Origin of the sequence: Microcoleus sp. AT3-A2 (assembly GCF_036705685.1) — a bacterium.
Classification (GTDB): domain Bacteria; phylum Cyanobacteriota; class Cyanobacteriia; order Cyanobacteriales; family Microcoleaceae; genus Microcoleus.
Map to the genome: position 1 here is coordinate 115,343 of NZ_JAUBVF010000001.1, position 115,343 is coordinate 230,685.

The following is a 115,343-nucleotide window of genomic DNA, read 5'->3' on the forward strand; positions in this document are numbered from 1 at the left end:
AGTGCTTTGTCCGGTAATGTTAGCTACTGCTAAAGTCGGTGCTTCTTGGCGGTTGAGGCTAGTTACAGTGGGAATAAATATAGTATCGCCGTCGCGCAAAGTCATATCGGCCCGCAAATCGCCGTTTTGCAATAATTCCCACAAATCCACACTAATAATTTGTTCCGGTGCGTTGCGCTGGGGCCGGCGGATTTTGATTTGCCGCACGTCTGCTGACTGGGTAATTCCACCGGCCATTCGCAGAGCCCGCGATATCGTTGGCATTTGAGTTCCCATTTGCTCTGCTGTGCCTCCGGGGCCTGCTGCTGAGGATATTGTATAGGCTCCGGGGCGGTTGATTTCGCCCGCGATCGCAATTTGCAAAGGACGCGGCGCCAGCAGTTTCAGGGTAATCCAAGGACGTTTAAGGTATTTGCCGTATTTGTCTTTAACAGCATTAGAAGCTTGTTCTAAGGTCATCCCGTACACCGAAACGCTGCCAATTAACGGCAAACTCAGGGAACCGTCGGCCTGTACTTGGTGTTGACCGTTGGGGCCGCTGTATTCCGGGACGTTGAAGATGTCCATTTGAATACGATCGCCCGCTCCCAAAGTGTAAACTTCCGATCGTACACTTGAAGGTGCACTTGCCGGAAATTCCGGAAATCCCGGCGCTGCGGGTACTTGTACAGGAGAACCCGTATCAGCAGGAGGAGGAGGAGGAGGCATAAACTGGGCCGCTGCAGGAGATGAACCAACCGCCGCGAGCACTGACACTGTTAAACTTTGGGCAATTAAACTTTTGACAGCATTGCTTGGCCAATAACTTAGCTTGCAACTTTTGCTGGAAACGTCTCCCTGATCCCCTCTCCTTGCAGGAAAGGGGAGAAATTCTTCACCTTCCCTCTCCGCAAAGGGGACAGAAGGGTGAGATTTTTTCTCAAGTTGCACCTTGCGCGAATAACTTTTCACCACCATCGCTTTTTGCCCCTATCCTTATCCAACCCCGCCAACATCAAATGTAACCCAACTCTTCTAACTTGCTGAGAACTTTTTTAACACTCTCTTCCACACTTTCTCGCTCTGTGTAACACATAATCTCAGGATTAAGCGGTTCTTCATAAGGATCGTCAATTCCCGTAAAACCCTTAATTTCTCCGGCTCTCGCCTTAGCGTATAACCCCTTGACATCGCGACCTTCGCACACTTCTAACGGCGCTGTGATATATACTTCAACAAAATTGGGCTCCATTGCTCTAATTTCGTCGCGAATTGCTCTGTAGGGGCTAATAGCTGCGGTCATTACCGCTACTCCATTGCGGCTCAGCAGGTGAGCTACAAATCCAATCCGCCGAATATTAGTATCTCGGTCTTCTTGGCTAAATCCCAAACCTTTTGACAAGTTGGTGCGAACGACATCTCCATCTAATATTTCAACTTTGCAACCTCTTGCCTTCAATTCAGGTTCGAGAGCTTTGGTGATAGTTGTCTTGCCGGAGCCGCTCAGCCCGGTGAACCATAGGATAAAACCTTTTTCCATTTTCAGCCGTTAATTAGTAACTGGGAAATTATTAAGACGTAAAACTTTATAGATGCAGTTCCCTTTTTTCTATTATCGTTATTCGCGGTGTCATATTGGCAATATTTACGCGCCAAAAATGAGAAATCAAAATTTGCGATCGCTCCTGCGGTCACTTAGTAACAAAATTGTGCGCTCGCTGCATAATTCCCGATTGATTATTTGTCAAGTCTTTACACAGTAAAATTCAATTCGCGATCGCCAACGCCGAACATCTATCCGCAGGGTACGCACGGAACACCTTAGCTTAACATTATGCCAAAATGACAAACGCCGAACATCTATCTGCAGGGTTAACCGCACGGATCACCTGACTGAGCCTTTCGCCATAAACCTAAAATCTCAAATGGTATTGCCTATGTCTTCCGTTTTGAAAGCAGATGTTTTGGTAGTCGGTGGCGGCACCGGCGGCACTGCAGCAGCCGTGCAAGCAGCCCGCCGAGGTGCCAAAACAATTTTAGTAAGCGAATTCCCCTGGCTGGGAGGAATGCTGACTTCGGCTGGCGTTTCTGCCCCCGATGGCAATGAATTAGCAGCTTTTCAAACCGGTTTGTGGGGCGCGTTTTTGCGGGAACTCCAGCAGCGACAGCCGGGAGGTTTGGATTGGGGCTGGGTAAGTTTTTTTACTTACGATCCCCGCACAGGTGCTGAAATTTTCGCTGATTGGGTTAAATGTTTGCCGAACTTACAGTGGATTTCGGGACAAAAAGCTAACGATGTCCTGTATGAAGGAGATCGCATTTCTGGGGTTCAGTTTGCAGATTTTACGGTTTCGGCCAAAATCACTTTGGATGCAACGGAATTGGGAGATTTGCTGGCTTTAGCGGAAGTTGGGCACCGCTGGGGTTGGGAATTCCAAGCCGAGTGGGGAGAACCCAGCGCGCCGGCTGCCTCTAATGCTCTCACAGAGCGGTATTCGGTGCAGGCTCCGACTTGGGTGGCAATCATGCAGGATTTTGGTAAAGGTGCAGCCCGGCCAGAAATTCCCGCGCCGCCAGTTGAAAATCCCGATCGATTTACTGGTGCTTGGGACGGTTACACTCCTGAGCAATTTCTCAATTACGGCAGGCTGCCAGGGGGATTGTTGATGATTAATTGGCCGATTCGAGGTAATGATTATGGTGAAGGAGTCGATCGACTAATTGCATCTGAAGCATCTCGACAAGAATTCCTGCAAGAAAGTCGGTGGCACACTCAAAGTTTCGCCCGTTTCATTCAAACGCAACTCGGCCGCCGGTACGGCTTAGCACAGAATATTTTCCCGATTTCAACGATCGACAATCAACAAAATTCTTCCCTTCTTTCTTCCTTTGCCTTACATCCTTACTACCGAGAAAGTCGGCGCTTGCGAGGGATAAGTACAGTCACAGAACAAGATATTTTGCCTATTGTCGGTGGAAGAGTCGCGAAGTTGCCGATAAATTCTGAGGGAATTTGTGAAACAATTGCGATCGGCAACTATGCCAATGATCACCACTACACCAGTGGCGACATTCCCTTGCAGCCCAAATCTATTCGCTGGGGCGGGCGCTGGACGGGAACTCCGTTTACCATTCCTTACAGCGCCCTAATTCCTGCGAGTGTAGACGGTTTGCTAGTGTGCGAAAAAAATATTTCCGTCTCTCACATCGCCAACGGTGCAACTCGCTTGCAACCGACGGTAATGAATATTGGACAGGCGGCGGGGATGGCGGCGGCTTTGTGCGCGGAATCTGGATGTCAGCCGCGGGAGTTGCCGGTGAGAGTTTTGCAGGAAGCTTTGCTGCAAGATTCCGAGGCGAGTGCGGCGGTTATTCCTTTATTTAATTTGACACGGGATCGATCGGACTGGCTCGATTGGCAACGCTATTATCTCGATCGACCCCAAGCATATCCCGCCAGCGGCGAATGTCAGGAGTCAGTAGAGAAACCAAGCAGTCAAACAGCAAATACCCACAGCCAATTTTCGGGCATTTTCCGTCGCCTCGGCGAACAAGACTGGACAATAACGCTGACAAGCCCTGCATCCTTAGCCGATCAAACTTGGCAACTCGTGACTTTGGACTCGGAAACCGACAGATTTTTACAGAATTGCGAAACCGAAAAGCCTCTGACAGTATGGGGCAGGCTGAATTCGGCAGGTGCTTGGCTGCTGGCGGAAGCCCTAGAATTGAAGGGGTAAGGTTTTTTGCAGAGATCCGAAAAATTCACAGAAATTTATCCTGATCGATCGGGGAGAGTCCGTATCAGTTAATAGACAATGACACGGATACTAACCCCATGCAAACTTACACACCAATTGCTTTACAGAGTCTTTTGGGCGTTACTTTGAGCGCCACTGTCGTTCGAGCCTTTGAATCCCTCGTCGGACTGCTCGAATTTGCCACCGCTTCATACATTTTATCCGCCCAAAGCGAACAAAGGGGCGATCGTTCTCCAGAAAGAGGCAGCGGACGCCGAGAGTTCAGTGAACCTAATCTTTACACTCATCAACTACAAGCATTTTAATGACATTGGACGAAAGCGATTTCCGTTATTGAGTTAGTTTCTGCCGCCCGTGTCGAGCGCTCAATCTGATTTCCTGGGATGCTAGTTTTTCAGGTTTACAAGGCAACTGCATTTCTTGTTTACAGTCATTAGGATCTTCTTTTATGTGAGTGATGATAGCATATAAACCTTAAACCGCCATCTATCGAGAGATTGAAGCTCGTATTTGGCGGTTTTGTATATTATTGTAACCTCCTGGGTAGTGCAATTAGCATTTTTTATTGTTGAACGTAGAGATTTTATTTATTCCATTTTATATCGACTTCTGACTGCTCTGATAGATCAGATGCTACGCATCTAAAGTCTCTGTTGCTTCGGGAGGGGGAGATGGTGAGAAAGGGAGAGGGAAAGATAATTTTCCGCTTTTTATACAAGGATTTTAGAATACAATTTAAATGCGCGATAGCTTAACTAAAGCCTGATTCCTTCTTCTTCTTCCTTATAATTCGTGATCCCTAATTTCGGATTGCTGATTCTAGAGTTTGATAATTTGAGGGAAATTAATCCTGATCAGCCTGGGTAATGTCGTATCTCTAAATAGATACTGACACGACGAATACTACCCATGAAAACCTACACTGCAATTGCTTTACTGAGCCTGTTGGGCATTACCTTGAGTGCCACCGCCGCTCAAGCTTTTGAATCTTCACTCCCCATTGTCGAAACTGCCACCGCCCAATATATGTTGTCAGCCCAAACTGAACACAGGCCCAATCGCCGTCCTCGGAGGGACACCGAACGGAGAAATTTTACTGAGCCTACTGTTTACACTCATCCGCTACAAGATTTCTAATGGCAATGGACGCAAGTGATGACCACAACTGAGTTGCTTTGGGCCGTTCATTCGATCGCTCGATCGGATTTTCTGGAATTCTAGTTTTTCAGGTTAAGCGACAACTGCACTTTTTGTGGACAGTTCTGAGGAGATTCTTTTTTGTGTAAAAAATGTTAGTATATAAACCTTAAACCGCCATCTACCTAGAGATAGATTCTAGTATGTGGCGGTTTTGTATTGAAAACGCTTCAATTAAACAGGAATTACCCACAGGCCTCTGATCATCTGAGTTTTTCAGCCGATATCCCTCGCGCTCCACCCCTTATTTTGGGCGTTGCACAATTTGAGGAGGATTCTTGTGGGGTGTCCCGCCTGCTGTGAAAATACAGCGGATCGGCTACGAGATCCCATCCCACAAAACCATCAAAATCTTCCCGCAATTATGCAACAGCCTTACTTTAGTCGATCGAACCCGGTTTGGGCATCCATGACTATTCAAGAATTAGGGGCTCGGAGTCGCCTCAAATTCCTGGCATCGCAACAGTTATTTACCTTCTCCCCCCCACAGGTAGGGTTTAATTTTCAACCGCTGCACTATAATTAACTTGCGATAACTAACTTATATATAGGTAAACTGTCAGCGCAGAGGGTGCAGCAATCTACTTAAATTGGCCACCAATAAGAATCACTTATGCGGTGTGGATAGCCTTTAAGCCCATGCCCCTGTTACCTCAGGGAAATTAACTAACCTGAATATTAGGGTAGCTGGCAAGCTTTCCGGCGACAGTCGGCTATGCTTGATTCGGCGCTCTCGCAATAATTTAATGGAGGATGACAAAATGCCTCCTAATTTGGCTATTTCGGGGATAGTGATGAAAAATGACTCTTTGGATCTGGTCAAAAGCCTCAGCCCTAGTGCAATGGATCAGATCATGCTATATCTGGCGTTTAGCGCCATGAGAACCAGTGGGCACAGGCACGGGGCGTTTCTAGACGCGGCCGCAACGGCGGCTAAGTGTGCCATTTATATGACTTATATGGAGCAGGATAACAACCTGCGGATGACCGGACACTTGCATCACATTGAGCCTAAACGGGTGAAGGTGATTGTTGAAGAAGTCCGGGAAGCTCTGACTCAGGGAAAATTGCTGAAAATGTTGGGTTCGCAAGAACCTAGATATTTGATTCAGTTTCCTTATGTCTGGCTGGAACAGTATGGTTGGATGCCGGGACGCCCTCGCATTCCGGGAAACAATTTGACTGTAGATGAAAAAAAATATCTCGAAGGCAAAATTCCTCCTAATCCGCCAGACGCTCAACTGATCAATTCTTTTCAGTTTATGGAGTTGATTGAGTTTCTGCACAGGCGATCGCAAGAAGATATGTCTCCAGAAAGGCGAATGCCTTTGAGCGAAGCTCTAGCAGAACACATTAAGCGGCGCTTGATCTATTCTGGGACAGTGACTCGCATTGATTCTCCTTGGGGAATGCCGTTTTATGCCCTCACCCGCGCTACTTACTCTCCGGCAGAGCAGGAAGAGCGAACATTTACTATGGTGGAGGATACGGCTAGATATTTCCGGCTGATGAAGGATTGGGCGGAAAAACAACCGAATGTGATGCGAATTATGGAGACTTTGGATATTCCGCCGGAACGGCTCGACCAAGCCCTTGAAGAATTAGATGAAATTATTCGCAATTGGGCCGATCGCTATCACAGGCGGGGCGAACCGACGATGATTTTACAAATGGTTTTTGGGCCGCAAGACGACGCTTAGTTTGATTAACTATTAATCATTAGTCATTAGTTGATTGCTTGAGACTAATGACTAATGATTAATAGCTAATAGCTCGCGAGGCAGAAACCGGGTTTCTCTGGAAAAATACTGCGTTAATCGTTTGAATTATCGTAACAAACCCGGTTTCTTGGATCGCGAATGTGTCCAGGATTAACTAAGCTAAAAAAGCTCTCCAGGTCGCCGCTAAAATAATCGCAGCGATCGCTCCTATGAGTGTATTAAAAAAATTTACTACCTCGTTCGTCAGCCACTCAAACTTTGATTGCACCGTCGCCCCAATCACGCTCTCGATGTTCGTGGCAATAAAAGCTGCCATAACACAAAAAAGAATTCCTGTCAAGTCTATTAAACCGACGGCCCAACTCAAAAGCGCAATCAAAATTGAGCCGACAATACCTGCGATCGTTCCTTCCAAACTTACGGCCCCTTCCGTACCCCTAGGTACAGGCTGCAAGCTAGTAATCAAAAAAGTCCGCTTTCCGTAAGCTTTGCCGATTTCGCTGGCGCTGGTATCGGAAAGTTTGGTGCAAAAACTCGCCGCGTAACCCAGCAATAACAGGGAAATAACATCTTGTGGCACAGACATCTTGCCTGTCTCTCCTAAAATAGATAATGCCAAAACTCCCACAGCGCAAAGAGTAGCAGTCAAAGCAGAACCCCAGACATTTTCCGGGCCTCGCGCGCCTGAACGCTTTTCGGCTATGCCTTCTGCTTCTTTTTGGGCTTTGCCGATGCGGGTAACTCCCGATCCGACAAGAAAGTAAAACATCACCACAGCATAGCCTTGCCATCCCAAACAGCCCCAGATGAGGACGCCCAATATCCAGCCGTGAAATTGGCCAGCGGGAGTGAGCAATTTTTTTGGGGCAATGGTGGCGATCGCGAGTAAAACTGTATTTAGGGCGATCGCCACCAACCATGGATTAGACCAAGATAAATAATTAAAGAACAATTCTGAATTCTGCATTTAGTACCTCCATGAGTCAAGTATTATTTCATCTTGCCTTCCCCGTGACTGATATTGCCCAAACCAAAGCGTTCTACGTAGACGGGCTCGGCTGCGAACTAGGTCGCGAATCGCCTAATTCTGCGATTATGGGTTTGTGTGGCCATCAAATTGTCGCCCACGTCAGCCGCGAACCTTTAACGCCTCAGCGAGGCATCTATCCCCGGCATTTTGGGTTAATTTTTACTTCCGAAGCAGACTGGGAAGCGTTGCTAGAAAAAGCCCAGCAAAACAAGTTAAATTTCTATCAAGAACCGAGACGGCGATTTGTCGGTTTGCCTACAGAACACCGTACTTTCTTTTTAGAAGATCCTTTCCACAATATACTGGAATTCAAGTATTACTGCGAAGCTGAAGCAATTTTTGGCCGCAGCGAATACGCTGAAGTTGGCGATGCTGTTTGATTGCTGCGCGAAATAACAACCAGTTGCAGCATATCAACTTTCGGATTGAATCAAATCACCTGGTGGTGGATGTCGCCCTATAGCTTTGTCAGCAGTACGAATATTAGACTTCTTGCAAAAAAAATATGTGTTATGCTTAAAAGTTTTCTCAAGTTTAGGTCAAACTTTGAATTATTGGGTTGATTGGCATCTCCTTAAACTTGCTCAGCCTGCTAGATTATAAAATTGGCTAAACTTTCTATAATAGCACAAAATTATTTTGCCAGAGGTCTATTAATAACTCTTTCTCGATTTAAGACTAATGCTGTAACTGTAGCTCGTCCAATTGTAGTTAAACCAACTATTGATAATCCATCCGCCGACCAAATAAAATGTTCGTTCCAGGTATCTTGTCTGGGATTGAACAATGGTACTTCTACACTCGACTGGGTATCTATGGCTGTAGTTTTATCGGATTTTTGACGGTTGCAATGAAAGCAAGCTAGTGCCAAATTGTCAATATTGTTACTCCCTTTTTTAGTGAGAGGAATGATGTGCTCGATCGTAAACTCTACATACTGCCATTGTTCGGAAGCATGGCAATATTCACACAGACAGTTGGCTCTCTGACGAACTTGATTTTGGATATTCTCAGGAATTTGACGGCGAGCTGACATTTCTATACTGTAGGCTGAATCTGGCCCAAGAAAAGATTGCGGACAGTTCGATTGACAAAACTGAGGTAATCGTCGATTTCTTCGTAAAGATTCAGTTCTTGGTCTTCTTCGGGATTGAGTTGCAAATTTTGTTGTTTTTCCAACAGTTCTTCTATGCGGTTTTTGACTGTTGTAGAGGCTCGGAAAATCGGTATTCCTTCCACTAATTCAATGCGAACTGCTCCTTCTATAGGCAGAGTCTCTCGCAGCTTTTCCAGTTTGGGCAGGACGATCATAATTGTTGATTTTATGGGTTTCAATTAAGATTATATCAATAAATTTTAAATCCGTCTAGATAGACTAAAAAATACCGAAGACCGAACCCCTAGTTTTAAAAAAAATCGGGGTTTTCAAAGCAGAGCGTTTTACTCTACAGCCAGCTATTTATCCATCTTTAATGGTTCTGACAGTGCTTCAGCGACCGCTTTTAAACTGCTGGAATGCCTCGCCATCATGGCATGGGCGAAAACAGACAATTTTACTTCTTTGGCCGCCGATATTTGGGAACTAGAAGCGGGTACGATGATGAAATCCCAATCAGTCCAAATCGAAGTAAAATTGAGCTTTTCCAACAAGACCGCATCTCGATTTAAATCTTCTAGAAAAGCACTGCCAGGACGCATTTGAACGCAGCCTTTTCCCCAGAGAGTGTAAGCCATCCAAGTACCGCTGTGAGGAGAAGATATGGCAATAAAGCGCTGCACTCGGTTAATGCCGCCTAACCTTTGCAGGTAGTAGCGAGTTACTAAACCGCCCATGCTCAATCCTACTATATCTAGATGCTGTTCGGGCGCAAAGGTTTTGTCTATATAATCTGCTATTTGTTGAGCTAATTCGTCTATGCTGGCGTTGCCCCAATGGGGCGAGAGATTGAGGGTGTAGACTGACCATCCCAGTTGGGTCAGGTAGGCAGACATTTTGTGAAAAATTCCCGATTTTCTGAAGATTCCGTGAATTAGTAAGACTGGATTGTGGCTGAAATTGCTATTCATTTTTAAGTGGAAATTTTATTTTCAATAGGTGCTTTTAGTTCTTCAACTAATGCGTTAATACTTAGGGGTTCTGTCACCATTTGGCGGTGCAGCAAAACGTTGACTTTAACTTCTTTGCCTACTGGTAGTTGGGAGCTGTTCGACGGTACAATCATTATGTCAAATGGCGTCCACATTGATGTAAAGTTTATGCGTTTGAGCATTGTCACATCTTGATTTAAATCGCGCAGCAAGCCACTATCGGGGCGCATATCCAGGTATCCTGGTAGGCGTAGGGAATAGGCGGTGAGGGTGCCGTGGTGGGGGGAAGAGATGGTGATGAAACGCTGTACGCGGTTGATTCCTCCGAGTCGCTGGACGTAGTAGCGGCTGACGATGCCGCCCATGCTGTAGCCTACTATGTCTAAAGATTGTTCTGGATCGAAGGTTTCACTGATGTAGTCTGCGAGTTGCTTGGCCAGAAAGTCGAGGCCGAGGCTGCCGTCGTTGGGGGTGAGGTTGAGGCTGTGGACTGACCATCCAAGTTGGGTGAGGCGGGCGGACATTGTGTTGAAAATAATCTTTGTGTCCCAGATGCCGTGTATGAGGATGACGGGATTGCGATCGAGCGAACTGTTCATTTGAAAATAAAATTTCTGGCTGATTACAGCATAAATCACTCCCCTAGGGAGTTTTACCCCTACTAGGACAGCTAGCGAATCGGATCGAGGTACGATCGACAATTAGTGGGAATCGCTAACAAATTCTGAGATACTTGTAAATAAGTGCAAAGCTGTGATGGTATTTATACCTAAAATTTGCTTGGATGAGGTAGCTTAAATACAGCTAAATGTAAATTTTGATTAAGAAATGTAGACAAAAGTTGCCTTACCTCGTAGTCTAACTTTGTTGACAAGCTTGTACAAATTTCTCTAAAAGAACAAAAGGAGTAAGTCTAATGTTTGGTTTTATCAAAAATTTCTTCGGCGGTATTTTCGGCTTTTTCGGCAGACTATTGGGCTTGAAAAAGTCTGAATATTTCCTAGATTTGGGCGAATCGGGAGCGAAGGAACCAGCAAAAGTTGCGCCTGCGAAAGCTGAGCCTGTTGCGATCGCACCAGCAAAATTTGAGCCTGCTAAGTCTGAGAAGTCTGAGAAGTCTGAGAAGTCTGAGAAGTCTGAACCTCCTAAGAAGGCTAAGGTAGAGAAAAAGTCGAAGAAAGAAAACGAACCAGTCGCTAGCGTTCCTGCTAATACTCCCGAACCTGTGAAGGTAGCAGCAGCGGCAGCAACTAACGGCAAAGTGCCGAGTCAAGCTGAACCGAATCGGACTTTTGCTCCTAATAATTTAATGCCGACACCAACTGGAAGTCGTCGGAGTCCTGGCCCCAGCATGAACAATTTCCGGGAAATGGCCCGTCAGGTAAAAACGAAGTAGGAAATTGGGAATTGATAATAGGGAATTGGGCATTGGATAATTCCCAATGCTGACGTTAACACATTAAAAATGGGATTCCTCATTTTTAATTTTAACTCTTTGTTCTATTCCCTATTTTCTGGGTTTCTGAGGAAGGCTAATCCGCTGTATAGCTGAAAAGCTGAGTCCCAAGGAGTTTCGGATTTGCGCTCGACTTCTATATGAGATTCGATCTTGCTCAACATATTAGTGTAATCGAGCACAGTCTCGGCAAAGGGCGTAAATTCTGACCAAACTGTAACGTCAAGCTGGCGATCGAATATTTCCAGTAAGTGATTCCAGTTAATTCGGGTGGTACTTTGAGGAATTTGTTGAGAGTTTTTGACTCTCGATGTTTTGTTTTTCGAGTTCGGTAAATTGGGGATCTCGGCTGAAGCTTTGGTGAAGTCAACTCCTTGTTGAAATTCGTAACTTTGGTCGCAAATTCGCAGAATGCAGTTTCTGCTGGGAATGTGTAAGTCACAGATTTGAGCGTAATCTTGCCTGATTTCTCTGTGGCGAAATTGGTCTTTTCTTCGGTTGGGCGAGTAGTCCATGACTTCGATGAACATCGGCAACAAGCCTTCTACTCTTTGGGTAACTTCTGACCAGCTAAATTCGATCGCACCGAGTCGATCGAGTTTATCTTTGCAAACAACGGCTGGGGAAGAGAGAGACTGGAAGTGCTGGACTCGGAAGATTTGGATTTTTTGAATATCGCTTAGGGTTGCCCAAAATACGGGAATGCCGGCGTTGAGGAGTTCTTGACCATAAATTCGGAGTTCGGCAATGGGGCCTGTTTTGTATAGTCTCCAGCCGCGGCTTTGGATTTGCATCCGCGTTGTGTAGGCGTCGATTTTAAATATTCTGCTGATATGTTGAATGGCTGCGGCTTTGTTTTCGGGACTCACGGGTTCGAGGATGAGGAGTCCGGGTTCGAGGTTGCTGGGGTCATTTTTGGCGGTTTCTATGGCTTGTTGCCGCAGGTTTTGTTGTGCGGTTTCAATCCGTTGAATAGCTTGGCGGGTCTGGGAGACGATTTTGGCGTTGGTGATGTCGCGGAGTATTTGTTTGTAGGTTGTTTGGGCTTTTTCGAGGTTGTTGGTGAGTTCGTAGTAGCGGGCGATATAGTATTGTACCCACGGATTTTCGGGGGATTCTTTTTGTAGTTGTTTGATGAGTTGGGCAGCTTGTTTGTAGTCTTTACCTTCTAGGGCGGCGGCTATTTGGTTGATGTCTGTCATGGCGATTGCGGGAATGGCGTTGTTTCTATCTTGGCTGATGTTTGGTTGGTTCCGCCAGTGGTTAACAATTTTTGCTGTTGTGTTAGTTTGGGATTTTGGGCTGTTGGGAAAAATTAATATTTGGATTTTTAACCGCAGATGAACGCGGATGTGTATAGATGTATGTTGACTGGATGTAAAAAAAATATAAGTTAAAGTTGATTGGAATTAACGCTTAATGTGTAAGTACCTTTGCTTGTGCGATCGCCTCCTTTAACAATTATTTTATAAGTGCCGTTACTAGGCAATTTTACAGTGAGTTGAGACTCTCGGCGATTCTGGGAGTTACCTGTTTTTTCGGCAATATTTTTGCCGCTGGTGTCGAACAGTGTTATGTTGTGGTCGAATGCTCTGCTTTTGAGGTCGATCGTAATAGGTTGACCAGCCCGTCCTTGGAAGGCGTGTTCGCGGGATTCGCCTTCTTTTAAGGTTTCTCGGCGCTCTAGGAGGGAGAGAGAGAGGTGACTTTTGGGCGATCGACATTGCTCAAATCTAAGCGGTAATTTGTGGTTGTTGCACCAGGGCCATTTCCGTTTCTGACTGCGATGATAAAGGCTGTTTTGTTGTTGGGGTCTCGGACTATTTTGTCAATAAATTGGGATTGTATTTGTTTTGCTGTTAGAGGTTTAGGTTGGTTGAAGTTGGGTTTTGAGGTACAGAAAAGCACGGCTCCGTCTAGATAGCGGGCGGCGTAGAACCAGTAGTTTTGACCGTTAGCTGTAAACTCGTTTCTGCTAAAGATAGTGAATCTTTCAAGTTGCGGTAGTTGCTGATTGCGCTGGCAATTTTTATCGATGTAGATTTCGTTGGCTGATGGCTGTCGCTGGGCGAAAACTGCTGGTACGGTTGTGGTTACAATTGCTGAGATGAGGGTGAGGGTGAGGGTGAAGGGCGATCTGCTTTTCATAAATACTTGTTTCTCTTTATTGTTGTCAGGTCTTGTACGCTGTACTTTCTATTCTATCTCTATTTTAAATACTGTTCTAGTTCCGCAGTGCGCTGTTTCGTCATGCGCTCCAAACATTCATTGAGGAAACCTCCATAACCCGTACCGCCACGACTTTTATAAACTTCAAATTCACAGGTTTTATCTCTTAACTTAATCCACCCTAATTGTGCTTCGGAAAGTAGCGCCCGCTCGTCGCCACTTAATTGGGAAATCAGTTGTTTGTAAACCTCGTTCAGTCGTTTGTCCGAGGCTTCGTACCTCAACCGAATACAAGCTCTGACTTGCACATCTCCTTGCGGGCGATCGCAATTAATCTGTTGAGCAATGGGAAAGCTCGGAGATTGTGCAGAAACTGATGTTGTACCGAAAATTGCCAAAAGCGCCTGAAGCGAAGCTATCCCGTAGGGAATCGACCAAAAGAGCGATCGACCTTTCCTCAACTCTATTTTCATTAACCTCAACCCACCTCTCTGATAAATTCTTTGTTATTTGTTGATATTAGCACTTCTCAAACACCGAGCCAATTAAAGATAAAGCCACAATCGGTGCTGTCACCGCTCTTAAAATTCTACTCCCCAAAGAAACAGCTTCAAAACCCCATTCGATCGCTCTTTTCACCTCACCCTCAGTCCATCCACCCTCCGGGCCAATAGCAATCACAATCGCTAATTCCTCTTGTTCTTGCTCCCCCCTTATTAAGGGGGGCTGGGGGGGATCGAATTCTTGCTCCCCCCTTATTAAGGGGGGCTGGGGGGGATCGAAACTCCCAATCAAACAATCCCACAAATGCCGATTTTTCCCGCGAGCAACACAAATATATCGATATTTTTGACCGCAATCTTTCGCAGCAACATCAAACGAAACAGGCTCTAAAATCGTCGGCACAAATTGACGTTCCGACTGTTCCGCTGCCTCCGCAGCAATTCTTCTCCACCGATCGACTTTTTGAGCACTTGGTTTGAGCAAAGTTCGATCGCTCGTCACGGGCACAATACTTGCCACACCCAACTCCGTCGCCTGTCTAACAACCTCGTCAAAGCCGTTTCCTTTGGGCAAAGCCGCCATCAAAGTCACTTCCACGGGTAGCTCCCTGTTAACAGCAATTTCCTCTGTTATCGAGGCAAATAACCCGGTTTCCCGTGCTTCTAGGACTGCTAACCACCAATGTCCCCGTCCGTCCATTGCAATAAATCGATCGCCCGCTTGCAAACGTAGCACTCGATTTAAATAATGCTGTTGTTCCCTAGTTAAGTCGATTTGGCGATCGCAAATTTGAGCGGCAGTAATTGCTAATCTTTGTAATTGAGGCATTAAATTTTGGATTGTTCGTTTTCTTATTAGAATTTTTTTTATTTAACCGCAGAGAACGCAGAGAACGCAGAGGAAGAGAGAATTAGGCGAGATAGGCAGGCGGGGTTTCAACAGTTCAAAAAACAATAAAGGCAAAGCATCTACAACGAGAATTATTTTACAAATTCAAGTTTTTTTCTGCAAATGCTCTGCCTTTATATTAGTGTTGCCAGAAGTCTATTGAATACAATCGAAAATCACAAAGCGAAAATCGAAAATTGGCTTATGCTTCCTCCTTAATCTTCTTTAAATAAGTGGAAATGGCTTCTGTAGCTAGCTGCGTGATTGGCTTGCCCTGACGGGCTGCTTCTTCCTTGAGCTCGTTGTAAATTTCATCGCGGACGCTAATTCGACGGCGGACTTTGCCACCGCCAGCAGTGGCAGTCTCATTTGCATCGTCGTTACTAGACGTAACATCTAATTCATTAATCTCAGTTGTCATCGAGTCAGCAGATTGGTAGTTGGTTACAAATTGACGGATAGATTCTAACCCGACGCGATCGCAAAAATTGCCAAAACTCTCGCTCAGTTGCCGTTTTTGCTTGAAATAAACAAAAATCGGCTCCAGAAAAGCTTCAAAATCCTTGACGTGCAGCTTTTCCTCAATTGGTTTTGCCAGCCGCGTTTGGTCGGGAGAACCGCCCAGCCAAATCTGGTAGGATTCCGGGGAACTCCCGACAAACCCCAATTCTGCCATATAAGGGCGGGCGCATCCATTTGGGCAACCAGTCATCCGCACCACTAAATGCTCGTCTGCCAAGCCCACTTTGGTTAAAAGTGCGCGAATCCGCTCTAAAATGCTCGGCATCACGCGCTCAGATTCGGTAATCGCCAGCCCGCAAGTTGGCATTGCTGGACAAGCCATCCCATAGCGAACTAAGGGGTCGATCGCAGTTTCCCGCTGAATGCCACATCGATCGAGTATTCCCTGAATTTCCTCTTTGATATCCGGCGAAATATCGTAAATCAGCACGTTTTGGTGCGGCGTCGCCAGTATCGGCAAGTTGTACTTCTGCACAATTTCCCGCAAAGCAGTTTTTAGCTGAAATGAACCTTCATCCTTGATCCGGCCATTGTCCACGGAAATGCCGACAAATAGCTTGCCGTCTCCTTGTTCATTCCAGCCCAAGAAATCCAAATACTTCCACTCAGGCAGCGGTTTAAAGGCTTCTAGGGGCTTGCCAAAATATTCGGCTACTTTTTCGCGGAACCACTGTACACCTTTGTCGTTGATCAGGTACTTCAGCCGCGCGTGCCGTCTGTCTGTGCGATCGCCAAAATCTCTTTGGGTTGCTACAATTGCCTTGACCAAATCGTAAACATCATCCTTGGCAACATAGCAAATCTCATCCGCAACCCGCGCAAAAGTCTCTTCTTTATTGTGAGTGCGGCCCAAACCGCCGCCAGCAAACACGTCAAAACCTTGCAACTCGCCAGCTTCATTGGTAATTACCACCAAGCTCAAATCCTGAGAGTACAAGTCAATTGAATTGTCTCCCGGCACCGTAACGGAACACTTGAACTTGCGCGGCATATAATGGCTGCCGTAAATCGGTTCTTCTTTGTCGCTAAAGATTGTGCCGTTGCCGTTTTTCTGTCTCGCGGCCTTCACTGCGGGGTCTTCCTCGGCCGAAACAGCTTTTTCGCCGTCCAACCAAATTTCGTAATAAGCACCGGTTTGCGGTGTCAGCAAATCGGCGACATTGTTGGCGTATTGCAGCGCATACTTGTATTCTGGGCGATTTTTGTACGGTGCTGGAGGCGCCATGACGTTGCGGTTCAAGTCGCCGCAAGCTCCCAAGGTTGACCCCATATTTTTAATAATTGAGGAAAACACTGCTTTAAGATTTTTTTTCAACACGCCGTGAAGTTGGAAACCTTGGCGCGTTGTGACGCGGAGCGTGTGGTTGCCGTATTCTTCAGATAGCTTGTCTAAAGCTAGGTATAATTGCGGCGGAGTAAACCCGCCGGGATTGCGGGTGCGGAGCATGAACTGATAATCTTTTTCTTGTCCTTTAACTCGATTGTCGCGATTGTCTTGCTGGTACGAGCCGTGAAATTTGAGAATCTGAAGCCCCTCTTCGGTGAAGTGGGTAGTTTCTTGTAACAGTTCAGTCGCAACGGGTTCTCGTAAATAGTTGCTGCGTTCTTTCAGACCTTCTGATTTAGAGGGCTTGCGCGCAACAGGGGTTGAAGTGGAAGATGTGATCATGGGAATGTATAGTGCCAGTTATAATTAGATACAGCCGATCGAATATTTCTTGACAATTTGACACTTGACAAATTTGTACTTGACAAATCTCCTCAGAAATGCTGTGTCGGATCTGTTGACAACTCGGTTAACAAGTAAGTTAACAAGTAAGTTAATAACGGTAATCCGCTAGGAATTCTGATGTTGTTCAATTGTAACACGATCGAGCCGGGGCTGAAAAATTGTAATTAAGAGTTTATACTTTGGTTCGCTTAAGTGTACGAAACTTTAGAAATAATTAACCTCAACCTTTGAAACTATGTCACTGTATGACGAAGACACCTTTGTGGTGTTAGAAACAAACCAGTCAGAGCAGTTTTTGACGGCGGCGGAACTGTTAGAAAAGCTGAAAGCCGTGTTAGCCGAGGAACATGAAGATTTGCCGCAGGATGTGCATAAAATATCTGGCGTGGAAGCTCAAGCTAAGTATTTAATTGATACTTATTGTGAATTAGATGTCGGGCAAGGAAAATATTTGCAGTGGTATGCAGTGCGTCTAGAAAAGTAATTTTGGGCATCGGGCATCGCGCATCGCGCATGGGGCATCGGGCCTGGGGAATTGGTTATTAGAACCAACAAGTAACAAAAAGTAATTTTGGGCATCGGGCATCGGGCATGGAGAATTGGTTATTAGAACCAACAAGTAACAAATAACAAATAACAACAAACAAATAATAACCAACAACTAACTCATGCCCTATGCCCTATGCCCCATCCCCAATTCCCAATTCCCAATTGTTAATCTTCTAACTGTTGAACCGATGATACTTCTACTGCGGTAACATCGATCGTACCGGGCGGTGTCAAGCGACTAAAATGACCTTCCTCTATTTTCAGAGGTTCGCCGCAGTTGGCACACTGAAACTGAGTTTGATTTAAAGCTGTAAATTCGTATTGGCAAACTGGACAACTGTCCTCAATTAAATTGCGTTTCAGCCACCACTGAAGCGCGAAAAATGCGACCACAGGCGTCAGCAACAAAAAAGCTACTAAAATCAACACTGATTTAACTATCCAACCCAAACCAATAGACACCAACAAATACGCGATGCCCAGCAGTATCAACCAATTGCTAATACGGGGTAGCTTGAAAGATATTTTGGGTGTGCCTTGGTTCACGGTGGTCTCCTTGGGTGTCTTTGCACGTAGGCATAACTCTATCCTACTCAGAAAATCACGCAGTTGTTCGAGTTAATTTTCCCATCATACACGGAGAAACCGCTCTCTACGTTATAAGTTAATCAGAGTGAGAGGGTTGAAAAATTCCTTGCAAGGATTGACAAAGGGATTCAAAACTAAATCTTGCGAGGGTTTGTTCCCTCAACCAATGGCGATCGCACCTTTTATCCTCCCCTCGCAGCATTTCCACACAAGCAACCGCTACTGCTGCCGAATCTCGGTGAGGAACTCGCCATCCCAGTTTACCATCTTGCAGCGGATCGGCTGACCCGTCCGCGTCCCCCGCCAGCACGGGTAATCCGCAAGCCAGCGCTTCCAAATAAACTATACCGAACCCTTCCTGGGAGGGCATTACATAAGCATCGGCCAACTGGTAATGTGCTGCTAAATTTTCTGTCGCTACAAAACCCGCAAATATTACTCTTTCGGTAACTCCCAAATCATCAGCGAGTTTGGCTAATCTCGATCGATCGTCTCCTCTGCCAATAACTAAGTATTTCACATTCGGAAAAGTTTTGGCTATTTGCGGCAAAGCTTGGATTGTGACATCGACGCCTTTGTAAATATCCGTCGATCGCAATCTGGCTACAGTCATCAATATTTTATCACCAACCAGATTGTACTGCTCTAATAAATCCTGTGGCTTGGGCCCAGTCGTAAATATATTTTCATCTACCGTACAAGGCACTATTTTGAATTTTTCGGGATTTAATTGGTTAATTTCGCAAGTGCGTGAAGCGAAGCTATCCCGTAGGGAATCGCGCGTGTACCTGCTAATAGTCCAAATACTATCAGCTTGACTCATTGCTGTTTGATATTTAGGCGGAAGCGGTTCCCACACTTCCTTGCCGTAAGTTAAAATTGTATAGGGAATTCCCAAGGGTTGGCACAAAATTTGAATTAGCGGTGCGAGTTTGATGTGGCCGCAAAAAACCCGCAGCGGTCGTTTTTGCAGCAAGCGAGTTAGTAATAGTGTAGCAAACTTAAGACGACCCAAGCCGGGATTCTCGGTTTTGAGGTAATAAAATTTCAGATTTTTTGACTCGTAAGGATTGTTGCAGTCTTCGGAATCTCGCAACAACAAAACTTCAGCTTGCGGCGGCGAGTTCGTGTTTCCGGTTATTGACACGTAAGCTTTGATAATGTCTTTAACGTAGGATTGAATGCCGCCTTCGCTGGCAAATATTTCTAGGAAACAGAATAGGTAATTTGTCGATCGCATCTCAGATTTACCCATTGACAGCGCAGACAATTATTGCAGTATAGTGACTTGGCCAAAAAGGGCGATCGCCATTATCCAGAGCTTTTAAACCATGTCACGATCACTGTAATTGCAGGTTTTACAGGCAAATATTTGACTTGCCTACTCTCACCGTTGGTTTTGAGCGACGATCGGCTTTTTTACTAGGGCTTTTTAATTAGCTGCATCGGTGAGTGCGATACTTTTTTTGCAGTTTACTATACTCTACCGTAATTGACTGTAAACTTAATGATTTTTTACAATATCCTACCCCAAGCAAAATTTAAGATTTATTAAGTTGGCGCGGCGTGTCCGAGCAGACTGAGGATTAGCAGAACGGTGCCGATCGAGGATGTCGCATTTTTAGTCTTTGGCAAAAGTATTGTATATCCACAGATAGATATAGAGCGCCTATTTAATTGTTATCATCAGCAACATAGAGAGTTAAATTTAATATGACTCGACCAGGTTTTAAAAGCAATTTCTGAAAGATTTTGTTGAAAATATTCTCCTAAAAATTTGTCACGCATTGAGAAAATAATGCTCATAAAGCATTAAAAAAAATTAATATCGTTGATTATTTTGGCATCGAGGAGATAGTTTAAATATTCATATCTTTTCGGTTAACAAAAGTAGTCTGGCGAGCCGATCGAGAAAGTTTTACGAGAATAAAATAAACACTATCTCGTACAATCATGTACAAAGAAAAGCCGCTCACCTAAAACATTAGGTATTCGAGCTTAAACCTAATAAAAGCTAATGTTAGGTTGGCAACGTCATATTTACGAGCGACTCTCTCCAAACGAGCATTCATTGGAGTTTGAGGTGAAACGAGTAACGATCGCACTCAGTCTTTTTAGTCTACTCAGCAGCACTCTGGCAAGTTGCACCGCAGCTTCCCAGAACGCTCAAAACAGCACGCAAAAAAGCAACTCCGAACTTTCATCAGTTGCTGTAGCAGTCCGCGACCTCGGCAACCCCTTCTTCGTACAAGTTGGCAAGGGCGCTGAGGCCGCAGCCAAGAAAATCGGCGGTCCAAACGTGAGGACAACTCTCGTTTCCAGCGGCGACGATTTAAATCAGCAATTTAATCAAATCGAAAACTTTATTGCCTCTAATGTCAGCATGATTGTACTCAATGCTGCTGACACAAAAGGCATTGCCCCCGCTGTCGAAAAAGCCAAGCAAGCCGGAATTCCGATAATTGCAGTTGATACCGCCGCCGAGGGAGGCGTTGATGCCACAGTTACTTCAAATAACGTGCAAGCTGGCGAAGTAAGCTGTCAATATATAGCCGATCGCTTGAAAGGAAAAGGCAGCGTTGTGATTATCAACGGGCCTCCCGTCGCTTCAGTGGTCGAGCGAGTTCAGGGGTGCCAGAGTGTCTTCTCCAAATATCCAGATCTCAAAGTTCTTTCCAAAGATCAGAACGCTGAAGGCAGCCGCGATGGCGGATTGAGAGTGATGAGCGATTTGCTTACTTCCTTCCCAAAAATTGATGCTGTTTTTGCAATTAATGACCCCAGCGCCATTGGTGCAGAATTAGCAGCCAAACAAGCACAAAGGAGCGAGTTTTTCATTGTGGGAGTTGATGGTGCACCTGAAGCTTTAGATGCGCTCAAGCAGAACAACAGTCTCTTTGTGGCTACAGCAGCTCAAGATCCATTTCGCATGGCAGCCAAAGCCGTTGAAGTCGGGAACAACATTCTCAAAGGAAACAAGCCAGCCAATCCAAACATTCTGATTCCAGTCACGCTGATTACTCGCGAAAACGTCAATCAACATAAAGGCTGGACAAGTGAATAAATCAGGACTCGCTGGAAATTGAGTTGTTTGCGAAATTACTTCTTTTTAGTAGTCATTCGGCTATTGTCAGGAGTAAAAGTTGGCAATGCGTACCTACAGATATACCTGCAATTAATTTCACAAATTGATGCAGCAGACCTAGACTTGTAATTCGCATAAAATTACGGTACTTGCGATGGTAAATAGCACTCAAGATTCAATTAAAACTAAGCCCGTCCTCGAAATGCAAGGTATTACAAAAACCTTTAACGGTTTTATAGCCTTGCACGATGTAAATATCACCGTTTACCCGGGCGAAGTCCACGCCCTGATGGGGGAAAACGGCGCGGGTAAAAGTACGCTGATGAAAATTCTGGCGGGAGCCTACATAGCCGATGCAGGCGAAATCAAAATTGACGGTCAACCTGTTAAGATGACAGACCCCGGTCAAGCCAGAAATTTAGGGATAGCGATTATTTATCAAGAACTCAATCTCGCCCCCAATCTAACAGTTGCTGAAAACATTTTTATGGGCAGCGAGCTGAAGAAAGGAGGTACATTTCTAGACCAAGATGAAATGCGACGTAGGGCCGCTGAGGTATTAAAAAACCTCGATGCAAGTTTTGAGGCTGGAGACCTGGTTTCGACACTTTCAATTGCCGAACAGCAGCAAGTGGAAATAGCTAGGGCGCTCAAAGATAAAAGCCGAATTTTAGTGATGGACGAGCCGACCGCCGCGCTTTCAGACCGCGAAACAGATAAACTTTTTGAAGTGGTTCGCCGCTTGCGGAATGAGGGGATTGCTATTATTTATATCAGCCACCGGATGGCAGAAATTTATGCCCTTGCCGATCGCGTCAGCGTCATCCGAGATGGCGGGTATATTGGCTCTCTGGAAAAGCACGAAATTTCTGCCGAACGCTTGGTGGAAATGATGGTGGGTCGTTCTTTACAGGATTTGTACGAAAACAAGCATCAAATAACACCGGGTGAAGTTGTTCTTGAGGTAACAAATTTAAGCGACGGCCACAAAGTAAAGCCTGCCAGTTTTCAACTTCATGCGGGCGAAATTTTGGGTTTAGCGGGTTTAGTTGGCGCTGGCAGAACAGAACTTGCCCGCCTGATTTTTGGTGCAGATCGAAAAACAAGCGGTGAAATCAAACTCGAAAATCGTCCTCTCAATGTCTCGACGCCCAATGAAGCAATGGCTGCCGGAATTGCTTACGTGCCCGAAGACCGCAAGGCTCTCGGACTATTTTTAGAGGCAAGTTCGGGTGAAAATATCACCATGAATGTCCTCGATCGAGAAGCAAAAGCTGGCATTATTAACTCAAATTTTCTGTTGAAAATTGTCAATGATGCTATTAATAATTTGCAGATTCGCCTTGCAAGTCCGAGCATCAGGGCAATGGATCTTTCTGGGGGGAATCAGCAGAAGTTGCTGCTAGCCCGTTGGTTAGCTATCAACCCAAAGGTACTTTTGCTAGATGAACCGACGCGAGGTGTGGACATTGGCGCAAAAAGCGAAATTTATCGAATTATTAGCGATTTGGCAGCCAAAGGTGTAGCTATTTTGATGATTTCCAGCGAACTGCCTGAAATTGTGGGAATGAGCGATCGCGTCTTAGTAATGCGATCGGGAAGCCTCGTCGGTGAAGTAGGTGGCTCGACTGGGGAAAAGATTACGCAAGAAAACATTATGGCTTATGCCACTGGTGCAAAAGAGGTAGTAAAATCATGAGTCAAACGCAAACAAAAACCAGCAGAAGTTCAGGGAGCGATCGGCAGAAAACAAGTAAAACTCAAGCTTGGAGAAATTTTATCCAAGTTGCTGGCATCCTACCGATTTTGCTTGCTATCTGTATAATTTTTTCCCTGGTAACCCCCAACTTTCTTTCATTAGGAAATTTGATTAATGTCATTCGGCAAGCATCGATCAATATTGTCCTAGCTACCGGCATGACTTTTGTGATTTTGACGGGCGGAATTGACCTTTCAGTGGGGTCAATTTTGGGCGTGACGGCAGTTGTCGGCGTGCTGGTTTCCTTAGTTCCAGGTCTGGGTTGGTTTGCCGTACCGGCTGCGTTAATAGCCGGAGTCTTTTTGGGATTGCTTAACGGCTCCCTAGTTGCCTATTTAGGTTTGCCTCCGTTCATCGTAACCCTCGGTTCTTACACAGCTTTGCGGGGAGTTGCTTATTTAGTAGCTAACGGCACTACCGTTATCAATAGAAATCTGAATTTTGCTTGGGTAGGCAACAATTATGTCGGCCCAATTCCCTGGTTGGTTATTATCGCTTTCCTAGCAGTTTTAGCGAGTTGGTTTGTTTTGCGGCGGACTGTTCTTGGGAGGCATATTTACGCCGTGGGAGGCAACATTCGGGCAGCACGGTTGACAGGTATTAAGGTGAGTCGGGTGCTGTTATTTGTCTATGGCGTCAGTGGCTTGCTGTCTGGTTTAGGTGGAATAATGAGCGCGTCGCGCCTCTACAGTGCGACGGGGATGTTGGGGCAAGGCTACGAATTAGATGCGATCGCTGCTGTAATTTTGGGAGGAACGAGTTTTACAGGTGGAATTGGCACTATTTGGGGTACTTTGCTGGGGGCTTTAATTATTGCCCTGCTCAACAATGGACTAACTCTCATGAATGTGTCTTTCTTCTGGCAGTTAGTTGTTAAAGGTCTGGTGATAATTATCGCAGTGACGATTGACAAACTTCGCACCGGTCCAAGCGCAGCGTAAAGGTATTGCTAATTCGGTCAATCGGTTCCTTATGAGGAGCTTTGTCCTATGCACATTCAGCATTTTCCTCACCTGATTACTGCTTTTATACTGGGAACACCTGGTGTATTTCTACTAACATCATCCCCAAGTTTTGCAGTTCCAATTGATAGATTAGTTGCTCCTGAACCGTTAAATACCTTGGCAGAAGACCCCTTAGCGCAGGTGAATTCTGTCTCTCAACTCTCGGATGTAAAACCCACTGACTGGGCGTTTCAGGCGCTGCAATCTCTAGTAGAACGCTACGGCTGCATTGTCGGTTATCCTGACGGCACTTACAGAGGAAACCGGGCGCTGACGCGGTACGAATTTGCCGCAGGATTGAATAGCTGTCTCGATCGAGTCAGCGAACTAATTGCCGCAGGAACAACCAACCTGATTACTGGGGAAGATTTAGCGATCGTCCAAAAACTGCAAGAAGAATTTGCAACTGAATTATCAGTGTTGCGGGGTCGAGTCGATGCTCTCGATGCACGCACAGCCGAACTAGAAGCGAATCAGTTCTCGACTACGACGAAGCTGAATGCGGAAATTATCGTGGTGGTAACAGATACCTCCGGCAACAGTGTTGGGGATTCGCGCGATCGCACCAACACTATTGTTGCCAACCGGGGGCGATTAAATTTTGAAACCAGCTTCACTGGTCGCGATATGCTGAGAACCCGTTTGGAATTCGGCAACTTGGGCAGGAGGATTGCCGATGAGACGGGTACAAATATGACGGCCTTGAACTTTGATGGAAATGTCGATAACACAATCACCGTCCCTCACGTATTGTATGTCACCCCGCTGACCTCTAATCTGGCGCTGACCGTCGGCCCCACAGGTGTCGGGTATCCCGATATTACGGATTTGCTGACTCCTCCAACGATCGCCAGCGATAGTGAGGGAATTCCCTCGAAGTTCGGACAATACAATCCCCTCTACCGCCGGGGAGGTGGCGGTGCTGCTGTCAACTGGACGATCGTCAAAAACCTCACCCTGACTGTGGGCTATGTAGCCGGAAATCCAAATCTCTCGCAGCAAAGTAACGGTTTATTCAACGGTTCCTACAATGCTCTGGTTCAGCTTGCCTACCGGGGCGATCGCGGAGCCATTGGCGTAGCCTATTCTCGTACCTTTGCACCAAGCGGTAAAGCCGACCTCACAGGCGGTACGGGCAGTTTTCTGGCTGCGCGACCGTTTGGGGACAATATTGCTACATCCAGCGATTCTGTAGGCGTACAAGGATTTTACCGCCTTGCTCCCCGGTTGCAAGTTCACGGTTGGGGCGTTTATACTCGCGCCAATGCAGAAAATTCTGGTGTTAGCACCGTTTCTGATGGTAGAGGTGGCGTGGTTTTGCTAAATGTTGACGGTGACGATCGCGCCGATATTGTGTATGCAGCGATCGGGATCAGTTTCCCAGATGTGGGAGGTGAAGGCAACCTACCGGGGATTTTAGTGGGTTTACCAGGTCGCGTGACGAGCAGTAATGTGCGCCGCGAGCGAGATACTTCCTATCACATTGAAGCCTTCTATCGCTTTCAGGTCAACGACAACATTTCTATCACCCCTGCTGCTTGGGTCGTTGTTAATCCTGAGAATGACAGCCGCAACGACACTCAATGGGTTTGGTTGCTTCGCACGGGCTTTAACTTTTAACCAGAAAGATATTTTAGGGCTTACTAACCTAGTCTTGGACGCAAAAACCCGGTTTCTTGACGTAATTGCCTCATTTGAGACGATAATCGCGAGAAACTGGGTTTTTTAGACTGATAGTGCATCCAGGGCTTCAATTCTATGCCACACAACAAAAAACCCCTACCATCGCTGGCTGGGGTAGAAAATTATCAGGGTGCATCTACTAATATTTGCAACTATAACATACATTTGTGGGGTGTCACCCTTCATGGGTGACACCCAACGAGGAATTTAGGTCAGAATAAGTTATGATTTAATATGCCACTGATTAACAAAGCTTCTATATCATCTCGTTCTGTCCCAGCCGATCTAAAATTTAAGATTTAGAATAAATCTGTGCTAGACCTCAAATTAATCCGAGAAAACCCGCAAGCCGTGCAAGAAAGCCTCAACCTGCGCGGAGGTAACTATGAAATCGAGCCGATTTTGCAATTAGACAAACAGCAGCGGGAGTTGGAAGGCAAGCGATCGCAACTACAAGCCCGCAGCAACGAAATTGCCAAACTCATCGGTCAAAAAAGAAAATCGGGTTTACCCCTCGAATCTCCCGAAATTCAGGAACTGCAGGCAGAAGGCAACGCTGTCGGCACCGAGTCGAACGAACTGCAAGCACAGGAAAAAGACCTAAAAGCTCAAATAGAAGCTTTATTGCTGCCGCTGCCAAACTTGCCGAATCCGTCAACGCCGATCGGCAAAAATGAAGAGGAAAACGTCGAAATCCGGCGCTGGGGAGACGAATACATTCCCCAAAATCCCGATATTTTACCGCACTGGGAAATCGGAGAAAAATTAGGAATTCTCAACTTTGAACGGGCCGTAAAGATCGCTCAGCCCCGCTTTGTGAGCTTAATAGGAGCCGGTGCAGCGCTGGAAAGAGCGATTATTCAATTCATGCTGGATCGCCACACAAAAGCAGGTTATGTAGAAGTAATTCCCCCATTTTTAGTTAACACTGAATCCCTGACTGCTACGGGTCAATTACCCAAATTTGCGGAAGAAAGTTTCAAGTGCGACCAAGATGATTTGTGGCTGATTCCTACTTCCGAAGTTCCCGTGGTCAATTTGTACAGAGGTGAAATTTTGACAGCAGAACAGTTGCCAATTTATCACTGTTCTTACACTCCTTGTTTTCGGCGCGAAGCTGGCAGTTACGGCAAAGATACGAGGGGATTAATTCGATTGCACCAATTTAATAAAGTAGAATTGGTGAAACTCGTGCATCCGAGTACCTCCGAAGCAGAGCACGAAAAGTTAGTGCAGGATGCTGAGGGAGTTTTGCAGGCGCTGAAATTGCCTTATCGGGCGATCGCACTATGTACCGGTGACTTGGGTTTCGCGGCCGCCAAAACCTACGATTTAGAGGTTTGGCTGCCATCTGCGGGCAAATACCGCGAGATTTCCAGTTGTTCCAACGTCGCAGATTTTCAGGCGCGGCGGGCAAATATTCGCTTTAAAGAAGCGGGTAAAAAAGGCACTCAATTCGTTCACGCGCTGAACGGTTCGGGTTTAGCTGTGGGCCGCACAATGGCGGCAATTTTGGAGAATTACCAGCAGCCAGACGGAACTGTAAAAGTGCCGGAAGCCTTACAACCCTATTTGGGACGGGAAGTTTTATAAACAAGTTTGTAGTTATATCAAATCGGTTAGTATCGGAATTATTCCTATCTCTATTCTAGACCTCTGCATGAATCAGCGTGAATCCCTTCTTGTCATCTGCGGTTCAGAAATTCTCTTTTTTTAACCGCAGATGAGGGCAGATAAACACAGATTAACGCAGATGAATTAGAGAAATTCCGCTTGACCTTTCGTGGTTAAATGGAGGCTGGATTTGACGCCAGACGATGCTACCAGATTTGATATTACTCCGCGATTGAAATCGCTCCTATACAAACTTTCGTCCCAGCAGAAGGGGACTAAAAAATAACGTAAAACCCGAATGCTGTTAGATACCCGACAACTTCGGCGAAGTCGGGGATCTAGGTGTTCTATTTTTTATCGACTTCTTCCTTCTTCCTTCTTCCTTCTTCCTTCTTCCTGGCATCCGTTACATCCGTCGAGCGAATCCGTTGCCGAACTTCCTTCTTCCTTCTACTTACAGTTTGAGCAACGCTTCTTTGATATTTAATGCTAAAAATCTATCCAATGCTAGATACATCCAATAAACAGATAACTGACTATCGCTGCTAGTCTTCTGAAATCCCAAAGCGAGGCACAGTTTTTCGTACATAGGGTGAATCATCAGCGTGTACAAGTCGCAAAGATTGGGAAAATCTGTTTGCATTTCGCCTAAAACTTTTTGTGTGTCTTCGAGAAAAGCAATGCGGTATTCTGACAAATACTCTGGCTCGATTATCCAACTGCGGACAAATACTGACTGGCAATTTATATCTCCTGGTAGCGCCATCTTGAAAGGATCGATATCGGAAATAGAACTTAAATGAAGGCTTTTGCTAGGAGCATTAAAAAAATTGACTTCTGATTCGCTAGCTGTTGGATAAAGTAAGTAAAACCCGACTGGGTTGAGATTATCTGAGCGACGCAAAACTCGCATTCCCTTTGAGTATTGATCGGTCAAAAGCCGGAGAATTTTAGCAATTTTGTGGGGGACGGTGTTAGTGTTGCGGTTCATCCAGTTGTAATTGGTGGCTAATAAATTGGCAACGATAATTGCGTCGCACCGAGGGTTGAAATCATCTAAGTGGAGTTGTACAGGCTTTTGAGGTTCGGCGGCATCTAAAATTTCTGAAACTGGTTGAATTTGAATTGCCGTAGCGTTACCATCAAAGTGTTTTGCGATTAATCCGAGTGCTGCTAATTTATCTAACATCATTCCGGCGGCGCGATCGCTCCCGCGATCGGAATCGCAGTAAAATAGTTCGGCGGCTTCCCGGTGAGTACACTGCACTTCTGTTGCTGGCACTTCCAGTTTCGCCAGCGGTGGTTTGAGACGGGGCTGGCTTTCCTGAAGCTGTTTCACCGATAAGTAAACCCAAAGCCTGATAAAGCATTCAGCCCTAGTGCGGGTTACGCCTACTCGTTTCATCAACAGCGAAACAGCCGTGCGGCGTTGAGAAGGAGAATACCAAGTATCTAGTTTTGCAATATCCATTTCAGTCGAGAAGCAGCGAAGGAACTCTAGTTACATATTGGCTCAATTACCATAAACTTCACCCTACTTCAGGTTACTTGTTGCCGCTGTTGCTCAACTTGCCTAATTTCCGGCGACTCTACAAGATAGCTGCTTGCTCCTTGCAAGTTCACTGCTTCACAAAGCACTATCAATTTTAGATATTTTTGGGCTTGATTTAACAAACCAACGCACCCGAGTAAATTAGCAACTTTAGAGGTTTACGCCATGTACAGTGCTTATATCAATCGGATGGGAAAATTTTTGCCGGGAGAACCAATTAATAATGATGAGATGGAAGAGTATCTCGGCAAAATTGCCTCGCGCCCTTCGAGAGTCAGGCAGCGAATTCTCAACAGCAACGGGATTCAACAGCGCTACTACGCGATCGACAAACAGCAGCAAACACTATATTCTAACAGCAAAATGGCAGCGTTTGCCGTGCGCGACGCGATCGCCCAGTCAAATCTGGAACCAGGGGCGATCGACTTATTGGCCTGCGCTACCACTTTACCAGATTTATTAGTACCGGGATTTGCCAGCACAGTACACGGGGAACTTTCCGAATTATCTCCCCTAGAAATAGTTTCAACTCAAGGAGTTTGCTGTGCCGGAGTTAGTGCTTTAAATTACGCCGCCTCTCAAATCGAACTCGGCAAGAAACAAACCGCCATTGCCGTTGCTTCCGAATTTCCCTCGCGCCTGTTCAAAAACACTAAATTTGAAGTAAAAACTTCCGTGCAAGCGGGCAAACCCCTGCCTTTCGATACAGAATTTCTGCGCTGGATGCTCTCCGACGGTGCGGGAGCATTGTTGCTCCAAAACCATCCCAGCGCGACAGGAATTAGTTTAAAAATAGAATGGATTGAACTCGTTTCTCACGCCAATGCTTATCCTGTTTGTATGTATTCAGGATTAGCCAACGAAACATCGACTAAAAGCTGGTTGGATTATTCCTCTTACCTCGATGCAGCCACAGCGGGAGCTTTTGACTTGCGGCAAAATATTCGCTTGCTGGACAATGTAATGAAATTAGGCGTTGAAGGTTGGCTGCGGTTGATTAAAGCCGGGAGAGTTTGTCCGCAGGAAATCGACTGGCTGCTGTGCCACTATTCGTCTCACTTTTTCCGGGGGCAAATTGTAGAACTTCTGGAACAAGCAGGCTGCATGATTCCTCAAGAAAAATGGTTTACCAACTTATACACACGCGGAAATACAGGTTGCGCCTCGATTTATTTAATGTTAGAGGAATTGTTCAATTCTGGCAAGTTGCAGCCAGGACAGAAAATCTTTTGTTTTGTCCCGGAAAGCGGGCGCTTTACCACGGCATATATGATGTTAACTGCTGTGGAAAATACCCATAAGCCTATGAGTTCTCAAATTTCTAACTTTCATGAAGTTCCCGAATCTTCGCCTCTCGAAAGTGTGAAACCTGCACACCCCAACTCTCCGCAAGCTTATTTGTTGCGGGAGTTAGCGTGGATTTGGCTGAAGTTCGATCGCGAAATTCGTTCCGTTCCCATTGTCCGCAAATTGTACCGAGGAGAGTTTACAATAGAAGATTATCAAGCTTTGCTGTGCAATCTCCGGCCGCAAGTTGTAGAGGGAGCTCGCTGGATTGCTCGCGCTGCTTCTAACATGATTGACTTTCGCCTGCGCTCGACTTTTATCGGCCATGCCCAAGACGAACACCGCGACTATCAAATGCTAGAACAAAATTATGTTTCTGTGGGCGGTGAATTGGCAAAAATTGTGGAATATGATAAGAATATTGGCAGCGAAGCACTATCAGCTTTTATCTTCCACCAAGCATCGCGGGAAAATCCGGTTGATTTAATTGGCAGTATGTTTATTATCGAAGGATTGGGCAATCGGTTGGCGGGAAAGTGGGCAAAACAAATTCAAGAAACTCTCGGTTTGCAAGATGAACAAGTATCGTTTTTAGCGTATCACGGATCTAATGACGAGTCGCATTTAGCCAAGCTGGAAAATTTGATTAATGCCGAATGGATGACAGATGATATTGCCCGCCGCATTGTCAAAACCGCTCGCGTTACTGCTCGTTTATATTTGCTGCAATTGGAGGAAATTCGCTAATGCAAAAGCTGCAAAAACAAGATACCGAAAATCTCCCAGATGAGCAAAAAATCCCTTACGCTACCAAACCCTACAACCGCCGAGATCCGAATGTTTGGGATGTGCTGTTTTGCGATCGAGCTATTCCCGTCGATTTAGTCGCAAAAGCCTACATGATGCGGGATTTGCGAAACTGGACTCGCAATTATTTACTCATTCCCATCAAAGTAATTGCTAACTTGTTGCTGGCGGTAATTATGACAACAAAGCGCCTGTTGCCATTTCAATTTCGCGCTTACACTTTAATGCACAAATCGGCTGCATTTTTCCTAAATAACTTTGTCTCGCCAGAAGCTTGTTATTTAATTGTCCGACACATCTGCATCGGATCCAACATTATCAACTTCTTGATAGACAACGGCCCCGACACCCAGATAGAAAAGTCAAAGCTTTATCCGCGCACTGTTAGCGATTTAGCTGAAAATGCGTTTCTCGAACACGACTTAATTCTCTATAACTTTGTCTGGGATTACAACCAGGCAATGCTGACAAATCGTAACTGGTTGGAAGTCGTCAAAAAACGGGGAATAAATTATGATAGCATTCAACCAGTAGAAGTTGCTATAGATTTTGAAAAACGCAGATGGCTAAACATTCTGGATTTAGAATCGGCGATCGAATTGTTTAAAGTCTTTTATTCTCTGTGTTTGACTAGCGACGAATTTGCGCGAGCAGTGATGTCGCTTCAGTTAGATGAAAACTTCGGAGTATACGTCAGCGAGATTACCGGAAATTGCGACTGGAATCATGTAATTGTTAATCGCCATCCGCTAGCGCCCAACAGTCCATTTAATGCGGCACGCGACTTGTTTTTGCACGGGATAATTTCGGAATATCTCTATCGGTATTTGGAACTGCAAAAAGAGATGAACTAAACTCCGATTAAATAACCCTAAATACCGTAGGGGCGGGTTTTACCAATAATATTTAATAACAGCAAACAATCTACCTAAACCCGCCCCATACAACTAATAATCTACATCAACCCTTTCTTTGATATAATAAAAAAATGTATATTCCAATTGACCGTTGAGCGGGGCGGGTTTACGAGATTGTTGGTTTTAGGCATAGATGGTTGGTAAAACCCGCCCCTACGCAATCTGAAATTATAGTTGATTTTTCAGGTAAAATTAATATGAGAACTCAAGCTGCTGCTAGCTGTACTTGTTCTGCTGCTTTGGGCAAAGTCTGATTTACCACAATCCACTTGCCTGTAAGTGGGTCGCGATAAGTAATAAACGGATTAGATTTTAAAGGTTGACTGCAAGGTTTAGCGGCCATTTCTACACACTCCCAATAAATGGTATTGAATAACTACTACAACACCATACCTTTAATAATCGGCTATTTTGCCTCAAATCCGCGTGATTTATACCTGAACAATAGGTGATATTTTAGGTATATTTTGGTGACATAGAACACTGCATGATGTGATTTAAAACTGCGTTGGCAGTGAGCAGTATCACCAAAAACCTTCCGTAAAAAAAATCTGCCTTCTGGTTTTTACCTTCTACCTTTAAGAGGGCCACTATTTTCAGTATACATCTGATATTATTAAGTAAGGTAAAGACGTTTATCAGAGATCCCCTCACAAACTTATGGTGCTATTTGGATTTGGCAAAAAGTCGAGCCTGCCCTCTCCCCAAGAGGCATTACCGGGACGGGCAGAGTCGATGTCGGTACCGGCAACTCACTTTGTTAACGGCAATCCGCTCAAACCTCCCTTTCCAAACGGCATGGAGACTGCGTTGTTTGGCCTGGGCTGTTTTTGGGGAGCAGAACGCAAATTTTGGCAGCAAAATGGAGTTTTTTCGACGGCTGTTGGCTACGCAGCCGGGATTACTCCGAATCCTACTTACAACGAAGTTTGCAGCGGGATGACGGGACATAATGAAGTAGTTCTGGTTGTGTTCGATCCCAAAGTAATTAGTTACGAAACGCTGCTCAAAGTTTTTTGGGAAAGTCACAATCCTACTCAAGGAATGCGTCAGGGCAATGATTCGGGTACTCAGTATCGATCGGGAATTTACACATATTCAGCCAGCCAAAAGCAGCTAGCTGAAGCTTCGCGAGATGCTTACCAGCAGGCTTTGGCTGGCGCAGGTTACGGCAAGATTACCACTGAAATTATTGATGCTCCTGAGTTTTATTACGCAGAAAGCTATCATCAGCAGTATCTTGCTAAAGAGCCGAACGGTTATTGCGGTTTGGGCGGTACTAAGGTTTGTTTGCCTGCTATGTCTCAGGCTTAAGACTTTACGTGCCTTATGGATAGGGACACATAGATCATAACCAAACATTGTTGTGTCCCTACAAAATATCTGGTGGGGCGGGATTCTAGCCCGCCATAAAAAGCCGAATATGTTAGTAGTTTTAAAACAGGTAATAAATGCTGACTGCTGTTGTAATTATCAATTTACTAATATCTCTGGTTTGCTTTTATATAGCTGCGAAGGTGTGGAAAATCAGGCGGACGATCGCACGTTTGGAACTTCGGATCGCAGCAATCGAACGCTGTAGCAGCAATGTCCTCACTATGTCGCCGGATTTCCTTGGTAAAAGGCAGCAAGGTACCCACCAACTGCGACTACGTTATCAACAACTAGAGTTGCAACTGCAACAGGTTCAGCAACTTTTGGGATTGCTGGGTTTGGGACGGATGCTTTGGTCCAGGCGCGATCGACCTTTCAGGTAAGCTATCCTAAAATTGCCGCCCGTGCTGACTCCCTAGGATTTTCAACAATATTTCTACCTTTGTAAAGGGCTGCGATCGGGCAAACGCCCCTAAAATTGGTGTATGGAGAGAAGTTATAAAAATGTCAACTAAACGTTCAGGATTATTTATTGGCGGTTTGCTTGTGGGTTCTGCGATCGGGGCCGTGACTGGCTTGCTGATGGCACCGCGACCGGGCAAGGAGACGCGGCAGATATTGAAAAAATCGGCCGATGCTTTGCCGGAGTTGGCGGAGGATTTATCGACTAGCGTGCAGTTGCAGGCCGATAGACTTTCTGAAACTGCAATCCGAAATTGGGACGAAACTTTGATTAGACTCAAAGAGGCGATCGCGGCAGGTTTGGAAGCGACTCAGCGGGAACGCCAAACCCTGTCGGAAGCTGAAGCTGAAGTGAGTCCCCCGTCGCGGCCTCCTATCCGCTAAATGGCATGAAATTCTCAACCCCCCATCCCAGATTCAAGTGAGTGATCCCATATTTTGGCTAGGACTTTCGATTTTGCTAGTGGCAGTTAGCCTGACTGCTGTTTTAGTGACTTTAATACCTGCGGTGCAAGCGCTGGCGCGGGCGGCCCGCAGCGTGGAAAAGCTCGCTGACACGCTTTCTCGCGAATTTCCGCCCACTTTGGAGGCGATTCGGTTGACGGGGCTGGAAATTAGCGAGTTGACGGATGATGTCAGCGAGGGAGTACAAAGTGCGGGCGAGGTTGTTAAACAGGTTGATCGAAGTATTGGTAGCGCTAAAAAGCAGGCGCAAAACGTGCAGGTAACTACTCGCAGCGTGGTGACTGGGATTAAGGCTGCTTGGAAAACTTTAACTCGCAAGCCACCGATTTCTGGGACAAATCGGCGATCGACAGAGAGATTGTCGCCGAGTCAAAGAAGTGCGATTTCGCTGAGGGATTCGGGTTTGGAGGATAGGTATTCTGGGCTTTACGGTGCGGGTGCGAGTAATGGGGAATCGCCACGGTTGAGGGGTAGTGAGGGTTCGGGTTCGCCGGGGGATGCGGAAGATTTTGAGGAAGTGCGATCGAACGATTCTTGATTGCACCCAATTCCCCATCATCCCTAAACAGCACACCCATCCCACCAGCAAGGATTCTTATCAATAAAATCCATCAAGGCATCATACTTAGGCGAACCCTTTTGTTCCACATATTCCAAAGCCCCCCAACTTCCCCACTTAGTAAATTTACTCACGTCCACAAAGTGCATGAAAAGACTGCCTCCAGCTTGTTTCCAACTATTCAGTAATTGGGTGTAGATATCATACATTTCTGGACGCCTATTTAATTCCATAAAAAACTTGGTCAGTTTTTCGTTATTCTCCACTCCTTCAATACCTACAATATGTTGACCGCCCTCGTAAACAAATAACTTGAGACCTTTTTTTTGAGCCACATCTAAGAAATACTTAAAGTCATTATCCACATCGGGCAAACTATCTTTGAAGCCAGGAAGTAACCCGCCCTCTCTTAATTGCTTAAAAGCTTTGCCAAACCCGCCATCTGCGTCATTCAACCAAGACTCTACTGTGCTGACATTTTCTTTCCCGCCCAAGTTTCCGCTAAAATATCCAGCTATTGCTAGGGCATCAATACCGTGTTGATAACAAGGTTTATTGCCCTCAGCCACCCAATAGGAACACTCTAAAGAATAAGTTTCTAACTCTCTCCAAGCTCTTTGAGTTCCTAACACGCAGACAACTCGATTCTTTTGATCCCCAAAAACGCCTTTCCAGATATCGCACATTTGAGCACTACGCATTCCGTGCCATTGCATAAAAGCATCGCCTTTATCCCCCCACCTCGCTTTACCTTGTTTCAAAGCATAATGCGCTTGTGGAAATGACCAATTCCAAACCTCATTAGAATACTCTACATTAACTTTCAGCTTGGGATCTAAACTATCTTTGACCATTTTAGCAAAGTTAGTCAAATATTCATCCGTAGCCTGATGTGGCATATTAAACCAGGGTTCTGCTTGGACTTTGTTAGATAAATTCACCATAACTTCTATGGGAACATTTCCTCTGTAAGCATAGGATATACTCTCTGGTTTAGGTCGGTTTGACCATTCTTTTTGTTCAGAACCATTTGTCCCCATCCAGTCCATAAAACGCAAGACTCTAAATTTTTTAATCTTGTCTATAAACAGCGGATTAAATATTTCACCACTTTGAAAAAGCTGTTCATCTTGGGAGTGAACAACTTTAATATTGCGGATATAGTTCCCTGTTTTCTTGGGATCGGTAGCAGTAATTATAATCATTATGCCTCCGCCTTGTGTGGCATCGACATTAATGATATCCCTCCCTGGTTTCGACGCAGCCTCATCTTTTTTGGCATCAAAGCTATATTCGATCGCACCTTCACCCTCATAAGTAACAATATATTGCCCTGAAGGATAGCGATTGGGGATTTCCCTAAGTAATAGCGTACTTACCCTAGTATATTTAGGAGCCTCTTCGGGAGATGGGAGAGACTTAACCCACCCATTTTCATCAAGATTTAAAAGATTATACTCCTCTGTATCCCATTCACCTTTACAGTTTGCTTGTCCGCTAACGCATTGAGTTATCCATTGTCTAGAAGATTTGAAAGCATCTAAAAAGGGTAATTGTGTTGACCAGTCAGCAATACCATTAAGCCCAACTCCTAAAGAAGAGCGAGAATTTGATGTATTTTGTACATCTGCCCGCACAGCTACTGTGTTATTTACTTGCCGTACTGGTGTGGGAGCAATATTATTTGTTAAAGCCCAACATCCGGGAATGAAAATGACAAAAATTAATAAACCCAGCACAAAGCCCAGAGCTTTTTTGTTCGATCTGATACTTAATCGAGACATAAATTTGACTAATTTGATTGTTTTAGGTAAAATCGAAGCGGGTGTGGTCAGTTTTAATTTTGATATTTTATCAAAAAGTTTTTTCTCAAACTATCAGCTATAAGATTATTAACATTTTTGCCTCTCTGTGGAGGGGCGAGATCCCTTTCTGTCCCCAAGTGCGATCGCCCATCTAATCCTCTTTATCCAAATTTTCTGTTTTCGGAGTTTCTGAAGTTGAGGGGAATTCTAATCTGATGTTAATATCAATTGATATTGTATTTTTCTCAATCACACCTATACCAACTATTTTTACTAATGCTTCTGTAGGTACAGAATTATTTATTTTAAATTCAGGAGAAGACAGAGTTTTATATCCGGCTTCCTGTAGCCGATCGCAAATATTGCGCCAATTTCCTACAGGTTCGTTAGGTACATCTGCGAGTTTTTTAACATATTGGTATAAAGTTTTACATAAATAAACTTCTGCACTTTTGGAACTCTGAAACAGTTGGCGGGCGATTTCGGCGGGACTGCAACCGGAAAGCAATCCTCGCAGGTAAAGTTTTTCTGTTTCTGTTAGTCCCCGGCGCGATCGAGGAGAGATTTGCCGTTTAGCTTCTGCAAAAGCTTGGTACAGCCTTTCTAAATCCCAGTGTTTGGCAGCTTCGGCAAATAAGTCTTCCTTGGAGGCTATTTTCGGGTGTGCTGAGATGTGGCTAACGATAGCATAACCGAAATTGCTAGCGTTTGTTAGTTGTGTGCTAGCTTTACTTACTGTATTGTTATATACATCAAACATAGTTGAGTTTGTTGGGGCGGTGGGACGCCGAGTCGGAATACTCAGATTCAACAATGGGCGCGATCGTTTTTGACAAGAAATCATTTATTTAATACAAGCAAACACGCGGTAAGTCTCTGTACTTGTCCCGGTTCAACACGAGGAAATAACGTGTCTAATTTTTTTACGCCGGATTTTAATAACTAATTTCCGCTTGTTTGTCGCTGTTGCTTGTAGTTATAATCTTCATCGTAGTCAATAGTACCGAGCAATTCCAATATTTTTAGTTGCTTGCGACGTTGAATGTACTCGCATAAAGCCGCTTCCATTAATGTATTAGGTGTTGGATGATTACTCAAATCAAGGGCTTCTTGAAGAAGAGTTTTGTCAATTTCGAGCGTAGTTACCATGTATTTTCCTCATGCAAGTAGGGTATGACGCAATTGTCACCGAACAATGCTGTATTTTTAGTGTCACACTGAAAATATATCAATGGGCGATCGCATCTGAACTCAGAACTTCCGGCGTGACTCGTCGCCAAGTTTCTCCCCAAAGAAAGAAATCCTGATTCGGCGTAATGCACCAACTTCCATGTATAATTGCCATATTGATTAGATTGTGATGGAAAAAATATTGGGTTTTCTTGCGTTAACCCAACGGACGAGAAAAGACTGAAAAAATTGCCGTAGTGGTAAACCACTAACATCAAGCCTTAAATAACTTTACTGGAAATATACCTCAAAAAATATGAAAGCATCAGAAACTAAACTACAAAAAATCCTAGAAGGAACCCAACAATATCTTGTTCCGCTATTTCAACGTCCTTATAGCTGGGAAAAACAACAATGGGAAAACTTATGGAATGATCTGATAGACTTGACAGAACAGGAAACTATAACACCTCATTTTATGGGCTCTATTGTCACATTACAAACTATTTCTGTACCTGAAGGAGTATCTAAATATTTATTGATTGATGGTCAACAAAGACTAACAACTATTTTAATTTTATTGGCTGTTGTACGCGATCGCGCCAAACAACAAAAAGAAACAAATAAACTAGCAGAGCAAATTAATAATACTATTCTAATTAATCCTTATGAAACAGGTTTAGAACTATATAAACTACAACCTACTCAAGCAGATCGCTGGAGTTTTCATCATATTATCGATCATGGTTCTCTTAATTCTGAAACCTCTTTAATTAATGAGTGTTATCGCTTTTTTGACAAAAAAATAAGTCAGAAAAACATTGAATTGAGCTTGATTAAAACAGCCATTATTAGCGGTTTTTCCTTGGTTAGTATTCTTTTAGACAAAGACGAAAATCCGCACTTAGTTTTTGAAAGTTTAAATGCTAAAGGAAAACCATTAAGTCAAGCTGACTTAATTAGAAACTACTTTTTCATGAAGATTAATGAAGAAGAACAGCAGAAAAATTATGCCAAATATTGGGAACCGATGCAAGCTGCTTTAGGTGATAATTTGACTGAGTTTATTCGTCATTATTTAATGAAATATGGTCGGGAAGTTAAAAACGACCAAGTTTATTTGACATTAAAGGATAGGGTTAATGTCAAAAATGCTTTAGAATCTTTAGAAGATTTAGCTAAATTTGCTGATTACTACAATAAACTAATTAATCCTAGTCAGGAAACCAATAAATCTATTAATAGTTTGCTGATGCGGATCAAACGACTAGAATTAACTACAGTCTATCCATTTCTACTCAATTGTTATGATGATTACAGCGAAGGTAAATTCTCAATTGATGAATTTGTCGAAGTCTTAAAGATTCTTGAAAATTTTATTATTCGGCGTTTTGTTTGTAACCTTCCCACTAACTCCCTAAACAAAATGTTTCCTTCTCTATACAGTCAAATCAGACAAAAAATAGATCAAAATTTTATGGTGGGATTAAAGGAAACTCTTAGTAGCAAAAACTATCCCAAGGATGAGAAGTTTAAATCAATGTTAAAAGAAGTAGAACTTTATGGTGTTAAGAAGTCAGAAAAGGCTAGACTAATTTTAGAATCCATCGAACAATCATTCGGTCATAAAGAAGGGGTATCTTTCAATAATCTTTCAATTGAACATATTATGCCCCAAAAGCTAAATAAAGATTGGGAAAAATCTTTACGGGAAGATTGGGAAATAACTCACGAACTTTTATTACATACGCTGGGAAATTTAACTTTAACAGGATATAATCCCGAACTTTCTAATCATCGTTTTCCCAAAAAGCGGGAGATTTTACTAGAAAGTCATCTGGAATTAAATCAGTATTTTCAAGAAAAAACAACCTGGAATAGAGAAGATATTGAACAGCGATCGGAAGATTTAGCCGAAATTTGCCTGAAAATATGGCCCTACTTTGGGGAAGGATCGGGACAAGAGAAAATTGAGGGTATAGTTAGGGGAACAAAACCGAAATTTTTGTTTGTAAATAGCAAAAAATATACGGTTAAAACCTGGCGTGATGTGTTGGAAACTACCCTAAATATTGTTGCTGATTTAGATCAAGATAAGTTTCAGAAACTTGTTCAAAATTATCCTCGTTTTGTGAATTGGAATGATCAAAATTTAAGAGATTCCAGACAACTAGAAAACGGGGCATTTATTGAAGTTAATTTATCTGCTGAAGATATTAATTCATTTTGTTTAAAAGTTATTGAAAGAGTAGGATTAAGTTCCGAAGATTGGCAAGTTGAAACGTTTCTGCGATAATTGGTTCGCCTTGCAAGATTTCAGGGTGACGTGTGACATAACGCGAAACAGATTGTGTAGTCATCGGAGATTAACAGGACAGATCCATCTTTATTATAGCTTAAGCTAAAACTCGGTAAAAGATTCAGGGCGGTGGTCATCCCAAGTACCAAAGTGGGCCCTTATCCTATCCTAAATCTCACGCGGGCGATCGCCCTTTTTTTCCCAAAGTGCGATCGCCCTATAATTTCAGCATGGCAACCACTGTCAAATTCAACAGAGCGATCGGTATAATTAAAAAATCAACATCAAATACAGTCAATTAATGCCATGATTGCTAATTTGCCCATCAAGCTGCCTCACTTACCCAACAGCTTGCCCAGCGAAGGTTCTGTCCGCATTGAGTTGGTCAACGGACTCTTAATATTTAGCGCTTCTATTCAAACCCAGGAACGAATTCAAACTTTAACAGCTCAACAACAAGCATCAAATCTCACTCCCGAAGAACAAACAGAATTGGATGGATATCGAGAATTCATTAGCTATCTAAATTTGGTAAATGAAACCATGAAAAATACTTTTCTATATCCTTTGCGAGGCACTGTCATTGGCTATGATGAGCCGTTTGAACCTGCGGTTTCCTTGGAAGATTGGGAAGTGTTACAATGATTTTACTAGATACTCATATATGGGTTTGGTGGGTTGACGATAACACACGACTGACTCAGAAACATCGGGACTGGATACAACAATATCAATCTCAAGGTTTAGGAATCAGCATCATTTCTTGTTGGGAGGTTGCTAAATTAGTAGAAATGGGAAGACTTACTTTGTCCGTTACAGTTGATGAGTGGTTAAAACAAGCTTTGGCTTATCCCGGAGTGCAGCTACTCGAACTCACCATTCCCATCATTGTCGAGTCAACTAAACTCACAGGTTTTCACCGCGATCCAGCAGATCAAATCATTGTGGCAACTGCGAGGATTTGCGGGTGTCCCTTACTAACTGCTGATGCAAAAATTCTGGCATATCCTGATGTACAGACTCTTCAGTGACAGGTAAAAAATGCCTTAAGACGAATCTTTAGGTTGCGTTAGGATCGCGAATTAAATAACTTACAATTTTAATTGTTATTGTGGGATGGGCGTCCCGCCCGTCCTTTTTGGACGGGCGGGACGCCCATCCCACTTTCAAGAGTGGAAGTTATTTAATTCTCATTTTTTAGTCAGTTTGTCGGCATCTACGAAGACTCGTCAAAGCTCGATCGCCCTTTTTTCCCAAAGTGCGATCGCTCTTATTTAAATAATGTTAATATCGAAGCATGGATAGTGTGTACAGACTGCAAGGCGTTGAGTTTGAATGGGACACAAACAAATTCCAGATTAACCTAGAAAAGCATGGCGTTAGCTTTGAAGAAGCCGCAGAAGTTTTTTTCGATCCATTCTATCAGGAGGGAGATGCAACGGCTAATGACGAACAGCGTAACTTTATCCTGGGTTACTCCGGCACTCAACGCCTATTACTGGTTGTTTATGTAGAACGCAGCTTGCGAATACGCATCATTTCTTCCCGTCCTGCTACCCGCACTGAAAGGAAATTATATGAACAATTCTGAAGAAGAAATAAAATTGCAAGTGCGACCTCGTACAGGGGAAAGAGTCTCGCTAAACATTCCAATAGATACTTTAGCATCACTTGAGAAAATAGCGGCAAATCGAGATATGTCTGTAGAAGCCTTGCTTAAGTTTTATATAGGGCAAGGTTTACGGGAAGACTTAGCTAAAGTCTTTTCAGAACGCTTGCTGGACAAAACTGCTCAAGTTTTAGCTAGACACCTTGAGTCAGCCGAAGAAATATCAACTATTATTCGAGAAATTCAAGCTGAAACAGCACGTTAAATGATGGCGCGATTTAAGTACAAAACTAAAAGGCGATCGCCCTTTCTGTCCCCAAGTGTGATCGCCCTTATCTAACTTCTATTCCCCTCACATTACTAAGCCACTGCAAGTTCATATTGCAGAACTAAAATTTCATCAGCTTTCAACATAGCCATAGCATATTCACTCCCTTGACTATCAGCAAACTCCACTAAATACTGACATTCCTTTTCCGTATCATACACTTCAATAATAGTTCCCACAAGTCCAACTGGCAAACTAGAAATAGATGCGTATTCTGGTTCCACTAGCGCTAATCGCGTATTTGAAATCGGCTTGAGAATCGCAACAGAATCCAAAACTCTAAAGTGTTTGATCATAGTTTAAGAAAAGCTGAAATTCAACAACGGTTAGAATTAGTTGAAGTAATCCCCCAGAAGTACCTTCTCAAGGTTTTTAGGGGCAGGTTTAGTTAGGATATACGCAATCGCAGCGAGTTTACCCATTTCACGCACCCGCCCTCCCCACGCTAGGATATAGGCATTACTTAGGCCTTAAGTTCGCGCTGCTAAACTCAGAAGCCACAATCATCGACCCAATCCCCGCATCCGTAAATATTTCTTGCAGCAAAGCATGAGGAATTCTACCGTCAATAATGTGAGCACCATTCACACCCTGAGCCAAACTCCGCACACAACAATTAACTTTCGGAATCATCCCCCCAGAGACAACTCCCGACTCAACCAACTGTCTCGCTTCCTGAATATCTAACTTAGCAATCAGACTCTCTGGCTTGTGATAATCCTCTAAAATTCCCGCAGTATCAGTCATCAAAATCAACTTTTCTGCTCCCAAACCAGCCGCAATTTCCCCAGCCACTGTGTCAGCATTAATGTTGTAAGATTGACCTTTTTCATCCGCCGCCACGCTCGACACCACCGGAATATAACCGCTGTTCACCAAAGACTCTAAAATCTGGATTTTTACGCCGCTGACTTCACCCACAAATCCAATTCCTTCCCGGCCATCTGGACGAGCTTGAATCAGATTCGCATCTTTGCCACACAATCCCACTGCTTTGCCGCCAGCTTGGTTGATTAACGAAACAATTTCCTTATTTACTTTCCCAACCAAAACCATTTCTACAACTTCCATTGTCGCCGCATCAGTCACCCGCAAACCATCCTTAAATTGCGGCTCAATTCCCAATTTTTCCAGCCAAATATTAATTTCCGGGCCGCCGCCATGAACCACAACCGGACGCATCCCCACGCAAGCTAGCAGCACAATATCCCGAACCACCTTGTCTTTGAGATTGCTATCTTTCATCGCCGCACCGCCATATTTGACCACAATGGTGCGACCGGCAAAGTGTTGAATGTAAGGCAGTGCTTCGGACAGCACCTCTACTCGATTAGTGTCCGAATTCCTAACAAAATCGCTTTGTTTGAGCATGGGTAAATTACAAAAGACTAAAAACTTAATTCTAAACTTTAATGGCTAAAGCACATATTAACAGCCACAAAAATCACTTTTTCCCTTCAAGTTATGGACGCAGAGGCCCGATCGCCCTTATTGAGCCCCATCCTCAAAAAAAACATAGGTTTTTTTTATAAAAGCATTAAAATTTATGTATTATAACTTATACATTTTTTGCTACAGTCAATAAATGTATAACTCCCTAGATTTACTTAACGTTTTATGTTAACTGCTGTCGCCCAAAACTCCGAAAACCTTCAGTACAAGCTACCATCAGAAGCTGAGTCGTCCCCCCGGATGACGGTATTTTGCGATTTAGACGGGCCCATAGTCGATGTGTCCGAGCGCTACTATGCCACCTATCAACAGGGATTAGCCGATACTCAAGCAGCTTATCTCGATCGGGGAATCAACCTCAACCTTCAAATCCTCAGCAAACAGCAGTTTTGGCAGATGAAGCAAAACCGAGTGCCCGATGCTGAAATAGCCAAAAGTTCCGGCTTGTCGGGAGAAGAAATTCACGTTTTTCTCGGATGCGTCAGTCAGATTGTCAATCAGCCAGACTTGTTGCACTTAGATCGCATCCAGCCGGGAGTGCAATGGGCGATCGGACTTCTGCACTCCCGCGGCGTGCGACTGATTTTAGTCACCCTGCGGCCGAGAAATCAAGCCGTTCAACTGTTACAAAATTACGGTTTAGCCAGACTGTTTACCAGCATTCGCGGAACTCAGATGGCGGATGCCGCCTATCACAACTATACAGCCTTAAAAACTGAATTGTTGGCTGAAGTGGCAGAAGAATTTGAGTCATCGCTGGGTTCGGCTTGGATGATTGGAGATACAGAAGCAGACATCCTCGCAGGAAAAGCATTGGGAATACCTACAATTGCCGTTACCTGCGGAATTCGCAGCCGCTATCAACTCCAAAAGCACCAGCCTAATTTCATTCTCAGCGATTTGATTATTGCCGTTCATCACTTATTAGGTTCGGCTCAACAAGTAATAGTAGAATGACTACAGTTAACTGTTGACTGTTGACTGTTGACTGTTGACTGTTGACTGTTGACTGTTAACGAATGACTGATGACTGATGACTAATGACTAAGATTTTTCTAAATTCCTGGTCATTTCCCACAAGCGATTGAGCGGGAAATAAATCACCGGAGCCCAAAGACTGCTAAGAATAGCAGAACACAAAGCCACTCGCTGGTGATAGCTCCAAATTTCCAGTAAAGCCCGATCGCCCATAGAAAAAAATTGCAGCCCCATCACCGTTTCTGCTACCACCGCCATCCCAAACACAATTAGCGCGATCGGAATCGGATCTCTCTCAACAATATCTACCGGAATCGACCAGGTTTTCTGCAAAACAACTGTTAGGACTCCTACAACAACTAGACTCACAGCGTGGCTGGGATGAGGAGCCGTCATCGCATCTTGAAGAAACCCCAAAACCAAGCCCATGCTTGCAGCTCCCCAAACTGTACGTTTCCGCTTAATACTCCAAGCTACCAACCAAATTAACAGCCAGTTCGGTCCAATTCCCAGCAATTCCATTCCCGGCAGCCGAGTGGGCAATATCAGTATGCACAGCATCACAGATAGAAATGTAACTGCGAAGTTGAGAAATGGGCGCGATCGCGAAGACATCCGAGATAAAGCTTTCATTGTTGCTGTGCTCCCTCAGATGCTGCTGAAGATTGACTCTGTAAATCTTTCGTTTCGGCTTGCTTAGAGTGGGGGTAAACCACCGCCCACTCCAGAGCATTCATCGGTGCAGAGAACTCAACAACAGCTTCTGGAGCCGGAGTTTTATTCATATCCACCGAAACCACTTTTCCCACCGGCAAACCAGGAGGGAACAACTGACTAAAAGAAGAGGTTGAAACCACATCCCCAGGCTTGACATTGGGAACATTATCAAAAAACTCCATCACAGCCTGATTACCGCCTTTCCCGCGCATAAAACCCATGTGGCGACTGCGGGTAATTCCGACACCCAATTGACTTGTAGCGTCGCTGACTAACAGCACCAAGCTAGTATTAGGAGTAACGCTGACAACCCTGCCTACCAAACCGCCGGGGCCCATGACAGTAAAATCTGTTTTGATGCCATCCTTACTGCCACGCCCCAAGGTTACTTGCTGCCACCAGTGGTCGGCGCTGCGACCGACAATAGGAGCTACAATCCCTGCTGGTTTCTTAGCCGAAACGTAACCTAAAAGCTCTTTTAGCTTCTGATTTTGATTTTCTAATTCTAATACCTGCGCTTGCAATTCTTGAGTGCGCGCCGAGATGAGTTCCTCTTGCCCAGAGCCGTTGGCGTGAAACGGACGAGTCACCCAATTGTAGACTTCAAATACTGCCTCACCTTGTGTTTCCCGAACTCCCCAAGCGGCCGTTACAGCTAAACCTAAAAGAGCTATTGGCAGTCGCAGATCCCACCACTTTCGGAATGTATTTTTTAGCATAATTTCACTAATCTAAAATTGTTAAGTCAGGATTTTAGATTTGAGATTGCAGCCGTATTTCTAAATCCACAATCCCAAATTTGTTAACTACATATTACGCGACGACTGCCCGCTGAAAACCCGTTCCAACTGTTTGTTTTCCAATACCCTACCAGTCCCCAGAACCACGCAGCACAGCGGATCTGCTGCCACGTGAGTGACAATTCCTGTTTCGTGACTGATCAGAGTATCTAAACCTTTCATCAGCGCGCCACCACCAGCCAGCATAATTCCCCTGTCAATAATATCTGCTGCTAATTCCGGGGGGGTGCGTTCCAAAGTACGCTTGACAGCTTCCACAATTACTGAAAGCGGTTCCGACATACTTTCGCGAATTTCAGGGCCTTTGATAGTAACAGTTCGCGGCAAACCCGACAGTAAGTGCAAGCCCCGCACTTCCATCATTACATCGTCATCCTCTGGAGTTGGATATGCAGAACCAACCTGAATCTTAATTTCTTCAGCAGTGCGTTCGCCGATGACCAAATTGTGAACTTTTTTCATGTATTGGACGATCGCCTCATTGAGTTCGTCGCCGGCTACCCGCACAGACTCACTGATCACCGTACCTTGCAAACTCAAAACCGCAACTTCCGTCGTACCTCCGCCTATATCTATAATCATATTGCCAGTCGCCTCAGCAACAGGCAGCCCAGCCCCGATCGCCGCAGCGATGGGTTCATCAATTAACCGTACTTCTCTAGCACCAGCCTGAGTCGCCGCCTCAATGACAGCACGCCTCTCGACTCCGGTGACACCACTGGGGATGCCAATAATTATCCGTGGCGAAACTAAGCTTCGGCCTTCGTGAACCCTGCGGATAAAAGTCTTAAGCATGAGTTCTGCCGTATCGAAGTCTGCAATTACCCCGTCGCGAAGCGGGCGCAGTGCTATGACATTCCCTGGCGTGCGGCCGAGCATTTTTTTGGCTTCTTCTCCAACAGCCAGCGGTATTTTTAAATCTTGGTCGATCGCCACTACAGAAGGTTCCTGCAGAACAATACCTTGGCCCGATACATAAACGAGCGTGTTAGCAGTACCGAGGTCGATACCCATATCTCTAGATAACGAAAATCGATTGAGAAGACCCACTGATTCGTACCCCCCCCAAAAACTAAAATACTATTGTGTGCAATAATGTTGTTACAAAAGTGTAACCGAGGTGGATTCTATTACGTTTTTCATCCTGAGTCTAGTCAGAAATGTACATTGTCGAGCTCAGGTTGAGCGCAGACTTGCCAATCATCCACCATCAATATGTTCTCCTAACTCGATGTACAATCAGGATGAAGCCTCACAAGCGTTGTTCCAAGTTCAGTTTGGAGGCTAATGCGCGTGTGGACTGTTTAACTACATCACCGATCGACCACATTCCCAAAAAAGTTTATGAGTCTTAATGTTGTGACTTTAGTAGGCCGCGTCGGCGGCGACCCGGACGTGAAGTATTTTGAGTCGGGTACAGTTAAGTGTAGTTTGACGCTGGCAGTGAACCGCAGAGCCAAGAACAGCGATCAACCAGACTGGTTCAATCTGGAAATCTGGGGCAAAACAGCGCAGATTGCTGCTGATTATGTTCGCAAAGGCTCTCTAATTGGCGTAACAGGCTCTTTGAAGTTCGATCGCTGGCAAGATCGCAATACGGGTTCAAATCGCTCGAAGCCTGTAATTAAGGTAGACCATTTAGACTTGCTGGGTTCCAAACGCGACAATGAGTCGGGTATGTCGCAACACAACAGCGAATTCTAGTGTTTGGGGAATTAGGGAATTAATATTTGTGAATTGGGTGGGTGCTCGTGACTTCAGAAAAGTTAGAAATTGTTCAAACTGAGTACCAAGCTGGGCAAGTAGCTTTTGAGAGTGGCCGGTATGCTCAAGCTGTGCAGAGTTTAGAAACAGCTACCGGTTTAGTCGATCGAAATTCCCGGTTGGGGGGTGAGGTACAGATGTGGCTAGTGACAGCCTACGAAGCCTCTGGCAATACAGAAAAGGCGATCGAGCTTTGCCGCAAGCTCACCCGCCATCCCCGCCAAGAAACCCGCCAGCAAGCAAAGCGCTTGCTGTTCATTCTCGAAGCTCCCAAACTCACTATCCCTCCTGAATGGATGGTGAAAATCCCTGATTTGGCAGCTTTAGATGAAAATCAATCAATCAGTTTTCAAGCCAATCCGAACGCTGATATCAAGTACGCTAAACCCAAGCCCGCCGTACCAGAACCGGTAGATTTGAGTCAGGTTAATACGAAAGATAATAGGTTTATTTGGGTGGCGTTAATTGCGATCGGGCTAATTTTAGGTGGCTTATTTCTTAGTTATTAAAAGTAATGGCAGATATTCAAATCAGCGTCGAAGGACAAGATGCAGTTGCGGCTACGGAAGAATTGTTTGCGATTTCTGGCTTGTCGGGAAATTGGGAAACGGTGGGAGATGATGAAAAAGAGGGAATTTTAGCAACTGTTGGCGCTATTGTAGCTATTGCTGGCGGAACTCTCGCCATAGCAGAACAAATTCGCAAGTGGTATCAAGAATACAAAAAAGGCAAATCTGGTAAAAAGATTGAGAAAGTTTTGATTGTTGGTAGGCGCGGGCGTCGGTTGCTGTTGGAAAATGCCACCATTGACCAAATTAAGCAAATTCTGGACGAATAAACGGAGAGGGCGGGCACCAGGGCACCGCCCCTACGAAACCCCGTAATCGGGACGTAGAGATATCCGAACTAAATCGCAAAATATCCGGGAAAATAAAAATAAAATCGTATTCAACTTTAATCTTATGCAAAATATAAATTATAACTGTGAAAATTATACACCTAGACCTCAAAACTGTTCAAGATAATTATGTTGAATTTCGCTATTTTTTAGACAATCCCAATCATTATGAATCGAGGCGGCTGTGTCTGACAGAAATTGCCGATTTAATTAAACTTGCCGAACAAGACTATTATGTGGCTCTACCAGAAAGCTATCCTGTGACGGGAAAACGTTTATTTGACTGGCTTGATGGCACCGAACGCCTGTTTTCTCGGAAAATTGCAGAGTTGGGTAGAGAAAGCATTATTTTAGCCATCGCAACGGCAGAAAGACTCGCTCATTTGCCTTGGGAAGTGCTGCACGATGGTCAGAGTTTTTTGGTAGTAAAGCCCCAGCCCATTGTGCCGGTTCGCTGGATGTCTTCGGACAGCATTAAAAAGTTGTCAGTTGATGAAGCCACGCCGGAAAATAGAGCGCTGAATCTCTTATTTATGGCAGCTTCGCCGCTGGATGTAGAACCTGTGCTGGATTTCGAGAAGGAAGAAGGATTGATTCTGAAAGCAACAAAGGATGCGAGGCAAGATTTAGCCCTAATAGTTGAAGAAAGTGGCTGTTTGACGGAATTGGGATATTTAATTGATAGTCATGACAAGGGATATTTTGATGTTTTGCATTTGACAGGTCATGGTACTATTAATGATAGCGGTGAGCCGCGTTTTTATACCGAAACTGAGACTGGTAAAAATTATCTAGCTAGCGGTCAAGATATCGCTAGTTCATTGAGATTTCGTCTTCCTAAACTACTATTTATGTCGGGTTGTCGGACGGGACAGCGTGGCAAATCCGGGTTGATTCCTTCCTTGGCTGAAGAGTTGCTGAGTTTCGGCGCTAAAGCTGTTTTGGGTTGGGGCAAAAAGGTGAGAGATGAGGATGCGACGGCGGCCGCCGCAGCGCTATATAAGAGTTTGGCGGCAGGCTACGAATTGACGGAGGCTTTGGGTAAGACTTATCAAGCTTTAATTGCTCACGAGGCGCGAGATTGGCATTTGTTGCGGCTTTATGTAGCGGGAAATATGCCGATCAATTTGGTTACGACTGTGAGGACTCGCGGGCGGAAAGGCGCACCGAAACCGACGGTTACAGAGCAGTTTTTGGATGCTGCGGGGCAGCAGGTAAAAGTCCCAACTCGCGAAGCTTTTGTGGGACGGCGGCGGCAAATTCAAAACTGTTTGAAAGAATTAAAATTTCCCTCGGTTCAAGTGGGTGTTTTGATTTACGGCATGGGAGGTTTGGGTAAAAGTAGTTTGGCTTCTAGATTGTGCGACAGATTGACGGAATTTGATAAGATTGTTTGGTCGGGAAAAGTTGATGAAGCAAGTTTGCTGAGTAAGTTGGGCGACAAGTTACAGAAGTTGCAGCGATCAGCTTTGCAGCGAGATGATGAGGAGTTGAAATATCGCTTGCGCGACCTATTTTGGGCTTTGGAAGAAATGGCAGAGTCCTCGGATAAAACGGGTTCAGGCGGGAATGGGAAGCCGTTTATGTTGGTTTTGGATGATTTTGAAAATAATTTAGAATCGCGACCAAATAGTGGCGATTATGTGTTACTGCCGGAAATGGCAAGGATTTTAGAGGCTTTGGTTTGGGCAATTCAAGAAACTAATGCGCCTCACCGTTTAATTCTCACTTGTCGTTACGATTTTGATTCGCGGCTGTTGCGGGATTTCTACAAGCAGTCTTTGGATGGTTTTAAAGGCGCAGATTTGCAGAAAAAATGCAGTCAGCTTGAGGCTTTTGCGCCAGGATCTAAGGTGGATGAGAAATTGAAATCGCCAGCACAGAATTTGGCAGATGGAAATCCTCGGTTGTTGGAACGGTTGAATTTGGTGTTGCTAGCTGAACAACTGGATGTAACTGCGATTTTGGCACAAATCGAGAAGACAACTGCGGAGTTTCGCGAAGATATTTTGAATCAGGAATTGTTGAAGCAGCTATCACCTAAATTGACAAATCTGCTGGAGTTGGCATTAGTTTATCAGTTACCAGTGCCGGGGGAAGCGATCGCCGCTGTTTGTACCAGCATTGCCGATATTGACAAAAATATCAACCGCGCCATAGCCTTGGGCTTGTTAGAAGTCAGTCCAGATTCATCGCTGCGAGTACCCCGGATTTTGTCGCTAAATTTGCCGGAGGATAGCGAAGGTTTGCATCGACAAGCGGCTGAGGTTTTGTATCGTCTCTGGTTGGAGGAAGCGGAATATTCTACCGAGGAAAAGGGGTTAGAAATTCATCGGTTGGCGATGCTGGGAAAAGTGGAAAATATTTCGGTAGAAATTGCCGAGTTTTTGACACATCGGTGGAGTAATCAAAGTCGATTTCGCGAATCTGTGAAAACTTGCGATGAGACTTTAGCAGTTTTTCCAAATTATCGCATTTTCCACAGTTTGGCTCGTTCTCAATCTGAATTGGGTGAAACGGATGCAGCAAAAAAGTATTACCAACAAGCACTAGATGAGTGTCCGCCCGCCGACGAAAGAGTAAAAGCAGCCATTCTTCACAATCGAGCAATAATTTATGCCAATCAAGGGGAAATAGCCAAGGCGATCGCATTTTATGAACAATCTCTCGAACTTCATGAAAAGATTGGCGATGTTCGAGGGAAAGCTGCTACTTTGCACAATCTAGCAGGAATTTATGCCAATCAAGGAGAAGTAGCAAAGGCGATCGCATTTTATCAACAATCTCTCGAACTTACGGAAAATATTGGCGATGTTCAAGGGAAAGCTGCTAATTTGCACGAACTAGCAGGAATCTATGCCAATCAAGGAGATGTAGAACAGGCGATTGCCTTTTATCAACAATCACTCGAACTTAAGGAAAAAATTGGCAATGTTCAAGGGAAAGCTGCTACTTTCGCAATGCTTGGACAGTTGTTAGCAGCGCAGGGAGATTTTGAGAAAGCTTTGAATTATTTACAGCAATCTTTGGAGATTTTACAGCATTTGCGATCGCCCGACGCGGAGACAGTGAAAGAAATTATTGCTGCGGTTCAGCAGATGGCTGGGGATTGATGGATGCACTCTGACTTAAGAAACCGGGTTTTTCGCAGTTTTTGGGTGGTGTATCGATATCCGGGGAAAAAACCCGGTTTCTGGCCACACCCTAAATCGCTAAAATAAAACAAAGACCAAACCAGAAAGGCGATTATTGTGAGCGATTCAACCGTAGACCAGATTTTGAAATTGGCCTCTCAGCGCGCCGATGCGGCTGAAGTCTACTACCTGTCGAGTCAAGACACCCCCATCGAATTTGAAAACAATCGCCTCAAATCCCTGCAAACCAAAGCCCTGCAAGGCGTAGCACTCCGGCTGATTTACAATGGCAAAATCGGTTTTGCCAGTTCCACAGATTTAACACGGATAGACGATTTAGTAGATGCAGCGATTCAAACAGCCGAAATCGGCGACCCCGCAGAATTTGAACTAGCCTCCAACTTCCACCTAAAAGGCCCGGAAACCACCTACACTCCGCCCACAACTCAAGAATTAGTCGAAAACGGCAAACACCTGATCGAGCAAGTTCACGCCTACAATCCCGATATTATGGTAGATGTCGGCTTCCACGTCCGCAGCGGCCGCGTGAAAATTGCCACGACGCGAGACGTGTATGCCGAAAGAAGCAGCCAAATAGTCAGCGGGACGATCGCCGGAAATTTGGTAAAGGGAGAAGATTTTATGCAAGCATACAGTTACGACGTTGCGCGCGATCGTCCCCTCGACACCAACAGCATCCTCGAATCACTCCTCGAAAAATACCGCCTCGCAGAACATTCAGCCACCATCGCCAGCGGTTCCTACCCAGTATTATTTACCCCCAGAGCCGCCGCTAGCACCCTCGGCGGCTTGTTTGATACCATTCTTTCAGGTCAAGCAGTAGTTCAAAAAGCCTCTCCCCTAGCCGACAAAATCGGCGAAACCTTATTTGACGAACGCTTTACCTTTTTTGAAGACCCCACTTTAGGCCCTTCTGCTTGTCCCTTTGACGACGAAGGTACGCCCACCACCCGCAAAATCTTGATAGACAAAGGTACTGTCACCGGATTTTATTGGGATCGCAGGTGGGCCGCTCGCGCCGGTGTACAATCAACCGGCAACGGTTTTCGTGGCGGATTGTCTCGCCCCGGCCCTGATTTGACTAACTTTTGCATTTCCCCAGGAAATACCGCCACTCAAGACTTGATTGCTAGCATGGACGAAGGTCTAATAGTAGAGCAGGTTTTAGGCGCCGGTCAGTCCAATCAGTTAGCTGGCGAATTTTCTGTCAATTTGGACTTAGGCTATAAAGTAGAAAAAGGCAAAATTGTGGGTCGCGTCAAGAATACAATGGTGGCAGGCAGCATTTTTGAAGCCTTTAAAAATTTGGCAGATTTGAGTAGCGAAGCCGAATGGGTAGGCGGTGCGGCATATTTGCCGAGTATGCTGTTTCAACAGTTGGGTGTAGCTTCCAGGCAATAATTTCAGTGCGGTTAATTCCAAGTGACGCTGATACTGTTGCTAGAAAAATTTTAGCACTCACATCAAAAAAAACTGGTTTCTGCCACAAAGCATCTGTCAAATCGCCCTGCGGTAGCCCATAAACCTGGTTTTGGGTATGGGGTTCGCAAGTCCAGACGTGGAAATAAAAACACAGAAACAGTGCCGGCAATTCAACGCTTTGCTAATTCATGCAAATAGGAAAAAACAGGGAAAAAGGTACAATGAAAGAGCAAAATGTCAAGGATGGAACTCGGAAGAAGAAAAAGCACTTTTTCTTTCTTTTACCTTTGGTTTTTTGCCTTTTAACTCTAGTGACTGGATGCGTTCAGTACGATGTCGGGGTTAACTTTGAGAGTCAAACTCGTGGCGAAATCGTGCAGCACATTAAACTGGGGGAAAGGTTGACGAGCTTCAGCAGCGAAACTGTTGCAGAATGGTTGAAAAGCGTAGAACGCCGGGTGAGGTTGCTGGACGGAAAAACTAAACGACTTTCCCCCACAGAAGTTCTAGTGAGGATTCCATTCAATAATGGAGCCGAGTTGCAAGACAAGTTCAACCAATTTTACAATCCGATCGCACAAACCCCAAAATCTCGGGTTGCAAGTCCGCTAGAAACCGATTTGCCGAAGTTTGAATCTCACCTGAATGTCAAGCAGAATAATCTGTTATTGGTGCTGCGAAATCGGTTGAGTTTGGAATTGGATTTGCGCTCTCTTTCACTGCTTTCTTCTAATGGCAGTCTGCTGCTGAGTCCGGGGGGACTTTTGGAGCTAGACTTTAGCTTGAACACGCCTTGGGGCGCCGAAAGTATTGAAACTGTCGCCGGTGCGCTGGTTCCCGAAAGCTATCAGCAAGGAAAACAGTTAGTTTGGAAGCTCAAACCCGGAGAAGTTAACTATTTGGAGGCGATATTCTGGATTCCCAGTCCCGTAGGAATTGGGGCGCTGATTATTGCCTTATTTGTGGCGGCGGGCATTGCTTTGAAATATAAAATATTGCCAGCACTTGGAATCGGCAAGAAACCGCAAAACATCGGCCAAACCTAAAGAGGATATGTCCTGCAGGGGCGGGTTAACCAATCTCTTCAATCAACTCTCTGAGTTCCAATAAGCCCGCCCCTCCCCGGATATTATGGTTAATTGACCAGATTTGATCTTATCAAAAAAACTGGCAGCATCTGCCAAAAGACAGTTGACGATGGGCCAAGAATTTGCTTAACCTGAATTGAGAATTAGGAACAGAGAAAATGCGAGCGCTAAATTTCTTCTTCATCTTTCTGATTTGCTTGGCTCTAGTATTTTTCAGCATCGAAAATACACAGTCAGTCGCGATTCAAGTTATCGAAGGCGTCCAAGTTAAAGCTCCGCTGTGCGTAGAACTAATTGTAGCGACCGGATTAGGGGCAACACTAGCGTGGCTGTTCAGTCTGTGGTCGAGAATGCAGCGAACCCTTGCGTTGCGCCAAGAGATGCGCCAAGTTCGCGAAAAAGAGCAGCGGATTCAGGAATTAGAACAAAATCTGGAACGCTATAAAGCCGAAGTAGAAGTCCAACAACCTTTGTTAGAAAGTGCAGAACCGATAAGTTTAGAAATAGCAGCCATTGAGGCAAAAGCTGCTGAAATAACCGCCAATTAACTTGATATGCTCTCTCGTCTTCCCAGAGGCAAAATCTAAAATCTAAAATCTAGAATCTAAAATCTAAAATCTAAAATCTAAAATCGAATGACCGTTTCCCGAGACCAAGATGGCTTAGAAACGATTTCCGAGGGTATCGCAATTTTAATTGACCTAGCGGAACGGGGAGAAATTGATCCTTGGGACGTTAAGGTAATTGAAGTGTTCGATCGATGTCTGAGTAAGCTTACGAACGCCTGCGATGCAGATCAGAGTAAGGATTTCTCGGATTTGTCCCACTCCGGCCAAGCGTTTTTGTACGCTTCAATGCTGGTTTTGCTCAAAGCAGAAAGTATCGTCCTCTCAGAACCCCCCGCGAATCCCGACGCCGACGAGCCGGCAGTAGAAGACGCAGAGCACTCAGGCGGGCGACACTTGCCGCAGCATTTAGAGCGGCAATTGCGCCGTCGCGGTGTAGCTCAACTACCGCAAAAACGCCCGGTGACTCTCCCAGAACTGATTGAGCAGTTGCAGCTAATGAAAGCAGCAATGGAGCAGCAGACAGTTACCCCCCGGCGCCGCCCTACCTCAAAAATGCGATCGCAAGCGGCCCAGGCTATCTTTGAGCTAGCTCACCAAGAAAATCTCGTAGAAACTGCTAGCGAACTCGAACGGTTTCTGGCTCAGCGGGGCGCGGAAATAGACGAGGGTTGGCTCGACTTAGACAAATTGCTGGAACTCTGGCATCATAACGATTTGCACTCTCCTGTCAACCCAGAACTCCCGGTATCGACTGGGGAAGTTAACTTGCCAAATCATGACCGCGTGGGTATTTTTTGGGCGTTGTTGCTGCTATCGGCTCAGTCTAAAGTAGAGTTGCTTCAAGAGGAGTTTTACCAAGACCTCAAAATCCGCGCGCTTTGAGCTTGCAGGGTATTAGGTTATCGGGGGAAACTAATAACAATGCCACTGCGTCGGTTAAGATTCCAGGCAGAATCTTGCTCTATGGCATTCTGTTGCTGAGTCTGGGATGCGGAGAGCGGGAGTGTGAAGTTATTGCTGGTTCCCGATACTTGGTTTCTTAAATCTAGGTAAATTCGGAATAAATGATTGATAGCCTGGTACGATGGCGCCTATAAACAGGTCAGTCGATTTTAGATTTTAGATTTTAGATTTTAGATTTTAGATTTTAGATTTACTTTCGCATTGAATCTGAGAGCTTGAACTAGCGTCTAAAATTTTGAAATCGACCCGAACGCTCGCGTCGGAAACTTGTACCCGTTTTTGGGCGGGGTCAGGATTTTGCTGTGCTCGATCGATTCGACGATCGCAACCGCTAGCATCTAATTGTTCAGTTGATATCAGTTAACAGATAACAGAGGGTTGAGGAAGTTAAGAATGAAAGCGATGATTCTGGCGGCCGGTAAAGGCACTCGCGTCCGTCCTATTACTCAGACAATACCCAAACCGATGATTCCCATCCTGCAAAAGCCAGTGATGGAGTTTTTGGTGGAATTGCTCCGCCAGCACGGATTTGACCAGATTATGGTCAATGTTTCCCACCTGGCAGACGTGATTGAAAACTACTTCCGCGACGGTCAAAAGTTTGGCGTACAAATTGGCTATTCTTTTGAAGGGCGAATTGAGGAGGGAGAAATGATTGGAGAGGCTCTCGGCTCGGCTGGTGGCATGAAACGAATTCAAGACTTCTCGCCGTTTTTTGACGATACTTTTGTGGTGCTGTGCGGCGACGCTTTGATTGACTTGGACTTGACTGCTGCTGTGAAGTGGCACCGGGAAAAAGGGGCGATCGCTACTATTGTTATGAAATCGGTTCCCCGCGAGGAAGTTCCCAGTTACGGAGTGGTGGTAACAGACGAGTCTGGCAAAATTCAAGCTTTCCAAGAAAAACCTTCTGTAGAGGAAGCTCTGAGTACCGACATTAACACTGGTATTTATATTTTTGAACCGGAAATATTCAAATACATCCCTTCGGGTCAGGAATACGATATCGGTTCGCAGTTATTCCCCGCGCTAGTAGCAGAAGGCGCGCCTTTTTACGGGATTACCATGGACTTTGAGTGGGTGGATATCGGCAAAGTTCCTGACTATTGGCGGGCAATTCAGAGCGTGCTGCTGGGACAAGTTAAAAATGTTTCGATTCCGGGAATTGAAGTACGCCCTGGCATTTACGCTGGTTTGAATGTAGCTGTTAACTGGGATAAGGTTGATATTACTGGGCCTGTTTACATTGGCGGGATGACGATCATTGAGGATGGAGCAAAAATTATCGGCCCGACAATGATCGGCCCAAATTGTTGGCTTTGCAGTGGCGCCACTGTGGAAAACAGCGTGATTTTTGAGTATTCGCGTTTGGGCCCGGAGGTGCGGTTGGTGGACAAACTGGTGTTCGGGCGCTACTGCGTTGATAAAACTGGCGCTGCGATCGATTTGCAAGCGGCGGCTCTCGATTGGCTGATTACTGATGCTCGCCAAGTTTTGCCGACTCAACACGGAGAAGAGCGACGGGCGATATCTGAAATTCTCGGTCATGGTACATAATTGCTAATTGCTAATTGCTAATTGGCAATTGCTAAGGGATCAAGGTAAGGTGCGCTAGGCGCACCCTACTTTTACGTTTATGATCTCAGCTTTTAATTCTGGTAATGTGCTTAGGTTGCACCCTACATTTTAAGACTGAAGATAAGTATATTGGCTGAGACTCCGTTCGTAATTTTGCAGCAAAAGTTGTGCCTCGGAAAGAGTAATTTTATTTTGCTGCAAAGCTGCTTCTGTCTGACGGCGGATGCTTTCCACCAAATTTTCTGAATCGTACTGTACGTAGCTGAGGACTTCTTTCATAGTGTCTCCTTTCACAACGTGTTCGATATGATAGCCAGAAGGTGTTAGCTGAATGTGAACTGCATTTGCGTCACCGAATAAGTTGTGAAGGTTGCCCATAATTTCTTGATAAGCACCTCCCAAAAATAGCGCCAAATAGTAAGGTTCTCCAGGTTTGAGAGTATGCAGTTCCAAAACCGACTTTACATCTCGCAAATCAATAAATTGGTCGATTTTGCCGTCGCTGTCGCAGGTTAGATCGGCTAAAACCCCGCGTTGAGTCGGTTCTTCGTCGAGTCGGTTAATTGGCATAATTGGGAACAATTGGTTAATTGCCCAACTGTCCGGTACTGACTGGAAAACAGATAAGTTGATGTAATAAATGGACGCCATCACCTTTTCTAAGTCTTCCAAATCGTCAGATACATATTCTTTTTGCCGTGCGATCTTCTGGATTTTATCGCAGCAAGCCCAGTATAACTGTTCGGTTTTCGCCCGTTCCGCAATCCCCAAATAGCCTAAGTTAAATAAACTGACTGCTTCTTCCTTAAATTGGATAGCATCGTGATAAACTTCTTGGTAATTTTCGGGACTGATAGATTGGTAAATTTCGTAGAGATTACGCGGAATTTGGTGCGCGTTTTCATCTACTGGTTCTGGTACTTCTCTGGGGACATCGCTAGTACCGAGTACGTCAAAAACTAAGACTGATTGGTGAGAAGCGATCGCCCGCCCGCTTTCGCTAATGATAATTGGGACTGGGATTTTCCGCTCGTCGCAGGCATCTTTCACTCCCGCTACTACGTCGTTAGCGTAGTTTTGCATATTGTAGTTTTTGGAAGCGTGGAAGTTTGTTTTAGACCCGTCGTAGTCAACGCCGAGTCCACCGCCTACGTCCAAGTAGTTCATATTAGCTCCCAATTTAGCTAATTCTACATAAATGTGGCTGGCTTCTCGAATGGCGTCTTTGATGACACTAATTGAGGAAATTTGAGAGCCGATGTGGAAGTGCAGTAACTGCAAACAATCGAGCATTCCAGCTTTTTTTAGTTCGCCGACTGCACGGATAATTTCAGGAATTGTCAAGCCAAATTTTGCCCGATCGCCCGTAGAACCTCCCCAGCGGCCAACGCCTTTGGTAGTGAGTTTTGCTCGCACTCCCAAAATCGGTTTAATTCCTAATGCTTTGCTCGCGGCGATTGCGACTTCTACTTCCTCTATTTGCTCCAGCACAATTACGGAAGTTTGCCCTAGCCGCTGCGCCAAAATAGCAGTTTCGATGTATTCGCGGTCTTTGTAACCGTTACAAATTAATAAAGCGCCTGGGTTTTTTAAGGTCGCCAAAGCTATCATTAATTCCGGTTTAGAGCCGGCTTCCAGTCCGAAGTGATGGGGTTTACCAAAACGCACCAAATCTTCAATTAATTGTCGGTGCTGGTTGCATTTTACTGGAAAGACACCGCGATAGACATTTTTGTAATTGTACCGAGCGATCGCTCTGGCAAAACAAGAATTTAAGCGCTCGATCCGGTCTTCCAAAATATCCGAAAAGCGAATCAACAGTGGCAAAGCCAAATTTCGCTGTTTCAGGGATTCTACCAGTTCGCACAAGTCGAGGGAACCGCCGCGATCGCCCTTGGGAGAAACTGTAACGTGACCGGCTGCATTGATCGAAAAATACGGTTCGCCCCAACCTTGAATTCGGTAGAGTTTCTCACTATCTTCTATTGTCCAAGATTCTTGTGGCAGTTGAGCCGCCGTTACCAAAGCACTGTCTGGTGCCGCCAAACTCGTGACTGTTGGCGAGTGAGTCGATAACGGATCGAGATCGGAGAAAGCAGCGGTGGCTGGGGAACTCATCTTATCGGAAACCTCTTTTAGGAGTGGTCAAATAGATAGTTTATCGCACATATCGGGTTTCCTGATGCAGTTGAAAAATCATTTTGGGTACAGGGGCCGGCGATTTTAGATTTTAGATTTTAGATTTTAGATTTTAGAATTGACTCTACAGATAGATGAAAAGCGAGGGATTGAACTAAAATCTTAACCGTAATTGCTCTCCAGGATTCATTTCTTCAAGCAAGTATCCCTATGCAGGTGAACTCAGAAACCGGGTTTCTGAGTTCACCTGCGCCAAGAGAGTTGTCGGACGATCGCTCGCCCGACACACACTAACCAAAAATCACCTCCGGCGGCGCCATGTCAGCCCCCATAATCATTCCCCCGTGACTATCAGACTTCTTCAAGCCCGGTTGAGGTGCTTTTTCTGGGGTTTTCTGAGCCGGTGCAACTGAGGCGGGCGGTGTCACCTGCGTTGGAGGTACTGCCTGTGCTCCTGGCACCACGGGTTGCTGCGACAGCCAACCCAAACCCCCTACAGCTCCAGCCATCAAAGCGGTGTAGCCGATGTATAAATGCACCGGACGCATTTGAAAGCCTTCGCCTGACTCGGAATCGGAAACAGACACATACATACTGGGAATTGGAGTCGGAGCGGGTTTGGGCAAAGCATTCGCCATAGCGCTGCCGTCTAGTCCCAAGGCGTCGCCCAGTCTGCGGATAAAACCTCTAACGTAAATATCTTGGGGCAGTTTGTCGATTTCCCCATTTTCGATCGATTCGATGTGGTGCAGCGGCACGAGAGTTTGACTGTGGAGTTGCTGCAGGGATAGGGAGCGAACTTGCCGTCCCTTACGCAATTCTCTACCCAACTCCTGCAAGCACTCTTCTCGCTCTTGAACTGCTTTTGCTGCTTCTTCTTCCTTGGTGAGTTTTTTCGGCTTTTTGGGAAAACCGAACCCTGGGAAGGATTTTCCGGGGACGGTGACAGTTGCAGGTGGAGCCGACTCGACTTTAATTTCGTCTTGGGGCGCTTGTTTGCTGTCTTCAGAAGTGTTAGTGTCTCGATCGGAGTTTTCTTCGGTGTCGGACTCGGTTTGGGGCGGCGCTTCCACACTAGCGCTGCGCCAATAGAAGACAGGAGCAGCTACTGGTGGCTCCAATTCTTGAATTTCTGTCACCGTCTCAATGGCAGGACTTACAGCAGTAACACTATCTTGGGGTACTTGCGGTTCAATTTTGTTTTGTTTGGGAAATCTGTCAAATGCAAGCTTGACGGCTTCTCTGCTAACTGCTCTAATTAAAATTTCGGCAGCGGAGGCTGCTTCGCCCAACATTGTTTGCAGGCTAGCTAGAGCGTGGCTATAGGTGTCGCTACAGAGGAGTTCAGCTTCTATTTGACCTAGGACAGAACGAAAACTTTCTTGAGAAATTTCAATAGTTGGGTGATCTGTCACCCCAAAATAAGCCTCGGGTTTCAGTGCCATAATATTCATGTTGTCTTGGTAGAAGGTATCTGAGTACGTTCTTCGACAGGTTGGCAGTGATTCCGGATGTAGGTTGGGGGAGAGTGGGAGAGTGGGGCATCGGGCATCGGGCATTGGGCATCGGGCATCGGGCATCGGGCATCGGGCATCGGTTGCCCCTCACCAATAACTATTGTTTGTGGATGCGATCGAGCAACCAAAGAGCTCCGAAAATCCCGACAAAATGGGCAACAGTGGCGTGAGTATTGGCGAGTACCACAAATATATCTAGAGGCTGAATAAATCGGCCCAAATCAACTGCGGCACCGAACAAGGCTTGCGGCTGAGCTAGAGATTTGGCTAAAAGCGTGCCGCTGATGGCTTCTGCGCCGATCAGCGTCAGCACCATTCCTGATAAGTTGCTCATCAGTGCCAGCCGCACCTCTTTGATGGTGTCTGCTTTTTTGGGACGGACAGCGTTAGCGGGCGATCGCAGTTGTCTCGACAAGCGGGTGAAGCGGAAAGAGCGATATATGCTGTAAGCGAGTACGGCCAGCCCGCAAATGGCAAAAAATACGCCGCCGCCGGTGCCGGCACTGGTTGAACCCGCAGCGGCGTTAGCCCTGGGGAGGGCGAAGGGGATGGCAAAGAGCAAAATGATCGCCGCTACCACCCCTAGCACTACCTGTACCCAGAAGCAAACCCAGCCTGTTGTACGAAGGGCAAAGGCTACTCGCTGTACGGCGACAGGAAGCTTATCGTTATCTAACTGATTAGTCATATTTTGAGCGGGTATAATTAATTGGCATTAGTTGGCAGCAGTTTTTTCTCTTCGGGGACGGTTGACGGCGGTTAACCCTCTTTATAATAGAAGTAGCAATGTTTAAGATTTGTAACTAACATTGGATTTCACATTTGAATAGCGTCGATCGCCAGGTACCCAAAGCAATGACACAACTACAACCCACGGTCACTCCCAAACTGGAACAGCCAAAGTTTGGCTTCAACAGCTACGCGGAACGCCTTAACGGTCGAGCCGCGATGATCGGTTTTTCTCTAACTTTAATTATCGAGTATGTCACAGGCCAGGGCTTGCTGTCCTGGTTAGGTCTCAACTAATTTTAGCAATGGCGCGGTCAGCCTTACACTTTGTCTTGACTCTTCCGGCAGCGGGTGTGACTGCTGCTGACCGCGACAAATTCGGGAATTGATTAAAATATTAATTAGAAACAAGCCCAGCGAGTTCTCTGTCGAGAGAGATCTGTTCCCGAATGCAATAGCTGGCTTTTGGAGGTATATATGGGGTGGAATTTTGATTTTACAAGCTTGGCAATTTTGCCTCGCTCCCGTACAATTCCCCACAGGCGAGAAGATTAATTTAGGTGAAGCTAGTCTTTGAGCTAGAAATCCCGATCGTTCCGCCAACTCTAAGTTTTAGAGCTTGTAAATAAATATAGAACAGAGTAAAACCAAATGAATGCTTCGTGGACGCGACTTTTGAGGTCAGCTTACCGTAAAGAGCCAATTACCAGCTTTGTTGTGACAGTGGGCGTTGTCGATGCAGCCATCGGCAGCATGGGTGCGAGTGGCTCTTTATTGGCTTTTGGGCTTGGCACCGCTGGGGTGGCGATGGCTCTCCGCTGGTGGCAATTTTACCGCTCTGGAGCCGAACAAACCGCACCTGCTCCTGAATACTATCTTCCTCCTCAGTCTTCTCGCCCCCAGTTGCCTGTGCTTAATGTGTCTAAAAAAAATCCTCCTTATTAAGATTACCGGGCAATGGTGACTGGGCGATGTGCCGATCGACTCCCTGGATCTGAGGCACTAAAAGATAGGGCAAGAAAGTCTTTCGATCTTGGATGCTTGGTTTATGAATATTTCTGTTGCCGAGAAACTGTACAAAATTGGCTCTGTAGCTGCCTGTAGTGGTTTGTCGGTGAAAACTGTTCGTTACTATGAGGAGATGGGCTTGCTGTCTCCTGCGGTAAAGCGCTCGCCCGCTGGTTATCGCTTGTTTGGCGAAACCGTATTCAACAGGTTGGCGTTTATTAAACGCTCTCAGGCTCTGGGTTTGAGCCTTCAGGAGATTAAGGATATTTTACAGGTTCGCGATCGGGGAGACTTGCCTTGCTCTGAAGCGAAGCAGCATCTAACGGCTAAGGTAGAGGAAATTTCCGTGCAAATTGCAGCCTTAGAAACTTTGAAGGGGGAGTTGCAAGGCATTCTCAACTGCTGGCAAGAGCAACCCTCGCAGGCGAGCATTACTAGCACGATTTGTCCGAACATTCAGCGGGATTGAGCGGCGGAAAGATACAAAAAAAGGGAAGGAATTATTGGTTTCCTTCCCTTGATGGTGTTGTGGGTGGTTTTGTGGGTGGTGTTGTGGGTGGTTTGGTCGATCGTGTTGAGCTTTTAACTGTTTTCGCAGAGTTTGCTGTTGCTTTTTGAGTTGCCGAGCCCTGGCTGAGCCGCCTTTGCCTTTGGAGTTTCTGCCCTCGCTGCGAGGAGACTCCCAACTTTTTAGTCTCATATTTTTAATTGTTTGCACTACTTCTATAATACACCGCCAGATTTTCACTGTCAAGTATTTTTTAGAGCGATGTTTCGTAGTATCAACTGTGGACTGATTGGGATTTGCTACAGACATAGCGATGCTGCGCCCATAAGCATCCTACACCCCGATGGTGCCCCCATAAGCACCCTACAATTAGAGTTTTTTGTCGGATTCCGTTAACAGCCCTAATTGTGTATATTTATCAGTCCAAATATCCGGCGGGTATTTCAGCATCTGTAAAAATTGGCAGCGTTTCCCAAATTTTCACCCATTCCGGGAATTGGGCTACTTTTTTTAGCTGGAGCGACATTTCTATTAAGGAAAATCCTAAATTGTGGAAATCTTGAATAAGTTCGGCTTTCAAGAAAATTTCATTTTTAGCTAAATCGGGAGCATTAGTCGCAATGACAACGCTGTTGCCAGTTTCTAAATTGCATATATAAATTTGTGCGAACACAGTTTGAATCGTTTTCACCGCTGCCGCATTAAACTCTTGTTTGTGGAACAGGTGGACAACTAGAACACCTGCGCTTGACAAGCGAGTTTTGCACAGTTGGTAAAATTCTTGTGTCACCAATTTATAGGGCATATAGCCGCTGCCAAAACCAGCATCCACGATAATTATATCGTTTTTTACTGTGGAATCTTGTTGGGCTAGATATTCGCGCCCGTCTTGAATGGCTACTTTGAGTCTGTCGTCGAATTGAATGCCAAAAAATTTTTTAGCTACTTCGACTACTTTTTGGTCAATATCTGTACATTCGACTATCGCGTTAGCGAAATAATGGTGGAAAATTCTGGGGAGGGTGCCGCCACCAAATCCAATTACATAGATTTTTTTTGGGTGAGTTTTCCAGACTAATGCTAGCAGCACGGCTTGGGAATAGGGAAAGATTAAATTTAGTGGATTGTTGAGGTCTAGGATTGATTGAGCTACATTTGTGATTAAGGTTTCTCTGTCTGCTAAAAGCAGTAAGAGCACTGAGTTTATTTTTTTTACGGCGATGCAGTTGTCGCCGGAGTTTTGTTGAAATAGGAAGCCGTCTGGCTGTTGCTCAAGCCAATTGATTTGTTGGTGAATAGCTGCTAAATTGCTAGTTTGTCGATCGCCTTTATAATCAGTCATACGATTTTAGATTTTAGATTTTAGATTTTAGATTCAGGGTAAAGGCATCTTAACTTTAACCCAAAATATGCGTAACTGCTCACCGCAACTGCGCTGCGGTGAGCAGTTACGATGAGTATGAACCCGTAGAAGGGCGCCTGAGTGTGTCGGAGTTAGTTTGAATAATTCATGTAGGGGCGATTCCCTACGGGATAGCTGTGCTTCACGCACTTTGTGACAAGTTGGGACGTAAGGGCGATCGCTATTAGGTAATTATTCCGCACTGTTTGCTACAATCATTTAAGTCGGCTCTAAAAACTGCCATGACCCAAGCTACCTCAATAACAACTGAATATCAAATAACTGTAAGTTCTCCTGTATGGCAAAAAGTTGAGCAAATTGCCGGAGAATTTAACTTGTCAGTTTCTGAACTATTGGAACAGATAGGCGAAGGTCAACTGAAAGTTGTTGCGGTTCCAACTAATTCGCAAAAAATCAGCGATCGAGATATTGCAAATGCTTTGATTTGGTTAGCTTCGTATACTAATGTAGCAATCAACGTCTACAAGCTACAAAAACTCCTGTATTACGCTCAAGCTTGGTATTTAGGAGTTTACGGCAAGCCACTCTTTGATGCAGATTTTCAAGCCTGGGTTCACGGGCCAGTTATTCCTGATTTATTGGAGAAGTATCAATGCCAATTTAGTTGGGAACCAATTACAGAGAAAATTGAACAACCGAAACTTCCTCAAAAAATTGGGCAATTTATCGAAGAAGTTGCCGAGGCATATTTTGAGTATGATGATGAAACTTTGGAACGAATGATTTGCAGTGAAATGCCTTGGCTGGAAGCGAGAGGGGATTTGCCGAGAGACGAATCTTGTGATGCGATTATTTCTCAAGAGTCGATGAAAAAATATTATTTTGGTCGTGTTTTCTCTAAATAATATAAGTGAGGGCGATTCCCTACGGGATAGCTACGCTTCACGCGCTTTTTGACAATTTGGGACGTAAGGGCGATCGCTGTTTTTCAGCTTCAAGTATTCGGATTAGCTGTTGCCTTCGTGATGTACTGGATAATCACGTCAAAATCCTTACGGATTTCTGCCAGTTGTTTTACCCAAGTATTAGAAGCATAAATCACTTCCTCTTCCTTCTGGCGAGCGGCTGCAATTTGCTTCTCAATCTCTCCGTAAACCTGTTGCTCAAATTCTCGCAACTGCCCTTCAAGTTGATTTTCGAGGTTTTGAGCTATCGCGATAAACTGACTTGTAATTTCGCTTCGAGCCTCAGCCATTTTCTGCTCTTGCTCCTGTTCTTGTTTGGCTTTATAAAATTCCGCTCCGATTGAAACTAATGTTAGAAGAGGGCCTACAAACATAGCGACATTAGCAATGTCTTTCGCAATGTTGACTGCTTGCCAAGGTCGAAAGTTAAAGCCGATAAATTCTCCGACAGTCAAAACAGTTTTATGGAGATTGCTTCCTACCACATCCATAGAGCGTAAAAATCCATCGCCCGCTGTTTTTGTCCAGCCAGCTCTCGTCGCCAATTCGATAGGATTAAGCCCTACTGTCTTACCAATTTCCAGAAGTCCCTCAACTTGACTCTTAAGCTGTTCAACATCTACTCCTGACCTCACATTTTGAGCTGATACTTTTTGAGTGAGTGCTAAACGTGCTACAAATGCTTGGACTAGGTTGCTTTGCAGTACCTCTTTAACTTCATCTTGTATTGACTCGATTGCTGTATTCACAGCTTGTTCCATTTCGCGTCCAGCTCTCTCATAGTGTTGTTGTACCTTAATTTCAGCCTGTTTATTAAGCATCTCAAAGTTATCTTGGCCACCAACTGCTGAGGCTAGAATTCTGCCTTCATTGACAACTTCTGAGGAGAGGAGCAGTGCTATACTATTAACTTTGGTATGTAAACGTTCACGTTCCTTCCGTACTGTACGAGATAAACGGTGCAGCACTTCAAAAAAAACCGAATCTTCGCTAGAGTTGCGAGTAAAGCTCAACTGAGCATTATCAATACAGCTTAGAGCAATTCGGACAGGTGTATCAAAACGAGCAAGGGAGCCACGACGCTCTACAAACTGATTGAGAGCATCAATAAAGGTTGGAAAGCGGCTGATTTCCGTCAGAAAATCATCTTTATCATCAATTCCTTCACAGTAGTCTTTGGCATCGATAAAGCAGATCGGAAATTCATCAAGACTGTAAGGTTTCAGTGCATCAGCAAGACTTTTGCGGTAGTTGGCAATTTTTTGCTCTTCTTCTCCTGCTTCATCAGACATTTTATTAATAACCAGCATCATTTTCCAGCGATAGCCTTTTTCATAGGCTAACTTCTTGAAATTCTCTGCTGTCAATGAGTCAAAGAGCATATAGGTGAGGCAAAAAACCAGCAAGTCTGATTTGTTAATGGCATCATAAGTAATCTCATCGTGATCTTGGCGGTCTGTAAAAAGTCCAGGCGTATCAATTAGCTTGATGCCGTTCCAATCATAATTGGTAGTTTGATCAGTAGCAATATCAGCATCAATGCGGATATCGCGCCGTCCTGTCATGCCAGAAATGAGGGTTGATTTACCTGCACTGTACTGACCAACAAAAGCTACTCCGAGAATCCCCTGCTCTCGATACTCTTTTAACTCATCGCGCACTTTTTTGCGAATCGCTGTTAGTTCGGCTGTGTTTCCCTGAGCCAGCACATTGTCAAATTTTACTAGCGTTTTCTTGAAATAAGCACCGACATCAGCCGCTTTAAAGTTGGGGTTGTTCTGAGTCATGATAGTTTAGTTATTTTTGGTAGATTTGAGATAAAAGGAAATATCCTCTTGAAGGATGTGTTTAATATCCTCTAGTGATTTTAGTCGCTGAACTTTGGATTTTGTAACAATTTTCATGTTACGCCCGAAATCTCGCTGAACTTTGGCAATGGTTTCATTGATACGCTTATCTGTTAGAGTTTCGTTTTCTTCAACACACCAGTCAATAATTCGCTTGGCATAAGCACGATTTAGATAATTTTCTGTACCTGATAACTTCTTTTTTGCTTCTTCAAGGTGAGTCGCGAGTTCATCTAGTCTTTTAATTAACTCCTCAAAGTAGGCATCAATATTCACGGCAACAGAATCACAAAACTTGCTGAAGTTAGCCTCAGCGTCTCTGAGGGTGGCTTGCTTATGCTTGCTCAATTGCTCATTTAGTAAAGTTGAAATGTTTTTAACAGCCTCGCCACGCTTTTGATCTTTTGATTTAAAGCGATCGGCAAGCCAATTTATCATCAAACCACTAACCATTACGATTGCAGTCGCAGCAAGCGCAGGTAAACCAAGAGGTGTTAAAGCTAGTCCTGCTAAAGGTATCAGAAGAATGCTACCTATTTTAAAAGCTAGTTTATTGAAAGTCTTTGAATCCTGCTCAACAAATTGAAAGTTCCCACCTTCTAGTTGAGCAATCAGTTTTAATTCATTTCCGACTTCTTCAAGAACTTCCTGAACTTCTTGGTTAAATTTTTCGCCATTCTCTAGATATGCGGCTTTCAGGCGTTCCTCAAATCGGATAGACTTTAATTTTTGTTCCCATCCAGACTTCATTTGATTTTCCTTGGATTCCCAATAAGCCTCAGCAAAGGATGGAATAGCATTGATAGCATCTTGAAAAATTGATACGATTTGTTGCTGTAAAGATTCACGGCTGTCCCTTCCAGCTCTATGGATTTGCTTTTCGATCGTCTGACGTTTATTTTTCAGCGTCTCTGTCAATTTTTCATAGACCAAAGCTTGTTGATTTACCCACTTATAAGGATTATAAATTGCGCCTACGGTAGAACCTAGAAGAGTTTGAGAGCGCCGAATTGCGCCATGATTAACCAGAGATACACGAATTAAATCAAGAAAATCCTGCATCCGACTTGCTTTAAAAAGCTCCTGTTTCTTCTTTGCGTGTTCTGGTTCGCGGGAAAGCTGCGCCGCCAACAGCATCACAGGAACAATATTGAAATAGTCATTAGCATAATGCTCTTGAGCGTACCGACGGATACGGTCAATGTGTCCGCCTAGACCACTTTGACCATCCATCACAAACATTTTATCGGGGTTCTTTAAGAAATGCTCCAACCGGCGAGAGTCGCGCAGGTTATTATGGACATTCAGTAGAATAATTAATGGCTTTGCTTTTTCTTTTAATAAGCGCAAGAAAGCAAACTCACTCTCTTGGATGCTGTCATTTGTGACCACATAACAAATCACATCTGACTCGTCGATAATACTTTTAGCAATTTCTTCATCACTTTTGCCACCGGGAGCGCCAATCCCAGGAGTATCAATGATGCGGATATTCTTCCACTCGTACACCCGATTAAACCGAGTTGTGCGCTGCTTACCTACACCGATCGCATCCCATCCATCATCTGTAACTATGGCATGAAGAGTGCTTTTTCCCGCCTTAGTTCTGCCCATAAATGTGATGCTGAAATGATTGAGAGCGCGTTCCTTGGCCCGAAGCGACTCCCGTACACTCTCAATTTCTTTAATAATCTCGGCACTCAGAGAGTTTCTAGTATCCTCAAGTTGCTTTGCGACTTCCTTAGCAGTAGTAGCTTGACCTATACCACCTGTTTTATGTTTGATGTCTTCGATAGCCTCTTGAATATTTTTGCCCAAATTGGAAAGTGCTAGTAAAGCTCTTTTAAGTGCTAATTCGGCAAATTTGTAATCTTCATCAGCGATGACTGCACACTGACGAATCGCCTCATCATATTCTGGCCCCGTTAACAGGATTTCCCGGCGTATTTGCTCAACTTTTTGCTCACTCCCAGTGAGCTTTGCTACATTATCCACCAATGCGCGTGAAAGTAGAGAATCAGCCCCTGCAAGGAAACGCGCACTGAAAGAGACTTTCTGTTGTTGGTTGTGTTCGCCTATGAATCGGGTATCAGTGAAGGCTCCAACTTCTGCCAACTGTCGCTGTACTTCTCCCGTTGGCCAGTTCCAAATCCCTGCTACTTGTTCCGCCATCTGGCGTTCTAATGCTGAACAGAAACCGTCAACATAGGCGATCGCCAACATTTGTGACATAGCCTCACTTTGCTCACCGGGCGATACTTTCGGAGCTAAATCCTCTACAGAAAGCTGGCTTTCCTCTTGAGCAAGAATTTTTTCCATCTCAGCGAGAGTGCGTTGAGAAGCGCCGATCAGCGTTGCTAGTTCGCGTAGTGCTTTCGACTCTTCACTGTGAATCTGCTGATCTGCACAGACCATGTGCGTGACTAATAGTAATGGGTAGTCTAGGTGTTCAGTATTTTTTGAGATTAGGTCGGACATTTTAATTTCTTCAATATTTGGATTGGTCACAGTAAGTCAATCACCCAAAGACACGTTTAGCTCCCAGTTTTTATCCTCCATCTCTTGATATGAATATGTCAAATCGCCTCGCCTACCGATCTGAATTGTGTAAAACTCTGCTTTTCGTATACCATTCACTTCGATAGAAAATTGGCAGTAGTTATCAGATATTATTTTACCTATGCCTAACTCTCCAGTCGCAATGGTTTCTCCTTTATGATCTTTTACTAGCACCTGCCTACCACTTTTAATATCCCCGTAACCTCCTTTTCCATTACAAAACTGACCCACTCCACCGAAGAAGTCATCCTTAAGTGTTAGTGAGCCTTTAATATTGTGATTAAAACCTAAAAAAGGTATTCCTTTAAAGGTTAGAGTTGCTAAGACAATAACTCCTACTACAATCAAACGTTTTTGACGATCGGGATTTTCATTAAGATAATTTTTGCAGATGTCTAACAATTCTTTAAATTTTCGTTCTCTAAGCAAATCAATAATCGGAGTCAATAGATCAGTCAAATTTGCAAATTTATCTGTTGATAATTTTTTTGAATCTGAACTAACCTCTGCCTTTAGCTCAAACTCTCGATTCCAAGCCGGAAAATCCTCACCAGCCTGCTGCCCGTAAACCTTCACAGATGCGATCGCCCCCGCCTTCAAATTCGTCAACTCCCTGCGGACAATCCTAACAGCCGCTTCCTCATCGGGAACCCGATCGCCCTCCAGCATCACCTGCAAACAACCATCTTGCAAACTCGCCGTCGCCGTAATCCCCTTATTCTGTAACGGCAGATTTAACAGACTGGCGATCGCCTCCACATCCCCAAGCTTAGCCCGTTCCTTCAAACTAAGCTGATTTGACTCCGTATGATCACTAGAACTTGCCCGCCCCTCTGTGACATTTGCGACAGGCAACTTTAGCCCCGCCACTTCAAACTCTTGACTCCACGCCGGCACCTTTGCGCCCGTCTGTCGCCCGTAAACCTTCACTTTCTCAATTGATGGAGCCCCCAAACCAGCGATCGACTTACTCACCCACGGGGCCAAGACTTGCTGACTAGGCGCTTCTGCCGATTCCAGCATCACCTGTAAACAACCATCCTTAAGGGAAGCTGCGGCGGTGATGCCCTTGGCTTGTAGCTGGCGGTTCAGCAGAAGCGCGATCGCCTTTGCATCTCCCTGTTTCGCGAGTTCCAAAATATTCGGTTGTGTCATAACAGGTAGATAACGGTAGCGCTTAGCAAAACGTTTTGTTGTCTTAAGTATAAATTCTTTCCTAAATACCAAAACTTGTCAAGCCATATAAAGTCATATTTAGTAGTTGTTTTCCATCCCAACTAGGTCATAAAAAGTCACATTTAGTTGGTTGCTAGCGAAAAAGTCATATTTAGTTGGGTTACAATCAGGTCAACCCCTTGCATCTCCCTGACCGATGGACGTTGAAGAAGCCTTAGAATTTGTAGACCATCTAGCTTTGACTACTACGGGAAAACATTTAGATAGTCTGCAAAAAGCTATATTACGCGGTGCTTGGGACAATCAGAAATATAAAGAAATTGCACAGCATCACAACCGTTCAGAGAAATACGTTAAAGAAGTTGGCTTTAAATTATGGAAACTTTTATCAGTTGCATTAGGCAAGGAACAAGTATCTAAAGCAAATTTTAGAGCCAAACTGGAAAATTTACAAGCTTCTAATATTGTCTCACTCGTCGGGAATGGCTGTATCCATATTGGCAACCTCTCTTCTGAAAGTTTGCCCTCCCCAGAAGTCTCACAATCTGAACCGCAAGACAAGAATAAATTTAACGAAAAAACAAGCAATTCCGAACGGAAAATACATTTAGATTTAGCTGATGCACCAGAACCCAACCTATTCTATAACCGCACATCCGAACTCACCACGCTCGAAAACTGGATTTTAGGCCGCACCCGCCTCATCACCATTTTAGGCTTATCCGGTATTGGCAAAACCGCCATTACACTCCAACTAATCTCACAAATTCAACACGAATTCGATCGCATCATCTGGCGAAGCCTCCGCAACTCTCCACCCCTGGCATCACTCCAAACCGACTTAATTAAATCCTGTAGGGGCGGTGTCCCCGTGCCCGTTCCCTATCCTGAAGAAAGGGCAACCACGGGGGGATTGCCCCTACTAGAATATTTACGATCGCACCGCTGTCTCATCATCCTCGATGATATCCAAACCATTTTCAGCAGCCAACAACTCGCAGGAAGTTACGAACCAGGATATGAAAATTACGGCGCATTCTTCAAACAACTAACAGAATCATCCCACAACAGTTGCTTAATCCTCCTGAGTTGGGAAAAACCCAGAGAAATCGCCGCCTTAGAAGGCGAAAACCGCCCCTGCAAATCCCTGCAACTCAACGGTTTAGGTGCGGAAGCACAAGAAATATTCAGAGAAAAAGGTTTAGCTGAACCGGAGAAATGGTCAGAACTAATCGACCTTTACCGAGGCAATCCCTTATGGTTAAATATAGTTGCCACATTGATTCAAGACTTATTCGGCGGTAGCGTTTCCGAATTCCTCTCCTATGATACCCTATTCTTAGGTGACTTAGAATCACTTCTGCACCAGCATTTCGATCGCCTAACAGCATCCGAACAACAGGCGATCGCATGGCTAGCCAATACCCCCAAACCAGCCGACATCTCAAAAATACCAGAAAACTTCCAACTATCACCGCCAGAACTCTTGAAAGTCATGCAATCTTTAGGACGGCGGTCATTAGTTGAAACAGTAAAACAAAACGGGCGATCGCACTTTACGATCGCGCCCGTAATCAGAGAGTATATAACCAACAAAAAATGAAAATCGCTACCTGGAACGTCAACTCAATCCGCACCCGCATAGAACACGTTACTAGCTGGTTGCAAACAAACTCCCCAGACGTTCTCTGCCTCCAAGAAACCAAAGTTCCAGATAAAGACTTTCCCCTAGAACCCTTCACCAACCTTGGCTACAACTGCTACATTTCCGGTCAAAAATCCTACAACGGCGTCGCCATTTTTAGCCGATCGCCCCTAACGCAAATCAGCAGCGGATTTGCCCCCCTTCTCGGCGACGAAACCACAGGTATTTTTGACGAACAAAAACGCCTCATCGCCGGGATTATCGACGATATTTGCATTATTTGCGTATACGTTCCCAACGGTTCCGAAGTTGGCAGCGAGAAATATGAGTACAAGCTAAAGTGGCTCAAACTGCTGCAAGAATACCTCAAAATAGCACTAGATAAATTCCCCAACTTGTGCATTTGCGGCGACTTCAACATCGTCCCGGACGATCGAGATATCCACAATCCCAAAGCCAATGCTAACTCCGTCGGCTTGTCTGTTGCCGAGCGCCTCGCACTCACAGAAATCATAGAATTAGGATTAAACGACCCCTTTCGGAAATTCACCACAGAAGGCGGTCATTATAGCTGGTGGGACTACCGCGCTGCCGCATTTCCCCGCAACAATGGTTGGAGAATCGACCACCATTATCTCAGCCCTCCCCTGTACGAACAAGCAAAAAACTGTACAATAGACATTGCTCCCAGAAAATTAATCAAACCCAGCGACCACGCCCCCGTAATTGTCGAAATTTGATTTATAAGTTATAAGGTTAATAACAACCAACAACTAAAAATCATGTTCTTAGTAACCGGAGCAACAGGCGCACTAGGCCGCCGAATTGTACGAGAAATCAGACAGCAAGAGAAGCCTGTCCGCGCATTCGTTCGCCTCGCATCTCGCTACTCAGAACTAGAAAACCGAGGCGCCGAGATTTTTATTGGCGACTTAAAACAAGACAAAGATATTAAAAAAGCCTGCCAAGGAGTGCAGTACATCATCAGCAGCCACGGCACCGGCGGCGATGTTCAAGCAGTACACTACCGCGCTAACATAGAATTAATCGACTGCGCCAAAGAAGCGGGAGTGCAGCACTTTGTCTTTATTTCGGTACTGGGAGTCGATCGAGGATACGAAGATTCCGCAGTATTCAAAGCCAAGCGAGAAGTAGAAAAATACCTGCAAAACAGCGGATTGAATTATACAATCTTGCGGCCTGCCGGTTTTGCTTCCAGCTTGTTACCCCTAGCAGAAAGATTTCGAGAAACCGGACTTTACCTGCTGATTGGCGACGGTAAAAACCGCACCTCTGTTGTCAGTACCGACGACTTAGCAAAGATTGCAGCAGACTCGCCAACAGTCGAAGGCGCCCGCAACCAAATTCTGCGAGTCGGTGGCCCGGATGTGCTGACAAGAGACGACATTCCCCGCATTTTCGGACGATTATTCAAGCGCGAACCGATGGTAATCAACCCGCCACTGATGGTGTTTGACGGTTTGAGAAATGCCTTGGGTTTATTGAATCCTCAAGCTCAAAAAGACTTAGGAACTTTGAGAGTATTGCTGGGTAACGAGTATTTCTGCACTCCCGAAGAAGTGCAAAACTTGGAATCAATCTACAGCATGAGAATGGAATCCTTAGAAAGCTTTTTGCGACGCAATTTGAGCGTTTAAAATGCTAGTAATTCTCGTTACCAGGCTGTGCCTGGTAATGAATATCGGGAGGCTCTGCCTCCAAATCGTTATCTCATTTTAATGGAGGCAGAGCTTTCATATATGCGTCCCCAGCCTCTTCCTGGGAACGAGCAAATGTAGCGCCAAATAGCAACTGGAAACCATTTAAGCAGAAATAGGTACTGGTTCAGCACCAATATAGCTCGTAACTGCGATCGGCGGAGAAGTCGGTTTAGCAATCAAATAACCTTGAACAAAAGTTGCTCCCCGTTCCCGCACCCACTCAAACTCCTCCAAAGTTTCCACACCTTCAGCAACAGTTTTAATTTCTAATTGAGCGGCAATTTCTAACATCTTTTCCGTAATGAGAGCCTTATAATAATCTTGATGGACGTTGCGAATCAATTGCATATCCAACTTAATAAAATCTGGATGCAGTTGGTGCATCAAATTTAAATTAGAAGAACCGCTGCCAAAATCGTCCAGGGCAATTAAAAATCCAGCTTCTCGGTAAAACCTCAGAATATTAATCAAGTGATCGATATCAGGAGGGTGTTGAGATTCCGCTACTTCAAAAACAATATTGCTGTGAGGGATTCCCGCTTCATCAATAGCCTGTACTGTTCTTCGCAGGCACGTAGCGGGATCGTAAACTGAAGTGGGAGAAAAATTAATAAAAATTAGTTCTTTGATATCGTAAACCTGGGCTTCGCGGATAGCGCGAGTCCGGGCTAAAACATCTAGTTGAAAAATTAGGCCTGCTGATTCTGCTTGGGAAAAAATTCGACCCGGATAAATTAAGTTTCCTTGCTCGTCAATTCCTCGGAGCAGCGCTTCGTGGGCAAAAATTTTAGAAGTATCTGAGGTATAAACAATGGGCTGAAAATGCGTAGTAATGCGTTCTTCGGACAATAAATCTAACAGCCAATCAGACTTGCTGAAGTTAATAAAAGAGTCTAAGGAAGTGCTGCGATAAAAATCGCTAAGTTTCGGCTGTTCAACTTCCCGCATCCACAAAACTTTTGTCTCTTTCAGCTCTTGAGTTGTTAGCACAGATGATGCTAGGGCATTAAACTTTTCTTTTGCTATTGCCTCAAGCATAATGTACAAACACTTGCTCTCTTCTAACAGCCGGAATTCAAGTTTAGCCTTGGTCAGTGCAGAAATAACCTTATTCAGCGTGTGCGATACTGGAAACCACAAGTATAGACCTCCGCTGCCCTCTATTTTTGCGGGTACTGTTTCGCAGCGAGAGCAGGAGCCGAAGGCTTTGCCACTTATTTGCATTGGAATATCCTCCGGTTTTCGGGTTAATATTAGATTAATTAGGAATCAATTATTATTATAAGCTCATTCAGCTATTAATACATCTATCTCAAGATGTAAATCTTAATGAACTTGTATTTAAGAATTATTGCAGTATTTATACTTGCCTCCGGTTTCAAATCTTGGCAAAATCTCTCAGTATAGAACAAGTACGTCTCAGTGAACACATTCCCCAATTCTCACACAGTGAGAACGCAAAGACTTGCTCTTTATTCTCTATTGCTGCTCTTATTCTTTACGCCTTATTCTATAATTCCCTTTGCCAAAACAGCCGCTACAGTTAATTTTTTAGCAAAGGGGAATTAACACGCTCGTGAAGCGCAGCTATCCCGTAGGGAATCGCCCGATCGACTAATTTATGCGTACCACAAATATACACACCCGGACGATCGCCCAAAACACACTCACTGGCTGGGGAATATCCAATTTAATTTTATAATCGGGATGACCGGATTGGAATTAAGCTCTCGGAACTATTCTACCACTTGCCGCCATCCTAGTACAGCTCCGCGTAAGTATACAGACTATATTCGTGGTAGAATAACATAGTTAGTTTAGACCAGTTTCGGTAGGTGATAGAGGAGTCATATATGGCCTTATTAATGCCTAAAACATTAAGCTGTTGCACATTTAAACTGTGATACAAGCATTACCATTATTTTTGATTTTGCGATCCCATTTAATTATTAATTGCCCTTGATTTAAGAGGCGGTGCAATAAATACTCTAGCTCTTCAATAGATGTAAAAAGTCGATTGACAATATATTCTTTTGCCGAATGCCATCCTAATTTAATTAAGTTATAGTCGGGGCTGTATTCGGGGAGGAATTCTAAAGGTCGGTTAGGCATTTGTGTTTCAATTATTTTCAGGTACTCTTCTTTCGTATGAAAACTAGCATTATCCAGAACAATCACTATTTTCGCTCCTTTTTCAGCAAATTCTGAGGCTTAATTACCTGCTGATATCCATTCATTAATTAGCTCTTCATAAAAGAGTTTTAGCACTTGATAAAAATTATATGAATTGCCTTTGTTGAGGAACTCTACCACTTGTTTTTATCGGAATTTCTCACTCCTCCCATTACATTAACTCTGCCTTTTCTCCGGTCTCCTCAGACCTTTTTTCGGCTGCTTTTTTACACCAGCTCTTTCTGATGGTGACTCTTAAACTAAATCCACTCTCGTCCCAAAACCACACCTGTAAACGTTCTGGCGATTCTTTTCCTATTTTTAAATATTCGGCTATCTTTATTTTAAACGCAGTTATTTTTTCGGGATTTATCTTCGACTCTAGGCTATACTTAGCCCAGATGTAAACCTACTTTTTTTGCTTTAATATCCTCCGAACTTGTCCTCCAATTAATTTTATTCCTGTGGATTCCTCTAAGTATGTTGCTAATCTCTGCGCTGTCCATCGTCCAAAATTATATCCTAATTATTGAGGCTCTTTTTCTATGGCCTATAATAACATATCTATATATTTATCGGTGGCTTTTTTGTGATTTTCCTTCATCATTTCATCTATTAAGATTTCTAGATTGTCGGGGTCTCCATTTATACACCAATAAGATACTTTGTTGACTGAATAACCCAAAAAATCAGCGATGTTAGATTGTGTTTTAGCGTCATTGAGCAATAATAGAATCAGAATTCTTTCTCTGACATTTGCTTTTTTTTCTCTCTTAAGGCTGTTTGTAGTTTCTCTATTTGTTTGGGATTGAGATGGTTTTTGGCGGGTATTTTTTTAGGAACCGACTAAACTAAAATTTTATTATACCCTATTTAAAGGTACAACAGCTTAAACCCCAGTCGCAGTAAAAGCAGCCCAATAATAAGGATTAGCAAAAGGATAGGGTTTGCGGTTGCGAATTTGCTGCAAAGAAGCCTCCGCAATCAGGCGAGAACTTTGAGAAAGCCGATCGAACATTTGGGAAATTTGAGGTTGAAAATCCGCCAGCAACACCTCCAATTCTTCGCTAGTCAAATCCCGCAGCCACCTTTGAGCGTCCGCCAGCGCGATCGCCACATCTCCCACCTGCAACCGAGAAAACCGTCCCAGATTTTCATAAAACTTGCTCGTCATTAGCAGCGTAGAAACATCGTTCACCTTCCAAAGACTGCTAACCACACTAGACGTGCCAGCATACAACAAACCCGCCGACAAACCCACAAAATCTCCTCCAGCACCGCTAACTCCGCCAGCGGCAATTTCGCAACCCGATAAAGTAACTAAAAAATATTGCCGAAAATCCAGATTAAAAATTTCCTCCAAACTCAGAGAATCATTCCTCAAAAACACTGCGGATTTCAGAGACCCAGCTAAATTAAGCAAACTCAAACAAGCAAAGTGAGCGCATTTTTTCTGCTGCAACTGCACTGTTTTCTGGGGCGAATTCCCATTATTAGCAGACATTTGTTGGGAAAAAGCCTCTTTAATTGCCGGCTTATGGCGCACAACTTGTGTACTGGTAAAATACTGGGAAATATTGCCGATTTCAATGTTGCTATAGAACGCATCTCTGGTGAAAGTTGGAATTGCCAAAAGCTGCTGCAAACCGGGGCTGTACCGACCAATAGCCGCTCCGTGTGCACTTTGTCTCAACAGCAATAGCTGACAGCTAGGAGCATAGCGAATTCCTCCGGCAAATCGATCGATCAAATAAGCAGCAGGCGCTGCAACGTCGCCAAAAGACGAACTTTGAGAAAAATCCGAAAGGGTGTAGGTTTCCAGATCAAAACCGCTGCGATCGCTCCACCCAGACCTAAAAATTCCCCCACCATCCTCAAACCCGTCTCTCCCCGCCAAAGGCAAAGCGTGGAGTGGCAAAGCGTGTAAAAATCGGTGTGGCACAAAAATCAGCCGATCGCAATTATCGGGAATCAGCGCCACCACTCGATCGATTTCCAGCATCGTAGCCAAGCGTTTGAGGCGAGCCGGGAGATGATTGATCCAGCGACCTTTTTGTTCAGAATAAGCGCTGAGGTACTCCTGGGCCCAACTTTCGACAGCCAAAGCATTTTCCGACGAACACAGGTGAACGGCCGGATATTGTGCACTCTTTACCACCACAAAAGCAACCAGCAACTCCCCCAAACTCGCCCACACCACAGCAGCGCAATTGTCATCAGGCAACAATTGGCGAATTTGCTCGAAAGCGATCGGTTCAACTTTGTGAGCTAGGCTGAAGAAAGGGTCGTTTGCCTGCACCTCCCGCGCAATCAACCTATCAAACTGCTTCCACAATTGATTTAAGTGCATGAAGTCCGAGTTCGGCAGCAGAGAACCGCTGTTCAAACCTTGGCTATCGCCCTCAGAAATCAAGGTCGTGTTCGGCTCAGGTTCTCCCTGTTCTTGGTGCCGCTGTTCCCCCGCTATTTCCAGTCGCAGCGACTCCAACTCGCTTCGCACCGCTGCAGGAATTTCGGCTTTCGGAGTCAAGTGGCATTTAACCAGCAGTTCTACCAAATTCCGATTTTTGTGGCGTTCGGCGTATTCCAGAGCCTTAGCGTAATATTCAGGTTGGCTGGCGCCGAGTTCCAGGCAAACTTGCACCAGGCATTTATAGAGTCCAGCCCAAGTGCGGGTTAATTTGACTTTTGCGGTACTCGTCTGATCGCCAAAATCGACTGTATCAACCCCAACTTCGCAACGCAAGAATTCCACAGTATCGACAGCAGCAGTAAAAACCCCGTAGGCGCGAAGCAAGTCGCCTCGAACTCGGTAAGCTTGACCCAAATAAAATAAAATTTCAGCCCAGCGGTGGGGATAGGTTTCGCGAGTGTAGACTTGACAGGCGCTGTGATAGCAACCGATCGCGCTTTCCATGTGCGACAAGTTTTCCGCCTCGGTCAGTTGCGAATAAGCCCTGCCGAGATAAATTTGCAGCATTGCCCAGCGGTTGGGATATGCCTGCCTGGTGTAGACTTCGCCCGCATTTTGATAGCAGGCGATCGCGCTTTTGAGGTTGCGGTTTTTTTCCCCTTTCACGTGTTCGCAGAAAGCGCGGCCGAGGTAGGCACACAGCATTGCCCAGCGTTCGGGAGATTTTTGGCGGTTGCAAAATAGCAAAGCATTTTGATAGCAGGTGATCGCCATTTCCATATTTTCGGCTTTTTCCCCTTTCACCCGCCGACTGTAGATCCTACCGAGGTAAGTTTGGATCGAAGCCCAGGCTTCGGGAAATTTGATGCGGGTGTAGACTTGTAAAGCATTTTGATAGCAGGTGATCGCCATTTCCAAATTTTCCACCGGATCGCCTTTGATGCGATCGACAAACACCCGACCCAAATTCCTTTGAGTCGTCGCCCACTGCTGCGGAAAAGCTTCCCGAGTCCGCACCTGCAAAGCTCTCTGATAGCACGTAACCGCGTATTCGAGATTTTCAGCTCGGTTGCCCCGCAGCAACTCGCAGTAAGCATTTGCCAAATTATTTTGAGTTGTAGCCCAACGCCGGGGAAACACCTTGCGGTTGTAGACTTGCAAAGCATTGTGGTAGCAAGCGACTGCCAGTTCCAGATTTTGGGATCGGTTGCCCCGCAGCCGCCGGCTGTAAGCACGGCCGAGATTGTTTTGAGTGCTCGCCCACTCTCGCCCGAAAGCCTCGCGACTGCGAACTCGCAGGGCATTTTCAAAGCAGGCGATCGCCTGTTCTAGATTGTCTGCCGGATCTCCTTTGAGGCGCTCGCTGTAAGCGTTGCCCAGATTATTTTGCAGCGTCGCCCACTGTTCCGGGTACTGTTCGGGCGTGCGTACTTGTAGGGCATTTTCAAAGCAAGCGATCGCCTGTTCGATATTTTGAGCCTTATCACCTCTGGGGCGATCGCTGTAAGCGTTGCCCAGATTGTTTTGCATCACCGCCCATTCTTGGGGAAAGTCTTTGCGGGTAAACACCTTAGCAACTGTTTCGTAACCGGCAATTTCGATTTCCAAGTTATTAGCCTTGCTGCCGAGGGGAAACCGCCCAATTTTGTTGCTCAGATTGCCGATCAGGGCTGCAATCCGCCTTCTCTCGGATTCTTTGGCAGCAGAAAACACCAAATTTGCCCAGCAGCGCAGCAGTTGTGCAAAATTCTGGTCGAGTTTATCTAAATTGTTTCTCAGCAGCGAGTACAGGTGCTGCGAATCAGCGCCGCGCGCCACTGCCTGCAATACTTCTGCTAAAAAAGCCAGATATGCTGCCCCGGTTGCGGGCAATTTAGAATTGCCCTTTGCAGATTCTAAGGGTGCGATCGCCATTTGGAAAAATTTTGCAGCTTTCAGCAAGCTTTCTCGCGTCAGTGCCACTTCTTCCAAATAAAGCGTTTGCACGAACCCAAAGTCGATCGACTTTGGGTTCATCCTCAAAATCAAATCTATTCCTGAGTCCCCAGGATTTTCCAGCAGCGCTTGGAGCATATTAACATCAGTTTTGCGACGCTGTTCGTCCATCGTGCATTCCGCTAAACTATTAACCATAGGAGCGCTGCTTCCCTGCAACCAAGTGAACTACCCACCCCTAAATCGTAGTACCGAATATAGTAGGGGCTTCTGTACTCATAGGCGAGTGCCTTAGCGGAGACTTTCGTCCCAGCTTTGGTCTTACCTCGCATCCTAAAGCCGAAACGGCTGAACCTTCCGCCTTTAGTATTTTGATACCTTCTGCTTTCATCTTTATCGCTGCGTTCCCCTCCCGATCGCGATCTGTAGCACAGTGAGGACAAGTCCCTTCCCTCATATCTAATGGCATCTCGGTCATTGGATGGAAACAATTAGAACAGAGTTTGGAAGTGGAAACCCCTCTATCAATTTCGACTAAGTTCCCGCAATCAATGCCCGCAATCCTACCTTCTTTTGTTGTCTGGTTCTCAGCTTTGATTTCAGTCAGTATATATGCAATATATTTCCCTGAATATTTTTTAATAATAATTGAATTATGAATTTTACCCTCACTTAATCTATATCTATTTATTTTCGGCTTACTTATTTTCCTATAGCGGCAACTCCTAGTAGTCGCTACCAATTTGACGTTTTTAGGATACTGAAATGACTGTTTTTTATCTTGATATGGGAACTTATAAAACCCAGCAAATCCATCCAAAAAAAATTTGTATTTCCTGGTTAAATTGAGCCTATTAAATTGCAATAATTTGCTGTAAAACTCACCTAACCATCCACTTTTATCTAATTTATTGAGACTCGGTAAAAGTGTGTTGAACCGGGAGCATCCAAGTCCTTTACCAGTTTTTTTATAAACTTCAATTGATTTATTTAGACCATAATTAGACCACCAACGCGCACACCCAAAAGTAGAAGCTACTTGTATTTGTTGATTTTGGGTAGGATACAAACGAACTTGGATAGCCTGGTGTAGCAATCAACATCACCTCCTTGGTTTTTCTATTCTCTCACAATATACAGTTGATGATCCAAGCATTACGAAAAAATTTTGTGACGAGGATTACATATTTTATCTCTTGAAAGACCTCTCCAAAATTACTTGAGGATGCGATCGTCCTCACCTGCCCTCCCCACTATAACGGTACTCGGTTTAGTGGGAAGGGGGCGAAATAGTTAAACCAGGATTCACAAGTCCCAAAAGACACGCTATAGCGAAACTAGCACATACGATCGTTAATAGTATTATTTTGCGCGTGGCTCTTGAGTAAAATCGCGGTTAAAGGCGTTGTCACCCTGTGGCGGCGGGTTTCACAGACATTTCTAAACTTGACAAACCCGCCCCGACAGACTTGCAGCGGGACGGGTTTACTTTTACCCCGATCGGACTTACGCTAAGAAACCGGGTTTCTAGGAAACTCTTGGGTTTAGTAACGAGAAATCTCGAAAGAAACCCGGTTTCTGAGGAAGAGTGTGTCCTCGACTAAGTGAGTTATCTAGGATATGGCGCGAGTTTCAGCGCTACAGCTAACAAAAATCAACTCAGTAGATTTTACTGTACCGCTTGAGAACGCAAGGCTGACTCCACTGCCTGCAGAGCTCGATCGACTTCAGCGGCAGTGACAATTAGCGGCGGGACAAACCTCAGCACTTTCGGCCCTGCAGGAACCAACAAAACTCCTGCGGCGATGGCAGATTTGACGATATCCGCCGATGTAAGTTCGATATCAGCTTGCAATTCCATCCCGACAATCAAACCCCAGCCGCGCACTTCGGCAATTAAATGCGGATATTCGGCCGCCAACTTGTTGAGGCCTGCTTTCAACTGTTCCCCGCGCTGCTGCACGTTTTCTAGAAGGTTTTCCCGTTCCAAAGTTTGGCACACGCACAAAGCTACAGCGCAAGCAAAAGGATTGCCGCCGAAAGTGCTGGCGTGACTTCCCGGTTCAAATACATCGCAGGAAGATTTGCACAGCATAGCGCCGATCGGGATACCGCCACCTAACCCTTTGGCAGATGTAAAGATATCCGGTTCAATGCCGAGGTTTTCGTAGCCCCAGTATTTGCCGCTGCGTCCCATCCCGACTTGCACTTCGTCGAGAATGAGCAAAATGCCTTTTTCGTCGCAAATTTCCCGAATGCGCTGGAAGTAGGCGATATCTCCGGGGCGAACTCCGCCTTCACCTTGCAGCGCTTCCAGCATAATTGCAGCTACTTGGCGTTCGTCTTTGTCGAGTTGCTCGATCGCACTTTCGATCGCACTAATATCGTTGTAGGGCACATAGTGAAATCCCGGCACCAAGGGGCTAAAACCCTTCTGGTATTTAGGCTGTCCCGTTGCCGTAATTGTCGCCAAAGTCCGCCCGTGGAAACTCGCAACAGCGGTAATGATTGTCGGATTCGAGATATTTAATTTTTCGTGGGCGTACTTGCGGGCGAGTTTAATTGCCGCTTCATTAGCTTCCGCGCCGGAGTTGCAAAAGAAGGCTCTGTCAGCGCAAGAATGGTCTACAAGCCACTTCGCCAGCTCGCCCTGTACGGGGATATAATAAAGGTTAGAAACGTGGTGCAGGGTCTGAATTTGCTGAGTTACCGCTGCAATCATTGCCGGGTGGGCGTGTCCCAGAGTGCAGGTAGCAATACCAGCCACAAAATCGAGATATTCGCGGCCCTCGGTATCCCAAACGCGGCAGCCGAGGCCCCGTTCTAGGGCGATCGCAAAACGCCCGTAAGTCGTCATTACATAGCTGTCGAAGCCCTCAGAACTGAAGGGACTGGCTTCGGCTTGCACGCTTGGTTCTTTTAGTAAGGTTTCTGGACTCACGAATCGCTCCTTAACACATAATATTCAGACCTCGATTGTACGGTAAAAATCCAGGTTAGCGGTGCAGGCTGTTAGTTTTGTCATAAAATCATAACAGTAACCTCAATTAATCCCTCACAAATCTACTGATGAGTTATTACATTTCTCCTAACTTTCTCGATAAAGTTGCGGTGCACATCACTAAAAACTTTTTAAATTTGCCCGGAGTAAGAGTCCCCCTAATTTTGGGAATTCACGGCCGCAAAGGAGAAGGCAAAACTTTTCAAACCGAACTGGTTTTTCGGCGAATGGGCTTTGAACCGGTGATGATATCTGGTGGGGAATTAGAAAGCCCGGATGCAGGAGATCCGGCGCGTTTAATTCGCTTGCGCTACCGGGAAGCTGCGGAGCAAATTCGCGTGCGCGGCGAGATGTGCGCCATCTTTATTAACGATTTGGATGCCGGTGCTGGCAGGTTCGATTCTACTACTCAATATACTGTCAATACTCAGATGGTCAATGCCACTCTGATGAATATTGCTGATAATCCAACTAACGTGCAGTTACCGGGAAGTTATGACAGCACGCCACTGCACCGAGTGCCGATTATTGTCACCGGAAATGATTTTTCTACGCTGTACGCGCCGCTGATTCGCGACGGGCGGATGGAAAAGTTTTATTGGGAACCCAGCCGGGATGATAAAATTGGCATTGTTGGGGGAATTTTTGAGTCGGACAAATTGTCAAAAACCGATATTGTGGCGTTAGTGGATAATTTTGCCGATCAGGCGATCGACTTTTTTAGTGCTTTGCGATCGCGCATTTATGACGAACAAATCCGCGAATTCATTCACAAAATAGGAATCGAGCGAGTTTCCAAGCGTTTGGTAAACAGTTTGGAAGCAGCGCCAGATTTCCATAACCCGAATTTCAGCCTCGCTCATTTATTAGAAATGGGCAGTTTGATGGTGGGCCAACAAAAGCGGATTAAGGAAATGCGCTTAGTAGATGAATACAACCAATCGCGCCTGTTCAACGTTCAAGGAACCGCCAATCCCCCTGCTGCTGCGCCCACGCAAAGTGAATTAAACGACCCGTCCTCGAAATATTATAAGGCTTACGAGGAGCCAAGTTCTGAAGCGGGTAACGGTCATGCGGCGCGGCTGAGTTCCGAGGTATTGGAACAAGTAAAGCAGTTATTAGCAAGAGGCTGCAAAATTGGCATGGAATATGCAGATAATCGCCGATTTAAAACTGGTTCTTGGCAAAGTTGCGCGACAATTAAAACTGCACAGGAAAAAGATGTGGTTGCATCTTTAGAAACTTGTTTGGCGGAACACGGCGGCGAATACGTGCGGCTGATTGGTATCGATCCAAAAGTCAAGCGGCGGGTAGTTGAAACAATTATTCAGCGGCCAAATTAGGACAAGCGTTTACAGATTTAAATTCTTGCATATTTGGGGCGGGCTAGAAGCCCACCCCACAAGAATTTGATTTTTTTTTGACAGAACATAGACCTATTATGGTTCTTCACTTTCATCTCTTGCAATTATCTGCGTTCATCTGTGTTTATCTGCCTGAAATCTGCGGTTGACCTATCAATCAAAGATTTATGCAAGAAGTCTATTATGCAAAAATTTATCAAAGGTTGCCCGATCGGGCATAGCAACTTGAGCACCCACTTTAGTTGTGCACAGAGCGCCCGCTGCTGCGCCCCACCGCACCGCCTCTGACAAGGACAGACCGGCATCTAATGCAGAGGCTAACCCGCCGTTAAAAGCATCGCCAGCAGCCACAGTGTCGATCGCCTCCACAGCAAAAGCCGGTACAAAAAACGTTTCATCCGCCGTAACAGCAACAGCCCCGCGATCGCCCAATTTGACAATAACATTCTTGACGCCACGCTCCTGCAAGTGTTTGGCAGCTACAATCGCTGTTTCCGTGTCATTCACCCGAAAACCGGCTAACTGACTGGCTTCCACTTCATTCGGCGTGATAATGTCAATTAGGGGATAAAGTTCCAGTGGCAAATCCGCCCTAGCCGGTGCTGGATCGAGAATAACTCGCACCCCCGCTTGACAAGCAGCTTTCGCAGCTTCTTGGACAACTTCCAGGGGAATTTCTAACTGTAACAGCAAAGATGTAGCTGCTGTTAAGGGTTTTTTGAGACGTTCTATATCTGCTTCACCGACATTGTTATTCGCGCCCGGAATCACAATAATATTATTTTGACCTGTCTCGTCTACCGCGATAATTGCCACTCCTGAATGAGTGTTTTGGTCTATTAATACATTGTCTGTACTTAAACCATAAGATTGTAAATTAGTCAATAATTCTTCAGCAAATTTATCGTTGCCGACGCGGCCGATGATGTGGGTAAAAGTGCCGAGACGGGCGGCCGCGACAGCTTGATTTGCTCCTTTGCCGCCGCCTGCTGTGAAAAAATTGCTACCGATGATAGTTTCCCCTGGCTGCGGCAACCGGGGAGTTTTTGCTGCTAGGTCGATGTTGATACTGCCGAATACGATGATGCTCATAAATTATTCAATTTGGTAATTGGTAAGCTGTAGCGCATTTAATTTGTAAACTACAGTTTACTTAAACTATTGTTGCCCCGGCAGGAGAACCCGGGGCGAGCAAGTTTCAATTTAAATGCCAAATAACTTAATTGGTAATTGGTAATTAGTAATTCTCCCACTCTCCCATTCTCCCCCTCTCCCCCTCTCCCACTCTCCCTCTCTCCCTCTCTCCCACTCTCCCTCTCTTCCTTAAAATGCCAAATAACTTGATTGGTAATTGGTAATTGGTAATTCTCCCACTCTCCCATTCTCCCCCTCTCCCCCTCTCCCTCTCTCCCACTCTCCCTCTCTTCCTTAAGACGTGCTAGAACAGTTATGGTCTTCATCGGTCAATTCAATGGCTGCAATTACTCTCGATCGCAATCCCTGTGTCCTGCTAGTTGAAACAGACGAAGTTCTCGCCGGACACTTGAGTCTCGACTTAAAATCCTCCGGTTACGAACCGGTAGTGGCTTCTAATACCGCCACCGGCCAACATTTAGCCAGTGAATTGCAGCCAGCTTTGATTGTAATCGATCGCATACTTGGCGCTGAGTCGGGGCTGTCACTGTGTTCTCACCTCAGAAGTATTGGCAATCGGGTGCCAGTGCTGCTACTGGTCGGTCGTGATACAGTTGACGATCGCGTAGCTTGTCTGGAAGCTGGGGCGGATGATTATTTTCTTAAACCTTACCGCACTGAGGAGTTTTTGCAGTTGGTGCGCTTGTATTTGCAGCCGGATAACAGCAGCAACGAACAATTGAGGTTTGGCGATTTAGTTTTGGATTTGGCCTCTAGGCGGGCCCTACGCAATGGACGGGCGATCGACCTGACGATGAAGGAATTTGAGCTGTTAAAGTATTTGATGGAACATCCCCGCGAGGTTTTGACTCGGGAACAAATTCTGGAAAATGTTTGGGGTTACGACTTTTTGGGCGAGTCGAATGTAATTGAGGTTTACATCCGCTATCTGCGCCTCAAAATTGAAGATGAGGGCGAAAAGCGCTTGATCCAGACGGTGCGCGGTGTTGGCTATGTGATGCGGGAAGCTTGAAGAAGTCATTAGTCATCAGTCATTAGTCATTAGTCAGTTGTCAGTTGTCATCACTCAACGCAGTCATCACTCAACGCAGTCAACAGTCAACAGTCAACAGTCAACAGTCAACAATCTAAAATCATTATGAGTTATTTAACTAATTTGCTCGGTATTGGAGTAAGTATATTTTTGCTGGGATGTTCGCCGACTTTACCTGTCGCGAATGCTGGTGCTACTGGTATTTTGGCGGATCGGTCTCCGACGGCGAAAACATCGGGTCAAGTGCTTCCTGTTTCTGCTAGAGCTCGGATAGGCGATCGCCCAATCGAACTCGAAGTGGCGAAAACAGTTGAACAGCAGGCTATGGGTTTAATGTACAGAACTTCTTTGTCGGATGACAGAGGAATGCTGTTTGAGTTTAAACCGGCGCGGCGGGTCAATTTTTGGATGAAAAATTGCCAGATTTCTCTGGATATGATTTTTCTGCGAGATGGGGTGGTTGAGGCGATCGAAGTTTCTGCACCTCCTTGTACTGCTGATCCTTGTCCTACCTACGGGCCAGATACTGCTGTCGATCGAGTTATTGAACTCCGGGGCGGGCGGGCTGCTGAACTCGGTGTCAAAGTGGGCGATCGTATTGAAATCGAGTTTTTCCAATAAAACTTCGGACTGTTTCAGTAAAATCTGCACACAGACATAATCCCCCGGTTTCCATCGCCCAGAGATCCCCCTACCTTCGGAATACCGGAGAAAATTTAGAAACTTTACAAAAATTGATTAAATTTGTTAATATATTAATGTAAGATTCAGTACAAACACCGAAAGATTTGCTAGGATGTCGATCTCAGTCAGTCAGGACTTGAGCTTGTTTCCGGAAGCTGTAGATTGTTGGTCGCAGGTATGAGACGAGTCAGCGACTCGTTACCAATCCTGAGAGACGATACTCAGCCTCAAGGTGTAGCAACACGAAAAGAAATTCTCTGGAAGTTCTGGCGATCGAGGTAAATCTACTAAACCTATCTAAAGTAGTATGCTACGAGCCAAGTTAATTGGCGGTAATTGGCAAACTTAACTTCTGGTAGCATTTTCGGGTTTGATCGAAATATCTAACTAATTTTGCCAAAGTAGATTTGCGGATTCTGCATTTCGGCAGATGAAGTTAAACTCTGAACTTGGTTTAGTAGTTTTAGGTAGCAGAATTTATTCTGATTCGCGCTGCAAAGATGCCGAGTTATTCAGTTTAGGTTCGATCGCGATTACCAGTCGATCGGGCCGACATCAGCAAAATTGCAAAACCTTTCACTTTTTGGGAAAGGTTAGCTTTACAGTAGCACTCAGCATTACGTTTGGCAGTTCAACCGCTAATAGCGTTTTAAAAGCTATCGACGGTAACAAGACAAATTTAAAACTGGCTTATTACTCATCACAAACATCAGGTTCACATCAGAAAATGGTGTCCTATACTTAGAGGTGAAATCACATGGCACCCGCTAAATACACTCGATTAATTCGATTTTTACAAGAAGATTTGGCAATTTCTCCCGCGTCAATTGCTGTCGCCGAACGTGGCGGTGACAAACAGCGCCAGCGCGATAAAGACCCGAATTCCTTGCCGATGGTTCTGTGGCAATACGGTTTAGTCACTCTCGAACAGTTGGATAAAATCTTTGATTGGTTATCCGAAGCATACTAAAAGGATTTTAGATTTTAGAGAGTATCAAAAATCCAAAATCTAAAATCCTTTAACAACTGAGATTAGGATTCAGCCAAGAATTTGGCAGCAGCGGCAACGCCGGCACCAGGAGTGTAGCCTTCATGACCCAGTTCTCGCAGCACCACTTCTAAAGAGGAAATTGCTGCTAGAATATCACGATCGCCCACAAAGCCCAAATGACCGATTCGGAAGATTTTACCTTTGAAATGGTCTTGTCCGTCGGCGAGAGCAATGTCAAATCTCTTTCTCATCAAAGTCCGCACTTTTTGAGCATCTACGGATGCTGGCGGCATAACTGAAGTAATCGCAGGGCTGGCAGCATCATCAGCGGCAAACAACGGCAAACCTAAAGCTTTTACCGCAGCGCGAGTAGTTCTCATTAAGCGTTGGTGCCGCGCGAAAACATTTTCCAACCCTTCTGTTTTCATCATCTGCAGCGATGCTTGCAGGGCAAAAAACATATTGACAGGGGGAGTAAAAGGAGTGGTATTTTTGGCAGCGTCTTTGCTATATTTGCCCAAATCCAAATAATAGCGGGGCAGTTTCGCAGTTTTGTAAGCTTCCCAAGCTTTGGGACTGACGGCCACAAAACCCAAACCTGGAGGAATCATGTAAGCTTTCTGAGAACCCGAAGCAATGACATCGATTCCCCAAGCGTCCATCGGAATATTGACAGCGCCTAAGCTAGTGACAGCATCGACCATAATTAAAGCTTCACCGTGGGCCTTAACGTGGCGGTTGATCGTTTCGAGGTCGTTGAGGACGCCCGTGGAGGTTTCCGAGTGGGTGATGATGACTGCTTTGATTTGCTTCTCTGTATCTGCTTCGAGTTTTTCGCGGAAGTTTTCCGGGTCTAAAGGTTGGCCCCACTCAGCTTTAATAATTTCGGCGTTTAAACCGTAAGCTTCGGCGACTTCCGCCCAGCGTTCGCCAAATTTGCCGTTAGTACCGACTAAAACTCGATCGCCCGCACTCAAGAAATTAATTATCCCAGCTTCCATCGCGCCGGTACCAGAAACCGTTAAACTCAGCACGTCACTTTTTGTTTGGTGCAGCCATTTCAAGTTTTCGGTACATTCTGCAAAAATCGCGTCAAATTCCTTGCTGCGGTGGCCCATCGGGTGTTTTGCCATCGCTAACAATGCCGCTTCAGGCACCGGCGTCGGGCCGGGAATCATCAGCATTAATTTGTTGTCCATGATATTGTCCTAACTTTTCCTGTGGGAGTTCTATAGAATAAATCAAATACGATACGTCACGTCGCTACCCTAACTTTTTTAACTTTTAACTCCCTTGTGGTTAATTTCATTTAGAGCCCAGCGATGTTCTACCGCTAAGTTCGATCGCTCGCAGCTTTGTTCTAATTGCTTTTGAATGGCAAGGGCTTTACGCAGTGTAATAATAAGTTGGTGAACTTGTTGCTGCTGCGGCGATTGTGGACTGACAGCAAACATCGTTTTGCGTTCTAACAATTGAAGTAGCAATTCATAATGAATGTACGAAGGAAGGGGGATTGGCTCCATGAAAGCTAATATACCTCAGCGAACCGATACCCCATTGCAATTGCATGAGGCATCACGGTGAACATTAGATGCCCGATTTTTTATTTGTTTTCTAACCGTACAATAACCCCTGCTTTGCCGATCGAATATTCGGGGCTGGGTGCGTTGGACACGCTAAATCTTGCGATCGACAGGCTTACAGAATAGATTTAATTGCTTTCTGGCAAAATATTTCTATGCAATATAGCTTTCAGTGCTATTTCTTTTTTACAGTAGCGCTTGAGTCGATGCAGGCTAGAAATTCTCATTATTTACCTACTTAATCATTTTTTATCAGAATCAAGGGTGCTTTGTCAAGCGGTCTCGCCTTTCACAGGCTGGGAGGGCGATCGACAAGGGAGGCTAAAGCTGCGCCTGGATCGGGCTGCTTGACCAGAGATTCGCCGATGAGGACGGCTTCGGCGCCGGCGCTGGCAAGTTTAGCTAGGTCGTCGGGAGTGTGGATTCCTGACTCGCTGACAATGAGGATGCCTTTTGCTTGGATTTCGGTTTGTCGATCGGCTAATAGTTGGCTGGTGGTTTCTAGGCTGACGGAAAAGTCTGCTAGGTTGCGGTTGTTGATGCCGATCAGGTTAACGCCTTGTAGGGTTAATACTCGATCGAGTTCTTCGAGAGTGTGAACTTCTATTAAAGCTGTCATGCCCAAAGTCTTGACAATTTTTACAAAGTATTGTAAGTCTTTGTCAGAGAGAATAGCTGCGATTAGCAACACAGCATCGGCGCCGTGAATCCGGGCGAGATAAATTTGGTAGGGATAGATAATAAACTCTTTGCAAAGTAAGGGTAAATCGACGGCTGCACGGATTTTAGCTAGGTTGTCGAAACTGCCTTGAAAAAACTTTTCATCGGTAAGTACGGAGATGCAACTAGCGCCGTTTTGTTGGTAAGCTAGGGCGATCGCCACCGGGTCGAAATCTTCGCGAATTACGCCTTTGCTGGGGGAAGCTTTTTTAACTTCGGCGATGATAGCGGGTGTGGTTTTGCCGTTTTTAAGGGCGGCAAGAAAGTCGCGGATGGGCGGTGCGAAGGGGAGTTTTTTGTGAAGATCGGCTAATGGGGTGCGATCGCGCTTTTGGGCAACTTCAGCTTCTTTTTCCCAGACGATTTCTTCGAGGATGTGCTGGGGTTCGGCGTCGGGTACGGCGATTTGGTAGCTGAGGTAGAGTACGGAAACGGATGTGCTGGGGGGACGACGGCGGATTTGAAGCATGATAGAGGGATAAAGGGCGATCGTAACAAGTTTCAACGTATTATATAATGGTTTACGATTAATAAAACAGAAACAAACCCGGATTTACATGAAAAAATTTACCCAAAGCCTCAGCTTGTTTTTTGCTAATTTCTAGCTGACCGTTAACGATTTCAGTTGCCGTCTCAACTGTGCCAATAATTTCTACTAAATCTGCTAGTTCTAAACTTCTAGCATCCATCAAATGAAGAAGTCTTGAGTGGGGAGTTGAAGCATTCAGTTGATAGTGAGTTTCTTCATAATCCTCAATGAGTTTGACTAAAAGTTCTAACAGAGTATCTTCTTCGGGAGTTAGATTTTTCCGAGACAGCAAGTTTTCAACTATTTCTAAAAAAGTCTCGTTTTCATCTTCATTTTTGATAATTCGAGGTTGATATTGAGATAGCAGGCTGCTGTACCTGTCGGAGTCAAAAGTAAGGGTCATTTTTCCCGTTGTCTTTGTCATATTCTGCATGAGTCAAAATGTATTTGATATAAACAATCTGCTTTTGATACTTAAGACTTACGATTAAGCGATATTTATTTCCTTTGATATTGAAAATTGTAAAATTTCCAACGGCTTCAGCTTGAGGATAAATAGTTTGAACTTCAATAAGTTTAGTCCAGTTGGCTTGACTAGCAATCTTGTACTAATCATCGAGGGCTTCGCAGGAATCAGCATGATTTTGGCAGTAGTCTCTTAATTTTTTGCGACTGATAACGTGCATTGAGCGATCGTTCAGATGTTTTGCAGATACCTAAGTCTATCAAATTTAAGTGCGAAGGGCTAAAACCCCAATTTTACTAAAAGGGCGATCGGGCTTATTTTTCTATGTTTGGGCGGGAATAGTTGGTTTTGACATACTCTTTTAGTACCGGTGCAAGGGTAAAAAATGTGCGATCGCCCTCCTGGATTTTTTCAACTAATGAACGCCGTCCCAAGGATTGCATCACTTGCAAAAATTGCGATCGAGATAATTGCATATCTCTCAAAAATTTCGCTAGGCTGCCGTTAAATAAATCTTGAATGATTGTTTCGACTATTTTAACTTGTTGCAGAGCGTCTAAGTGTTTTCCCGTATTGACTGAAGCAAGTTATCTGTGATATTCAATACTTATTGAACCTCACCTAGTTATAAGCTATGGCAAAAGGCGATCATATCTACATTCAACACGTTGGATACACTCATCACGGTATCGACTGTGGCGATGATAGTGTTATTCATTTCGGAAGGCGTGGGGGTGAAAAAATTTGTCGTATTTCTAAAAAAGATTTTGCATCAGGAAACAAAATTAATGTAAAGGAGTATGGAAAATGTTATCCAGATGATTCAGTAGTCAGACGAGCAGAGGGCAGGTTAGGCGAAAAAGGATATGACATTTTCAGCAATAATTGTGAGCATTTTGCTTATTGGTGCAAAACAGGAAAATATAAGAGTGAACAAGTCGAACAAGCTGAATGTGGAGTTACTGGTTTATTTCAAGGAGTAGCTATTAGCACAGGAACCAAGGTTGCAATTGAAATCGCAACTGAAGCTGCGATTCAAGCTGCCAACCCTATATCTAAATTTCTCATCAATGTAGGGCTGAAGCAAGCCCCTGCTGTAGCTGGTAAAGCGGCTGCTGGTATTGGAGGCGTGGGTGGTATAGTCAGTGGATTAGCTGCTGAGTTCATAGTTGGCAAGATACTTGAAGATGATGAAGCTTTGACTGAACGCGAACGTGAAGCACGAAAAAATGGAAGAATAGCAGGACAAGTTGCATCAACAATTGGAGGTGTTGGCGGAGGTATTGCTGCTGCTACGGTTGGTGGTAGCGTTGCCATTGCTGCTGCTGTTGCGGCTCCCGCAGTATTAGGTATAGCAATTGGTTTAGGTACTTATCACCTACTCCAAGGCGAGTGAAAATTGATTTAGCTGCTGAAAGAGCGATCGCCCTTCTATTCTTGAGGTGCGATCGCTCTTTTTTTGACTATCACTAATTCTGTTTCTCCAACAGCATAGGAAATTTTTACCGCTTTGACAACCATTCATAAGACAAGCTATAGCCAGTAGGAGAAATTTGGAGTGGGATATTTGGTGTAATGAAATAATCCCGATCGCCGACAATCCAATGAAATATCTTGAAAGCAGTAACTGTGACAAATCACCAAATTTGGGATGAACTTGCTAAACTATTAGCACCGATTGCCCTGAATCACGTCATAGAGAAACATCTAGAATCCTGCAATTACAAAATACGCGGTTACTGGGATAGCAATAACTTTTATCAATAAATAGCTTTTATTCATCCAATCTATGCGGAGTTAATCAGCCGATCGATCGGCACAAATATCATCAACAACCATCCCACTTCTCACTGGATCAAACTTAAATTTTTACTCAAAGCCGATTTATCTGCTGCCGAAAACAACCTGGGTAGCGATGATGGCGATGATGAAATTGGCGAACTGACTCTGATTTTAGATACCAATCTCAAAATTATTGATGAAAACTGGTCGCTCGTCGATCTCGAATCCCCTTTTTTTGTTGCCAAAATTCAGCCAGATTTGCAGCCATTCTGCCTAAAGTGCGTGAAGGGTCGCTATCCCGTCGGGAATCGCACTTTAACTTAAACCTTAACCGCTTCCTGCGATTTAATTTCATCGCCTGCAACGCTCTCGATGCCGCCTCAACTACGCTTGTCCACTCAGAAGATTGAATATACTCCTCATCAGAAACTCCTGTCCCCAACGCCTCAAAAACTAAGTCTATAGCCTGACAAACTCCTGAGATCAAACGGGCTTCTTTTTCATCTTCAATAATTACTCCGATTGCCGCATTCGGGTTTTCTGCCAACACAGTATCATCGTAAAGAAAATGAACCGCCTCATCAAAACTGTCGGACTCAATTCCGGGCGGATAATCGCTTTCTAGCCAAGCTTTATGTTGATATTCTCTATCTGCCAAACTGCGGAGAGTTTCTAATAACTCCTCTCTCATTTTCGGATACTTTACCATACAACTTTCTCCTGTATTAAGGTGCGTACCAGGTTTGCCATTGCAACCATTCATCTAAAGGGATGTGAGCTTCTGTGGGATTATTTTTGATGCTACCTGCAATGGGTTGACCATTTTTACCGATAACTTGACCGTCTTTTCTAAGAATAACGTGGTCTACCTGCTGAGAAGGAAAACTGCTATCTGCATCCCCTTTGTCAATCCTTACACCATTTCCCTGATTTGTTGGATCTTGCCACCGCCAACCTGGTTTCTTTTTGTTTGGCTGTGCATCGCCCCAGGATTCGGGTATTTTCTGGCTGGCTGCTTCTGGAAATGTCCAATCTTGACTTGAAATCACCTCACACCTGGTTTATGCTTAATCCTGTTCCTAGACACCTATTTTAGCACAGAGGATATATCGACCTTAAATAATTTATCACTAATATGAGTATTAACGATAAACTCAATAACATCCTAACTCAATTACGATCGCACTTGGAGCAACTCTACGGCGATCGTCTCACCCAAATGGTACTCTACGGTTCCCATCTCAATAAGCCTTTGACGGGCGGGCAGGATGCCCAACCCCTACTTCCCACAAAAAAACTTACTCTTTGTGGAACAGGCATATTGCCTGTTCTGGAGAATGCTAAAAGATGCAATTGCGAGCACTTTCATCTCCTTTAACTTGCTCTACCACCGCCATAAAACAGAATACTGAAATCCCCGACTTATTGAAGAAGTCGGGGATATAAAACAAGAAAACAGCCCCTACAAATTAATGACTACCTGCTCCAGCCGCCCGTTTAAACGCCTCATCCAACACTTCCGAAAGCGTCGGGTGAGTGTGCACTCGGAATGCTAAATTGTTAACAGAATCGCGCTGGGCGATCGCATTTGCTGCCTCCTGAATCAAATCCGCAGCGTGCAAACCGAAAATGTGAACTCCCAACAACTCCCCAGTATCTTTCCGGTAAATCACCTTAGCCATACCGTCGGTTTCACCCTCCGCAATAGCCTTAGAATTTCCCTTAAAATAACTCTTGACAGAACCGACCTCAAACTCTTCTGTTTTTCCTAACTCCTTCGCCGCAGGTTCAGTCATCCCCACATAGCTAATTTCCGGGTGAGTAAACGCCGCCGCCGGGATACTCAAATAGTCAACTTCGCGGGCACGGCCACAAATATTTTCTACTGCGGCAATTCCCTGAGCAGACGCAGAATGCGCTAACATCATCTTGCCATTAACATCGCCGATCGCCCATAAATTTTGCACCGGTTCTCCCGCCGCCAAAACCTGCATCTTATCGTTAACTGGGATATAACCGCGCATCGTTTCCACGCCAACAGTTTCTAACCCCAAATTCTTGCTCACCGGAACCCGACCAGTTGCTACCAAACAAGCATCAACTTCCAAAACTTCGACAACTTCCTTAGTTTTGAAATCAGCTAATTCAATAATTACCGGCGAACCAGGAATAATCTTCTTAGCCAACAACCCAACTTTCGTTTCAATATCGCGGGGTGCAATTAACACTCGTTCTGCCAACTTAGCAATATCCGGGTCAAAAGTCGGCATCAATTGGTCTAGAGCTTCAATCATCGTAATTTCGCAGCCCAGGGCCGTGTAAATATCCGAAAACTCCAAACCGATATAGCCACTGCCAATAATTGCGATCCACTTCGGTAGCGATTCCAACCTGACAGCATCGTCGCTGGTAAATACTGTTTTGCCGTCAATTTCTATCCCAGGGGGGACGAAGGGAACCGAACCGGGAGCGAGAATAATATCCTTGGCAGTAATAGTTTTCTCGCCTTTATCGGTTTCGACGGTAATTTTTTGAGCACTAGCAATTTTGCCCCAACCTTGGATGACATCGACGTTCAAACGTTTGAGGCTGTTGGTCAAGTCGCCACGAAGTTTGCTAACAATAGTATTAGCGTGATTGGCGATCGCCCCGCGATCGAAATCCACACTGCCCAATTGAATTCCCAAAGTCTTGAGGTGGTGGGCATTCCGCAAATCTCGCACTCGCCCGGAAGCCGCCAACAGCGCCTTCGAGGGAATGCAGCCGCGGTTGACGCAAGTCCCTCCCATGTCCCCTGCTTCGATAATTGCCACTTTCAGCCCGCAGCTAACCGCGTGTATGGCCGCGCCGTGTCCGCCCACGCCAGCGCCGATAATTGCTAAATCGTAATCAAATCCCTGAGTCACCTTAAAATCTCCTAATGCCTTTGAAATCTTAGGACTCAAGCAAAAAACACCGTCTCTCCGTCCTTTCGGGGTGGCGCGTTGCCATCGCAACCTTTGAACAGCGGTAATAGTTGCATAAGTCCTGTCTCCTTATTCTCGACTAGACTAGGGTTAATTAGACAACGAAAGAGCCGTAACTGAGATTTTTTCAGGGTCAATGATTTTGAGCTGGGTCTACACAAAGTCTCAAATCACTCAGTAGGCGGGTGTAAAGTTAAATACAGTTTGAAGGCTGACAATGCCCGCAGCAGGTTTGATATTGGGGCAGCAACTTGGGCCGCAGGCATTCCCACCGCCCGGTTAAATTCTGTCCCCCTGCTTGTTTGAGTCGGTTTTCATGTCTAATATCTGCACGCGCCGGGGCGCACAGAGTTTGTTGGCAACTTTTGGACTCTATGGAGTGGCTTATGACGGATGACGATGACCAGAAAGATTTACGCCGGGCCTCGGCTCAATCATTTTTTGAGTCCCTGGATGAATTGTTCGATTCTATAGAATCGAACAGCAGTCAAGCTGCACAACCTAAATCTCCACCGCCTCCGGCTAAGTCTGCGAGTCAGTCTTCGAGTTTGCCGAAGAAGACTAGACCTGCGAAAATTAATTTGTCGGATTTTGAAGATGCGATCGCCGATTTGGAACAGTTTATCCAGAGTAAACACCAGAAACGCCCGGAATCGAATCAATAGTGCGATGATACATTTTCAAGTAATGACTGTTGAGTGTTGACTGTTGACGGTTGACTGTTGACGGTTGACAAGCGAAAAATTTTAGACCGAAGTTTCAGCTCCCAGATTCATCTGTGGAGTCAATTTTTCAATCTCAAATCTCAAATCTCAAATCGACTAGCTGTTAACGGTGCTTTCGGCTTAAGCTGCTTAGGTTGCACCTACAAAACATTCACATTTGGTTGAGGATTGCTTTACAAGAATCAAGCCAGATAAATTATCTCAATTTACTATTGATAGCCTTATTTTTAGGCTTTGACGGCTGCGGTAATTGCCTCGATCGCACTTCGATCGCACGATCGCCGATCGCACTCACAGGCCACTCCAATTCATCAATATCAAAATCATTGCGGAACTTCACCGGAATATCAGCACCGTTAATAATCGCTCCCAACAGCCGCGGCCCGGATTTATTCGACTCCTCATCCTCAGATTCCAGCAACTGATCTGCAGCCTCAGACAACATACTAGACAAAGTGTAACCAGGCCGCGCCACCAAAATCATACCGTCCGTGTACGGTTCCAACGTCAGCGCGTCGTTGCACTCGCTCAACGCCGGAGAATCCACAACCACAAAATCAAAGCGGTTGCGAACATCCTCAAACAATCTCCGCATTTCGCTTGATTCTAGTACGGCGGAGGCTTGCCGCAAAAAGCCGGGACTCGGCACAACGTATAGGTTCTCTACCTCTGGAACCAAAAGGACGCACTCGCTAATATTGCCGTAATAGTGCAAAGGTTCCACCGTCGCCAGAGGATCAGCAGCAATTTTCAAAGATTCAACGTTAGAAGGCGATCGCAAATCTGCTTCAATTAGCAAAGTCCGTTTACCCGATCGAGCCGATGCAATTGCCAAATTGTAAGCACTAAAACTTTTCCCCTCCAAAGGTGCCGCCGAAGTCAGCAACACCACCTTCACCGGTTTGTTCCCGATCCGGCGCAAATTAGTACGCAACCGCTCGTAAAATTCCAAATAGGGAGAATTTGCCTCCAAGGCCAGCGGCATTATTTCATCGCCGTAAAAATCAAACACCGTCACTTCAGGCAAAACTGCCAGTATCGGCACCTCTTTTTCCACCAAAGCCGCCCGCACTTCTTCCCAACTGTAAAACTTGCCGTTGAGCATCCCCAACAAAAATATCAACCCCCCGCCCAGCAGCAATCCCACAAATCCTCCCACCGCCAGCATCACGGGCAAACCTCTCTTGTTTGACTCAACGTCATCAGTTTGCGGCAATTGGGCGATTCTCAAACTCCCCGTTGTCTCAGCTACCGCCGCCTCAGCATCTACCAAAGCCGACAGCATCTTGTCGTAGAGAGCTTTTTTGAACGCCACTTGCTGGGCCAAACGGGCTTGTTCTAACTGCTTGTTGGGAATTGTCGCGTGTTCCCGACGCAATAGCTGTTCAGTTTTCTCGATTCCTTGGAGTTGCTGTTGCGCCGCATCCCGCTGCGTTTGCAAAGCAATCAAAGTTTGAGCTAACTGCTGTCTAGCCGGATCTAAAGAAGAGTCTACCCGAATTCGATCGGCACTTCTGAGAGGAGCCGCCACCCCGTTACCGCCGAGTACCTCAGATTGCCGCTGCTGCAACTGCTGCTCAAAAGCAAGTTTTTGTTTAAGCAATTCCACAATTTTTGGGTGTTCCTCCTGCAAGTCGCTGCGGAGAATTTTGAGCTGAGATTCGATCGAAAACAATTGCACTCGCAGTTGGGCAATAATTGGATCGGCAGAGAGTGCTTGAGCGACGTAAGCTTGCTCCACATTCAATCCCAAGCGATCCTGCAAACTGTTAATTTGAGCTTCAATTCCTCCCAACTGCACGCGGAGTTGCCGCTGCTGCTGTTGGCTGGTGGTAATCGCTTGCGGCAGTGCACCGCTCTGAGCTGCTAAAATTGAAGTTCCTTCTCGTTTTTCGTAGGCTTCAAGTTTTGCTTCCGTCTCTCTGAGTTCCTGAGTTACTTTCGGCAAACGCTGGTTAATTTGGGTGATCGTCTCACGCAGTCTAGAAGTATTAATACTTTTGCTGTGTTCCACCATTTCGTACATCAGCGTCTTTACTACCGCTTCTGCTTTTTTGCGATCGGCATTTTTGTACAATACTTGAATCAAAGCGCTGGGGTCATTACTCTTACTTGGCATCTTTATCTGCACGTCTTTGCCCAGCTTTTTAGCCAAAGCTTGTATTTTTTCTTTCGCTTCTTCTTTGTTTGATTTTTCTTCAGATTTAACGAGTTTTTCGGCTGCAGGTTCAACCACCCTTGTATCCAGCAGCATATCTTTAGTTATTTCTTGTCCTTCCTGTTGAATTTTAGTAGTAGTCGATGAAAAAATCACGCTCGGTCTGTCGTATGCCAGCGTACCTATTGCAACGTAAACTGGCGCCGGCTTTGGCTGCACGGCCACTACTCCCGACACGCCAACAGTCACCGCGAGAGTAGCCAGTCCCACCCACTTGTATTGGTCGAAAGCAATTAAATAACGTTTAACAACTGATAAAGTCATGACAATTTTAGATTTTAGATTTTAGATTTTAGATTTTAGATTGCTAATTCTTAACGATAACTAATGACTGCTGACTAATTCTACAAACCCCCCAAAAACCTTAGAACTTTCGGTCTGCGAGCTAAACCCATATCGCCTAAGTCATTCCCCATCTTAAATCTTAAATCTTAAATCTAAAATCTAAAATCTAAAATGGTATGACTACCTATCATTACGTGACGGGCCGAACAAATCTGTTACTCCATTTCTCAACTGCTCAAAAAACAGAATAAATCCCAAAGTATCCCGGAATGGTCGAGTAAAAGTATTGATTACATAACCAATGCGCTCTACCAAATTTCTACCAATCACAATCACATCATTATCTTGCAGTATCGGGTTCTGAGAAACATTGCCCTCCAAAGCAGCTTTAGCATCTATCGAACGGTTGATTGCTCTACCTTGCTTTTCGTCGAACCGAATCAGGGCTATTTCCCGCAAGTTAGCTAGATTAACAGGCAAGTTGTTGAGAGCATCCAAAAACCTGCTGCCATTTTCTACGTAGAACGAGGTCAAACCACCACTAGCGTAACTCAAAACTCGAACGTAGATCCTGGGTTTAATCAGGGTAGACCGCGAAACCAGAGCTTTGTCGTAGTCTAGGTTTTTGGTACTAGCGTCCAACTCTGGGATGACAATCACATCTCCCGATGCCAAAGGAAAATCGAACAAATCGTTACCATTTGCTAGGGGAGTGTAGAGGTCGATTGGTTCCTCCACCGAGGAGCCGTCCATCAGCGTCCGCCGCACTCGCACCTCCCGCAAATCGGCTTCTCCCGTGACTCCCCCCGCAATCACCAAAGCAGCCGAAATTCGACCAGAACCCGCCGGAAGCGTGTAAAAACCCGGTTTGCTGACTTCTCCGGTGACAGTGACTTGGATGGGGACAGCGGCAGCAGCTAGGCTGTACCTGGATGCTAAATCTTGATCGGATTTGCGATCGGGCGTAACCTGTTTATACGGTACAACGATCGCATCTCCATCTTCCAAACGCAAATCCGGCGGAGCAATACCAGTTTGCAACGGTGTCAAAATATCAACAACTTGCTCCGCGACAGCACCTCCCGGCAGAGTCCGCCGCACCCGCACCGCCCGCAGTTCCGCCGTAGGATTAGTCCCAGCAGCAGCAGCCAGAGCCGCAGGAAGCTGGGGGGTTTGCAGCGGATAAAAACCCGGTCTGGCAACTTCCCCCGTCACCGTCACCACTACGGGGCGCTGAACCAGCAAAGCAGCCGAGACTTGAGGATTTTTGATAAATTGGCCAAAGCGCTCCCGGAGGCGCTGCTGTGATTCTTCGACAGTAAGGCCGCGCACATTTACTGTTCCGATTAGCGGCAGTACAATTACCCCTTCAGGGCTGATTGCACCCGTAAAACCTAGCTCTGGGAAGCGCTGAACTTGAACAGAAATCTGGTCTCCCGGGCCCAGGCGGTAGGGCCGATTCCGAAAAGCTGGGTTAATATCCCGGTTGAAATTCGCAGGCGGCGGTGGCGGTACAGGCAATGGCGGTGGCGCCACGAGTCGCTCGTCTCGTGGAACAACAGATTGAGCTAAAGCCGTTTCCGAAAAATTTTTGCTATTAAAACCCCAGAATACAGCAGCAAAAGATAGAGTCCAAGCCGTTGAATACAGACCTGCCAAGGAAAAAGCGAGGCGATTTTTAATAGTGGATTTTTCCCGCATTTTCAGAGGATTTAAAAAAGTAATATTTTGAATAATGACCTGACTGGTAAGTTTCATCTAAATATAGCGACAAGAAAAAACAATAAGATATTTTACGGGCGAGTTGAATCCGGATATTTACTAGGAAGCAGTTGATTTTGGCAACACCCGCCCACCCCCTAGGCTGATTTATTTGCACCTACCTGCTTACTCAAAGCGAAAAGTTTCTGTAATTAATTTAGCCTGGACACTTTCGGCAAGAGATTCCAGCAATGGTTGAGCTATCTTAATCTCGCCCTGCGGTTGAATGGGAAGGATGATACTGACAGCAACCCAAGAGGCGCGGCGGTTGGAGAGTCTAGCAATGCTGTCTTCCCAAAACCAGCGACTGGTTGCTGGAGAACCGCCGTTAGGCCAAGCGTACCACTGCACGACAGCAAAAGTTTGTTGGGGAGTCCAGCTTCGGAAAAACCTCGCCTCGACATTAGGCGGTGGCTGGCCGGGTATTGGTGCTAATTTAACTGTAAACCTCAAAGTACGATGAGAATCAGTTTGCCATCGGTGAAATCCATCGATATCTAGCCATTCCACTTGGGGCTGGTTTTTGGGGTAATTTTGAGGCAACAGCAATAAAATAGCAATTGTTTTATCCTTTTTAATTTCTTGAACGAACCATCTGTGAGTGCCAATTTGGACGTTATTCTGAACGGCTATAACCTGCCACCCAGGAATTTTTATCCCGTTTTGGCGCAAACTTCTTAATTGCTTGAGATTGGCAAGGGTTGGCGGGTTTGTCCAAGGCCATCTTCCGGTCACGTAGCCAGGAATTGCAACTGCCCCAACTAATACCAGCAAAAACACCAGTACCATAATTTTAGATAATTGATACCGCCGCAGTAGTTTCTGTGCTGAAATCATCTGTTTCATTAATTGCCAGACTGACTAGGGAAATACTTTTCCATCCCGTTGAGGATAAGTACCAATAATCCTAGTATACAAGCAGAATACAAATCTCCGCCCCATCCGGCGTGTAGCCAAGTAAAAAGCGCCTCTCTGTCGGTTCCGTGAAAGTAAGTTAGCAAAGTATTGCGAAAAATGTTGGACGTGATGCTAATAATGGATGTACTCACTAAAAACAAAAGGCTTTTTTTGCCCGAGTTCCAAACTCCCGTCCAATCCAGCAGAATTAAGCTGACGTAAAGACTGGTAAACAGCATTTTTAAGCCTGCACAGTGTGGAGCAACTTCTACAATGCGCTCGTTTACGTACAGATAAATTTCTTCCACTCTCACGTTGATACCAACCTTAATTAATATCCAGCCTGATGTTTCAGCAATGAATTGCTGTAAGGGCAAGGCGTAGGGTTCTATGAGGTAAGGAATGTGGTTCGGCGAGGCCAGAAATACGAACAAAAGCGGCATCGCCTGCAATTGTAAGCCGGGAATTCCTTTTAAAGATAAGCAAATGCTGGCGAGCATTATGGGGAGGGATAAATTTACTAAATCGCTCAAGCGACTCAGATAAAAAAGCGTAGCTAGTACCAGCAAAAAGCCTCCCAAAGGATGCGGTGAGTTGGGTAAGCTGCGCCAGCACTTTCGGTTCATCCAAGCAATATAAGCTGCGTAGGGCAAACCAATTAGTCCGTGGCTGAAATATTCGTGTTCGAGGCTGATGCTTTTGTTGAGCCAGCCGTCGTACCAGTGTACTAGCAGGGGGGCGTACAGCAGCACTAGGAGCGCCGTGATACCTTCCCCCAGGAGGTATCGCTTGAAAACAATGCGAAATTTGCGCTGGATGTGCATGGTTTGAGAAGTTTTAAGATTGCCGCGCTGGATTCGCAACGCTTTGGGGTTTTAAACTGTCAGTTAAAGATTTGTTAATTATCCACAAAAACGCTTTGATAACCGCACCCTACTGCTTGAAACACCTCTAGCATAAATTTTATGAACAATTAGCAATTCAATGATAGTACGATCGCCCGAACAACTTGCTCGATCTGAGTATTGCTCAATCCGGGATACATTGGCAATGATAAAATCTGTTCGCACAGGGTTTCTGCGTGGGGAAAGTCGCCGCGATTGCCTAAGTTTTGGTAGGCGGGTTGCAGGTGACAAGGTACGGGATAGTGTATACCTGTTTGAATGCCGTGTTGGGCGAGTTTTTCCTGAAGGGTGTTGCGGTCGATCCTCTTCGAGGGCTTCGCTAACGAGCTTTCCTCAGTAATTTGGATAACATAGAGGTGATAAATGTGACCGCTGCTGCTGTGGTTGGCGATGGGTACAATGCCTTTGCGTTTCAGGGGTTCTAATAGAGTATTGTAGTGTTCGGCGGCGTCGGTGCGATCGCGATTCCATTTTTCTAAATAAGGCAATTTAACATTGAGCACGGCGGCTTGCAAATTGTCGAGGCGGCTGTTGCTACCGATTTCTGTATGCAAATATTTGCTGGGTGCTCCGTAATTGCGGAGAGTTCGCATTTTTTCTGCGAGCTCTGCATCATTAGTAATTAACATCCCGCCGTCGCCAAAAGAACCGAGGTTTTTGCTGGGATAAAAGCTGAATGCTGCTGCTTTACCAATGGAACCTGCGCGGTATCCTTCTCTTTCGGCTAAGTGCGCTTGGGCGGCATCTTCAAATATGATTAAATCGTGGCGATTCGCAAAATCTAAAAGCTGCCGGGGCGATACCATTTGACCGTAGAGGTGTACGGGGATAATTGCTTTAGTTTTCGAGGTAACTGCTGTTTCGGCTGCTGTGAGGTCAATCAGGGCGGTTTCCGGGTCGCAATCTACAAGAATAGGTATAGCTTTTGCTTGGAGGACGGCGATCGCAGTGGCGATAAAAGTGTTAGCGGGTATGATAATTTCGTCGCCCGGATTAATGCCACAAGCTTGGAGTCCCAGAGCGATCGCATCTGTTCCGCAAGCCACTCCTACGCCGTATTTTACTCCTGAAGCTGCTGCAAATGCTGTTTCAAATTCGGCGAGTGCTTGGCCTAAAATAAAATCTCCTTGCTCGATAATTTTTCCAATTGTTTCTGTTATTTGAGATTGGATTGGTTGGTGTTGCAGGGAGAGGTTGACAAATGGAACTTTTGGCGGGCGACTACTCATACATCAGAGGAATACTAATTATTTATATTAACATTTAAGTGCGGATATCTTTTATTTTTTTTTAACCGCAGAGCGCGCAGAGGGCGCAGAGGAAAAGAGGAAGAGAGGAGAAAGCCGATCGCACTTTTCTGGAGCTGTCAATTAAATCAAACTTTTTCTGTAATATAGAATCAGATAATTTTCCAGCAATCAAACTCATGGAATACAAAAAACTAGGCGACAGTGACTTATCAGTATCTGAAATCTGTTTGGGTACGATGACTTATGGCCAGCAGAACACCGTTGCAGAAGCGGCCCAACAGCTCGATTTTGCGATCGATAGAGGAATCAACTTTATCGATACGGCAGAAATGTATCCTGTCCCTGGAAAGGCGGAAACTCAGGGAAAAACAGAGGAATATATCGGCGAATGGTTGGCGAAACAGCAGCGGGATAAAGTCATTATAGCGACTAAAGTGGCGGGCAGAAGCACTCGCTTAAAGTGGATTCGGAAAGGGAAAAATCAGATCGATCGCCCAAATGTCGAAAAAGCCCTGAATGACAGCCTGAAGCGCTTGCAAACTGACTATATCGACCTCTATCAGATCCACTGGCCCGATCGCTACGTCCCATTATTTGGTGCGCCGGATTACGACATCGCCCAAGAGCACGAAACAGTCCCGATTTTGGAACAGTTAGAGGTATTTTCTGACTTAATTAAAGCTGGCAAAATCCGCTATTTAGGTTTGAGCAACGAGACGCCTTGGGGAGTTTGCGAGTTTTGTGCATTGGCGGAAAAACACGGCTTGCCGAAAGTTGTTTCGATTCAGAATGCTTTCAGTTTGAGCAATCGGACATTTCACCTAAATTTAGCAGAAACTTGCCGTTTTAAGAATGTGGGATTGATGGCTTACAGTCCTTTGGGGTTTGGGCTGTTAACGGGTAAATACTTGAATGGAATTCCCGAAAATTCCAGGTTGGCTTTATTTGCAGGATTTGGTCAGCGTTACGATAAAACTAATCTGAATGATGCGGTGAAAGCGTATGTTGAGATTGCGGGGAAACATGGGATAAGTCCGGCGCAGATGGCTTTGGCGTATGTGCGATCGCGCTGGTTTGTAACTAGCACAATTATCGGTGCAACAAGTCTCGAACAGTTGCAGGAAAATATCGGTAGTTTGGAGGTGAATTTGGATAAGGAGATTGTAGCGGAAATCGATGCGGTGCACGCTAAGTATCCGAACCCAACACCGTAATATATCTCGGCGTTTGAAACCGCTTCTATACACAAATTCCGCCTGCGCTGACTAAGAAATAGAGGCAAAGTTTACCGCAACTTTGATATTAGTAAGTTGGGTTGAAGTCACAAAACGAAACCCAACTTATTAAGTTTTTATATTGTTTAGGATGAACAGCGATGAATAGCAATCAAAAATTTAATTTTAAATTATCCGAGCGTTTCTTAGCAAACTACGCAGAGCCTCCTGAAGATCCGTTGGGAGAGCTTTCTCATTTTGAAATGGGATGGCGATGTTTCTGTTTTGAGTTCGACCATAAAGTTTTAATAGAAATAGGTGATGAGAAAATCGAGGTATTTTTAGATTTAGATATTTGCATGATGATAGAGAATAACTTTCCACAGGAAATTGCGAAGCTATCGCAAGGTAAACCAATAGAAATAGACTTTGGTGAGAGTTGGTTCACTATTATGTTGCTACCGATCGACAATAAGATTAACTGCACTTGGATCAAGTTTGGGACTTCGTGCTGGGAAAAGCAGTTTGAGTGCGATCGCACTCACGTATTAGATGTGTTCAGAGGTTTTCTTCAGGAAGTGATGCAGCTAGCTGTAGATAAAGGTTACATCACGTTGGAAGAGAAGGAGGAGTTTATTAGTCCGGCTTTTGCTAGCAGTACCGATGCTGCGGTATTGAGCAAGTAGTTTGTTTGGGTGGTGTTTTGGGCGATCGACCTTTTTTTTATATTTCTGAAACCCTTGCCATATCTGACCGCTATCGATTCAATCGGGGTTCAATTATTAGTAGATATTTAGGTTGAGTTGGCATCCATTTTACCCATAGCCCGGTATACCGCGCTATTCAAGCCTATTAGATTAAAGCGGCATCGGATGTCGGTAAATTGAGGTTGAGTTGGCATCCACTTTACCCATAGCGCGGTAGACTGCACTATTCAAGCGTATTAGATTAAATCGGCATCGAATGTCTGCCATCGGATGTTTAAATCTCCTTAATAAAGAAAACAAACGGTCTTATTGCTCGCTTGACAATTGAATTTTTTAGTGTTAAATTTTTAAAATACAAGATCGAACAAAACTTCCTCACATTGCCAAGTGTAAGAAAGACAACGCTTTAATGTCTTGTAGTTTTTGCAATAGCAAATCATATTTGATACGGAAAAGCCCCGCCTGAACTAATGATTCAGACAGAGGCCTTGCTTTAGCTAGCGAACTCCCTGTGGTTTGACATCTCAACTTCAGACCACCACAAGTCAACGTAACTTTTGAAATATATGTCCCCTAATTATACTCCACAATGCGAGTCGTTGTACACCAACCTTCGGCGGACTAAGAAAACCCTCTCTGTTTTGGCGGAGTCACACCGCGCTTTGGCGAAGTCGAACCGCGCTTTGGCGGAGTGGAACCGCAGTCTGCTTGAGGAAAACGAAGCAAAGGATGAAACTATCAAAGCTAAGGATAAAACTATCCAATCCTTTGAGGAAAAAGTCCTTGAACAGCAACAAGAAATAGATGACTTGAGGCGCGAACGTGATTGGCAGCCAAATGACTGGGATAACGATGGTTCATCAAACGCAGACTGTCGTGCTCGCGAATATGCAGCATATCGACTAGGAATCTGATAGAAAGTACGATCGCCCTTCCCCTCCAAAAAATAGGACAATGGTAAAGGGCGATCGCACTTCACCCTAAAATCTTTCTCAACTAAACCCATGAGTACAATTCGCTTACAACTAGCCGAATACTTGAAATGTCGAGGTTTCACCCCCGAAAACTTAGTCGAAGCTGTGGGCGAAACACTCAATCCTGAAACCGTATACCAACTGATCGAAAAAGCCGAAAACCTCAACCACCTAGACTTATCAGTTCTAGCCGCCATTATAGATGGCTTGAGCAAACTCAATGGTTTTCCCGTTGGCATCGCAGAAGTGCTAATATTTTTTCCTGACATTTCCGAGGAAGCATTGGCAAAATCGCCTTGGCGCCAACTTTACCTCGTCGATAATGAAATTCCTCCCTATGATTGGGGAGATGTAGACCCGATGAAACTTGGTCAACCCGTGCGCTATATACCGGGAGTAGGTGCTGTTATTCTTGAAGACGAAAGGGTATAGCAATAAGCGTGGCTAATAGATTCACCATCCGCGATATTTTACTGGTTGATTTCCCTCCTCAAACGCCTGCACTGCACGAACAGCAAGGAATACGCCCTGCTGTAGTAGTGGGCAGGCCAAGCAACACAGGTACGATCCGTTTTGAGCTTGTGATTGTTGTGCCAATTACCAGACAATCAGGAGATTGGACTGCACAAAATCCAATTTTATACCCAAGTCTTCAGGCAGGAATGGGAAATCTAACGGCCGACTCGATAGTATTGCTGGATCAAGTACGCGCTGTAGATATCCGGCGAGTATTGCGCTATCTTGGCAGTTTAACCGCAGAAGAGTATCAGCCGATCGCAAATGGACTAAAAGCGATGTTTGGCTTTTGAATTCTCCCTTCATTACCTAACCGTTTATCGCGCAGATGCTTAATACGATTCCCTACGGGATAGCTTCGCTTCACGCACTTTTTCCTGTTTTTCCTGCAAAAACTCCGCAAAGTCGCAGACTTCAGCCACTAACTCGTCAGGTAAATTATTTAAAACCGACAGTAAATGCTCTCGAATCCCATGATTTAGTCGGCAGATTTTAGTAATTGCAACTGATGCGGATCAACTGTTTCAACACCCATCGTTTCCATAAATGCTCCTGGTTCATCCTGAGTTGCAGGAACAAAATCCCCGCTAACTTCCGCTTTCACCCATCCGCCAAATAATTCTACTAAATAAGCTTCACCATTCTTGAAAACCTCAACAATTGCCCCGGCTGTTTCTGGGGGTGCAATCTCCCCATCAGCGAGGGCGACTGCTTCGGTTAAGTTAACTGCATCGAATAATTGAAATTTGCTCATTTATGTCTCGCATAATTCTTGTGGAGCAGGCATCTTGCCTGCTCAAGACTCTGCTTTTCATCAGAAGTCTAATGTCCCAATAGCTTATCCCGCAAATGCTTAATCCGATCGCGCAATTTACCCGCCTCCTCAAACTCCAACTTCTTAGCCGCCGCCTTCATCTGCGCTTCCAACCGCCCAATTAACTGAGGAATCTCATCCAAAGATAACTCGTTTACCTGTTCGTAAACCTCCTCCAACTGCTGAGAATTCAGCTTGCGCGACACATCCAAAAATGCCAAAATCGCATTACTCGATCGCTTTTTGGCGATCGGCTGCGGCGTAATCCCGTGCATCTTATTGTACGCTAGCTGAATCCCCCGGCGTCGATCCGTTTCGTCGATCGCCTTAACCATACTATCCGTCAAATTATCCGCGTACAAAATAGCCTGTCCCTGAACGTGCCGCGCCGCCCTTCCAATCGTTTGAATCAACGAACGTCCCGATCGCAAAAACCCCTCTTTATCCGCATCCAAAATTACCACCAGCGAAACTTCCGGCAAATCCAAACCTTCCCGCAGCAAGTTAACACCAATCAATACATCAAACTTACCATCCTGCAAATCTTGGATAATTTCGATGCGTTGAATCGACTGAATTTCCGAGTGCAAATACCGCACTCTAATCGCCCTCTCCTGCAAATATTCGGTTAAATCTTCCGCCATCCGCTTCGTTAAAGTCGTCACCAAAACTCGCTCGTCCCGACTTACTCTCTCCTTAATTTCCCCCAACAAATCATCTATTTGTCCTTCCGTCGGGCGCACGAAAATCGTCGGATCTATTACTCCCGTAGGGCGAATTACTTGCTCTGCAACTCTGCCTTCAGATATTTCCATTTCCCAATCCCCAGGCGTAGCAGAAACAAAGATGCACTGATTCTCTTTTGCCCAGAATTCCTCTGCTTTTAAAGGGCGGTTATCTGCCGCACTCGGCAAACGAAAACCATGTTCTATCAATACTTTTTTCCGCGCTTGGTCGCCGTTGTACATCCCCCGAATTTGCGGCACTGTGACGTGAGATTCATCTATCACCAACATCCAATCTTTCGGGAAATAATCAATCAAACATTCTGGCGGTTCCCCCGCATTTCTCCCTGCTAAATGCCGCGAATAATTTTCGACTCCGTTGCAGTAACCTACCTCGCGCAGCATTTCCAAATCGTAGCGCGTGCGCTGTTCTAAACGCTGAGCTTCTAAGAGTTTCCCCTGTTTTTCAAATTCTGCCAATCTGTCTTCTAATTCGAGTTCTATTCCTTGGCAAGCAGCCTCTAATTTATCTTCTGCCGTGACAAAGTGGCGCGCTGGATAGATATTTAAAGCCGTTGAACTTTGCAGGATTTTACCTGTTACCGGGTCAACGTAGCGAATGGCATCAATTTCGTCGCCGAAGAATTCAACGCGAATAATTCTATCTTCGTAAGCGGGGCCGATTTCCAAAACATCGCCTTTGACGCGAAATTTGCCTCTCCCTAAATCTATATCGTTGCGGCTGTATTGGACGTTAACTAAATCTCGCAAAACTTGCCGCTGGTTGACTTCCATTCCTACTCGCAAAGGAATAGCAGCTTTCAGGTATTCTGCAGGCATTCCCAAACCGTAGATGCAGCTAATTGAAGCAACTACAATTACGTCGCGGCGTTCAAAGAGCGATCGGGTGGCGGAGTGCCGCAGCATATCTATCTCGTCGTTAATTGCTGCCGTTTTCTCAATGAAAGTATCGGTGACGGCGATGTATGCTTCAGGTTGGTAGTAGTCGTAATAACTGACAAAGTATTCGACTGCATTGTTAGGGAAAAAATTTCGCAGTTCGTTGCACAGTTGGGCGGCCAGGGTTTTGTTGTGTGCTAGAACTAAGGTGGGTCTGCCGATTTTTTCAATCACCGAGGCAATGGAGAAGGTTTTACCCGTACCTGTGGCGCCGAGTAAGGTTTGAAATCGATCGCCCGCTTCGATGCCTTTGACAAGTTGGGCGATCGCTAGCGGTTGGTCGCCTGTGGGCTGGAAGGGCGCTTGCAATTGAAAAGATGCTGCCGCAGTTACCATAGGAAAATGTAGCTATTACCCATAAATCTTAACAAAAATGCAGAGATTATGCAATTTCGTTAAAAAAATAGTTAGACTTTGTAATATTATTTTAATCATCGGCCGAAATAGAAAGCAGAAAGCCCACAAAAGCAGTTGTCCGAACCCAGCAATCAACAGCAATAAGCGAGGAAAAGAATTATGGATACGCGCAGCACAGGTACAGGCAAAGGCAAAGCGATCGCCCGCCGCGGCAAAGGCAGTTCCAAAAGCCAAGCGACAGAACCCACGGATGCCAAAGCAACAGGAATTCAACTTTATCGGCCGCCACACCTGCATGACAACCGTCCCGTCGGCCCAGACGATTTTACCATCAGCGAGATCGTCTCGATATCGGGCGATCGCCCGATCGGCACTAGCACCCTGCACATCAGCGAAACCTACGGCATTGTAGGCAATCGCCCGGTGGAATCCAGCGACTTTGAAGTGGTTGCTACACTCGGCAATCGCCCGATCGGCTCCAGCGCCATGCAAGTCAGCGAAATGTTCAGTATGTCCGGTGCCCGCCCTATTGCCATCAGCACTCTGCACATTGATGAAGTTTACTCCACAATGGGAGGAAACCGCCCTATTGCGTCAAACGAAATTGACGATAGCTCGACATTAATGGGCTTCTTAGATTAATTAGTCAGTTGTTAGTTGTTAGTTGACTGTTGTCTGTTGACCGTTGTCAGTTGACTGTTGACTGTTGTTATTTCTTATTTGTTACCTGCTACTAATAAGCAATAACCATAGCACTTCTGGGTTTAATGAGGTACGTCTGGTAATTGGTAATTGAGAGGGATGTATAGCGGTTTTCTCTTGAAGTGAAATGCTAATCTGTAGGGTGCGTCGCCCTCAGATGAGAAATGAAACTTGGAGATTTTTCCGGGCGACGCACCTTACCCTTATCAATAGCGGATATAACAATTTGTGGCGTCCAGAACTGTAATAATTACAGTCAACAGTCAACAGTCAACAGTCAACAGTCAACAGTCAACAGTCAACTAACTACTTCCCGATACCCTGATATTTACTCAATAAAGCAGCAAAGCGCTTGTAATCCACAGGCTTCCTCAAATACTCCGCCGCTCCCAATTCTAAACCCTGATTTTGGTCGTCCAAAAAAGTTATCATAATCACCGGAATCTCAGCCAAATCCGGATCGGCTTTCAAGGTAGACAGCACTGCCCAGCCGTCCATACTCGGCATCATCACGTCCAGAATAATCGCGTCCGGCAGCAACTCCTTAGCCAACAGTAGCCCCCCTTGACCGCTAGCCGACGATCGCACCCGAAATCCCTCTTTCGACAAGCAGCGGGTCATCAAATCCCGCGCGTCTGGATCGTCGTCAATCACCAGCACAGTAGCAGCATCGGGCAGATCCAGCGGTTGCGATCGCACAGCTTTTTGCTTCGCTTCAGTCGTCGCTACACTCGTTTCTAAATCCTCGCAAGACTTCGGCTGCATTTGTGCGATTTCTCGATCGTCCGGCACTTGTTTCGGGTTTGTAACCGCAATCGGCAACCGGATCGTAAAACTAGAACCGCAATCAAATTCGCTCTCAACCTTAATGTCTCCGCCCATCATCTGGCAAAACTTCCGGCTAATTGTCAGCCCCAAACCGGTGCCGCCGTATTTGCGGGTAGTAGAATCGTCCGCTTGGGTGAAAGCTCCGAACAGCCTCGACACCTGATCCTCAGTCATGCCAATGCCGGTATCGGTGACTTGAAAGACGATCGAAGGCTGTTGACACCGAGAAGGATCTGCCGAGAGTTCTTCGGAGTTGCCGATCGGCAAAACCTTCCCTTCTTCCTTCCAAACATTAATCGTAATTTTGCCTTGATCGGTAAACTTAGCAGCATTGCTAGCCAAATTCAACAGCGCTTGTCGCAGCTTCGACGAATCGGAGTAGATCGTGCCAATATTGCGATCGCAATTGACGATCAAAGTATTGCCATTTTTCCCTAGCATTGGTTGAACAGTAGTGACAACCTCCTCGATCAAATTCCACACCTCAAAAGTCTCCAAAAAAAGAGTCACCTTTCCTGCTTCAATTTTAGAAATATCCAGGATGTCACTAATAATGGTGAGCAACTGCTTGCCTGCCATATTAATGCTTGCCAAATCCATCACAAACTCTTCTTCGCCGAGTTCCAGAGCCTCTTCTTGCAGCAGCTCGCTGTAGCCGATAATCGCATTCAAAGGCGTCCGCAACTCGTGAGTCATATTTGCCAAAAAAGTGCTTTTCGCCCGGTTGGCAGCTTCGGCAGCATTCTTAGCAACTTCCAATTCCTCCGATCGTTCCTCTAGCTGTCGCTGCCGCACTTCCAAACCCTTGAGCAAACTGCTGATTTGCTGAGCCATTGTATTGAGAGTAGAAGATAGCACCCCGATCGCGTCATTAGAAACCACCGGCGATCGAGCCGTCAAATCACCGCTGGCCATCTGTTCGGCAGTTTCCCGCAGCAAGCCGAGATTCCGAATAATTGCTGACACCGACACAAAACCCCCTATCCCCGCGATCGCACTCAAAACCAAAGCCCCCAGCAGCCAGTGCTGAGTGCGGCTTACCACTGCCAGAGTTTGCTGCACCAGCACCGCCATTGCTGCCTCAGAAACCCCCGCCGGAGCTGAGGCAGCCTCTATTGCCAGCAAATAGTTCTTCATCTCCACAGAACCCATCCACCCGACTCCCACCGCCATCCAAGTTATCAGTACCAAGATGACAAACAGCCCGCTCAAAGAAGCCCGAGTTCCCAAAGAAATCTGCCTCGGAGCAAATGCCGCCGCCCAAGGATAGGCTTTGAGAAAAGGATCTGGCGGAACCGGTGCGCCGGAATTCCAAATCTCCTCAATTTGACCGTCCACCCTCACCTTGCCAATCCGCACTGTTTTCCAAATATGCTGAGTTTGGGCATCTATTTTTACCTTGCCCGAAGGCGCTGCAAACTCAATATTTTTAGCAGCCGCCCTGACTTTAACCACATTTGTCGAACCCGCTTTTTCTACTGCTTGCTTCCAGAGGTAAACGCCCAAATAAGCAGCTTCGATCGGGTCATCCGTGACTCGATTTTCCCCGTATCGGGCTTTATAAGCCTTGACAAATTTACGATTTTCCGGTGTATCCACCGTTTGAAAATAGTTCCAAACCACCAAATGTCCAGCAATATTGGACGGCCCGATCGCCCGCACTTCCTCTTCTGCTACGCTGACCGACATCACGGGCAAATTATCGGGTTTCACGCCAGCTTCCCGCAACTTTTGGAAAAAAGCCACATTGCTGTCGCCGTTGAGAGTGTTGAGAATAGCATCTGGTTTCACTGCTAAGATATGTGCGATCGCCTCGCCCACATCCCCCGAACCCAGTGGCAGATACACTTCCCCCGCCAACTCTCCCCCCTGTGCCGCCAGTTGAGCTTTCACAATCCGATTTGCCGTCCGGGGAAAGATATAGTCCGAACCCAACAAAAAAATTTTCCGCTTCCCCTGTGCCAGCAAATAATTCACCCCAGGCACAATCTGTTGGTTCGGGGCAGCACCAGTGTAGAAAATATTCGGACACTGTTCTAGCCCTTCATACTGCACCGGATAGAACAGCAACCCGCTGCCGTGATCGAAAGCCGGCTGTACAGCTTTGCGGCTCGCCGAAGTCCAACAGCCAAATACCACTGCCACCTGCGCTTCTAGGAGCAATTGCTTAGCTTTTTGAGCAAAAGT

At 45.3% G+C, this 115,343-nt stretch carries 110 protein-coding genes and 1 pseudogene (2 of these 111 running past the window's edge); 55 read left to right on the forward strand and 56 right to left on the reverse strand.

Annotated features, from left to right (window positions below; genetic code table 11):
• Window positions 1-957, reverse strand: partial view of an SLBB domain-containing protein gene (locus tag QUB37_RS00480; protein ID WP_333158047.1) — the 5' portion only. 765 nt of this gene lie to the left of the window's left edge; 957 of the gene's 1,722 nt are visible here — the first part of the coding sequence; its start codon is at window positions 955-957; its stop codon lies off the left edge, out of view.
• 37 nt (window positions 958-994) lie between these two features.
• Window positions 995-1,519, reverse strand: a complete 525-nt coding sequence (cysC, locus tag QUB37_RS00485) for an adenylyl-sulfate kinase (protein WP_333158050.1) — start codon at window positions 1,517-1,519, stop codon at window positions 995-997.
• 397 nt (window positions 1,520-1,916) lie between these two features.
• Here cysC and QUB37_RS00490 point away from each other — a divergent pair, with 397 nt between their 5' ends.
• The 4 genes from QUB37_RS00490 to hetR all read left to right on the forward strand — a co-directional run bounded on the left by QUB37_RS00490 (window position 1,917) and on the right by hetR (window position 6,637).
• Window positions 1,917-3,719, forward strand: a complete 1,803-nt coding sequence (locus QUB37_RS00490; protein ID WP_333158051.1) for an FAD-dependent oxidoreductase — start codon at window positions 1,917-1,919, stop codon at window positions 3,717-3,719.
• A 98-nt stretch (window positions 3,720-3,817) separates the two neighbouring features.
• Complete coding sequence (patX, locus tag QUB37_RS00495; RefSeq protein ID WP_333158053.1) at window positions 3,818-4,045, forward strand: heterocyst-inhibiting protein PatX; 228 nt, start codon at window positions 3,818-3,820, stop codon at window positions 4,043-4,045.
• 604 nt (window positions 4,046-4,649) lie between these two features.
• Window positions 4,650-4,877 (forward strand): hypothetical protein, encoded by a 228-nt coding sequence (locus QUB37_RS00500; RefSeq protein ID WP_333158055.1) that lies wholly within the window; start codon window positions 4,650-4,652, stop codon window positions 4,875-4,877.
• An 854-nt stretch (window positions 4,878-5,731) separates the two neighbouring features.
• Window positions 5,732-6,637 (forward strand): heterocyst differentiation master regulator HetR, encoded by a 906-nt coding sequence (gene hetR / locus QUB37_RS00505; protein ID WP_333158474.1) that lies wholly within the window; start codon window positions 5,732-5,734, stop codon window positions 6,635-6,637.
• Window positions 6,638-6,812: 175 nt separating this feature from the next.
• Here the strand turns inward: hetR and QUB37_RS00510 are convergent, their stop codons facing one another.
• Window positions 6,813-7,625, reverse strand: a complete 813-nt coding sequence (locus QUB37_RS00510) for a TIGR00297 family protein (protein ID WP_333158057.1) — start codon at window positions 7,623-7,625, stop codon at window positions 6,813-6,815.
• Between the two features lie 11 nt (window positions 7,626-7,636).
• Between QUB37_RS00510 and QUB37_RS00515 the strand changes: the two genes are divergently transcribed.
• Window positions 7,637-8,068 carry a VOC family protein gene (locus QUB37_RS00515; protein WP_333058980.1) on the forward strand — a complete coding sequence of 144 codons (432 nt, stop codon included), beginning with the start codon at window positions 7,637-7,639 and terminating at the stop codon, window positions 8,066-8,068.
• A 254-nt stretch (window positions 8,069-8,322) separates the two neighbouring features.
• Here the strand turns inward: QUB37_RS00515 and QUB37_RS00520 are convergent, their stop codons facing one another.
• The 4 genes from QUB37_RS00520 to QUB37_RS00535 all read right to left on the reverse strand — a co-directional run bounded on the left by QUB37_RS00520 (window position 8,323) and on the right by QUB37_RS00535 (window position 10,375).
• Entirely contained in the window at window positions 8,323-8,724 is a 402-nt protein-coding gene (locus QUB37_RS00520; RefSeq protein WP_333158059.1) for an HNH endonuclease, read from the reverse strand.
• Window positions 8,725-8,726: 2 nt separating this feature from the next.
• Window positions 8,727-8,999, reverse strand: coding sequence for a hypothetical protein (locus QUB37_RS00525; protein ID WP_333158061.1), 273 nt, complete (start codon window positions 8,997-8,999; stop codon window positions 8,727-8,729).
• A gap of 144 nt (window positions 9,000-9,143) precedes the next feature.
• The gene (locus tag QUB37_RS00530; protein ID WP_333158063.1) at window positions 9,144-9,755 is read right to left on the reverse strand and encodes an alpha/beta fold hydrolase; all 612 of its coding nucleotides are present in this window, start codon (window positions 9,753-9,755) and stop codon (window positions 9,144-9,146) included.
• 2 nt (window positions 9,756-9,757) lie between these two features.
• Entirely contained in the window at window positions 9,758-10,375 is a 618-nt protein-coding gene (locus tag QUB37_RS00535) for a triacylglycerol lipase (protein WP_333158065.1), read from the reverse strand.
• 317 nt (window positions 10,376-10,692) lie between these two features.
• Between QUB37_RS00535 and QUB37_RS00540 the strand changes: the two genes are divergently transcribed.
• A complete protein-coding gene (locus tag QUB37_RS00540; RefSeq protein WP_333158067.1) occupies window positions 10,693-11,172 on the forward strand; it encodes a hypothetical protein in 480 nt (159 codons plus the stop codon).
• Between the two features lie 104 nt (window positions 11,173-11,276).
• Here the strand turns inward: QUB37_RS00540 and QUB37_RS00545 are convergent, their stop codons facing one another.
• On the reverse strand, window positions 11,277-12,434 hold the full coding sequence (locus tag QUB37_RS00545) for a tetratricopeptide repeat protein (protein WP_333158069.1): 1,158 nt from the start codon (window positions 12,432-12,434) through the stop codon (window positions 11,277-11,279).
• A gap of 13 nt (window positions 12,435-12,447) precedes the next feature.
• Here QUB37_RS00545 and QUB37_RS00550 point away from each other — a divergent pair, with 13 nt between their 5' ends.
• A complete protein-coding gene (locus QUB37_RS00550; protein WP_333158072.1) occupies window positions 12,448-12,576 on the forward strand; it encodes a hypothetical protein in 129 nt (42 codons plus the stop codon).
• 339 nt (window positions 12,577-12,915) lie between these two features.
• Here QUB37_RS00550 and QUB37_RS00555 read toward each other — a convergent pair whose 3' ends face one another.
• The 4 genes from QUB37_RS00555 to sir all read right to left on the reverse strand — a co-directional run bounded on the left by QUB37_RS00555 (window position 12,916) and on the right by sir (window position 16,984).
• Window positions 12,916-13,380, reverse strand: a complete 465-nt coding sequence (locus QUB37_RS00555; RefSeq protein WP_333158074.1) for a hypothetical protein — start codon at window positions 13,378-13,380, stop codon at window positions 12,916-12,918.
• Between the two features lie 59 nt (window positions 13,381-13,439).
• Window positions 13,440-13,874, reverse strand: coding sequence for a lysozyme inhibitor LprI family protein (locus QUB37_RS00560; protein WP_333158076.1), 435 nt, complete (start codon window positions 13,872-13,874; stop codon window positions 13,440-13,442).
• A gap of 46 nt (window positions 13,875-13,920) precedes the next feature.
• Window positions 13,921-14,733 (reverse strand): 16S rRNA (uracil(1498)-N(3))-methyltransferase, encoded by an 813-nt coding sequence (locus QUB37_RS00565; RefSeq protein ID WP_333158078.1) that lies wholly within the window; start codon window positions 14,731-14,733, stop codon window positions 13,921-13,923.
• 262 nt (window positions 14,734-14,995) lie between these two features.
• Window positions 14,996-16,984 carry a sulfite reductase, ferredoxin dependent gene (sir, locus tag QUB37_RS00570; RefSeq protein WP_333158080.1) on the reverse strand — a complete coding sequence of 663 codons (1,989 nt, stop codon included), beginning with the start codon at window positions 16,982-16,984 and terminating at the stop codon, window positions 14,996-14,998.
• Window positions 16,985-17,282: 298 nt separating this feature from the next.
• On the opposite strand from sir, the gene QUB37_RS00575 reads away from it, so the two are divergent.
• Window positions 17,283-17,531: a chlororespiratory reduction protein 7 gene (locus QUB37_RS00575; RefSeq protein WP_333158082.1), complete on the forward strand. Its 249-nt coding sequence runs from the start codon at window positions 17,283-17,285 to the stop codon at window positions 17,529-17,531.
• A gap of 230 nt (window positions 17,532-17,761) precedes the next feature.
• Here QUB37_RS00575 and QUB37_RS00580 read toward each other — a convergent pair whose 3' ends face one another.
• Window positions 17,762-18,142, reverse strand: a complete 381-nt coding sequence (locus tag QUB37_RS00580; RefSeq protein WP_333158084.1) for a hypothetical protein — start codon at window positions 18,140-18,142, stop codon at window positions 17,762-17,764.
• Between the two features lie 118 nt (window positions 18,143-18,260).
• Window positions 18,261-19,439, reverse strand: a complete 1,179-nt coding sequence (locus tag QUB37_RS00585; RefSeq protein ID WP_333158086.1) for a glycosyltransferase family 4 protein — start codon at window positions 19,437-19,439, stop codon at window positions 18,261-18,263.
• 762 nt (window positions 19,440-20,201) lie between these two features.
• Here QUB37_RS00585 and QUB37_RS00590 point away from each other — a divergent pair.
• From QUB37_RS00590 to serS, 5 genes are all read left to right on the forward strand, one after another.
• Window positions 20,202-21,248: an ABC transporter substrate-binding protein gene (locus tag QUB37_RS00590; protein ID WP_333158089.1), complete on the forward strand. Its 1,047-nt coding sequence runs from the start codon at window positions 20,202-20,204 to the stop codon at window positions 21,246-21,248.
• Between the two features lie 175 nt (window positions 21,249-21,423).
• A complete protein-coding gene (locus QUB37_RS00595) occupies window positions 21,424-22,968 on the forward strand; it encodes a sugar ABC transporter ATP-binding protein (protein WP_333158091.1) in 1,545 nt (514 codons plus the stop codon).
• On the forward strand, window positions 22,965-23,969 hold the full coding sequence (locus tag QUB37_RS00600; RefSeq protein WP_333158093.1) for an ABC transporter permease subunit: 1,005 nt from the start codon (window positions 22,965-22,967) through the stop codon (window positions 23,967-23,969). The genes QUB37_RS00595 and QUB37_RS00600 overlap by 4 nt, the downstream gene beginning before the upstream one ends.
• Before the next feature lie 48 nt (window positions 23,970-24,017).
• Window positions 24,018-25,652, forward strand: a complete 1,635-nt coding sequence (locus QUB37_RS00605; RefSeq protein WP_333158095.1) for an iron uptake porin — start codon at window positions 24,018-24,020, stop codon at window positions 25,650-25,652.
• A gap of 375 nt (window positions 25,653-26,027) precedes the next feature.
• On the forward strand, window positions 26,028-27,308 hold the full coding sequence (serS, locus tag QUB37_RS00610) for a serine--tRNA ligase (protein ID WP_333158097.1): 1,281 nt from the start codon (window positions 26,028-26,030) through the stop codon (window positions 27,306-27,308).
• 475 nt (window positions 27,309-27,783) lie between these two features.
• Here the strand turns inward: serS and QUB37_RS00615 are convergent, their stop codons facing one another.
• Window positions 27,784-28,800 carry a hypothetical protein gene (locus QUB37_RS00615; RefSeq protein ID WP_333158099.1) on the reverse strand — a complete coding sequence of 339 codons (1,017 nt, stop codon included), beginning with the start codon at window positions 28,798-28,800 and terminating at the stop codon, window positions 27,784-27,786.
• A 246-nt stretch (window positions 28,801-29,046) separates the two neighbouring features.
• On the opposite strand from QUB37_RS00615, the gene QUB37_RS00620 reads away from it, so the two are divergent.
• Together QUB37_RS00620 and QUB37_RS00625 are read left to right on the forward strand one after the other, a co-directional pair.
• Window positions 29,047-30,915, forward strand: a complete 1,869-nt coding sequence (locus tag QUB37_RS00620) for a 3-oxoacyl-[acyl-carrier-protein] synthase III C-terminal domain-containing protein (RefSeq protein ID WP_333158101.1) — start codon at window positions 29,047-29,049, stop codon at window positions 30,913-30,915.
• Window positions 30,915-31,829, forward strand: a complete 915-nt coding sequence (locus QUB37_RS00625; protein ID WP_333158103.1) for a DUF6999 family protein — start codon at window positions 30,915-30,917, stop codon at window positions 31,827-31,829. Before QUB37_RS00620 ends, QUB37_RS00625 begins: the two co-directional genes overlap by 1 nt.
• A gap of 268 nt (window positions 31,830-32,097) precedes the next feature.
• Here the strand turns inward: QUB37_RS00625 and QUB37_RS00630 are convergent, their stop codons facing one another.
• Window positions 32,098-32,235 (reverse strand): hypothetical protein, encoded by a 138-nt coding sequence (locus QUB37_RS00630; protein ID WP_333158105.1) that lies wholly within the window; start codon window positions 32,233-32,235, stop codon window positions 32,098-32,100.
• A 317-nt stretch (window positions 32,236-32,552) separates the two neighbouring features.
• Between QUB37_RS00630 and msrA the strand changes: the two genes are divergently transcribed.
• The 4 genes from msrA to QUB37_RS00650 all read left to right on the forward strand — a co-directional run bounded on the left by msrA (window position 32,553) and on the right by QUB37_RS00650 (window position 34,731).
• Complete coding sequence (msrA, locus tag QUB37_RS00635) at window positions 32,553-33,206, forward strand: peptide-methionine (S)-S-oxide reductase MsrA (protein WP_333158107.1); 654 nt, start codon at window positions 32,553-32,555, stop codon at window positions 33,204-33,206.
• A gap of 137 nt (window positions 33,207-33,343) precedes the next feature.
• The gene (locus QUB37_RS00640) at window positions 33,344-33,649 is read left to right on the forward strand and encodes a hypothetical protein (RefSeq protein WP_333158109.1); all 306 of its coding nucleotides are present in this window, start codon (window positions 33,344-33,346) and stop codon (window positions 33,647-33,649) included.
• A 121-nt stretch (window positions 33,650-33,770) separates the two neighbouring features.
• Window positions 33,771-34,112, forward strand: coding sequence for a YtxH domain-containing protein (locus QUB37_RS00645; protein ID WP_190663664.1), 342 nt, complete (start codon window positions 33,771-33,773; stop codon window positions 34,110-34,112).
• 37 nt (window positions 34,113-34,149) lie between these two features.
• Window positions 34,150-34,731, forward strand: a complete 582-nt coding sequence (locus tag QUB37_RS00650) for a DUF948 domain-containing protein (RefSeq protein WP_333158111.1) — start codon at window positions 34,150-34,152, stop codon at window positions 34,729-34,731.
• Window positions 34,732-34,754: 23 nt separating this feature from the next.
• Here QUB37_RS00650 and QUB37_RS00655 read toward each other — a convergent pair whose 3' ends face one another.
• The 3 genes from QUB37_RS00655 to QUB37_RS00665 form a co-directional block, all read right to left on the reverse strand.
• On the reverse strand, window positions 34,755-36,536 hold the full coding sequence (locus QUB37_RS00655) for a cellulose-binding protein (protein WP_333158113.1): 1,782 nt from the start codon (window positions 36,534-36,536) through the stop codon (window positions 34,755-34,757).
• A gap of 172 nt (window positions 36,537-36,708) precedes the next feature.
• The gene (locus QUB37_RS00660) at window positions 36,709-37,317 is read right to left on the reverse strand and encodes a DNA-binding response regulator (RefSeq protein ID WP_333158115.1); all 609 of its coding nucleotides are present in this window, start codon (window positions 37,315-37,317) and stop codon (window positions 36,709-36,711) included.
• A 182-nt stretch (window positions 37,318-37,499) separates the two neighbouring features.
• Window positions 37,500-37,706 carry a type II toxin-antitoxin system VapB family antitoxin gene (locus QUB37_RS00665; RefSeq protein ID WP_333158117.1) on the reverse strand — a complete coding sequence of 69 codons (207 nt, stop codon included), beginning with the start codon at window positions 37,704-37,706 and terminating at the stop codon, window positions 37,500-37,502.
• A 337-nt stretch (window positions 37,707-38,043) separates the two neighbouring features.
• Here QUB37_RS00665 and QUB37_RS00670 point away from each other — a divergent pair, with 337 nt between their 5' ends.
• The 5 genes from QUB37_RS00670 to QUB37_RS00690 all read left to right on the forward strand — a co-directional run bounded on the left by QUB37_RS00670 (window position 38,044) and on the right by QUB37_RS00690 (window position 41,900).
• Window positions 38,044-40,023, forward strand: a complete 1,980-nt coding sequence (locus QUB37_RS00670; protein WP_333158119.1) for a DUF262 domain-containing protein — start codon at window positions 38,044-38,046, stop codon at window positions 40,021-40,023.
• Between the two features lie 309 nt (window positions 40,024-40,332).
• Window positions 40,333-40,671 (forward strand): hypothetical protein, encoded by a 339-nt coding sequence (locus tag QUB37_RS00675; protein WP_015174148.1) that lies wholly within the window; start codon window positions 40,333-40,335, stop codon window positions 40,669-40,671.
• Window positions 40,668-41,057, forward strand: coding sequence for a type II toxin-antitoxin system VapC family toxin (locus tag QUB37_RS00680; protein ID WP_333158121.1), 390 nt, complete (start codon window positions 40,668-40,670; stop codon window positions 41,055-41,057). Before QUB37_RS00675 ends, QUB37_RS00680 begins: the two co-directional genes overlap by 4 nt.
• Window positions 41,058-41,323: 266 nt before the next feature.
• Window positions 41,324-41,617: a BrnT family toxin gene (locus QUB37_RS00685; RefSeq protein WP_333158123.1), complete on the forward strand. Its 294-nt coding sequence runs from the start codon at window positions 41,324-41,326 to the stop codon at window positions 41,615-41,617.
• Complete coding sequence (locus QUB37_RS00690) at window positions 41,604-41,900, forward strand: hypothetical protein (RefSeq protein ID WP_333158125.1); 297 nt, start codon at window positions 41,604-41,606, stop codon at window positions 41,898-41,900. The genes QUB37_RS00685 and QUB37_RS00690 overlap by 14 nt, the downstream gene beginning before the upstream one ends.
• 95 nt (window positions 41,901-41,995) lie before the next feature.
• Here the strand turns inward: QUB37_RS00690 and QUB37_RS00695 are convergent, their stop codons facing one another.
• Together QUB37_RS00695 and argB are read right to left on the reverse strand one after the other, a co-directional pair.
• Complete coding sequence (locus tag QUB37_RS00695) at window positions 41,996-42,187, reverse strand: DUF4926 domain-containing protein (protein WP_333300865.1); 192 nt, start codon at window positions 42,185-42,187, stop codon at window positions 41,996-41,998.
• 235 nt (window positions 42,188-42,422) lie between these two features.
• The gene (gene argB / locus QUB37_RS00700) at window positions 42,423-43,334 is read right to left on the reverse strand and encodes an acetylglutamate kinase (protein ID WP_190663671.1); all 912 of its coding nucleotides are present in this window, start codon (window positions 43,332-43,334) and stop codon (window positions 42,423-42,425) included.
• 246 nt (window positions 43,335-43,580) lie between these two features.
• Between argB and QUB37_RS00705 the strand changes: the two genes are divergently transcribed.
• Window positions 43,581-44,372: an HAD family hydrolase gene (locus QUB37_RS00705; protein WP_333158129.1), complete on the forward strand. Its 792-nt coding sequence runs from the start codon at window positions 43,581-43,583 to the stop codon at window positions 44,370-44,372.
• Window positions 44,373-44,459: 87 nt separating this feature from the next.
• Here the strand turns inward: QUB37_RS00705 and mreD are convergent, their stop codons facing one another.
• From mreD to QUB37_RS00720, 3 genes are all read right to left on the reverse strand, one after another.
• Window positions 44,460-45,026, reverse strand: coding sequence for a rod shape-determining protein MreD (gene mreD / locus QUB37_RS00710; RefSeq protein WP_333158131.1), 567 nt, complete (start codon window positions 45,024-45,026; stop codon window positions 44,460-44,462).
• Complete coding sequence (gene mreC / locus QUB37_RS00715) at window positions 45,023-45,829, reverse strand: rod shape-determining protein MreC (protein ID WP_333158133.1); 807 nt, start codon at window positions 45,827-45,829, stop codon at window positions 45,023-45,025. Before mreC ends, mreD begins: the two co-directional genes overlap by 4 nt.
• A gap of 87 nt (window positions 45,830-45,916) precedes the next feature.
• The gene (locus QUB37_RS00720; RefSeq protein ID WP_015174156.1) at window positions 45,917-46,924 is read right to left on the reverse strand and encodes a rod shape-determining protein; all 1,008 of its coding nucleotides are present in this window, start codon (window positions 46,922-46,924) and stop codon (window positions 45,917-45,919) included.
• A 330-nt stretch (window positions 46,925-47,254) separates the two neighbouring features.
• Between QUB37_RS00720 and QUB37_RS00725 the strand changes: the two genes are divergently transcribed.
• From QUB37_RS00725 to QUB37_RS00765, 9 genes are all read left to right on the forward strand, one after another.
• Complete coding sequence (locus QUB37_RS00725; protein WP_333158137.1) at window positions 47,255-47,614, forward strand: single-stranded DNA-binding protein; 360 nt, start codon at window positions 47,255-47,257, stop codon at window positions 47,612-47,614.
• A 47-nt stretch (window positions 47,615-47,661) separates the two neighbouring features.
• The gene (locus tag QUB37_RS00730) at window positions 47,662-48,183 is read left to right on the forward strand and encodes a tetratricopeptide repeat protein (protein ID WP_333158139.1); all 522 of its coding nucleotides are present in this window, start codon (window positions 47,662-47,664) and stop codon (window positions 48,181-48,183) included.
• Window positions 48,184-48,188: 5 nt separating this feature from the next.
• Window positions 48,189-48,512 (forward strand): hypothetical protein, encoded by a 324-nt coding sequence (locus tag QUB37_RS00735; RefSeq protein WP_333158141.1) that lies wholly within the window; start codon window positions 48,189-48,191, stop codon window positions 48,510-48,512.
• Between the two features lie 146 nt (window positions 48,513-48,658).
• Window positions 48,659-51,685, forward strand: a complete 3,027-nt coding sequence (locus tag QUB37_RS00740; RefSeq protein WP_333158143.1) for a tetratricopeptide repeat protein — start codon at window positions 48,659-48,661, stop codon at window positions 51,683-51,685.
• Window positions 51,686-51,823: 138 nt separating this feature from the next.
• Complete coding sequence (locus QUB37_RS00745; RefSeq protein WP_333158145.1) at window positions 51,824-53,128, forward strand: TldD/PmbA family protein; 1,305 nt, start codon at window positions 51,824-51,826, stop codon at window positions 53,126-53,128.
• A gap of 242 nt (window positions 53,129-53,370) precedes the next feature.
• Window positions 53,371-54,195 carry a DUF3153 domain-containing protein gene (locus QUB37_RS00750; RefSeq protein ID WP_333158147.1) on the forward strand — a complete coding sequence of 275 codons (825 nt, stop codon included), beginning with the start codon at window positions 53,371-53,373 and terminating at the stop codon, window positions 54,193-54,195.
• 200 nt (window positions 54,196-54,395) lie between these two features.
• The gene (locus QUB37_RS00755; protein WP_333158149.1) at window positions 54,396-54,785 is read left to right on the forward strand and encodes a LapA family protein; all 390 of its coding nucleotides are present in this window, start codon (window positions 54,396-54,398) and stop codon (window positions 54,783-54,785) included.
• An 87-nt stretch (window positions 54,786-54,872) separates the two neighbouring features.
• On the forward strand, window positions 54,873-55,688 hold the full coding sequence (locus QUB37_RS00760) for a segregation/condensation protein A (protein ID WP_333158151.1): 816 nt from the start codon (window positions 54,873-54,875) through the stop codon (window positions 55,686-55,688).
• Window positions 55,689-56,162: 474 nt separating this feature from the next.
• Window positions 56,163-57,326: an NDP-sugar synthase gene (locus QUB37_RS00765; RefSeq protein WP_333158153.1), complete on the forward strand. Its 1,164-nt coding sequence runs from the start codon at window positions 56,163-56,165 to the stop codon at window positions 57,324-57,326.
• A 129-nt stretch (window positions 57,327-57,455) separates the two neighbouring features.
• Here the strand turns inward: QUB37_RS00765 and speA are convergent, their stop codons facing one another.
• The 3 genes from speA to QUB37_RS00780 all read right to left on the reverse strand — a co-directional run bounded on the left by speA (window position 57,456) and on the right by QUB37_RS00780 (window position 61,691).
• Window positions 57,456-59,465 (reverse strand): biosynthetic arginine decarboxylase, encoded by a 2,010-nt coding sequence (gene speA, locus QUB37_RS00770; RefSeq protein WP_333158156.1) that lies wholly within the window; start codon window positions 59,463-59,465, stop codon window positions 57,456-57,458.
• Between the two features lie 311 nt (window positions 59,466-59,776).
• Window positions 59,777-60,931 (reverse strand): helix-turn-helix domain-containing protein, encoded by a 1,155-nt coding sequence (locus QUB37_RS00775; RefSeq protein ID WP_333158158.1) that lies wholly within the window; start codon window positions 60,929-60,931, stop codon window positions 59,777-59,779.
• Window positions 60,932-61,100: 169 nt separating this feature from the next.
• Window positions 61,101-61,691, reverse strand: coding sequence for a DUF3611 family protein (locus QUB37_RS00780; RefSeq protein ID WP_333158160.1), 591 nt, complete (start codon window positions 61,689-61,691; stop codon window positions 61,101-61,103).
• 167 nt (window positions 61,692-61,858) lie between these two features.
• Between QUB37_RS00780 and QUB37_RS00785 the strand changes: the two genes are divergently transcribed.
• The 3 genes from QUB37_RS00785 to QUB37_RS00795 all read left to right on the forward strand — a co-directional run bounded on the left by QUB37_RS00785 (window position 61,859) and on the right by QUB37_RS00795 (window position 63,209).
• Window positions 61,859-62,029, forward strand: a complete 171-nt coding sequence (locus tag QUB37_RS00785) for a hypothetical protein (RefSeq protein WP_172186391.1) — start codon at window positions 61,859-61,861, stop codon at window positions 62,027-62,029.
• A 354-nt stretch (window positions 62,030-62,383) separates the two neighbouring features.
• Window positions 62,384-62,677 carry a hypothetical protein gene (locus QUB37_RS00790; RefSeq protein ID WP_333158163.1) on the forward strand — a complete coding sequence of 98 codons (294 nt, stop codon included), beginning with the start codon at window positions 62,384-62,386 and terminating at the stop codon, window positions 62,675-62,677.
• Between the two features lie 103 nt (window positions 62,678-62,780).
• Window positions 62,781-63,209, forward strand: coding sequence for a heavy metal-responsive transcriptional regulator (locus QUB37_RS00795; RefSeq protein WP_333158165.1), 429 nt, complete (start codon window positions 62,781-62,783; stop codon window positions 63,207-63,209).
• Window positions 63,210-63,666: 457 nt separating this feature from the next.
• On the opposite strand, the gene QUB37_RS00800 is transcribed toward QUB37_RS00795, so the two are convergent.
• Complete coding sequence (locus QUB37_RS00800) at window positions 63,667-64,590, reverse strand: fused MFS/spermidine synthase (protein WP_333158167.1); 924 nt, start codon at window positions 64,588-64,590, stop codon at window positions 63,667-63,669.
• Window positions 64,591-64,892: 302 nt separating this feature from the next.
• Between QUB37_RS00800 and QUB37_RS00805 the strand changes: the two genes are divergently transcribed.
• Window positions 64,893-65,516 carry a type II toxin-antitoxin system antitoxin SocA domain-containing protein gene (locus tag QUB37_RS00805; RefSeq protein ID WP_333158169.1) on the forward strand — a complete coding sequence of 208 codons (624 nt, stop codon included), beginning with the start codon at window positions 64,893-64,895 and terminating at the stop codon, window positions 65,514-65,516.
• Between the two features lie 89 nt (window positions 65,517-65,605).
• On the opposite strand, the gene QUB37_RS00810 is transcribed toward QUB37_RS00805, so the two are convergent.
• From QUB37_RS00810 to QUB37_RS00820, 3 genes are read right to left on the reverse strand one after another with little or no spacing between them, the layout of a single operon-like run.
• On the reverse strand, window positions 65,606-67,363 hold the full coding sequence (locus QUB37_RS00810; protein WP_333158171.1) for a GTPase: 1,758 nt from the start codon (window positions 67,361-67,363) through the stop codon (window positions 65,606-65,608).
• A 6-nt stretch (window positions 67,364-67,369) separates the two neighbouring features.
• The gene (locus tag QUB37_RS00815; protein WP_333158173.1) at window positions 67,370-69,931 is read right to left on the reverse strand and encodes a GTPase; all 2,562 of its coding nucleotides are present in this window, start codon (window positions 69,929-69,931) and stop codon (window positions 67,370-67,372) included.
• A 6-nt stretch (window positions 69,932-69,937) separates the two neighbouring features.
• On the reverse strand, window positions 69,938-71,137 hold the full coding sequence (locus QUB37_RS00820) for a hypothetical protein (protein WP_333158175.1): 1,200 nt from the start codon (window positions 71,135-71,137) through the stop codon (window positions 69,938-69,940).
• 217 nt (window positions 71,138-71,354) lie between these two features.
• Between QUB37_RS00820 and QUB37_RS00825 the strand changes: the two genes are divergently transcribed.
• The 3 genes from QUB37_RS00825 to QUB37_RS00835 are packed head-to-tail and all read left to right on the forward strand — an operon-like array spanning window position 71,355 to window position 74,461.
• Complete coding sequence (locus QUB37_RS00825; RefSeq protein WP_333158177.1) at window positions 71,355-72,761, forward strand: NB-ARC domain-containing protein; 1,407 nt, start codon at window positions 71,355-71,357, stop codon at window positions 72,759-72,761.
• Window positions 72,758-73,543: an exodeoxyribonuclease III gene (gene xth, locus QUB37_RS00830; RefSeq protein WP_333158179.1), complete on the forward strand. Its 786-nt coding sequence runs from the start codon at window positions 72,758-72,760 to the stop codon at window positions 73,541-73,543. The genes QUB37_RS00825 and xth overlap by 4 nt, the downstream gene beginning before the upstream one ends.
• Window positions 73,544-73,585: 42 nt before the next feature.
• Window positions 73,586-74,461 (forward strand): SDR family oxidoreductase, encoded by an 876-nt coding sequence (locus tag QUB37_RS00835; protein WP_333158181.1) that lies wholly within the window; start codon window positions 73,586-73,588, stop codon window positions 74,459-74,461.
• Window positions 74,462-74,626: 165 nt separating this feature from the next.
• Here QUB37_RS00835 and QUB37_RS00840 read toward each other — a convergent pair whose 3' ends face one another.
• From QUB37_RS00840 to QUB37_RS00860, 5 genes and pseudogenes are all read right to left on the reverse strand, one after another.
• Window positions 74,627-75,748: an EAL domain-containing protein gene (locus tag QUB37_RS00840; protein WP_333158183.1), complete on the reverse strand. Its 1,122-nt coding sequence runs from the start codon at window positions 75,746-75,748 to the stop codon at window positions 74,627-74,629.
• A 669-nt stretch (window positions 75,749-76,417) separates the two neighbouring features.
• Window positions 76,418-77,527: pseudogene (locus QUB37_RS00845) on the reverse strand (IS630 family transposase).
• A 58-nt stretch (window positions 77,528-77,585) separates the two neighbouring features.
• Window positions 77,586-81,242: a CHAT domain-containing tetratricopeptide repeat protein gene (locus tag QUB37_RS00850; protein WP_333158185.1), complete on the reverse strand. Its 3,657-nt coding sequence runs from the start codon at window positions 81,240-81,242 to the stop codon at window positions 77,586-77,588.
• 40 nt (window positions 81,243-81,282) lie between these two features.
• The gene (locus QUB37_RS00855) at window positions 81,283-82,140 is read right to left on the reverse strand and encodes a helix-turn-helix domain-containing protein (protein WP_333158187.1); all 858 of its coding nucleotides are present in this window, start codon (window positions 82,138-82,140) and stop codon (window positions 81,283-81,285) included.
• A 573-nt stretch (window positions 82,141-82,713) separates the two neighbouring features.
• Window positions 82,714-83,985: an aspartate aminotransferase family protein gene (locus QUB37_RS00860; RefSeq protein WP_333158189.1), complete on the reverse strand. Its 1,272-nt coding sequence runs from the start codon at window positions 83,983-83,985 to the stop codon at window positions 82,714-82,716.
• A gap of 128 nt (window positions 83,986-84,113) precedes the next feature.
• Here QUB37_RS00860 and QUB37_RS00865 point away from each other — a divergent pair, with 128 nt between their 5' ends.
• Window positions 84,114-85,388 (forward strand): ribulose bisphosphate carboxylase small subunit, encoded by a 1,275-nt coding sequence (locus QUB37_RS00865; RefSeq protein WP_333158191.1) that lies wholly within the window; start codon window positions 84,114-84,116, stop codon window positions 85,386-85,388.
• A gap of 186 nt (window positions 85,389-85,574) precedes the next feature.
• Here the strand turns inward: QUB37_RS00865 and rbsK are convergent, their stop codons facing one another.
• Entirely contained in the window at window positions 85,575-86,501 is a 927-nt protein-coding gene (rbsK, locus tag QUB37_RS00870; RefSeq protein WP_333158193.1) for a ribokinase, read from the reverse strand.
• Between the two features lie 50 nt (window positions 86,502-86,551).
• The gene (locus tag QUB37_RS00875) at window positions 86,552-86,869 is read right to left on the reverse strand and encodes a hypothetical protein (RefSeq protein ID WP_333158196.1); all 318 of its coding nucleotides are present in this window, start codon (window positions 86,867-86,869) and stop codon (window positions 86,552-86,554) included.
• Between the two features lie 11 nt (window positions 86,870-86,880).
• Here QUB37_RS00875 and nblR point away from each other — a divergent pair, with 11 nt between their 5' ends.
• The 4 genes from nblR (at window position 86,881) to QUB37_RS00895 (ending at window position 89,251) form a co-directional block, all read left to right on the forward strand.
• Complete coding sequence (nblR, locus tag QUB37_RS00880; protein ID WP_333158197.1) at window positions 86,881-87,576, forward strand: response regulator transcription factor NblR; 696 nt, start codon at window positions 86,881-86,883, stop codon at window positions 87,574-87,576.
• Window positions 87,577-87,702: 126 nt separating this feature from the next.
• Complete coding sequence (locus QUB37_RS00885) at window positions 87,703-88,218, forward strand: DUF192 domain-containing protein (RefSeq protein WP_333158199.1); 516 nt, start codon at window positions 87,703-87,705, stop codon at window positions 88,216-88,218.
• Window positions 88,219-88,711: 493 nt separating this feature from the next.
• A complete protein-coding gene (locus QUB37_RS00890) occupies window positions 88,712-89,026 on the forward strand; it encodes a hypothetical protein (RefSeq protein ID WP_333158201.1) in 315 nt (104 codons plus the stop codon).
• A gap of 12 nt (window positions 89,027-89,038) precedes the next feature.
• Entirely contained in the window at window positions 89,039-89,251 is a 213-nt protein-coding gene (locus QUB37_RS00895; RefSeq protein WP_333158203.1) for a DUF2949 domain-containing protein, read from the forward strand.
• Window positions 89,252-89,313: 62 nt separating this feature from the next.
• Here the strand turns inward: QUB37_RS00895 and QUB37_RS00900 are convergent, their stop codons facing one another.
• The 6 genes from QUB37_RS00900 to QUB37_RS00925 form a co-directional block, all read right to left on the reverse strand.
• A complete protein-coding gene (locus QUB37_RS00900) occupies window positions 89,314-90,471 on the reverse strand; it encodes an alanine--glyoxylate aminotransferase family protein (protein WP_333158204.1) in 1,158 nt (385 codons plus the stop codon).
• Window positions 90,472-90,549: 78 nt separating this feature from the next.
• Complete coding sequence (locus tag QUB37_RS00905) at window positions 90,550-90,795, reverse strand: DUF5340 domain-containing protein (RefSeq protein ID WP_333055069.1); 246 nt, start codon at window positions 90,793-90,795, stop codon at window positions 90,550-90,552.
• A 349-nt stretch (window positions 90,796-91,144) separates the two neighbouring features.
• The gene (gene trpC, locus QUB37_RS00910) at window positions 91,145-92,044 is read right to left on the reverse strand and encodes an indole-3-glycerol phosphate synthase TrpC (RefSeq protein WP_333158476.1); all 900 of its coding nucleotides are present in this window, start codon (window positions 92,042-92,044) and stop codon (window positions 91,145-91,147) included.
• 58 nt (window positions 92,045-92,102) lie between these two features.
• Window positions 92,103-92,528, reverse strand: a complete 426-nt coding sequence (locus tag QUB37_RS00915; RefSeq protein ID WP_333158206.1) for a transcriptional regulator — start codon at window positions 92,526-92,528, stop codon at window positions 92,103-92,105.
• A complete protein-coding gene (locus QUB37_RS00920) occupies window positions 92,491-92,706 on the reverse strand; it encodes a type II toxin-antitoxin system HigB family toxin (RefSeq protein ID WP_333158478.1) in 216 nt (71 codons plus the stop codon). The genes QUB37_RS00915 and QUB37_RS00920 overlap by 38 nt, the downstream gene beginning before the upstream one ends.
• A gap of 178 nt (window positions 92,707-92,884) precedes the next feature.
• Entirely contained in the window at window positions 92,885-93,046 is a 162-nt protein-coding gene (locus QUB37_RS00925; RefSeq protein WP_333158209.1) for a hypothetical protein, read from the reverse strand.
• 158 nt (window positions 93,047-93,204) lie between these two features.
• On the opposite strand from QUB37_RS00925, the gene QUB37_RS00930 reads away from it, so the two are divergent.
• On the forward strand, window positions 93,205-93,966 hold the full coding sequence (locus tag QUB37_RS00930) for a lecithin retinol acyltransferase family protein (protein ID WP_333158212.1): 762 nt from the start codon (window positions 93,205-93,207) through the stop codon (window positions 93,964-93,966).
• Window positions 93,967-94,542: 576 nt separating this feature from the next.
• Here the strand turns inward: QUB37_RS00930 and QUB37_RS00935 are convergent.
• Complete coding sequence (locus QUB37_RS00935; RefSeq protein WP_333158214.1) at window positions 94,543-95,061, reverse strand: SCO4402 family protein; 519 nt, start codon at window positions 95,059-95,061, stop codon at window positions 94,543-94,545.
• Between the two features lie 16 nt (window positions 95,062-95,077).
• Window positions 95,078-95,401, reverse strand: coding sequence for a hypothetical protein (locus QUB37_RS00940; RefSeq protein ID WP_333158216.1), 324 nt, complete (start codon window positions 95,399-95,401; stop codon window positions 95,078-95,080).
• Between the two features lie 86 nt (window positions 95,402-95,487).
• On the opposite strand from QUB37_RS00940, the gene QUB37_RS00945 reads away from it, so the two are divergent.
• Window positions 95,488-95,730 carry a hypothetical protein gene (locus QUB37_RS00945; protein ID WP_333158218.1) on the forward strand — a complete coding sequence of 81 codons (243 nt, stop codon included), beginning with the start codon at window positions 95,488-95,490 and terminating at the stop codon, window positions 95,728-95,730.
• A 91-nt stretch (window positions 95,731-95,821) separates the two neighbouring features.
• Here the strand turns inward: QUB37_RS00945 and lpdA are convergent, their stop codons facing one another.
• The gene (gene lpdA / locus QUB37_RS00950) at window positions 95,822-97,258 is read right to left on the reverse strand and encodes a dihydrolipoyl dehydrogenase (protein WP_333158220.1); all 1,437 of its coding nucleotides are present in this window, start codon (window positions 97,256-97,258) and stop codon (window positions 95,822-95,824) included.
• 446 nt (window positions 97,259-97,704) lie between these two features.
• On the opposite strand from lpdA, the gene QUB37_RS00955 reads away from it, so the two are divergent.
• Entirely contained in the window at window positions 97,705-97,983 is a 279-nt protein-coding gene (locus QUB37_RS00955) for a hypothetical protein (protein ID WP_333158222.1), read from the forward strand.
• Window positions 97,984-98,239: 256 nt separating this feature from the next.
• On the opposite strand, the gene QUB37_RS00960 is transcribed toward QUB37_RS00955, so the two are convergent.
• From QUB37_RS00960 to QUB37_RS00980, 5 genes are all read right to left on the reverse strand, one after another.
• Window positions 98,240-100,525 (reverse strand): lipopolysaccharide biosynthesis, encoded by a 2,286-nt coding sequence (locus tag QUB37_RS00960; protein WP_333158223.1) that lies wholly within the window; start codon window positions 100,523-100,525, stop codon window positions 98,240-98,242.
• A gap of 201 nt (window positions 100,526-100,726) precedes the next feature.
• Window positions 100,727-102,304: a polysaccharide biosynthesis/export family protein gene (locus tag QUB37_RS00965; protein WP_333158225.1), complete on the reverse strand. Its 1,578-nt coding sequence runs from the start codon at window positions 102,302-102,304 to the stop codon at window positions 100,727-100,729.
• Between the two features lie 129 nt (window positions 102,305-102,433).
• Entirely contained in the window at window positions 102,434-103,153 is a 720-nt protein-coding gene (locus QUB37_RS00970) for a cyanoexosortase B system-associated protein (RefSeq protein ID WP_333158226.1), read from the reverse strand.
• The gene (gene crtB / locus QUB37_RS00975; RefSeq protein ID WP_333158480.1) at window positions 103,153-104,028 is read right to left on the reverse strand and encodes a cyanoexosortase B; all 876 of its coding nucleotides are present in this window, start codon (window positions 104,026-104,028) and stop codon (window positions 103,153-103,155) included. The genes QUB37_RS00970 and crtB overlap by 1 nt, the downstream gene beginning before the upstream one ends.
• Window positions 104,029-104,177: 149 nt before the next feature.
• A complete protein-coding gene (locus QUB37_RS00980) occupies window positions 104,178-105,338 on the reverse strand; it encodes a DegT/DnrJ/EryC1/StrS family aminotransferase (protein WP_333158228.1) in 1,161 nt (386 codons plus the stop codon).
• 197 nt (window positions 105,339-105,535) lie between these two features.
• Between QUB37_RS00980 and QUB37_RS00985 the strand changes: the two genes are divergently transcribed.
• From QUB37_RS00985 to QUB37_RS01005, 5 genes are all read left to right on the forward strand, one after another.
• Window positions 105,536-106,573: an NADP(H)-dependent aldo-keto reductase gene (locus QUB37_RS00985; RefSeq protein WP_333158230.1), complete on the forward strand. Its 1,038-nt coding sequence runs from the start codon at window positions 105,536-105,538 to the stop codon at window positions 106,571-106,573.
• A 161-nt stretch (window positions 106,574-106,734) separates the two neighbouring features.
• Window positions 106,735-107,259: a hypothetical protein gene (locus QUB37_RS00990; RefSeq protein WP_333158232.1), complete on the forward strand. Its 525-nt coding sequence runs from the start codon at window positions 106,735-106,737 to the stop codon at window positions 107,257-107,259.
• Between the two features lie 587 nt (window positions 107,260-107,846).
• Window positions 107,847-108,194 (forward strand): hypothetical protein, encoded by a 348-nt coding sequence (locus QUB37_RS00995; protein WP_333158234.1) that lies wholly within the window; start codon window positions 107,847-107,849, stop codon window positions 108,192-108,194.
• A gap of 90 nt (window positions 108,195-108,284) precedes the next feature.
• On the forward strand, window positions 108,285-108,686 hold the full coding sequence (locus QUB37_RS01000) for a hypothetical protein (protein WP_194064236.1): 402 nt from the start codon (window positions 108,285-108,287) through the stop codon (window positions 108,684-108,686).
• Window positions 108,687-108,694: 8 nt separating this feature from the next.
• Entirely contained in the window at window positions 108,695-109,063 is a 369-nt protein-coding gene (locus QUB37_RS01005; protein WP_333158237.1) for a type II toxin-antitoxin system PemK/MazF family toxin, read from the forward strand.
• Between the two features lie 39 nt (window positions 109,064-109,102).
• On the opposite strand, the gene QUB37_RS01010 is transcribed toward QUB37_RS01005, so the two are convergent.
• From QUB37_RS01010 to uvrB, 3 genes are all read right to left on the reverse strand, one after another.
• Window positions 109,103-109,192, reverse strand: coding sequence for a hypothetical protein (locus QUB37_RS01010; RefSeq protein WP_333158239.1), 90 nt, complete (start codon window positions 109,190-109,192; stop codon window positions 109,103-109,105).
• 56 nt (window positions 109,193-109,248) lie between these two features.
• Window positions 109,249-109,524, reverse strand: coding sequence for a DUF4926 domain-containing protein (locus tag QUB37_RS01015; RefSeq protein ID WP_333158241.1), 276 nt, complete (start codon window positions 109,522-109,524; stop codon window positions 109,249-109,251).
• Between the two features lie 68 nt (window positions 109,525-109,592).
• On the reverse strand, window positions 109,593-111,605 hold the full coding sequence (gene uvrB / locus QUB37_RS01020) for an excinuclease ABC subunit UvrB (protein ID WP_333158243.1): 2,013 nt from the start codon (window positions 111,603-111,605) through the stop codon (window positions 109,593-109,595).
• Between the two features lie 180 nt (window positions 111,606-111,785).
• Between uvrB and QUB37_RS01025 the strand changes: the two genes are divergently transcribed.
• Window positions 111,786-112,268 carry a hypothetical protein gene (locus QUB37_RS01025; RefSeq protein ID WP_333158245.1) on the forward strand — a complete coding sequence of 161 codons (483 nt, stop codon included), beginning with the start codon at window positions 111,786-111,788 and terminating at the stop codon, window positions 112,266-112,268.
• Window positions 112,269-112,634: 366 nt separating this feature from the next.
• Here QUB37_RS01025 and urtA read toward each other — a convergent pair whose 3' ends face one another.
• Window positions 112,635-115,343, reverse strand: partial view of an urea ABC transporter substrate-binding protein gene (gene urtA / locus QUB37_RS01030; protein WP_333158247.1) — the 3' portion only. 216 nt of this gene lie beyond the right edge of the window; only the last 2,709 of its 2,925 coding nucleotides appear in the window; its start codon lies off the right edge, out of view; its stop codon occupies window positions 112,635-112,637.

Excerpts from the sequence above, each read along its gene's own strand:
- QUB37_RS00665 (WP_333158117.1), bottom strand. The coding sequence starts at position 37,706 with ATGGTAACTACGCTCGAAATTGACAAAACTCTTCTTCAAGAAGCCCTT.
- QUB37_RS00545 (WP_333158069.1), bottom strand. The coding sequence starts at position 12,434 with ATGACAGACATCAACCAAATAGCCGCCGCCCTAGAAGGTAAAGACTAC.
- QUB37_RS00985 (WP_333158230.1), top strand. The coding sequence starts at position 105,536 with ATGGAATACAAAAAACTAGGCGACAGTGACTTATCAGTATCTGAAATC.
- QUB37_RS00765 (WP_333158153.1), top strand. The coding sequence starts at position 56,163 with ATGAAAGCGATGATTCTGGCGGCCGGTAAAGGCACTCGCGTCCGTCCT.
- QUB37_RS00925 (WP_333158209.1), bottom strand. The coding sequence starts at position 93,046 with ATGCAATTATCTCGATCGCAATTTTTGCAAGTGATGCAATCCTTGGGA.
- QUB37_RS00970 (WP_333158226.1), bottom strand. The coding sequence starts at position 103,153 with ATGAAACAGATGATTTCAGCACAGAAACTACTGCGGCGGTATCAATTA.
- rbsK (WP_333158193.1), bottom strand. The coding sequence starts at position 86,501 with ATGAGCATCATCGTATTCGGCAGTATCAACATCGACCTAGCAGCAAAA.
- hetR (WP_333158474.1), top strand. The coding sequence starts at position 5,732 with ATGAAAAATGACTCTTTGGATCTGGTCAAAAGCCTCAGCCCTAGTGCA.
- QUB37_RS00905 (WP_333055069.1), bottom strand. The coding sequence starts at position 90,795 with ATGGAGCCAATCCCCCTTCCTTCGTACATTCATTATGAATTGCTACTT.
- QUB37_RS00675 (WP_015174148.1), top strand. The coding sequence starts at position 40,333 with ATGATTGCTAATTTGCCCATCAAGCTGCCTCACTTACCCAACAGCTTG.
- QUB37_RS00935 (WP_333158214.1), bottom strand. The coding sequence starts at position 95,061 with ATGGTAAAGTATCCGAAAATGAGAGAGGAGTTATTAGAAACTCTCCGC.
- mreD (WP_333158131.1), bottom strand. The coding sequence starts at position 45,026 with ATGAAAGCTTTATCTCGGATGTCTTCGCGATCGCGCCCATTTCTCAAC.
- msrA (WP_333158107.1), top strand. The coding sequence starts at position 32,553 with ATGGTGCTATTTGGATTTGGCAAAAAGTCGAGCCTGCCCTCTCCCCAA.
- QUB37_RS00840 (WP_333158183.1), bottom strand. The coding sequence starts at position 75,748 with ATGCAAATAAGTGGCAAAGCCTTCGGCTCCTGCTCTCGCTGCGAAACA.
- nblR (WP_333158197.1), top strand. The coding sequence starts at position 86,881 with ATGGCTGCAATTACTCTCGATCGCAATCCCTGTGTCCTGCTAGTTGAA.
- QUB37_RS00670 (WP_333158119.1), top strand. The coding sequence starts at position 38,044 with ATGAAAGCATCAGAAACTAAACTACAAAAAATCCTAGAAGGAACCCAA.
- xth (WP_333158179.1), top strand. The coding sequence starts at position 72,758 with ATGAAAATCGCTACCTGGAACGTCAACTCAATCCGCACCCGCATAGAA.
- QUB37_RS00790 (WP_333158163.1), top strand. The coding sequence starts at position 62,384 with ATGAATGCTTCGTGGACGCGACTTTTGAGGTCAGCTTACCGTAAAGAG.
- QUB37_RS00820 (WP_333158175.1), bottom strand. The coding sequence starts at position 71,137 with ATGACACAACCGAATATTTTGGAACTCGCGAAACAGGGAGATGCAAAG.
- QUB37_RS00780 (WP_333158160.1), bottom strand. The coding sequence starts at position 61,691 with ATGACTAATCAGTTAGATAACGATAAGCTTCCTGTCGCCGTACAGCGA.
- QUB37_RS00550 (WP_333158072.1), top strand. The coding sequence starts at position 12,448 with ATGGCGTTGTTTCTATCTTGGCTGATGTTTGGTTGGTTCCGCCAGTGG.
- QUB37_RS00785 (WP_172186391.1), top strand. The coding sequence starts at position 61,859 with ATGACACAACTACAACCCACGGTCACTCCCAAACTGGAACAGCCAAAG.
- uvrB (WP_333158243.1), bottom strand. The coding sequence starts at position 111,605 with ATGGTAACTGCGGCAGCATCTTTTCAATTGCAAGCGCCCTTCCAGCCC.
- QUB37_RS00645 (WP_190663664.1), top strand. The coding sequence starts at position 33,771 with ATGTCAACTAAACGTTCAGGATTATTTATTGGCGGTTTGCTTGTGGGT.
- QUB37_RS00605 (WP_333158095.1), top strand. The coding sequence starts at position 24,018 with ATGCACATTCAGCATTTTCCTCACCTGATTACTGCTTTTATACTGGGA.
- QUB37_RS00965 (WP_333158225.1), bottom strand. The coding sequence starts at position 102,304 with ATGAAACTTACCAGTCAGGTCATTATTCAAAATATTACTTTTTTAAAT.
- QUB37_RS00705 (WP_333158129.1), top strand. The coding sequence starts at position 43,581 with ATGTTAACTGCTGTCGCCCAAAACTCCGAAAACCTTCAGTACAAGCTA.
- QUB37_RS00640 (WP_333158109.1), top strand. The coding sequence starts at position 33,344 with ATGCTGACTGCTGTTGTAATTATCAATTTACTAATATCTCTGGTTTGC.
- QUB37_RS00995 (WP_333158234.1), top strand. The coding sequence starts at position 107,847 with ATGTCCCCTAATTATACTCCACAATGCGAGTCGTTGTACACCAACCTT.
- QUB37_RS00600 (WP_333158093.1), top strand. The coding sequence starts at position 22,965 with ATGAGTCAAACGCAAACAAAAACCAGCAGAAGTTCAGGGAGCGATCGG.
- QUB37_RS00660 (WP_333158115.1), bottom strand. The coding sequence starts at position 37,317 with ATGTTTGATGTATATAACAATACAGTAAGTAAAGCTAGCACACAACTA.
- QUB37_RS00560 (WP_333158076.1), bottom strand. The coding sequence starts at position 13,874 with ATGAAAATAGAGTTGAGGAAAGGTCGATCGCTCTTTTGGTCGATTCCC.
- QUB37_RS00720 (WP_015174156.1), bottom strand. The coding sequence starts at position 46,924 with ATGGGTATCGACCTCGGTACTGCTAACACGCTCGTTTATGTATCGGGC.
- QUB37_RS00890 (WP_333158201.1), top strand. The coding sequence starts at position 88,712 with ATGAAGTTAAACTCTGAACTTGGTTTAGTAGTTTTAGGTAGCAGAATT.
- QUB37_RS00680 (WP_333158121.1), top strand. The coding sequence starts at position 40,668 with ATGATTTTACTAGATACTCATATATGGGTTTGGTGGGTTGACGATAAC.
- QUB37_RS00510 (WP_333158057.1), bottom strand. The coding sequence starts at position 7,625 with ATGCAGAATTCAGAATTGTTCTTTAATTATTTATCTTGGTCTAATCCA.
- QUB37_RS00810 (WP_333158171.1), bottom strand. The coding sequence starts at position 67,363 with ATGACTCAGAACAACCCCAACTTTAAAGCGGCTGATGTCGGTGCTTAT.
- crtB (WP_333158480.1), bottom strand. The coding sequence starts at position 104,028 with ATGCACATCCAGCGCAAATTTCGCATTGTTTTCAAGCGATACCTCCTG.
- QUB37_RS00915 (WP_333158206.1), bottom strand. The coding sequence starts at position 92,528 with ATGACAAAGACAACGGGAAAAATGACCCTTACTTTTGACTCCGACAGG.
- QUB37_RS00775 (WP_333158158.1), bottom strand. The coding sequence starts at position 60,931 with ATGGCACTGAAACCCGAGGCTTATTTTGGGGTGACAGATCACCCAACT.
- QUB37_RS00990 (WP_333158232.1), top strand. The coding sequence starts at position 106,735 with ATGAATAGCAATCAAAAATTTAATTTTAAATTATCCGAGCGTTTCTTA.
- QUB37_RS00535 (WP_333158065.1), bottom strand. The coding sequence starts at position 10,375 with ATGAACAGTTCGCTCGATCGCAATCCCGTCATCCTCATACACGGCATC.
- QUB37_RS00575 (WP_333158082.1), top strand. The coding sequence starts at position 17,283 with ATGTCACTGTATGACGAAGACACCTTTGTGGTGTTAGAAACAAACCAG.
- QUB37_RS00725 (WP_333158137.1), top strand. The coding sequence starts at position 47,255 with ATGAGTCTTAATGTTGTGACTTTAGTAGGCCGCGTCGGCGGCGACCCG.
- speA (WP_333158156.1), bottom strand. The coding sequence starts at position 59,465 with ATGAGTTCCCCAGCCACCGCTGCTTTCTCCGATCTCGATCCGTTATCG.
- QUB37_RS00750 (WP_333158147.1), top strand. The coding sequence starts at position 53,371 with ATGAAAGAGCAAAATGTCAAGGATGGAACTCGGAAGAAGAAAAAGCAC.
- patX (WP_333158053.1), top strand. The coding sequence starts at position 3,818 with ATGCAAACTTACACACCAATTGCTTTACAGAGTCTTTTGGGCGTTACT.
- QUB37_RS00525 (WP_333158061.1), bottom strand. The coding sequence starts at position 8,999 with ATGATCGTCCTGCCCAAACTGGAAAAGCTGCGAGAGACTCTGCCTATA.
- QUB37_RS00945 (WP_333158218.1), top strand. The coding sequence starts at position 95,488 with ATGAGTATTAACGATAAACTCAATAACATCCTAACTCAATTACGATCG.
- QUB37_RS00595 (WP_333158091.1), top strand. The coding sequence starts at position 21,424 with ATGGTAAATAGCACTCAAGATTCAATTAAAACTAAGCCCGTCCTCGAA.
- QUB37_RS00885 (WP_333158199.1), top strand. The coding sequence starts at position 87,703 with ATGAGTTATTTAACTAATTTGCTCGGTATTGGAGTAAGTATATTTTTG.
- QUB37_RS00850 (WP_333158185.1), bottom strand. The coding sequence starts at position 81,242 with ATGGTTAATAGTTTAGCGGAATGCACGATGGACGAACAGCGTCGCAAA.
- QUB37_RS00955 (WP_333158222.1), top strand. The coding sequence starts at position 97,705 with ATGACGGATGACGATGACCAGAAAGATTTACGCCGGGCCTCGGCTCAA.
- QUB37_RS00930 (WP_333158212.1), top strand. The coding sequence starts at position 93,205 with ATGGCAAAAGGCGATCATATCTACATTCAACACGTTGGATACACTCAT.
- QUB37_RS00555 (WP_333158074.1), bottom strand. The coding sequence starts at position 13,380 with ATGAAAAGCAGATCGCCCTTCACCCTCACCCTCACCCTCATCTCAGCA.
- QUB37_RS00655 (WP_333158113.1), bottom strand. The coding sequence starts at position 36,536 with ATGTCTCGATTAAGTATCAGATCGAACAAAAAAGCTCTGGGCTTTGTG.
- QUB37_RS00515 (WP_333058980.1), top strand. The coding sequence starts at position 7,637 with ATGAGTCAAGTATTATTTCATCTTGCCTTCCCCGTGACTGATATTGCC.
- QUB37_RS00685 (WP_333158123.1), top strand. The coding sequence starts at position 41,324 with ATGGATAGTGTGTACAGACTGCAAGGCGTTGAGTTTGAATGGGACACA.
- QUB37_RS00960 (WP_333158223.1), bottom strand. The coding sequence starts at position 100,525 with ATGACTTTATCAGTTGTTAAACGTTATTTAATTGCTTTCGACCAATAC.
- QUB37_RS00590 (WP_333158089.1), top strand. The coding sequence starts at position 20,202 with ATGTTAGGTTGGCAACGTCATATTTACGAGCGACTCTCTCCAAACGAG.
- QUB37_RS00520 (WP_333158059.1), bottom strand. The coding sequence starts at position 8,724 with ATGTCAGCTCGCCGTCAAATTCCTGAGAATATCCAAAATCAAGTTCGT.
- cysC (WP_333158050.1), bottom strand. The coding sequence starts at position 1,519 with ATGGAAAAAGGTTTTATCCTATGGTTCACCGGGCTGAGCGGCTCCGGC.
- QUB37_RS00530 (WP_333158063.1), bottom strand. The coding sequence starts at position 9,755 with ATGAATAGCAATTTCAGCCACAATCCAGTCTTACTAATTCACGGAATC.
- QUB37_RS00625 (WP_333158103.1), top strand. The coding sequence starts at position 30,915 with ATGCAAAAGCTGCAAAAACAAGATACCGAAAATCTCCCAGATGAGCAA.
- QUB37_RS00900 (WP_333158204.1), bottom strand. The coding sequence starts at position 90,471 with ATGGACAACAAATTAATGCTGATGATTCCCGGCCCGACGCCGGTGCCT.
- QUB37_RS00735 (WP_333158141.1), top strand. The coding sequence starts at position 48,189 with ATGGCAGATATTCAAATCAGCGTCGAAGGACAAGATGCAGTTGCGGCT.
- QUB37_RS00805 (WP_333158169.1), top strand. The coding sequence starts at position 64,893 with ATGACCCAAGCTACCTCAATAACAACTGAATATCAAATAACTGTAAGT.
- QUB37_RS00825 (WP_333158177.1), top strand. The coding sequence starts at position 71,355 with ATGGACGTTGAAGAAGCCTTAGAATTTGTAGACCATCTAGCTTTGACT.
- QUB37_RS00585 (WP_333158086.1), bottom strand. The coding sequence starts at position 19,439 with ATGGGTAAATCTGAGATGCGATCGACAAATTACCTATTCTGTTTCCTA.
- QUB37_RS00565 (WP_333158078.1), bottom strand. The coding sequence starts at position 14,733 with ATGCCTCAATTACAAAGATTAGCAATTACTGCCGCTCAAATTTGCGAT.
- trpC (WP_333158476.1), bottom strand. The coding sequence starts at position 92,044 with ATGCTTCAAATCCGCCGTCGTCCCCCCAGCACATCCGTTTCCGTACTC.
- QUB37_RS01000 (WP_194064236.1), top strand. The coding sequence starts at position 108,285 with ATGAGTACAATTCGCTTACAACTAGCCGAATACTTGAAATGTCGAGGT.
- QUB37_RS00540 (WP_333158067.1), top strand. The coding sequence starts at position 10,693 with ATGTTTGGTTTTATCAAAAATTTCTTCGGCGGTATTTTCGGCTTTTTC.
- QUB37_RS00875 (WP_333158196.1), bottom strand. The coding sequence starts at position 86,869 with ATGAAGACCATAACTGTTCTAGCACGTCTTAAGGAAGAGAGGGAGAGT.
- QUB37_RS00630 (WP_333158105.1), bottom strand. The coding sequence starts at position 32,235 with ATGGCCGCTAAACCTTGCAGTCAACCTTTAAAATCTAATCCGTTTATT.
- QUB37_RS00615 (WP_333158099.1), bottom strand. The coding sequence starts at position 28,800 with ATGGATATTGCAAAACTAGATACTTGGTATTCTCCTTCTCAACGCCGC.
- QUB37_RS00895 (WP_333158203.1), top strand. The coding sequence starts at position 89,039 with ATGGCACCCGCTAAATACACTCGATTAATTCGATTTTTACAAGAAGAT.
- QUB37_RS00500 (WP_333158055.1), top strand. The coding sequence starts at position 4,650 with ATGAAAACCTACACTGCAATTGCTTTACTGAGCCTGTTGGGCATTACC.
- QUB37_RS00865 (WP_333158191.1), top strand. The coding sequence starts at position 84,114 with ATGAGTTATTACATTTCTCCTAACTTTCTCGATAAAGTTGCGGTGCAC.
- QUB37_RS00835 (WP_333158181.1), top strand. The coding sequence starts at position 73,586 with ATGTTCTTAGTAACCGGAGCAACAGGCGCACTAGGCCGCCGAATTGTA.
- QUB37_RS00620 (WP_333158101.1), top strand. The coding sequence starts at position 29,047 with ATGTACAGTGCTTATATCAATCGGATGGGAAAATTTTTGCCGGGAGAA.
- QUB37_RS00760 (WP_333158151.1), top strand. The coding sequence starts at position 54,873 with ATGACCGTTTCCCGAGACCAAGATGGCTTAGAAACGATTTCCGAGGGT.
- QUB37_RS00755 (WP_333158149.1), top strand. The coding sequence starts at position 54,396 with ATGCGAGCGCTAAATTTCTTCTTCATCTTTCTGATTTGCTTGGCTCTA.
- sir (WP_333158080.1), bottom strand. The coding sequence starts at position 16,984 with ATGATCACATCTTCCACTTCAACCCCTGTTGCGCGCAAGCCCTCTAAA.
- QUB37_RS00795 (WP_333158165.1), top strand. The coding sequence starts at position 62,781 with ATGAATATTTCTGTTGCCGAGAAACTGTACAAAATTGGCTCTGTAGCT.
- QUB37_RS00980 (WP_333158228.1), bottom strand. The coding sequence starts at position 105,338 with ATGAGTAGTCGCCCGCCAAAAGTTCCATTTGTCAACCTCTCCCTGCAA.
- QUB37_RS00690 (WP_333158125.1), top strand. The coding sequence starts at position 41,604 with ATGAACAATTCTGAAGAAGAAATAAAATTGCAAGTGCGACCTCGTACA.
- QUB37_RS00800 (WP_333158167.1), bottom strand. The coding sequence starts at position 64,590 with ATGACTGATTATAAAGGCGATCGACAAACTAGCAATTTAGCAGCTATT.
- QUB37_RS01025 (WP_333158245.1), top strand. The coding sequence starts at position 111,786 with ATGGATACGCGCAGCACAGGTACAGGCAAAGGCAAAGCGATCGCCCGC.
- mreC (WP_333158133.1), bottom strand. The coding sequence starts at position 45,829 with ATGCTAAAAAATACATTCCGAAAGTGGTGGGATCTGCGACTGCCAATA.
- QUB37_RS01015 (WP_333158241.1), bottom strand. The coding sequence starts at position 109,524 with ATGAGCAAATTTCAATTATTCGATGCAGTTAACTTAACCGAAGCAGTC.
- argB (WP_190663671.1), bottom strand. The coding sequence starts at position 43,334 with ATGCTCAAACAAAGCGATTTTGTTAGGAATTCGGACACTAATCGAGTA.
- QUB37_RS00490 (WP_333158051.1), top strand. The coding sequence starts at position 1,917 with ATGTCTTCCGTTTTGAAAGCAGATGTTTTGGTAGTCGGTGGCGGCACC.